Origin of the sequence: Roseiconus nitratireducens, assembly GCF_008629675.1 — a bacterium.
Classification (GTDB): Bacteria; Planctomycetota; Planctomycetia; order Pirellulales; family Pirellulaceae; genus Stieleria; species Stieleria nitratireducens.
This window is the reverse complement of sequence record NZ_VWOX01000011.1, coordinates 230,687-315,575: the sequence shown is the minus strand read 5'-3', so window position 1 is coordinate 315,575 and position 84,889 is coordinate 230,687. Positions and strand designations below refer to the sequence as shown.

Sequence of the window (84,889 nt, the reverse complement as noted above, 5' to 3'; positions counted from 1 at the left end):
TCCGGGAGGGTCAAAGGCGAGGCACGAGCCTTTGGGGAGGGTTTGTTCGTGAACCCACTGAAATCAATCGGGCCGGACAACCCTCCCCGCGTCGTCGCAAGCTCCTCCGCGACCCTCCCGGAGGGAGGGTGATTCAAAGCGACAGAAAATCTTTTCGGGAGGGTCGTTGAAGGTTAAACCCTCACTCGGTCGTGGGTGTCTCATCCGCATCCGACGGTGTCGCAGCTTCTTCTGTCGAAGTTTCCTCCGAACCAGCGGCATCCTCTTCCGCTGACGATTCCTGATCATCCGAGTCAGCGTCCGCGGGCGTTTGCACGTCTCCGTCGCGGCGCACCTCCAGGATGACCTTGTCATCCTGGATTCGGATGTCTTTGAACTGCCGCATGAACTTTGCGTTTTTGGGATCTTTGTAAACGTCCCGGGCAAGGTTTTCCCGTCGCAGTCCTTCCATGAAGGCTTCCGGAACGGGATCACCGTTCACCTCGGCTTGATCAGCAGTCACGATCAAAACCCCGTTTTCCATCGAGACATCGAAGCTGGCGGAGCCGTTGAAAAACCGTCCGCTGCCGCCGGGAAAATTATCCAAAGGAAAGCTGACGTCCCCTTTGACTTTCCCGTTCTCGATTTTGACGTAGACGCGACCGCGAAGGTCTTCGTTCTTGCCGATCAGCGCGTTGATTTCTTCGGCGGTCAACACCAGATCCTGCTCCGGCGTCTCGCCCGATTCCAGCTTTTGGCGGAAGGATTCCACGCGAGCCTCCAGCGTGGCCAATTCCTCTTCACTGTACTGGACCGTCGGCAATTCAACTGGTTGATCGGACGTGTACTTGGCAATCTGATTGGTCAAGAACCAGTACGAACCGATGACCATGCAGAGGACCACGCTGATCAACAGACCGGCGACGATCAGGCAGCCCCAAAGACAGCCCCGATTGGAGCCGGATGTCTGACGGGGTGCGTCGAATTCATTCGTCTGGGGTTCGAAAGCATTGGACATGGAAGTCTCACAGCTGGAGTCATCGAAAACGCGGTGGGTGAAGCGGGCACCCGAGCAAAGCTTAGCTTTGTCGGTGCGGTGGTCAAAGACCGGCCAATGACACGTATCGGCGACGTCGCGAGAGCGTGTTTGATAAAGTGAACCGGCGGGTTGACGGATGAGGGTTCGTTGTCGATTCCGCAAACTTGAAGTTTGACACGCCCGATTGCCATTTTTCTTCGCGATGGCCCTACAGAAAGCAAATTCCACGGACACCGAAGACGAAAGGGCGGGGCCGAATGCCCGGCGAATCGGTTGGCGACGAACGTTGGTGGGATGGGCTGCCTTGATCGCGCTCAGCTGCTTCATCGTTTCGGCAGTTTGGAAGCGTGCGACGCGTGAACGAGCGACGCCCGAATTCGAACCGATCCGTCCAGCCGCGGTGCCGGACGAAGTGATGCGGCCGGCGATTGATCGATTGCAGGATGCGAAAGACTGGTTCGAATCGCGGCCCCACGGAATCATCGAATTCGAAGTCAATAAACTACGTTCGGCAGTCGCCGACGGGACGTCGCACGATTGGCGAGCACGCATCGTGTTTGATCGTTCGCGCGTTGCGGTGGACATTCTTGCGAAATCCGCCACGGAGCGAGTGGTCTTTGACGGCAAAGAGTTTCGGACCATGCATCGGAACGGCCAGTCGGAAACCTACGCGCTGCACAACCGAGCCAGCTCGGTGTCCTTTCGCGGGTTGGCGTTTCCCAGCCCCGGCGGGCTGAACCCGTGGTGGGTCCGAGCTCACGCGATCCAATTTGAAAGTGACTTTCGCCTGGACGAGGATCGAAACTGTTTCGCCGATGGTTGGCTGATGCACGACGGTGAAGAGTGTTTCGTCTTTCACAAGACGCCTCCGGGCAGCCGATACGTCATTGGCAAATACGATCAACGCATCCGCGGGATTCGTCATGGCGGCACGCGTGAACTGTTTCATGACTTCCACGCGGTCGCGCCGGGGATCGATTGGCCGCTGGGAAAGACCGGAAAACGGTATCGCGACGGGCGATTGGCAACGGTCGAAGAGACGTTCATCACCCGATTTGATTTTGAGACCGAACCGCCGGAGGATGCATTCGTCTTGGATTTCAAACCGGGATGTCGGGTGCTGGACGCGCGGTCGTTGCCGATGAGGACTTATTGGCAAGGCGACGACGCGGAGCAACCGGCGACATCAAATCCGCCCGACGACCAGGACGTTGATTCGGTGCAGCCGAGCGGAGCTTCCGCCGATCCGAGTTCCTGACGTCCGTCCACGTCGATCGCTTGGTCGAGCGGCACCTAACTGGATTGCGTGCTGGGAACTTCCGTGGAGAGCTGTTTCAGCTTTGGCCGACGACGCTTTCGTGTCTTGTCGGGGATCATCCCCCGCATCGACTCCAATTTGCCGAAACAGAGCAGCCGGTCACCGGGTTCCAAAACACGTTTCAGACGCGGGTTGGGGATCACGGTGGTGCCCCGATACAGGGTCAACACGTTGATGTCCTGTTCGGGCAAACCCGACTCGTCAATGCTTTTGCCGACGAAGTCGGAAGCCGCCGGGACGTGGATTTCGGTGACACCGTAGCCTCGACTGACCGTCAGCCGCTGGCGAATGTCGATCTCGGAGAAGTCCACCTGCGCGGCCAGGTAATCGACGATCGACCCGGCGATGTCCAATTGTGTGCAGCCTTCGATACCCTCCAGCCCGGGTGACGAATTCACTTCCAGAACCTGTGGACCGCTGTTGGTTTCCAGCAGATCGACGCCGGCAACGCGGAGACCCATGATCTGCGCCGCGCGGACGGCGGTTTCGCAGTACGTTTCGTCCAAGACCACCGGTTCGGTGCGGCCACCACGGTGCACGTTGCTGCGGAACTCATCACCCTGGGCGACGCGTCGCATGGCGGCGACCACCCGATCGCCGACCACGAAAGCGCGGACATCCCGGCCGCGAGATTCCGACACGAATTTCTGCACCAGCACGTTCTGACGCGTGCTCTGAAGCGTCTGGATGATCGCTTCGGCGGTCTTCACCGATTCGGCCAGGATCACGCCGACCCCTTGGGTCCCTTCCAACAATTTGATCACGATCGGGGTTCCGCCGACACGGTCGATCGCCGGCAGCACGTCCGTCTTGTCACGAACGAAGACGGTTTGCGGGATGCCGATCTGGTGACGGCTGAGCATCTGCATCGAACGCAGCTTGTCGCGCGAATTGGCGATGCCGCCTGAGGAACAGGTGGTGAACACGTCCATCTGTTCGAATTGCCGGACTACGGCGGTGCCAAAGTAAGTGATCGAGGCGCCAATCCGGGGGATGACGGCGTCGTAGTGGCTGAGGCGTTTGGACCGGAAATACAAATCCGGATCACCCTTCGCCAGATCGATCGAGAATCGCATCGTGTCGAGCACTTTCGCGGTGTGACCGCGGTTTTGCGCCGCTTCTTTCAGCCGGCGCGTGCTGTAGCATTTTGGCGATCGAGAGAGGATTGCGAGTTTCATCGGGGACTGGATGTCGTTTGGTGAGAGGTTTCAGTTCTAGACGGCTGGAGGTGTTTGGATTCTTCCGTCAATGTTTCTTTTTGCGTTTCAGCCGGCCACCACAAAAGGATCGGCTGCTGTCGACCAGCACGCGGCGTCGCAGTGCCTCGCGGCCGAGTAGCATTCGGAATCCCATCTCGGTCCGGTCGGCCAATGTGACTTCGACCAGCCATGTTTCATTCCGCCAACGAACCGACGTCTGGATCACAAACCGTTCGGTCGCTTCACCGCTGCTGCTGCGGACCATTCGGATGTCGTACAGAGGGGCTTCGCACATGATTCGTTTTTCGTCGGATCGTTGGTGCGGGTGCACCTCAAATCGGACGAAATCCGTCCCGCCTCGGCGAAAATTCTCTGGATTGATAGCATGCAGACTGCTCGATTTTGCACCGGTGTCGACTTTCGCCTTGATGTGCGAAATGCCAAGGTCGGGAAGGGAAACCCATTCCCGCCAGCCGACGACCGGCAGCGGTTGGGGCAGGGAATCGGACGACATTTATTTTTTCGCAGCGAGATAATCGAAAGGCGGGGACCCGGCGATTCGTCGGTGGGAACCGGTCATGCAACCGCCGCACCGTCCCGTGCCCGGGACCCTTGGGGCTTTATCGGAAAATGTCTTCGAACTCAAAATCGACGTCGCGAAATCTGTCAGAATTGTGTCTTCGGCCGGGTCGGTTCCGGGACTTCAAACGTCTGACGATTTCCGCCATCGTTTTCAGACCCCGCCCAGTGTAAACCCGTCCGGGAGAATCGATCAGTGGACAGCGACAGACGAAAGGTGCAGTCGATCGGTTCGCTGGTGGGACAACTGCTGTCCCGCCGCGGTTACGCTCAAGTGGCGGCGACCGACGAGTTTCGGAATGTGATTTCCACGGTCGTCGGACGCGACCTCTCAGAGCAGATCACGGTCGGAAAACTCAATCAAGGTGTGCTCGCCGTGTTTGCTACCGATTCGGTCACGATTCAGGAGCTGACGTTTCAAAAGCGAGCCATCTTGAAACGCATGCACCAGGACCTGCCGGACTGCAAGGTCCAAGACCTGCGTTTCAAGATCCAAGCCCGATGACACCGGTCTCGCTCCGGCCCTAACGCACTGCTTGGTGCCGGCTGGGTTGCGGTTGAAAGGGAGACAGGCGGAGCCTGAGTGGCAGCGGGTTCCAAGGCAGGAGCCTTGGAACCAGGGTGAATAAGACAGGGCCGCACGAGACAGGGCACGCCAAACGAACTGGACAAGATTGGCCCGGCGGTTGATGATTGCCCGTTCTGATTTCGCCGTGGCTCGTTCGGTTGCCTCGGTCCGCCGTCTCACCCGCATGCGCTATGACTTCAGCCCCGCCCCCCATCGATCCGGCCGCAACCGCTTCCCCCGGATCCATGGATTCGGCGTCCGACTATCCGGAATCCTTGTTGGCCACCGCTTCCCGCTTGTTGGATTGGAAATGGGAATCGACTCCCATCGCCGACCGCACTTGGCAACTTGCGGTCGCCGCCGATCCCGATGCCATGCTGATTGAAGCCTGCGAGCGTCAGGATGCCGGAGAAACGGGCGTGATTGATCCGTTCTGGGCCGCGACATGGCGTGCCGCACGCGGTTTGGACCGATTCCTGGACACGCTGTCGCTGGAAAATCAATCGGTGCTGGAAGTGGGTTGCGGGACCGGCCACGCTGGGATCGCCGCGGCGATCCGCGGGGCGAAGGTCACGTTGACCGATGGCGTGGAGGATCCGCTGCATCTGGTCCGTTTGAGCAGCCACCCGATCGCCGGCCGCTGCCGCGTGCTGCGGTTGCGGTTCGGTTTGGACAGGCTGGACCAGACCTTTCCGGTGATTCTTGGCAGCGACGTCACGTACCTTCGTCAGCTATGGCCTCAGCTGGAACAATGCTTGTTCGATCATTTGCAAAGCGATGGCGTGGCACTGCTGAGCGACCCGTATCGGATCATCGCCAACGAGTTTCGCGACTGGATCGGGAAGCGTCCTTGGGAATACACCGAACATCAGATTCAACTGGAAGACGATCCGCAGCATCCGATCCGCGTGATGGAGCTCCGTCCCCGCTGAGCCGAGTTGAGACGGTGCCGGATCACCAAAACGCGATCGGCCAAGGGCCGGTGGTCGTCGTTGCGGGTGGGACACAGACGTAGCCATCGCTTTGTCCCAATGCCACCAGGTCGCCGGATCCCTTGCTGGGAACCAACGCCGCCGTTCCGTCCGGCAACATGCGAACCAACAACATGGCGTGCAGGGGAATAGACGCCCGGGGTGCTTCGCTCAGCGTGACCTGGGGCAGGGGCTGGCGCCAGCGGTGCAGTCCGGCGATCCGGCGGACCAGAGGCCACAAGAATCGGTGCGCGTTGATCGTCGCGCTGACGGGATTGCCCGGCAGTCCCAAAATCAATTTGCCTCCGGCGGTGGTCGCACCCAGGATCGGCTTGCCCGGTCGGATCGGCAAACCGTGGAAGATGATTTCACCACCGGAGGCCGCGACGATTTCCGGGACGTAGTCGTAATCACCTTTGGAGACGCCGCCGGTCAACACCACCGCGTCGCAGGTATCGACGGCTTGGCTGATGGCGTCTTTCAATCCTTCGCGGTCGTCGTGAACGTGTCGCAACAGGGTCAATTCCACGAACCGCGGCGGCGTCAGCAGGGCCTGAATCGCGGCGCGGTTGCTGTTGCGAAGTTGCCAGGGTTGCACGCGATCGGTGTTCGGGTCGACCACTTCGTCCCCGGTCGTGATGATTCCGACTTTGGCCGGGCGATAGACGATCGGTTCGACGCAGCCGAAGTTGACCAGAGAAGCGACCGCGGCGGGGGTGATCTCTTGGCCGGCCGGTAAGACTTCCGATCCGGCCGCCGCGTTCTCGCCGGCACGGCGGATGTTGGATCCGAATTGGATCTCCTTCAGGGCGGTGGCGGTGAAGCGAATCGCATCGGCCGATTCTCGCGTGTCTTCGCGTTTGACCACCGCTTCGCATCCTTCCGGAATGATCGCGCCGGTGAAGATCCGGATGACCGATCCCGGGGCCAATGCGGGCGGTGGCGATCCGGCGCTGCTTTCCCCGGTGACGGGAAGCGAGACGTCGGACCGCAGGTCGGATAGCCGAATCGCGTATCCGTCCATCGCGGACACGTCGGCGGCGGGGCTGTCGCGGTCGGCCCGCACGGGCAGCGCAAGAATCGCCCCGAGTGGATCGATGGTCCGCACCGTTTCGGACACCGTGGCGATCCGATCGGCCAGAGCTTGGAGCGCGGAATCAGGGTCGGTAAAGGATTGGCTCATGGGGTCACGACCCGTCACAGGTCCGAAGGTTCGTTCACGTTGTGGCAAGCGGCCGCTGACAGCGGCACTCGAATGATTGGCTGCGTCATCAACAGTCGTTGCAGACCATATTTTTGGTCCGCCACACAGCGTTCCAGCAGGGGGAGCGCGCGGGTCGGATAAACCGCGATCAGCGGTTGCAGACGCTCTCCGTCATCCGGCGAAACGGCGCACGTGATCCGAGAACGCAAGGCATCGAACTGGTCGGTCAGCCGTCGCAAATCATCGACGCTCAAGCGGGGCGTGTCGACCGGCGTGACCAGGCACCCGTCAAAGCCGCCGCGACGGCAGTATCGCAGCGTCGCGATCAATCCGCTGATCGGACCATGCGTCACCGCCGGATCAGCGATCAGCGGATACTCGGTTTGTCGATCCGCAGAGGCCGACAGACAAACGTGGTCACAGACCTGTTGCAGACGCTGATAAGCCAAGTCCAGAAAAGCGATGCCGTCGTCAGTTTTCAGTCCCGCCTTGTCCGTTCCCATGCGGGTGGAGCGTCCGCCGCACAACACGACGCCCAGCAGGGAGTGGTGTCGCAGGAAGTCGTCGTCTGCGGTGGCTGGGTCGGGCATCAATCCGCGTCGGGGGCGTCGACCACATCTTCCACCCAGGATTTGGCCCGCATCATGGTGGGAAAGCCGATGGTGGGAGCGGAGATCAGGGCCACGTGCCGCAAATCGTCCGCGGTGCAGCCCGCTTCCAGGGCTTTGCGACAGTGCGAATGGGCGGCGCCTTCCAATCCCGCGCCCAGTGAGATGGCTAACTTCACCAGGGCCGCTTCGCGCTCCGACAGCGGTCCGGCTTCTTTCGCCGCCTTGCCAAAGGATTCGTACGCACGCATCAGCTCCGGATGTTCGTCGTGCATTCTTTGGTAGCGTTTGGGAATCATGATTGTTTGATGATCTCGTCTAACAGTGACTCGGTGGTGTAGGGATCCGCGACCGCATCGACGGTCAGCCCCAGTTCGCGAAGCGTCTCCGCCGTGACCGGAGACAACGCAGCAATGCGGCACTGCCGAAGCGCCACCCCGTACAATCGATCCAAGTTACGGGCCGTTGCGCTGCTGGTCACCGTGACCCAGTCGATTTTGCCTTCCGCCATCATTTCCGCAACGACCGGATCCGGTTGCGAGACGTCGACGTTTTGATAGCCGACGACTTGCCGGACGTCGGCACCGGCGGCAGACAATCGTTCGGGAAGGGTCTCACTGCCGCGGGAGGCCCGGATGATGACGACGCGCTTGCCGGCCACCTGATCTTGCAACTGATCGGCCAGCGAGCCGGCGCGAAAATCATCCGGCACGACGTCGGCGCGGATCCCGTACTCACCCAGCCGCCGGGCGGTCTTCCGGCCGACCACGGCCACGTGCACGCCGGCGAGTGACCTGGCATCGCGGCCCAACCGATCCAGCCGCTGGAAGAAGGCATCCACCCCGTTGGTGCTGACGAAGATCAACACGTCGGTTTGGTCCAGCCGGGTGATGGCCCGATCCAACGGCCCGTCGTCCGCGGGCGGTTGGATTTGCAGGACCGGAGCGATGACGGGCTGTCCGCCGGCGTCCAAGATTTGCTGGGCCAGCGTGTCGCCCTGGCCGGCGGGCCGCGTGACGAGCACGGTTTTGCCGAACAGCGGACGACGTCGCAGCCAGTCCATGCTGTTCGACAACGTGGTGACCGGGCCGATGATCGCGATCACCGGCGGGCGGAATTCGCTGGCCGGTGTGAGTTTCGACGCGATTTGATCCAAGCGGCAATGCACGGTGACCTGGTCGGGCAGGCTGCAGCGACGCACCAGCGCCGCGGGCGTCGAGGGATCTTTGCCGCCGGCGATCAACGCGTCGGTCCACGCTTGGGCGGTCGTCACGCCCATGTAGATCACCAGCGTGCCTGGGAACCGTGCGATCGCTTCCCAGTCCAAGGCGGATTCTGGTTTATCCGGTTCTTCGCGTCCGGTGATCAGGGCCACCGCCGATGCCAATTTGCGGTGGGTGATCGGGATCCCCGCGAAGGAACCGGCGGCCAGGGCCGCAGTGATCCCGGGAACGACTTCGAAATCGATGCCGGCGGCGACCAAAGCGTCGATTTCTTCGGCAGTGCGGGCGAAAACGGCCGGGTCCCCCCCTTTCAGCCGGGCGACCACCTTGCCCTGACGCGCATGCTCCAGCATCACCTCGATGATCTCGGCCTGGTTCCAAATTCGACTCTGGCCGTGCTTGCCGACGTTGATGTGTTCGGCCGAGGGGGCGTGACGCAGCAATTCGGTGTTGCTCAATCCGTCATACAGGACGACTTGGCTGCGCGCGAGCCGTTCGGCCCCGCGGAGGGTGAGCAGGCCAGGGTCGCCGGGGCCGGCGCCGATCAGATATACGACGGGTTTCATGCGTCCAGTTTCGCGTTTGAAGTTGACTCTGGACAGCCCGCCGGGGCATTGCCATACTACGCGGCCCATAAAAACGGACAGAAAGTGCCCTGAGGCCCCTTCCTTCCCCCGAACCATCCATTTTCCGGCAATCCAGCACGTAACGTAAAGCAATGCCAAATACTGCCAGCGCCTCCAAGCGGCTCCGACAAAACGAAAAGCGACGTCTGCACCGACGAGCCCTGCGAAGCCGCATGCGAACCCAAATCCGCCGCGTCCGTGAAGCGGTCGCGGAGGGCGACAACGAAAAGGCTCAGACCGAATTCCGGATGGCGTCCAAACGCCTGGATCAAGCTGCCACGAAAAATTTGATCCACCGCAACGCGGCCGCACGCTCCAAGAGTCGCTTGAGCAAGCTCGTCAAATCGATGGCGGGCTGAATCCGCTTGCCCGGATCTGTTTGCGCTCCCGGCGGCCCAGTATGAACGCAACGGTCGCCGCCAATCTCTCTTCATCGCTCGCGGCACCTCCAAGTAGCCACGCTCACCAGAGCGTGGACGATGCTTCCAGGTAGCCACGCTCGCCAGAGCGTGGACCGTGCTTCCAGGTAGCCACGCTCGCCAGAGCGTGGACGGGGCTTCTGGGTAGCCATGCTCGCCCGAGCGTGGACCGTGCTTCTGGGTAGCCACGCTCGCCCGAGCGTGGACCGTGCTTCCGGGTAGCCACGCTCGCCCGAGCGTGGACCGTGCTTCCGGGTAGCCACGCTCGCCCGAGCGTGGACGGGGCGGCTCGGCCTCCTTGGATAGGAGTCTGCGTTAGCCGATTGGCCTTTTTCAGGGCCGCGCCCCGCGGGCTCGGTCGACAAACTGCACCGGCTGCTCCGGTAGCGAGTCCAAAAACAGCTTGCCGTACGGCTTGGTGCAAACGCGGGGGTCGAGCACGACGACCATGCCCGAATCGCTGCGGGTGCGGATCAGCCGGCCGACGCCCTGTCGGAATTTGATCGCCGCTTCGGGCAATTGATAATCCTGGAAAGGATTGCCGCCGCTGCGTCGGATCGCCTGCAGTCGAGCCTCCAGCAGCGGATGGTCGGGGACGGCGAACGGCAACTTGGTGATGATCACATTGGACAGGGCATCCCCGGGGACATCGACGCCCTGCCAAAAGCTGTCGGTACCGAACAGCACCCCGGGGTCTTTCTTGAACGCGTCCACCATCTGCGTCCGCGACTGGTCACCGCCCTGGGTGTACAGCGAAATGTTTTCGGATGCCAACCAGCGCGAGAGCGCCGCGGCGCAGTGCTTCAGCGTTCCATAGCTGGTGAACAGCACAAAGCTGCGGCCGCGCGATTGGGCGACGAAGCGTTTGATTTGCTCCGGCAGTGCCCGCTCAAAAGCCTCGCGCTCTCGCGAGGGATCCGGAAGGTCGCGAACGACAATGATTTTGGACTGTGATCGATAATCGAAGGGGCTGCCGACCCGCACCGATCTTCCTCCGGTCAGACCGACACGCGATCGAAAGAACGCGAACTGGTCATCGTTTCCCGATGCGATCGTGGCACTGGTCATCACCACGCTGCGGATCTTGCGGTTCTGAAACAACTGGGTCCGCAGGGCCTGGCCGACGTCGATCGGGGACGAAGACAGCTGAACCCGATCCATTCCGCCGCGGGCTCGTTGAGTTTCCACCCAGTAAACCGAATCCTCGTCGTCTTGTTTCAGCCACCGGTCCAAGGCGGTCGCCAGCAACATCAACCGGTCGTGAGCGGATTCAAAATCCATGCGATCCGATTCGTCGCGTTGCCCCTTGGATTGCTGGAACAGCTTGCCGGCCAATTCCTGCATCGGCTTGCTGAGCGTGTTTTCCGTCAGGCCCGGCGCCGTGACGCGGCCGTTCCGAGGGGCATCATCCCGATACCAATCCAACACGCCCGCAAAGAACTCGCTGTGGGCGAACCGCAACCGGTCCACCTCCTTTTGCAGCCCCTGCAGGTCTTTGTCGACCAGCAGCCCACGCTGATTTCGATCGTTGTACAGACGGTCAAACAGAAACGTGAATTGGCCGCTCGTCAGCCGCAAACCCAAGTGATCTCCGGCGACGGATTCGACGGTGTGGCATTCATCCAGAATCACCGCGTCGTAGTCCGGCAGCAGCGAAACACCCTCGCTGCGCAGAGCCAAGTCGCTGAAAAACAAAGCGTGATTGACGATCAGCAGTTGCGCATTGTTTGCCCGGCGGCGGGCCCGAAAGTAAAAGCAATCTTTGAAGTGGGGGCAACGTTTCCGCAGGCAGTTGCCTGTATCGCTGACGATTTCGTCCCACACCTCGCGGTCGGGCCGCAGCGGCATCGTGGCCAGGCTTCCGTCGGCCGTGTCGTCGGTCCAGCGTTTGATCCGTCGCAGTTGCTGGTACTGCAGGTCGGAACCCAGCAGCGACGTCATCTTCCCCAGCGTGCGGTCCAGCCGTCGCTTGGAAAGGTAGTTGCTGCGTCCTTTGACCAGCACGCTGGTGAATTCGCGGGGAATCACGCTTCGCAGCAGGGGCACGTCCTTGGCGATCAGCTGTTCTTGCAGGCTGATGGTGTGCGTGGAGATCAGCACGCGGGGGCGTCGCAGCTGCCCCTCGTCGTTCTCGATGATCGGTTCGCCGGTGGCGTGCAAGACGGCCGGGACCAGGTAGGCAAAACTCTTTCCGGTGCCCGTTCCCGCCTCGGCAACCAGATGCTTGCCCTCGGTCAGCGCGTCGGCGACCGCCGCCGCCATCCGCATCTGCTGCGCTCGCGGTTCGTACTGATCCATTCGCGCCGCGATCCGACCGCCGGCACCCAGGATCGATTCGACCGTCAGTTCTTGTTCGCTCAAGCGTTCGTATTTCCTAAGCGGCGGGTGGCGGGAAAGCCGGAGGACTTTGATCGGGTGCCAGACGCCCTCCGCCGGCACCTGAAACACGCCCAAACCGATCGACCGATCGCAACGATATCACGGGTGGATCAGTTCAGCCATGCAAACCGGTTGGGGCAAACTTGAGGGTGATTGCCAGCAAAGTCGTCATTGCTAGCAAAGCGGCGGTGATCGGCCAAGTCGGCGCGGGTCGTGGGTGTGCCGCCGGGGAGGCTTCGGACGGGGGTTCCTTGGCGCGACCGGAGCGTTTGTCCCCAACGCTGGACCGGGACATTCGAAGCGGTGACCAAACGTGTCGCTGCGACCGCGTAAAAACCTGGTGTTGCCGACAGACTTTCACCGGTCTGTTTGGTTGTGACAGCGACGGCCGAGCGTTAAGTTTTCGGTGCGTCGAAACCGCTCCGGGGGGTCCGGCAGTGCGGATGGACGAGTGGAATTGACCACGCGTCTTCAATTTTCCACTCTGATGAATTCAGAAGGAAGCGAACATGGCAAAGAAGAAAGCAGCCGGCAAGGGTCCCAAGGTGGATCCGAACTTGAAAGCGGTTTTGGATCGCGAGCCCGGTTTGGCGACGACGTTGCAGCAGATCGAAAAATCGTTTGGCGAAGGTTCGATCATGCCGCTGGGGGCATCCACTCAATTGTCGATCGACGGCATCTCCACCGGCAGCCTGTCGCTGGACATGGCCCTCGGCGGTCAGGGGATCCCTCGCGGCCGGATCATCGAGATTTACGGTCCGGAGTCGAGCGGTAAGACGACGTTGGCGTTGCACGTCTGCGCCGAAGCACAAAAGTCCGACGGGATCGCGGCGATCATCGACGCCGAGCATGCGTTCGATCCCAGTTGGGCCAAGAAACTGGGTGTCGAGCTCGATACGCTGCTGGTCAGCCAACCCGGTAGCGGTGAGGAGGCCATGCAGATCTGCGAGATGCTGGTCAAGAGCAACGCGGTCGACGTGATCGTCGTCGACTCCGTCGCCGCCCTGGTTCCCAAGAAAGAGCTGGAGGGTGAGATCGGCGACAGCCACGTCGGTTTGCAGGCTCGACTGATGAGTCAGGCGATGCGGAAGTTGACCGGTGCGATCGCCAAGAGCAAGTGCGCGGTGATTTTCATCAACCAGATCCGCGAAAAAGTCGGGGTGATGTTTGGCAGTCCCGAAACGACTCCCGGCGGACGGGCGTTGAAGTTTTACAGCTCCTGCCGGATCGATGTGCGACGCATCGGGGCGCTCAAGGATGGCGAAGAGCAGGTCGGTCAACGCGTCAAAGCCAAGATCGTCAAGAACAAGGTGGCGCCGCCTTTCCGCGTCGCCGAGTTCGACATGATGCACAGCAACGGGATCAGCTACGAAGGCGACTTGCTGGATCTGGGCGCGACGCACAAGGTGATTTCGCGTAGCGGTTCGTGGTTCAAATACGGCGAAACCTACCTGGGGCAGGGCAAGGAGAAGGCTCGCAACTTCCTGATCGAAAACACCGACGTGTCCGACGAAATCCGCCAAAAGGTGATGGCCGCTGGCGGGTTCGGACCTCCGGTCGATGAGGCGCCGATGATCGACGACGCTTCGGAATTGGATGCGGAAGTGGGCGACGAAGTCACCAATTCTTGATTCGGTGCCTTCAACGAGCCTGTTTTCGAACCGGCCTGAATTGCAACGAGGCTGATTTTTAACGGGCACGGCCGCACGCGGCCGTGCCTTCAAGCGTCCCGAGCGGGCAGTCGCGACCGTGTCCCGTCGGTCCTGCTGGGTCGGACGAAACGCTCCGACAGCGACGGAGCGCCGCGGCGGGTCCCGCTCCGATTGCGTCCCTCCGACGAAGATTCTGGCAATTGAGCTTGCTTCGCGGATGCAAGCGGCGCGCGGATGGACGATGATGGGGGTCCCTCCATTTCTCCCCCCACTCCGCTGCGAATGTGATGAAACAGCCCGCCCCGAATCCGGATCCTTCCCCGACCACGCTCAACCGTCGCGAGCTCGCCGTCGGTGTCTCCGCCGTTGCGGCGGCCGCCATGGCACTGCGTCCGCACGACAGCCTCGCCGCTGAATCCGTTCCAACCGCCCGCGTGGAACGGTTGGGCGTGGCGACCATCGGTCTCCGCTACCAGGGATCGGTGATCACTCGCGAGGCCGAGAAGTACGGTGACATCGTCGCGCTGGCGGACGTCGATCGCCATGTTCGGGAACAGGCACGGGCCAGTTTCGGTAGCACACCGCGGATCTTTGAAGATTACCGGGATCTGTTGGCCCGCAAGGACGTCGATGTCGTCTTGATCGGTGCACCGGATCACTGGCACAGCAAGATGCTGATCGATGCGACCCGGGCCGGAAAAGACGTGTACTGCGAAAAGCCGTTGACGCTGACCATTGACGAAGGAAAGGTGCTTCGCGACGTCGTCGGCAGCAGTGATCGGGTGGTCCAGGTCGGTACCTGGCAACGCAGTGACCATCGCTTCCGGTTGGCGGTGGAAATGGTCCGCGGCGGCCGCATCGGCAAACTGCGGAAGGTCACCTGCGCGACCAGCAAGAATCCGACCGGCGGCCCCTTCCAAACCGCCCCGGTGCCGTCGCACTTCAATTGGGATCTCTGGCAGGGTCAAACACCGGACGTGCCGTACATCCCGGAACGGTCTCATTACACCTTTCGTTGGTGGTACGAGTACAGCGGCGGCAAAGTCACCGATTGGGGCGCGCACCATGTCGACATCGCGCAGTGGGCGATTGACAGCTACCCAGTCGAAATCGCTTCGCAGGCCAATTTGCCCGACGTCGAGAACGGCTACAACGTGGCAACCGATTTTTCGGCCACCTTCAAATACGCCAACGGGGTGGAGTTGGAAATCAATGACACCGGACGCAGTGGGATCCTGTTCGAAGGCGACGGCGGGCGGCTGTTCGTCAACCGTGGCACGGTCGCCGGTGTCGCGGTCGACCAGTTGGAATCAAATCCGTTGCCCCGCGAAGCATTCCAGCTCTACGACTTTGACAATCTGCAGCGTCCCGAACGCGTGGGAAAGATCGAAGCGATTACCAATCATATGGGCAATTTCTTCGACTGCATCGAAACTCGCAAACAGCCGATCTCCGACCTGGAGAGCCAGCATCGAAGCGTGACCAGCTGCCATCTGGCCAACATCTCCATGCGGACCGGGCGAACGATTCGTTGGGACCCGCAGGCGGAGCAGATCTTGGATGATCCCCAAGCCGCTGCCATGCAAAGCCGCGACCAGCGCAGCGGTTTTGAAGTTGCTTAGATCGCCCGGTGTGTCATGATCGGGTCCGGATGGAAGGTGCAGGCATAGCATGCCTCACGAGATCGACGGAGGAGTCACATGAACCACGCATGTCGTGTTACGTTTTAGCCGTAAAATGTCATTCGCTGCTTTTCCCTCCTTTTCTGAAATTCACCCTCCCTCCGGGAGGGTCAAAGGCGAGGCACGAGCCTTTGGGGAGGGTGTCTTCAAGAATCCGCTGAAATACAACGACCCCGGACGAGCCCTCCCCGCGTCGTCGCGGGGCTCCTCCGCGACCCTCCCGGAGGGAGGGTGAAGGAAAGCTGCACGACCTCCACGCGCGGGAGGGTGAAGTGATCTGTTTTGATACCAACGACCGTCGATTTGTCCCCATCCCCAGTGAAGTTGATGAGTAAAGAAAAAGTTCTGATTGTGATCGGTGACGCGACGGAAACGTTGGACACCATGTACCCGTACTACCGTCTGATTGAAGCCGGATTCCAGCCCGTCGTTGCGGCGCCGGAGCGGCGTCTGTACCAGTTGGTGATGCACGAGGTGAAACCCGGCTGGACGATCACCAAGGAATGGGAGGGGTACACCTTGCAGGCCGACGTCGCGTTCTCCGAAATCGATCCGCAGGATTACGCCGGGATTCTGTTCAGCGGCGGTCGGGCGCCCGAGTACATTCGTTACGACGAAGACCTGGTCCGTGTCACCAAACATTTCTTTGCCCAAAACAAACCGGTTGCCAGCGTCTGCCACGGTGTGGAGATCCCGGCGTATGCGGATTGCGTCCGCGGCCGACGGATGGCGACGGTCGAAAAATGCCGATTTGATTTGGAGGTCTGCGGCGGGATCTTCGTCAACGAACCCTGCGTGGTTGACGGCAACCTGGTCAGCGGGCGGACGTTCCACGACAACGGCCATTACGTCGGGCCGTGGATCGATCAATTGCAGAAAGCCCGCGCCGAACGTTCCGGTGAAGTCCCGGTGGGATGATCAGCCAGATTCATCGACTCGGCGCGTGCCCTCGGGCGACTTCAGGCTGACACGAGCGAGCCACGATCTAAGAGCGAGCGACTTTGTGCGAGCGATCAAGTTGATCCCATCGAAGCGGCTTCTCATCGCGATGCTGTTGCCCTGGTTGGCATCGTTTGCCTGCGCCGAACGTCCGAACGTGGTGTTCATCATTTCGGACGATCAGGGATACGATGACTTCGGGTTCATGGGCAACGATCAGGTGCGCACGCCGAATCTGGACGCGCTCGCCAGGCGGTCCGCTCGATTTCCGCAGGGCTACGTTCCGTCCAGTGTTTGTCGTCCTTCCTTGGCAACGTTACTGACCGGCTTGTACCCACACGAACATGGGATCCATTTCAACCATCCGCCGCCAGGGTTCGCGAAGCTGACCCGGACGATGGATCGCCGCGGGTACGAATCGGCGCGCGAATCCGCGGTGCATCTGATTCGCCAGGTGCCAACGCTGCCGCGATTGCTAGCCGACGCAGGTTACCGATGTTTGCAAACCGGCAAGCACTGGGAAGGGCACTGGCGGGATGCGGGTTTCACCGACGGCATGACGACCGGTCTTCCGCAACCGGGCGCGACGTACGGCAACAAGCAACTTGCCAACGGACAATGGGTGGCACACGGTAACGGCGACCGAGGGTTGGCGATCGGACGTGAAACCATGCAGCCGATCGACCGTTTTCTGCAGGACGTCGGTGACACTCCGTTCTTGATCTGGTATGCCCCGTTCCTTCCGCATCTGCCACACAACAGCCCGCAACGCTTTGTCGATCTGTACGGATCCGATTTGCCGGATCATCAGCGAGCGTACTTTGCCGCTTGCAGCGAATTTGATGCCAGCGTGGGCCGGCTGATGGAGCTGGTCCGCAAGCAGTCCGCGGATCGACCAACCTTGTACGTGTTTGTCGTCGACAACGGATTCCGACCCGATCCCGATCAACCGATGCGAGACGGTCAGGGATTCAACTACACCCACCGCAGCAAACGGTCACCGTTCGAAGCAGGGGTGCGAACGCCGATCTTGTTTGCGATGCAGGATCGGGTCAACGCGGCCACGCACCCGGAACCGTGCAGCAGCGTGGACATCGTGCCGACCATCCTGGAAGCTTGCGGGGTGGAGGTCCCCGCATCGATCAGCGGACGCAGCCTGTGGCCGGCCCTCACCGGTGATGCGTCGATCGCCCCGCAGCCCGTCTACGGCGAAATCTATCCGGGGGACGCCAGCGTTCTGGACCGGCCGTCGGCCGATGTGGCGTACCGTTGGGTGCGTGACGGGGATTTCAAATTGATCGTCTCGCACCCGCGTGGCGGCAAGGTTTGGGGAAGTTACGGGGACCAGCCCCAACTGTATGACCTGGCCAGTGATCCGGACGAACAGACGAATCTGGCCAGCGACCCGGAATTTCAATCGATCGAGCAAGAGTTGCGGACCCTGCTGGACCGTTGGTGGAAACCCTGATCGATTTGCCCGGTTGCCGTGCGGCTGACGGCGCCCGGTGCCAGCGGCAGGGCGTTCCCGCAGGTCATTCCGTCTCTGCCGGCCGCCCGTTAGGTTGGTTTGTTCGGGGAGTGTTCGGGAGGCAGTCAATCAAGTGTCAGCGGAGGTGAGTCCTCAAGTGGAAGTGATGCCAGAAGCGATCTCGCGCGACGGCGAGGCAGCGATCGTGATTCAATGGAGCGACGGAACCTCAACACGTTGGACCGCTTCGGAGTTGAGGAAGGTGTGTCCCTGCGCCACCTGTCGGGAACGAAAACGATCTGACCAGAAGGGATCGGAGTCGCCGGCGACTTCTCTGGGACTGCCCGTGTTATCGGCCGCCGAAGCGCGACCTTTGACCATCGCATCGATGCGGCCGGTCGGGTCATACGCGTACAACATCGCGTTCAGTGACGGACACTCGTCCGGCCTGTTTCCGCTGGCGATGCTTCACGACCGCGACCACCTGTGAATGATTGCCGTGATTTGTTTCCGCGCTCCGTTCGAACCCGCCGCCGGCCGGGTGTGTCAAACTGGCGAGGGGAGCTCAAACTTTCAATTTCACCGTGAAGGTTCGTGATGTCGCTGCTGACGGATCTTTATCAAATCACGATGAGCCAGGGATACTTCCGAGCCGGTATCCATGAGCGGTTAGCCGCGTTTCATTTGTTCTTCCGACGTGAACCTTTTGGAGGCGGCTACGCGGTGGCCGCGGGTCTGGACACGGCGATCGAATGGTTGACCTCGCTGCGGATTGATCGCGCGGAAATCGAATACCTTTCCGGTTTGACCGGCAATGACGATCGCCGCCTCTTCTCGGACGCTTTCTTGCAGCTCGTTGCCGACACCCGATTCACGTTGGACATCGACGCGATGCCGGAAGGGACCTTGGCGTTTTCCAACGAACCATTGGTACGGGTCGTGGGACCGCTTTGGCAATGCCAGTGGGTCGAGACGGCGTTGTTGAACATGATCAATTTCCAGACGTTGATCGCCAGCCAGGCCACGCGGGTGTGCCGCGCCGCCGGTGACCAACCGGTGTTGGAGTTCGGCTTGCGGCGTGCCCAGGGCGTCGACGGCGGCCTTTCGGCCTCACGCGCCGCCTACATCGGCGGCTGTGCCGCCACCAGCAACGTCCAGGCCGGGATGCGTTTTGGAGTCCCGGTCAAAGGAACCCACGCGCACAGTTGGGTGATGGCATTCGAGGACGAACCGACGGCGTTCAACGCCTACGCGGATGCCATGCCCAACAACTGTATCTTTTTGGTCGACACCTACGACACGCTGGCGGGGGTGCAACACGCGATCGCCGTTGGCCAGCGACTGCGGGCCGTCGGACACGAGATGGTCGGCATCCGGCTGGATTCCGGCGACATGACCTCCCTGAGCCAAGCCGCCAGGAAGCTGTTGGATCAAGCCGGGTTTCCCGATGCGTCCATCGTCGCCAGCAATGATCTGGATGAACGGAAGATCAACCAGATGCAGCGGGCGGGCGCAAAGATCGATGTGTGGGGTGTGGGCACCAGCCTGGTCACCGCCAAAGACGATCCCGCATTGGGTGGCGTCTACAAGTTGGCCGCCATCCAGGACGAACACGGCCAATGGCAGGCCAAGGTCAAATTGTCCGAGCAGTCCGTCAAATGCAGCAACCCGGGGATCCAGCAAGTTCGTCGTTTCGAGGGAGGCGGCAAATATGTCGGCGACGTGATTTTCAGCGAGCTGCTCGGCCCGCCCGATGCGGTCGATCAACCCGAGGGCGGATCGAGTTCGCAAGATCTGTTGCGTCCGATCGTCCGCCACGGCCGGCGACTGGGCGATCCCGAGTCGTTGCAGACGATTCGCCAGCGAGTCCAAGATTCGCTTTCTCGATTGCCCGAGCCACACCAACGGTTTGATCAGCCGGCGGCCTATCCGGTCCGCTTGGAAGGTCGGCTGTCCGAGCAAAAGCAGGCGTTGATCGATCATGCCGATGACCGCTCAGCCGACGCGCCTGACGGATTGGGTCCTGTCGAACGGTGATCGGGCGGGGGGTATCCCGGCGCATCAGCCTTCGGTAGCGGGGCGCTGAATCACTTAATTGTCGGTCGAAGATCCTTTGGACCCTTTTAAAGATTTGCGCACTGCCGGATTGTCGCCGTGTCGGATACGCTCACGAGCTTATCAAAACAGAAAAAGGTGAAGCGTACGGTGATCATGGCATCTAATAACGAAGTGAATCCATTGTCCGGTGAATCGTCCGGTGAGACGGATTCAATGTCGGAAACGGGTTCTTCCCTGCCGGAGACGGCATCGGTCGAAGAAGATTCGCATCAGAAAGGATCCGGTTTTGATGCCCTGCAGCTCGCCGAGCGGGTGCTCGCAGCGGTGCACCGCTCGGGCTATGACGAACCGACGCAGGTCCAGGCGCAGGTGATCCCGGAGATGTTGGCCGGTCGGGATGTCCTGGCGCAATCTCAGACCGGATCCGGCAAGACCGCGGCGTTTGCGCTGCCGATTCTGTCGACCATCGATCCCAAACAAAAGTCCGTACAAACGCTGGTGTTGGCGCCCACGCGTGAGTTGGCGATTCAGGTGGCCGAAGCGTTCGACAAGTATGCCGCCGACCTGAAATCTTTTCATTCGATCGCCATCTATGGCGGCCAGGACTACGAGATCCAGTTCCGCGCCCTCCGTCGCGGCGTGCAGGTCGTGGTGGGCACCCCGGGCCGCGTCATCGATCACATCAAACGCGGGACGCTGGATCTGAGTGAACTGCGTTGTTTGGTATTGGACGAAGCCGACGAGATGTTGAACATGGGTTTCCTGGAGGATGTCGAATTCATCCTTCAGCAATCGCCGGAAAACCGACAGGTCACCCTGTTTTCGGCGACGCTGCCGGCACCCATCCGTTCGATCGCGGATCGCTACCTGATCGATCCGGCGACCGTGACGATCAAGAAGCGAGAGGTCACCGCGGAATCCATTCGGCAACGGGCGGTGATCGTTCCTCCCAAAGAGAAGCCGTCGGCATTGACGCGGTTTCTGGAAGCCGAGCCGACCGACGGAGTCATCGTCTTTACCAAGACCAAAGATGCGACCGTGCGATTGGCCGAGCACCTGGTGAAACGAGGTTTTGCTGCGATTGCGCTCAACGGCGACATGCCGCAGCATCTCCGTGAACGCACGATCGACCAATTGAAGAGTGGGCAATTGGACGTCCTGGTGGCGACCGACGTTGCCGCGCGGGGCCTGGACGTCAGCCGGATCAGTCACGTCTTCAATTTTGACCTGCCCCACGACAGCGAATCGTACATCCACCGCATCGGCCGCACCGGTCGGGCCGGTCGCAGCGGAGAAGCCGTGATCTTCTTGACGCCCGCCCAGCGTCGCAAGTTGAAGCTGATCGAACGGGCGACCAAGAAGCCGATCGAAGTGGTCCAGCCGCCAACGGCCGAACAAGTCAATGCTTTGCGCACCGAACGTTTCAAGCAACGCATCACCGAAGTCATCGCACAGAAGGATTTGACGTTCTTCAAAGGGCTGATCGCAGAGTACGCCGAGCAGAGTGACCAGCCGATCGAACTGGTGGCCGCGGCCGTGGCCGAGATCGGACAGCGGGGTCAGCCATTCCTGTTGACCGACCGCCCCAAGAAGTCGTTCCGCGACGATGCCGAATCAAAGTTCGATGCCGGATCGCCGAATCGTCGCGAGGCTCCCAAGGGCCCACGCCGGCTGGGACCGCCCGAAGCCGGCATGGTCCGCTACCGCATCGAAGTTGGTCGCAACGATGGCGTCGCCCCCCGCAACATCGTCGGCGCCGTTGCCAATGAAGCTGGAATCGAAAGCGAATTCATTGGTCCGATCAAGATCTACCCGCACTTCAGCACCGTCGACCTGCCCGAGGGGATGCCCAAAGACATCTATCGGACGTTGCAACGCACGTGGGTCGCCGGCAAACAATTGCGGATCCGGCCGGATCGTGGTCCCGGTCCGGGAGGGGCCAAGCGGCGGGACGATTTTCGTCGCGGCGGAAAGCCCGCGGGCGGTACCGCGGTGCGAAAGAAGAAAAAGAAGAAACGCTGATCTCTTCTGGTTCCAAGGCTCCCGCCTTGGAACCCACTGTGCTTCCGGCTCTGCCGGCTGTTGCTTGGTGAGCCGTGGGCTGGCGGAGCCAGCGTGCATGACGTCCCCGGGCGGGAGCCCGGGAACGAGTGAGCCGCGCTTTCTTGGCCAACGCTCTCTTGGTTCCAAGGCTCCCGCCTTGGAACCCAATGTGTCACCGGCTCTGCCGGCTGTTGCTGAGTGAACCGTGGCTGGCGGAGCCAGCGTGCATGACGTCCCCGGGCGGGAGCCCGGGAACGAGTGAGTCGCGCTTTCTTGACGAACGCTCATCTGGTTCCAAGGCTCCCGCCTTGGAACCCACTGCGTTTTCGGCTCTGCCGGCTGTTGCTGAGTGAACCGGTGGCTGGCGGAGCCAGCGTGCATGACATTCCCGGGCGGGAGCCCGGGAACGAGTGAGCCGCGCTTTCTTGGCCAACGCTCATCTGGTTCCAAGGCTCCCGCCTTGGAACCCACTGTGCTTCCGGCTCTGCCGGCTGTTGCTTGGTGAGCCGTGGGCTGGCGGAGCCAGCGTGCATGACATTCCCGGGCGGGAGCCCGGGAACGAGTGAGTCGCGCTTTCTTGACCAACGCTCTTCTGGTTCCAAGACTACGGCCGTGGACCCACTGCATCTCCGGCTCCCACGTACGGCGTCCGGGCGGAGCTGGGCGACGACACCCGTTTCGAGAGTCTTGGCAGGGCTCGCTAACAGCCGTCGGGAATGATTGCAATTGTTTTCTTCCCGGATGCGCCGGAAAAGATTGCCTAGCGTGGAGTCTTCCGGCCGGGCGCCGCGGATTTGCGGCGGTTTTTCCTCGATTCTCCCCCACTAGGGGGTGCAGATCGGCTCGCGTCGTGGATAGATTGTCGTGCGTCGAAAACGACCGGCTGCTCGCCATCCCGTTCGGATTTCGACCCGTGAGATGACCCGAACTGATCTTTGAAAAAGAAAGCTTCGAGATGTGCTTATTGGCCGTTCAGTACCAACTGGTCCCGGAAAGCCCCATCCTGGTTGCAGCGAATCGCGAAGAGTATTTTGATCGGCCGAGTCAGCCTCCCTCCATTCAGTCCGGCAAGCCCCGCGTTCTGTGCGGCGTTGATCAGAAAGCCGGCGGGACCTGGTTGGGCGTCAATCAGAACGGTTTGTTCGTCGGCATCTGCAATCGTGCGACAACGATGCCACTATTCGGACAACGTTCACGCGGTTCCCTGGTGATGGACCTGCTTCGATGCACGACCGCCAACAAGGCGTTGGACAAGGCGTTGGCTGAGCTGTCGGAAACGCAATACGAAGGTTGCAATCTGATCATCGCCGATGCCAAAGCCGGCTACGCGGTTCATTCCGACCAGCAGCAGCAGGTTGTTGACTTGAAGCCGGGGTTGAACATCATCGGCGCTCACGACTTGAACGATCCCGACGATGAACGGGTCCGGATGGCTCGCCGTCTGTTGACCCTGCAAACGCTGGATTCGCCGGTCAAGTTCCTGGCGGTCGCCAGCCGCGTTTTCGCCCGCGCCCCGGTTGGTCCCGGACGCCCCAGCATGGTGATCCGCAACAAGGACTATGGGACCGTCAGCAGCTCATTGATTGCATTGGGCGTCAAGCCTCGCGACGCGATCTATCAGTTCAGCAACGGTGCTCCCGATCAGACGAAGTACGAAGACTGCTCGCCGATGCTCCGTGATATTCTCAGTCGCGGTCTGCGTGAGGCACGCACCAAGGCGAAGGTCAGCGCTTAGTGGTTCTTCCATTCTGGATTTGTGACCATCGACGACGTCTTTGGCCACTTCACCCTCCCTCCGGGAGGGTCGCGGAGGAGCTTGCGACGACGCGGGGAGGGGCCGTCCGGCGCCATTGATTTAAGCTGTCTCTTCAACGCACCCTCCCCAAAGGCTCGTGCCTCGCCTTTGACCCTCCCGGAGGGAGGGTGAAGCTCAGAAAAGCACGTTTTTCCGCACTCGGAAAGCTGCACGACCTCCTTGCGGAACCAGAGAACGCCTGACATTGATCGCTCGATGGAACTCTGCGGAATCGACCCACCAATGCAGGGCAGTTGAATCGCCAGGATCTTGTCTTGATTCGTCGCCACGCTCGCCAGAGCGTGAATTTTCACCGGCTGGTGAAGCCGCCACGGGGTGATGAGAGCGGCAAGACAGCGCCTAAAACTTCTCTATCAAGATTTGGCAAGGATTCCTAAACTCCGGATTCTTGTCAGAGGACAGGCCGCAGCGGATGTGGTCCTTCGCGTCTGACGCGAGTCGATTCGAAAAGGGAGTGTCGAGGCATGGAAGCCGCTCGCCGTCGTTTTCTGTTGTCGCTGGTCTTTCTGGCGATCACCTGGTCGGTCGCCCATTCGCGGACGCACGCGGCCAACGCCAGGTCGCAGAACTTTCTGGTTCATGCCGCCACGCCAGAGCTTGCTCAATCGGTTGCCCGCGAGGCCGAAAAGTTTCGCGACGAATTGGCGCTCTATTGGCTGGGCAAACGTCTGCCACCGTGGGGAACTCCCTGCCCGATCGAAGTCAAAGCCGGGCCCCATTTGGCTGCCCAGGGTGTCACGACTTACAACCGCTCGCCGGTCAGCAACTTTCAAATGGAAGTGATCGGCACTCCCGAACGGATCCTCGATAGCGTGTTGCCGCATGAGGTGACTCACACCGTGCTGGCAACGCATTTTGGTCGTCCCTTGCCCCGTTGGGCCGATGAGGGTATTTGCACCACGGTCGAGCATGACGCCGAGAAGCAAAAGCATGAAGCCAAATTGCGAGAGTTTCTTCGCACCCGTCGCGGCATCGCGATGAATCAATTGTTCCTGCTGACGGAGTATCCCAGTGACATGCTGCCGATGTACGCCCAAGGCTACTCCGTGTGCCGATTCTTGATCGAACAGTCGGGGCCGCGTCAGTTCATCAACTTTTTGACCGACTACATGCAGCACCCCTCGTGGACGGACAACGTGCGCAAGCATTACGGCTACGAATCGCTGGCCAAGCTGCAGGAGCGCTGGCTGGCGTGGGTCTCCGCGGGCAGTGGCCCGGTGGAAACATTTGTCTCGGCACGGTCCAAGGCCAACCTGTCGTTGGCCTCCAACCGCTCATCGGCATCGTCACCTCAACCGGCGGGCACGAAGTCGCTAGCAGCGCCGGAGCCATCCACCCGCTCAGCCGGCAGTCCTTCGCCCAACGATTTGGCCTCCGCGGGCAGCTGGTACCAACGGCGACGAGAACAAACCGCCAAGGGGCAACTCGCCGCGATGGGTCCCGAACATTCCAACGCGCCGGGACCCCGATCGCCTTCGTCGGGTGCGACCGATGACGCGACCGCCGCCACATCGGCGCCCGCCCGTCGTCCGTTCGCTCCGCCATCGGTGCTGGAAAGTGGCCCGTATTCGGCCGCCCAGCCGCCCGCCGAACAGCCACTTGGCCAGGGCGGGCTGGGAATGGCTTCCGCGTCGGGCACCGTTCCCACCTATCGCTAAGCCGTCCCCGATATCGGTAAGCCTCCAGCCCGACCGGGTTCCGAGCCAGGCTGACGGACCGTCGGCCTGGCTCCCTGCCGTCGTTCGTGGGCGAGACGAAGACGCCGGTTTGAACCGGCAACTGCCTGGCTGGACAGCGCCACTTTCGATCCAAAAACACCGTGATTTGCAGTGCAATGACGGGCGAGGCACGAGCCGCCGGTCGAGGCGAGAAGACCCGCGGCAAGCGCCACGCGGCTCACCCAGAGTCGCGCTGTCCAGCCAGGGGGTGTTTCGAAAGACCCGGTGCTGGGAATCCGCTCCCAAGGGCCCGAAAACCGTGTTGGCGGCCGTTGAGCCTACCGCGGCGGGTCGGTTTCTGCTATTTTTCTGGGCTTCTCTACACCACTTAAGCTGCCGTCAGGTCCGAGCCTGGCTCGTCGACCGGCGGACGCATGACGTCATTCAAGGAACTTATTGATGGCAAAGCCACATCACAAATTGAAAAAGGCCAACCACGGTCGCCGTCCGGCGAGCGCGAAAGCACGCAAGGCGAAACGAAAGAAGATCAAAACCTGATTCCGACGCCAACGCGATTATTCCGGGACGTGCGCCGTGCCAAAAACTGACTTCATCGTCGATCTGTCCTTGCTGAACGTCGACGAACCGATCGCCGATCTGGAGGAGATTCGGGCGCTCAATCCGCAGCGGTTCGAAATGGAACAGTTGACCGGCGTCCTGTACGAGGACACGGAGTCGCTGACCTGCGCCGGCTACAAGGATGTCTCGCACGAAGAGTTCTGGTGCCGGGGCCACATGCCAGGGATGCCCGTCATGCCCGGCGTCATCCAACTGGAGGCGGTTGCGCAGCTGTCAAGCTTTTTCGCTCAGCGGCACGACTTGCTGGGTGCCGAAATGGTGGGGTTCGGCGGAGTCGACGCGGCTCGCTTCCGCGACGTCGTTCTCCCCGGGGACCGATTGATTCTGATGATTCGCTTGAGCAAGGCGCGACGTGGCCGGATGATCGTGGCCGATTTCCAAGGGGTCGTGGGCCAGAAATTGGTCGTCGATGGAACGATTCGGGGAATCCCGCTGCCGATTGACGCCGTCAAAGATTATTTGGCCAGCCGGCAGTCGTAGTTGGCACGACGGAACTCCGTCGTCCAGGCGGGCAAGGCAGCCATTGACAGTCGCCGGCTCAAGGCAGCCACCGCATCAGGCTGCCTGTTTCTCGAGCCAGTTGAGCGAGTTTGATGAGCAGCGACTCTGCGTCTTCTTCCCACGATTCTTCCGGCATCCCGTTCCCACGCAGCGGACGACTGGCGGCGGTGGATTACGGGACGGTGCGGATTGGGATTGCCGTCTGCGATCCGGATCGCATCCTGGCCAGTCCGGTCGACGTCTATCGAGTCGTGGATGATCAGCGTGATGCGGCCTACTTTCGCACTCTGGCCACCCAAGAGCGAATTGCCGGCTTCGTGGTCGGGTTGCCGATCCACTGTGACGGTGGAGAGAGCCAGAAGAGCAAGGAGTGCCGCGAGTTTGCCCGCTGGCTGGCCGATCAAACGGAGTTGCCGGTTCGGCTATTCGACGAACGGTTCAGCACGTCCGCGGCGAAGCAGCGAATGGCTGGCAGCGGCGGACGTGGCAAACGACGCAAACAGTTTGATGCGGTCGCGGCACTGGTGCTGCTGGAGTCGTTCCTGGAAGCCTGTCGATATCGGGACGATATCGCCGGGCAGTCGATCGATCACGAGCCTCACGGCGGAGAATCGCTGGAGTGAAGGCCCGTGATTGGGGTACCGTCCGTTTACGCTGCTTCGGCGAAAAGCGTTTCCATCAGGTTCTCGAACCGACGGTCGGCTTCACGACGACGGGCTGCCCGCTCAGCGACGCTCCAGGTCGACTTGATGTCTCGCACCCGACGCATGATTTCCGCATCGGTCAGCTGGACGGCTTCGACCAGTTTTTCATCTTGAGCGACAAAGTTCAAATTCGAAGCTTCAGCGTTGCAGCATGCGGTAGTCATGTTCAATCCCTCGCGAAAAACGATCCAATGGTCAACAGGTAGTGAGAGAAGCGTGGAGCCGGCAAAATTGTTTCAATCCGCCTCGGCTTCCCAGGTCGTCAGACCGTGACGACCTGACGAGATGCCGTTAGAGCACCCGCTGTGCCAATTGCCATTTAGGAGCGTCGGATTTTTGCCGGAGTTCGCGAAAATCGGCCAGGATTCGGCTTTTTCCGAGCAATTTGATCGTAGGGGCCAGCGGACGTCCGGACGCCGGTGACTGTTTTTTGATCATTCGGGGAGCTGATTTGCAAAGGATTGAAAATCTTTCCACTGCCGCTGTGGCAGTTCCATCACCGCAAAATCATCGATTTCCCGGAAGCCTGCGACCGTTTCCACCAGGCGCCTCAGCTGGTGCCGGCGACAGGTGCCTCGCAATTCGACATATTGGATTTGCGACGCCGCGTCGTACAGCATGCCCACCAGCCGAAAGTCCTGGCCGGCCCAGGCCAGCGATCCGTCCGGTTCCAGCAGGACCCGCGACAGGTCGGTCTGCAAACGTTCCATCGCCGATTCGAAGGAGGTGGGGATCGGAGGGGTGCGTCTGTCACGGCGGTCCGATGTGGCGGGGCCGTACAGATGGATGTGAAACTCGCGGATGGGAAACTCGGTCATCTTCCGATCGGGTGCGAAACTTGAAGTGCCCGGCGCCAACACTCCTGCAGGGACCGCAATGAAGATTTGGATCGACGCCGATGCGGCCCCGACTCCCGTCAAGGAGGTGGTGTTCCGAGCCGCGGCGCGGTTGAGCTTGGAAACCATTCTGGTGGCGAACACGCCGCAATCCAAGCCGGCAGCGGCAACGACTGTGCGAGCGGTGACGGTTCGATCGGGGGCCGACCAGGCCGACCGGTACATCGTGGCGCAGAGCCAGCCGGGGGACTTGGTCATCACCGCCGATATTCCGTTGGCTTCGTTGTTGGTGGAGAAGGGCGTGTCGGTGGTGGATCCCCGCGGTGAGGAATATCACCAAGGCAACATCGCCTCGCGTCTGTCGATGCGCAACTTCTTGGACGAACTGCGGGGAACTGGAACACCGACGGGGGGAGCGGCGCCCTACGGACCGAAGGACAAGAAACTGTTCGCGGCAACGTTCGACCGGTTGCTGAGTCGTTTGACGCGTTAGGCGCCATCACGCTCGGCAGCGCGTGAATTTGGCTGCCTGCCACCGTCTGGCGACGGTAGCGACACCGAGTCTGCAGCCTGCCATCGTCTGGCGACGGTAGCGACGCGGCCTGTTGAATCCTCGCCGGGACGGAGCCTGCTCTCGGCAGCGGGCCGAGACACTCTTGAGCCCGGATCCTTTTCCGATTCGTCAAAGTGGACCCGAGGCGGTATTGCCGACACAAGTGGTCGTGATGCCTGATTCGCCACAGCCCGAATCTGGCCCGAGCGTTTTGCAACATAGCAATTCCAATCCTGCGATTTGCGATTGCGTCGGCTTAACTGCCGGGAATGTTTCGATGTCTTCGAAACCTCTTACACAGGAGTTGGATCTCCATGAGAAATATTGTTTTTGCTGTCGTGGCTGTGGTGATGTCTGGATTGGGACAGTGGGCGGTCGCGAGCCCGTTCGACGCTGGCGAATCGATTCTGAGCCCGCCAGCGGATGCCGCTCAGACATCGGACGTTGCTCCACTTCCGCCGGGTCCGGTCCCGCAAACGACCGTCTCCGCACCGGCGATCAACCCAGGTCAACCGCAGCCGGTCATTGAAGCTCCGATCACCGATTCCACGGTGGTTCATGCCGACGGCCAAGCGGAACAGCACGTTCATCAGCACGTGCATCGTCAACCGGTCCGATACTATCGTGCCCCACAGAAACAGTCGTTCTTCGACAAGTTGATGGATATGGAACGCAAGAAGAATGCTTGGCTAAAGCGAACCTTCCTGGGAATGTGATCCACTGAAACGTACCTGCCGTCGCCCTTCTCTCCATGCGGTTTCTCTTCGACTGCCGGCGGAGGTGAACGTCTCCGCCGCGACGGCCTGACAAGACAGTCTTGCCAGCGACTCGCCCGCCCGGACACTCTCCGGGCGGGTGTTTTTTTTAACCGGTGTTCTCACCCACCTGCAGCCCGTCGGGTGCGAAGATGGACCGCCCGCCGTCGACCGGCAGGCAGACGCCGTTGATAAACGAGTTTTCGCACAACAGCCGCACCGCATGGGCGATGTGCTCGGCGGTCCCGATTTGTCCGCTCAACGTGCTCGCGCACAATTTGCGACGTCGTTCGTCCGAGGCTTCTCCATCCAATAAGACCGGACCCGGCTTGATGCAATTGACGCGGATCGTGGGATTCCGTTGCGCGAATTCCACCGCCAGCGAACGCGTCAACACATCGACAGCTCCTTTGCTGGGGAAGTAGGCCGCATGATCCAGGTAGGGTCGCACGGTCGCCCAGTCACCCAGATTCACAATCGACCCGCCGCGCTTCTGATCCGCCATGACGTTGGCCGCGGCGCGAGCGCACAGGAACGTCGCGATGGTGTTGATTTGAAAATAGTCGCGGAGCTCGTCCGGCGTGACTCGCTGGATCGGGGTTGGAGTCCAGATGGCCGCACTGTTGACCAGGATGTCCAGTCGTCCGAAGGCGTCACGCGTCTCGGCCACCAAGCGTTCCGGCGTCTGGTCACAGTCCAACGCTCCCTGCGTGACGATCGATTCGGTGCCATACCGATCGGTCATGCTGGTGGCCACGGCGTTCGCTTCATCGACGCTGGTGTGGGCATGCAGGGCGATTCGGCAGCCGTGTCGAGCAAGTTCCAGAGCAATCGCACGACCGACGCGTGGTGCGCCGCTTCCGGTCACCAGGGCCACGGGGGCATCGCAATCAAAAGCGGTTTGCAATTCATTCATAGCGGCAACGGATCCATCGGAAGGAGAAAGCGTCGTTGCATTCAGAAGGGTGTTGGATTCGACGCGAAGGCTGCATCACAGGTATCGGGACAGCGGCCCCTGCCGCCGCGCCGCTCGCGCGTCGACCCGTTTGGCGACCTCCGCGTCTTCGACCAGCGGCGGTGCCTGCCAGGGCTTCAAGCGGGCATCGATGACCAGACTTCCGTGACAGCCCCAGTGTTTGGCCACCGTTTCAGCCTCGATCCCGGCGATGTCCGTCGCGGGATTGCTGCGGGTGAACGTTGTCCACAGCCAGTTATTCAACTGACGGCTGCTGAAATCGCTGTCATCGACAATCGTGACCAGCGGGAAGGCATTGATCGGATCGTCCGCCGAAAAGCTGGCACAGAATCGTTCGCAGTCGTTCCGTCCGTCGGTCGGATCAAAGCCACGCGTCTGGATGGCCAGCACCCCGGGGAAAACGATCCGGGGCCGGTCGAATCCGTCGGGGAGTCGCAAGCCCGTCGGCAGCTCGGTCGGCAGTTCGCGTCGCGGCGGCCCGGCAGCCGCCCACACCACTTTGGATCCTTTGTTGAATCCGCTGCCGCTGTAGTCCAGGGTGTCAATCGTCGTTTGCGTTTGAAAGTGAAGGTCCCGTTTCCAATCGATCCGTTGGAGGACATGCCTGAGAAACTCTTCGATGTCATGAAGGTCCAGTTGATCGGTGGGGTCATCAGCGATGACCAGGTACTTAGCCAGCGACAGTTGTCCGTTGCCGAGGATCGCGTTGGCCTGCGTCAACAATTCCTGGGGCGCCGTTTCCTTCAGGTACGGCATGTAGCGTTCACTGCCGATGGCCAGCAACAACGGATGCACGCCGGCGGCGTCGACCGCGTGGACCGCCTTCACTCCGGGGATCACCGAGGGGATGATCGGGTCGGTCAATTCGTGGATCAGCTGGCCAAACGTCGTGTCCTCTTGCGGCGGTCGGCCGACGACGGTGAACGGCCAGATCGCGCCCTCGCGGTGCCAGACGTGTTGCACGTTCATCACCGGAAAGGGGTGCTGCAGACTGTAGTAGCCCAGATGGTCACCGAAGGGGCCTTCGGGTTTGACGCGATCGGGATCGATGGTGCCGACGATGGCAAAGTCCGCATCGCGGTACACCGGTGCGTGATCGCCGCGAATCAAACCGACGCGGCGTCCTCCCAGAGCACCGGCGAAGGTCAGTTCGGAGAGTCCTTCCGGCAATGGCATCACCGCCGCCAGCGTCATCGCGGGTGAGCCTCCCACCGTGACCGCGACTCGCAACGGCCGACCCGCCGAGAGGGCCGCACGGTGATGAACGCCGATGCCGCGATGGATCTGGTAGTGCAGCCCGACCTCGTCGGCGGTGTATTCGTTGCCGGAGATTTGGACCCGGTACATGCCCAGGTTGGCTTTCATCAAGTTGGTTCGGTCGTTGGGATCTTCGCTGAGCACCTGGGGCAGCGTCACGAAGGCGCCTCCGTCATCCGGCCAACATTTCAGCTGCGGCAGATCCGCCACGCCGCAGCGATGGCGGGCCACCGCGCCGCGGGAAACGAAGCGAGGCAGCATGCGCAGGGCCGTCAGCGGCACCCCCGCGTATCGCAGTGGTCGTTTCGGCGCGGCCGCCGCATCCAGCTTGACTTCGATCAGTCGTCGCACCGATTCCAGCGTGTGGCGGAACAGGTAACGCGCTTGTTCGATCGAACCGAACAGGTTGCATGCCATCGGGAAGCGACAGCCGCTGACGTTCGTGAAGAGGACCGCCGGTCCTCCGCTGGCGTACACGCGGCGCTGGATTTCCGCCATTTCCAAATGCGGGTCCACCGGCTCAGTGACTTCGATCAGGTAACCACCCGCGCGGAGGTCCTCGATAACGTCTCGGGTGCTGCGATGTTTCATGGTCGCCGGTAGACTACGAAGCGAGAGTCCTTGCTCGATCGAATCGACCTCCTGTCAAAGCAATCAACTCAAAGCAATCAACGGTGGCATCATCCAATGTCGGAAAGTCTGACCCAGTCTCAACCGAATCCCATTTCCCTACAATTGCCCCAGCCGAATTTTGTCTCCGTCGATAACCCGTCCGGCGAAGATTGCGACGTTTTGGTGATCGGCCTGTGCGAAGACCGAAAGCTTTCTGCGGTGGCCAAACAGGTTGACCAACTGCTGGGCGGGTCCCTCTCCCGCTTGATCGATCGCGACAAGATTTCCGGCGAATCCGGCGAAACCCTGTTGATAGCCGGTCCCGGCGCCGCCGGACAGGATTCCGCCGCATCCCTGGTGTTGCTGATCGGGCTGGGCGACCGGGCCAAGCTGGCGCGAGAATCGGCGTTCAACTTATCCAGCACGGCGATCCGCGCCCTGGGCGGCAAACCACATCGCAAGGTTGTCGTCGCGCTAGCCGAAGCATTTCCCGCGGCGTGCCATGACGCGATCGTTGCCGGCTTGCTGTTCGGCCTGGAATGCCAGGCGATTTATCGCACCAAGCCGGCGATCGAAGTCCCCGACACGATCGCGTTGGCCGGGATCGAATCCGACCACATTACCCGGGGCCAGATTCTGGGAGATTCGGTCAACCTGGCGCGCCGTCTGGTCAACGAGCCGGCCTCGGTGGTGTATCCGGAATCCTTTGCCGCGACGGCAGAATCATTGGCCGAGCAGATCGGACTCAGTTGCGAGGTTTGGGACGAACACCGTCTGGTCGAAGAGAACTGTCGGGCCATCCTGGCGGTCGGCGGGGGCAGTGAGCGGCCCCCGCGGCTGCTGATCTTGCAGCATCGTGGCGGTGCCGAAGGCGATCCACCGTTGGCCATCGTCGGCAAGGGCGTGACATTCGACAGCGGCGGACTGTCGATCAAACCCAGCGACGGAATGGTCGACATGAAATGCGACATGGGCGGCGCCGCGACGGTGCTCGGAACGATGCACGCGTTGGCAAAGATGGGCGTCAAGAAGAACGTGATCGGCTTGTGTGGGCTGGCCGAAAACATGGTCAGCGGTTCCAGCTACAAACTGGGCGACGTGATCCGCACCCGGAGCGGAAAAACCATCGAGATCCTGAACACCGATGCCGAAGGCCGCGTGGTGCTGTCCGACACGTTGGACGTCGCGATCGGTTTCAAGCCGAAGGCGATGGTGGACCTGGCAACGTTGACCGGCGCCTGCATGGTGGCGCTGGGCCAGGAGGTGGCCGGCGCAATGACCAACGACCAATCGGTCTGTGATGCAGTGATGCTGGCGGCCCGGGAGGAGGGCGAACCGGTGTGGCAGTTGCCGATGTACCAACTTTACGACGAGAAGGTCCAAAGCAAGGTCGCCGAGATCAAGAACGTCGGTGAAGGACGATGGGGCGGTGCGATCACCGCGGCGAAGTTTTTGGAGAACTTCGTTGGCGACACGCCCTGGGTGCATTTGGACATCGCCGGACCGGCATTCACCGATGCTCCCAAACCGCACCGGGACGCCGGCGCCACCGGCGTGATGGTCCGGGCGTTGGTGCGTTGGGTGGAATCAGAAGTCCAGGCGTGAACCGGTCCGCGCGCCGGCCCGCGCTTCGGCCCGACGCTGGGCGATTCAGGCAGCCAGGGGAACGGCGGTGACGGGTCGCTGGCCACGCGATCTTTTCCGGTCCATCCAGTCCGCCAGACGCCCCACCACGCGATCGGCGTCGATGTCGTTGATCAAATCATGACGCCCGCCTCGCCAGCAAATCAATTCGCCGTGGCCCCGCATGCGTAACACCAGGTTGCGACAGGCGGCGCGGTCAATCAATTGATCTTCGTCGCCGTACAGGACCAGGGTTCGGGTCCCGATCTGCGCGGCGTGGTCCAGGGCGAATCGACCTTGCGCCAACAACTGCGTGGCGAGGTACAGCGAGATGTGATGGTGTTGCAGCGGATCCGCTTCGATCCGGCGCGCCATCGCCTGGTCACGTGTCAGTTGGTCGATGGGCGGTGCTTTGGAAACCCGCACCCACCGCAGCAACTGGCCGGTGCCCCAGGCCGCAAACACACGTTGGCGGTCCAGGAACGCCGGCGGCATTAGCATCGGGGCGACCAGCACCAGCCCGTTCAGTGGTTCCGCCGCGTGAGAGTCGAATTCGCTGCGGCGGAGGGCATAATTGATCGCCAGGTTTCCGCCCATGCTGTGACCGATCACCACCTGATGGATGCCGGGGAATCGTTGGGACATCGCACGGCGTGCCGAGGCGATCATTCGCATCAGAGCGTCGTAGCTGGACACCGTTCCGCGTCGTCCGGTCGAACGACCGTGCCCGGGAAGATCGATCGCCAGGACGCCCCAACGTCGGGCGACCAGCCGTCGCGCGAACGACTGGTGACGACCGCCGTGATCGCCCAACCCGTGCATCAAGATGGCGATTCCGGCCGGGGCCCGATCGTCGCCCGACCACAGCCGCGCATAGACGCCGGGCGACCCCTTCAATTGCACCGAACTGGTGATCACCGCACCTACCTCGCTGGTTCCAGGACGTCCCGTCCACGAATTTCCCGCTTCGGCACGGGATTCGCGTTGATTCCCCCCGCTGCCCCCGGGTTGCCAACTTGACAACCGGCCCAAAATCTCCCAACCGCCAGCAAATCGATGTTTCTCCGTCTGCTGATCCTGTTCATCACCGTTCCCCTGGTCGAGCTGTATCTGCTGCTGCAGTTGGCTGACGTCACCGGGGCCGGGGCGACGTTCTTGCTGGTCATCATTACCGGCATTATCGGCTCCGCGCTCGCCAAACGTGAGGGCGTGATGGCTTGGCAGAAATTTCAAGAGGCTCTGCGGGCCGGCCGGGTCCCAGGGGCGGAGATTCAGGACGGTCTGATGATCGTGTTCGCCGCCGCTTTGCTGCTGACACCGGGTCTGCTGACCGACGCGGTGGGGTTCCTGCTGCTGGTCCCGCTGGGACGCAAGCTGATGCGGAAGTACGTTTTCTCGCGGTGGTTTCGCGGGTTCGGTGCCGTGCAAATCCGATCCACGACATTTGAAAGCAATTCATCGGAACGGGCGTCCGAAGAGTCGAAGTTCGACGATTTTCCTGAGTTCCCCTTGGACGAACCGCGGTTCAACGATCGCATGACCGTTGAGGGCAAAGCGACGCGCCGATAGCTCTGTCACCCGATTCTTCCGAGGTCAGATCGAAATCGATCGAAGGTCCCGGATGCGCTGCTCGACCTTTCTTGTCTCCACCCGCGAAGCAGTAACAAACACGCCGGCCGGCCCTCCCCCGAATAGCCGATTCACCGATGGATGGACCCGTGGGGTCCTATTGGCGGTAGTAGTCGTCCACCGACAACGCTTCCACGTCCGTTTCCTGAAGCACCGATTTTTGGAGCGCCGACCGCGACGACGATGTCGGGGCTTGCAGGTCCAACACCTCGGCCGGTGGCGGGAGTTCTTCCGGCGGGCCATCCGGCAATCGATCCAGTTCGATCTGGGGATCCAAACTTGACCGTCCGGGTTCCCGATCAAACGGCCGATCCAGGCCGTCTTCTTCCAACGAAGCGGTGGCGACGGGCGTCAGATCGATGACCTTTTCGCGCAGATCCGTTGCCCGGCGCTCGGTGGTCATTGCGGACTCCAATTCGGGTGTCACCGGACCGCGGTCCAATGCATCATTCAAGTTCAACGCCAGTTGGCGATCGGCCCAACGCCGCCAGGGAGGACGTGTTTCGATCAACACCAGTTCTTCCAATTGCTGTCGCAGCAACTCGTCCCGATCACCGCGTCGCACCCGCAACCGCACCAGATTGCCCAGGTAATTCGGGTTGCTGCGGTCCATTCGATGCGCGGTGCCATACAGCGTCAACGCTTCGTCGATCCGTCCGGTGGCTTCCAGTGCCAACGCCAAGTTGTACAGGACCGCGGGGTCACCCGGCAGGAATTCGCGCGCTTGTTCAAACGCCAGCACGGCCTGATACAGGTTGCCTTGTTCGTAATGCATCAGCCCCAAATTGTTGTGGGCCGGTCCATAGGTGAAGTCTTCCGCGACCGCCTCGCGGAATTGTTCGGCTGCTTGGTCGATGTGCCCCAGGCCCAGCGAGCGGATTCCGGCGGTGGTCAGTTTTCCTGCACGGGCCGGATTCTGGCTGCTCTTGACGCGCACGATCGACTCGTTGCTGCCGCGAAACGGCGAACAACCGCCCAGCAGTCCGCCCAGGCTAAGTCCCAGGCACATCCCGGCCCGAAGAAAGCGGCGTCGGCGAACGACCGAGCGCGGCGCAGCGGCAACCCGCCCGGTCGGCCCGACCGCCCGGACGTGACCGAGCGCCCGGACGTGACCGATCGATTCCTGCGGACTCGGCTGGCTCACGGGATTGCCGCTTCCAGAGCGATCCGGCACGACGCGGCGGCAGCCGGCGGCGAGCGTCGTCGGCTCATCAAACATCCGCCCTCCGTTTGGCTGGGTTTTTCAAGCATTCCTACCGCGTGCTTTTCGGAGAAAAAATCATTTGGGTCAAGATCATCTCCGATTTCCAAGTCTCTCGTCGGCCGTTCCGCTGCGGATCGTACAGGCTCAAATCCCGGACGACGCTGCCGCGGGATTCATCTCGCAGGGCATCACAAAACGCCACGACCTGGTCCACCGCCGCGGCGTTCAAAATGATCTCGATCTTCCGCAGCGTGAAGTCCGATTGGCCGATCCGTTGCGGCTGGCCAGGCGTTTGGCTTGCTAGCAAAGATGGCGACAGACCCGCCTCGGCCAACGCGGCATTGATCCGGTTCAGGATTTCGTCGGCCGATTCAATCTGCAGAGCCGCGACCGTCGGCGTGTCGGCGACCTGTTCGATCTCGGCGAGCATGGTTCGCAGTTCGCGGAGGTCTTCGCGGTCCGAGCGCAGCGCCGCTGCCGTTGAGCGAGCGCGCAGCACCGAATCAACCGCCGCCAGAGCCAGGCAGGCGATCAGCCCCGTCACCAGCAATCGTTTGCCTTTCAGATTCGTCAAGTGCCGCCCCCGGGCGTCGCCTCGTCGGTGGAGCCCGTCGAAGACTTTGGCAGCACCGCCACGATCGTCGACTGATAGGTGGACACCGGTTCGTCCCGGCTGGGTTCCACCTGCTCGGACGCCGGTGGTGAAACTTGGAATCCGTTGGCCTGCAGAGAGTTGGCGATCACTCCCAATTGGCGGGCGTCCCGCGTGCGCACGGTCAACGCGCATTCGCCGTCGACGATGTCGATATCCAGCACTCGGAATCGCGACTCCTGTTCGGACCCCGCCCGCTTCAAACCCTGATAGATTCGGCGGAGCACTTCGGTGGCCGGGATGGGAAGCGGCACCGCCACTCCCTGACCTTTCGAACCAAGTGCTTTGCGGTGTTCCGATCGAACCGTGCGCATCAGCAGCACGGGATCGGATCGATCCGGAAAGGTTTGCCGAAACGCACGACGTTGCTGATCCATGACGGTTTCCAAGTCCGAGGTCAGACGACGGTTTCGCATCCAACCCGCCGCGGTCACGGTCAGCAAACAAACTGCCGCGGCAATTGCCAGCCAGCGCAGTTGGCTGGCGACGGCATGCAGCGGATCGGAGGGTGCCAGAACGCCGCGACGCAGATCGGGCCAACGTCCCCAGCGCCCGGCCAGTAAAACGTCGACACCCGCGGCGCCCAGTTGTTCAGCGGATTCCGACGACGGCTCGGCCGAGACGAGTTCCGATTCCGCTTGGGGTTCGGCCGGTGCGTGGGCGGTTCCGATCACCACGGTGGCCGCCGGTTCGGAGAGCCCGGCGTCGGCGGATTGTTTGACGGTGGGCGAAGTCCGCAGATCGCTCGCGTGCTTCCATTGCCAAATGCCGTCGCGATCGACCTGCAATATTTCGCGGGAGGACGATGATGGTTCGTTCAGAATGATCCGAACCGCGTTCGAAACATCGCGGCGTTCGATCAGTCCGCGTGCGACAAGAAAGCTCCAGGGAACGATGGCTTCCAGTTCCAAGCCTTCCGACCGCAGCGCATCGGCAAATTCGCGGTGACGATCGGCACTGACGGCGAGTGCAGCCAGCCGCCCGGTTCTCGGCTGCACCGTGACACATGCAACCATTGCTTCGGCGTCCAGCGGAAAAAAACGCTCCAGCTCAAACGACATCGCAACGGAATCATTCGGGTCGATGCCGTCGAACGCGTCCAAGGTTGTGAAAAAACATTCCGGCGTCGCGAGCGCCAGCACACAACGCGGCCGGCGGAGCTGGTTGGCAGAAATCAGTTCGGCCACGGCGCGGGCACGATCCCGAGGCGAGCTGTCGGCGGTGACCGTTTGAATCTGGTCACCGCAGATCAATTGCCAGTGGTCGTCACATTGGTGAATCAAGCAACCGTCGATCAACCGCGGACGATTTGAAGGTCGCGCGCGACTCATCGGTTCCGTCTCCGGGGACGGTTCGGTTCGGAACCCGCCTTGGAGGAAAACGACTGCTTCAGCTTGACCGTCGACGGCCGGCCTTCACGGTCCAGCGTGACGACATCGGACTCGATTGCTCGAACGGTCACCCCGGGAGGGTGGAGTTGAACGGTTTCGCCGACACCGCGGATGTCCGTTTTTCCGTCTCGGTCGGTCAAGATCGCGACGCTTCGATCATCGTCCAAGATCGTTCCTTCCAGCGTCCAACCGAGTTCAGGTTGGGGCGGCGGCGACGGTTTCGGCTTCGGGGTGGGTGTCACCCGCGGCGGTGGTGGGCTCGGCTTGGGCGGGGGTGGGTCGACCAGCGGTTGTTGCAGCGGCAGGGACCAGTCCATTGTCGTCACGGCGGGATCGTTCGTCGCATCTGCCGAACGTGGAAGCCGGCCGTTCGACGCGGAAGAGGACGGAATCTGGACGGCTACAGCATCGGTGCCGGTGATTGATTCGGATCCCGCGTCACTGACGGACCAGAGTGCACTGCCGCCGGCAATCGCCAGCAGGGCGGCCGTGAGTGCGCGAATCAGTCGTCGTTGGTTGGTCACCGTCATGGATCAGTTGAAGCACGAAACGATTCGAGTCTTGGCAGTGAAAGCCTGGGCAGTGAGAGCCTGGGTAGATCGATGAGACGCGTCCTCAGAACGCGAAACGCTGATTGACCACCGTCCCGTCATCGCCTTGGCTGAGCACCGAGAAGGTACGAAGCGAACGTCGCGCCGGGGACGACGCATCAATCCACAAAGAATGGTCGGTGCTGGTTTCGGAAAACATTCTAAGCAACTTCCGGCGAAGGGTTTCCGATGCAGCTTCCTGCTGCACCAGAATCGCCAGCGTCATCGTCGGGTTCTCTCGGTATCGGCGAACCAGGCGTTCCGCTCCCGCCCGGGATAGCACACACGTTGCGACCGCCCGAATCGATTCATCCGACGCCCTGCGAAGGTTCAGACCGCCGCTCCCCCAGCACGTCAGTTCTGCCGTGACGTTCGCCAGGGCCGCATCATCACCAATCGTTTGCTGCAGTGTGGTCAGGTCAAAGACTTCTCCCCAACTGCGGAAGGCCGGCGGCGGAGCGGCCGGACCATCCGCGTCGTCGGACGCGCCGAACGATTTCACCGTCGGCACGGCCGGCGTTAAACGCGCAGCGCGGGCCGCGGCGATGCCGGCAACGTCGACGATCATCGACTCGGTGCGTTCGCGGCCCACGGAGTGGTACACCGAGTTCAGATTCACTTTGGCACTTTCATCGGCGAGAACGACGTCAAACGTGATCCCGCCGATGGAAACCGAACTGCGAAGTTGCGTCGGCACGCGGTTGCCGGACCGTCCGCCCGCTTCCGCTTCCTCCTGCAGCCGATCGAACACCGCCGCCGCCCGCGGCAGCAGGTGGCGTTGGATCGATTCAGCGCCCAAACGCTGTTGCAAGCGGATCCGCGCGTCGGCCGCGGCCAGCCCGCGTTGAAGGCTCTGCTGCGAGAGCGCCGACAGCACGGTCACCGTCAAGACGATCACGCCCAAGACGGCCAACAGGGCGTATCCCTGTCGGGGCCTTCCGGCAGCCCCTTGGTGCGTCTCACGGTGCATGATGATCGATCACCTCGCTGCACAGAACGCGACCGGATTCGTCCACCAACGTGACTCGAAACCGCGACGGAACGGCGGGCAGTCCGCCGCCGGCCGGGTCTGGCGAACGGGGTTCATCGTCCTGTTCGTAGACGGTGACTTGGAAACCCGCGAATCCGATCCACATCAGTTCCGATCGCTGTCCCTGTCGTCGCACCAGCACACTCCGCTGTGATCGTCGCAGCCGTTGGTAGCGAACCTGCCCGGCGCGCAAGTCCTCTCCGACAAATCCCGCCATCAAGATCGAGTCCGGTGTGACGGCCATGCCACGTGCGTTGATCAGGTCGTCATGCAAACGGGCCGCCAGGTTTCCGGCGGCGGGGGCGTCGAATTCTTGTTGGCGAAGCTGCACCGACTCGCCTGCCATGGCGATGACCACCCGCAGCAGGGCGACCATCATGATGGACGCCAACACGCATGCGGCGGTCAACTCGATCAAGGTGAAGCCCGACCGCTTTTTCATTTCCCTGGCCTCCGCTGCAACACTGGCCCCGGCTGAAAGAGATCGACGGAAACCAGTTCGACGGGTTTGCCGGGGACTTCGACAATTCTCAATCGGATCACTTGCATCTGGAGGGTCGCCAGCGCGGTCGTTCCGATCGGCAACGTCTGCCAACGCCAGGTTGGTTTTCCGGGGACGGCGCCGGTAACGCCGACAGGGATTCCGCCACGCCGCGCCGCCAGCTGTCGAACCAGTTCGTCGGCGATCCTCGCCGCTTCGATCTGGCGGTCGGCCAATGCGAGCTGGCGCCGGTGCCGAGCGAAGGCCAGCAGCGAAGAGACCAGCAGGGTGCCGGTCAGCAGCAGCGCCACAACGACTTCCAGCAAGGTCAATCCCGGTCGCTTCATCAACGTGTCTCCAACAGCTGGACGACGGCGGATGTCTTCGGTACGGAAACCAGTTGGCCGGTCCCGCCGGCGACCAGTACCCACCGCGATGCTGCGCCGCTTGCCAGACGCAACGCGTAGCTCGGCGAAGCGCCTTGCCCGTCCACGCGGATCCGATCCGCGGCTGCCGAGCCGGTTGCGCCGGCCAACCGCAAACGATCGATTCGCACCCGCCGCGGCATTGAGAACTCTCGAGAGCGACTGCTGCCCTCCAGGATCAAGATCCGTCGTCCGGCCGGATCGATCTGAGCGGAGATCGGACTTCGTTGACGACGTGCGGCACGACGCAATGCCAAATCGAATTGTTGAATGATTTCGACGCCGCGGGCCAACCGCTGACGTTGGAAGACGCCGCGCACCGAGTACGCGGCCAGCGTAGCCAGCAACGCCATCAAGACCAGCACGACCACCAACTCGATCAACGAGAACCCGCGTCGCCGGCTCGCAATGCGACTTGCGACGGTCAACACTTGCTTGCGGGTGGTGCTGCGACGACGTTCGTGATGAAGCACGCGATCCACTGTTGCAGCGACTCACTCTTGAAGCATGTCACTTGAAAAGTCCGCGTCCTCTCCGTCACCCCCTTCGCGTCCGTCGGCTCCCAGGCTGATCACTTCGAAGCCTTCCTCGGTTTCAAAGTAAACGTAGTCATGCTTCCAGGGATCCTTGGGGACTTTGCTGAGAAAGCCCTCGGGCCAGGTCTCGGTCGAACGGGTCAAAATCTCCAGGCCCTCGTCTTCGGTCGGATAGCGTCCCTGGTCGATGCGAAACGTTTCCAAAGCCTTCATCACCGTCGCGATTTCGGTTTTCACGGCGTTCTGACGGGAGTTCACCAGGTAGCCTCGCGTCCGCACCGCGACCAATCCGGCCAGCATCCCCAGGATCACCATCACGACGATCAATTCGACCAGGGAGAAAGCCGCCCGAGCGGGTCGTTTGCGGTCCCGCGCGTTTCGGTCAAAGCACATTTCCAGCCTCTAGTATCGGGAGGATCGTGGCCAGCAGGAGGAATCCGACCATCACGGCCAGGACAAGGATCAAGACCGGTTCGATCAACGCCGTCAATCGGGCCGTTTGCGTCTTGACCTGTTCATCATAGTCCTCGGCGAGCCGAAAGAGCATGTCATCAAGTTTTCCGGATTCCTGGCCGACGGAGAAGACGCGGACGGCCAGTGGCGGGAAGGCACCGCTGGCAGCCAAGGCGTCGGCCACATCTTCGCCTGCCGCAATCCGCTCACCGCACTGTTGCAGGGCGTCGCGAAACACCGAGTTGCCGGTCGATGCTTCGGCCAGCTGGAAGGCCCGGGTCAGTTCCACGCCGCTCCGCGAGAGCGTTCCGATGATCATCGCAATCCGGGCAACGCCTTGCTTGATCTGCATTGGCCCGATCAGCGGCATACGTAGCACGAAGCGATCCCACCACAGGCGACCCCGCCGGCTGCGTCGCAGCAACCCGGTCAGAACCAGGACAAGAATCGCGCCGGCAATCCAAAACCAGCGATAATCGATCAGCCCGTCGCTCAGTGCCTTGGCAACTCGGGTTGGCCAAGGCAACCGCGGCAATGTCTCCTGCAAATTCTCCAGTAGGGGCGGCAGCACGCTGGTCATCAAGAACAAACCGGCTGCCGTTGCAAAGCACACCAGAAAAGTCGGATAGACCAGGGCCGTCGTGACCGCATCGGACAGCCGAGATTGACGCTGCTTGAATTCCGCCAACTGGCTCAGAACCTCTTCCAGGTTGCCGGCGTTCTCGCCGACTTGTACCATCTGGACCGACGCGGCGTCGAACCATTCCGGTTGACCGGCCAACGCCTGAGCGAATGACTCGCCGGCGGCAACGCGATCGCGCACCGCCAGCAGCGGAGCACGAAAGGAACCGTGACTCTGTTCGATGATCGTGTCCAGCGCGTCCAGCAGGGGAATGCCCGCGTGCAGCAGCATGGAGAGTTCGCCCACGGCGGTGGCCCAGTGATTGCTGGATCGGCGCAGCGAAAGTCGGCGCAGGTTGGGGGTCAATCGCCTGCCGCCGGTGGCCGGGGCGCACGGTGAAATCTTGCGAACCTGGATCCCGCGAAGCCGCAAGGAGTCGCGCGCCTGCCGCGGCGTGTCGGCATTGATCGTGCCTCGAACACGTTTGCGCGACGGGTCGATTCCGATGTAAGAGAAGACGGCCATGTTCCAAGCTACAACGTGGTCACGCGCAGGACTTCGTCCAGGGTGGTGATTCCCTGGTGGACTTTCAACAACCCGTCGGTCGACAGCAGTTGCAGTCCCGATTGCAAGCCGGCCCGCCGGATCGAAGCCGCGTTGGCGCGGTTCCCGATCAATTCACGGCACGCGTCATCGATCACCAGCAATTCGAAAAGCCCCACGCGGCCGCGGAACCCGGTCCCGCGACAACGTTCACATCCGACGGACTCGTAGACGCCCGACAACTCCGCGGATTTGATTTGATGGGTTTCCAATACTTCCGGGGGAACCGCCGGGATCGATGCCCCGCTGCGACGTGGCCGTTTGCAATGTTCGCACAACTTTCGAACCAAACGCTGCGCCATCGATGCCACCAGCGAGCTGCTGACCAGGTAAGGTTCCACCCCCAGGTCCAACAGGCGGGTGACGGCACTGGCCGCGTCGTTGGTGTGCAAGGTGCTGAACACCAGATGCCCCGTCAGCGACGCCTGAATGGCCATCGTTGCCGTTTCGCTGTCGCGAATCTCGCCGACCATGATGATGTCGGGATCCTGACGCAACACGCTGCGCATCCCCGAGGCAAACGTCATGCCCTTCTTTTCATTGACTTGGGTTTGGCTGATGCCTTCCAGCTTGTACTCGATGGGGTCTTCCAGCGTCAGCACGTTCAACACTTCGCTGTCGATTTCCTGGAGCGCCCCGTACAGCGTCGTGCTCTTTCCGCTGCCGGTCGGACCGGTGACAAGAATCAATCCGTGGTCGCGCGCGATCAACGATTTGAAGCGTTGGAAATCGCGCGCCGGCATCCCCAGCTCGCCCAGTGTGTACAACCGAACGCTCTTGTCCAGCAACCGGATCACGATGCGTTCATTGTGGCTGGTGGGCAGCGAAGCGATCCGCAAGTCGACGGTGCGATCCCCCAGCTGAACCGTCGCCCGTCCATCCTGGGGAAGTCGCTTTTCGGCGATGTTCATTTTGCCCAGCACTTTGACCCGCGAGAGCACTTCCTCCTGGACCGCCTTGGGGATCTCGAACGTGTCAAACAGCACGCCGTCGATCCGCTGTCGCACGACCAGGCGGTCTTCGTACGGTTGGATGTGGACGTCGGAGGCGCCGGCTTTCACGGCGTCAAACAGCAGGTGGTTGACTAGGCGGATGACGGGAGCCCGACCATCGCTGTCCAGCAGGTCTTCGTCGGATCCACGGCGGCCGAGGGCGCCGGCCAACTCGGACAGCACCGTATCGTGATCCAGGGAATCGATCACGTTCTGAGTTTGGCTGGACTGCTCGGAGTAGGCGGTGTTGATGGCCCGCTCGATTGCCTTGGGCGTCGCCGGCAAGGGATGCACCTGCAACGATCGGAGGCCGCCACCGGGGGCCTGGCGGAGCGCCCGCGCCACGATGTCCAGGTGCTCGATCCCCGCGTCGGAATCGATCGCCAGCAAGATCTGATCGTCGCCCGGGCCGCGAAACCCCATCACATGGTGCAGTCGTGCATGCGCGATGCTGATGCGATCCAGGAATTCGGTTGCCGGCGCCAAGTCGGACAAGTCTTCGCGCACCGGCACGCCCAATGCCTCCGCCAGTCGCCGCAGACCCGAATCGGTGGAGGCCGAAGCCGCCAGGTTCGAGGGATCGCGCGAGTCGGCTTGCGGCATCGAAGGCTCAGGCATCAAAAACCGAGAGAGGAAACAGTGGAAAAGGAAAAGCTGTCAACGGCGTGGGTGCGAGGGGCCGAACGCGGAATTCGCCAACCACTCGGAGTTTCACTTCGGTTTCCGGCGTCGACCCATTCACTCCAGCACCGGCAGGTCGACGCGGCGTATTTGCCCGTCTTCCCCCGCGATGATCAGCGCGTCGTCGTCCGGACTTTCGGCCATGGCGTACGGCCAGCCGTCGATCGCGGGAACGCTCCCGATCACGCGGACCGTCGCGGTGTCGACAAAGTAAACGCGTCCATCGGCGCACGCCGCCGCCATCGTCGCACCCTCTCGCAAACCGATCACGTTCAACGGAGGCTGGTCCAGTTTAACCAATCGAACCATCCGGCCGATGGTCGGTTGCCACAGCCGAAGCGTTCGGTCATCGCTGGCCGACACGACCAGGGGCAGCGTTCCCTGCGGCGAAGTGAGCGGAACAAGGGCTCGAACCGGTTGAGTGTGGATCGCCAGCGTTCGCCGGAGTGATCCGTCCTGGGTGTCCCAAACACGAACGCTCTGGTCCAGTCCTGCGGTGACCAGCAGCTTCCCGTGGTCGATGAAACACAGCGATGTCACCCCGCGCGAATGTCCCGCCAGACGCAGCGGCGGCGTTTCGGACGTCGCTGACAACGACCAGAGGAAGACCCGATGATCCAGCCCCCCCGATGCCAGCGTCGTTGCATCTTTCCAGGCAACCGCCATCACGGAATCCTCGTGTTTCCGAAAGGTGCGAAGTCTTTGACCATCCGGCCAGGAAATCACCTCCACCAATCCCTGTTCGGCAGGCAAGCCGCCTCCAATCGCCAAACGATCGCCGCGGGGTGAGAACGCCAACGCCTGCAGGTTGACCGCTTGGGTGGCAATCGTCCGCTGGAACTGCAATTCCGGCCAGGAGTAAACCTGGATTCCGTCTTGCGAGCCTGCCACGACCGAGCGTCCGTCGGGGGCAATGACCAGCGCGGTCAGCGGCGGTTGGCGACCCTCCGCCGACCGGGCGGACAGCGTGAGCGTCGTTGCCAGCACGGCGACCAACATCGGCAGTGCAGCGGCGCCGCGAAACCTTTCGGCAGTGACCCCTTTCGGTACGCGTTCGGTCGGCATCAAGTCAACAGCTCGGTCAAGACACGCGCGCCGTCCGGCGCGACCCGGACCGGTCGTCCATCATCGGTATGCAGTTGCGCCGCCGGATCGATTCCCAGCAGTGTGTAGATCGTGGCGGCCAGGTCGGAGGGTGAAACCGGATTGTCGCGGGGGAACTCCGCCAACGCGTCGCTGCTGCCGACCACCTGACCCCCGCGTACCCCACCGCCGGCCAAGGCAACGCTGAACACGTTGGGCCAATGGTCACGGCCGCCACCGGGATTGATCTTCGGCGTGCGGCCGAATTCCCCCATCACGATCACCAGCGTCTTTTCCAACCTTCCCCGCTGGAACAGGTCGTCGATCAAGGCGCTCAGCGCACGATCCAGGGACGGCAAATGGGCATTGCGATCGTTCGGATAACGTTCCTTCAACTGAAGGATGTTCTGGTGCGTGTCCCAACCGCTGTTGTTGACCGTCACGAACGGAACCCCGCGTTCAATCAATCGCCTGGCGAGCAAGCAGCTTTGCCCGATGCTGTTGCCCGGGTTGATCCCGTACCGCTGCCGCGTCTGGGAAGTTTCCTGCGTCAGATCGAACGCGCGTTTGGCCTGCGGTGAAGCGATCAGATCGTAGGCGCGTTGCAATTGTTGATCGGGCACGTGATCGAATGACGCGTCGTGGGCGCGGCCGAACGCATCCAAGGTCTCAACGATGCGGCGACGTCGATCCAGTCGGGGAAGGTCCAGTCCCCGGTAGAAGTCCAGGTCGCGAACCTGAAAGTCCGGTTTGGCGGGATTGCCGCCGACCGAAAAGGGTCGCGTGCCGGAGGGCAGGAATCCGGAACCGCTCAGATCCTTCGCGAACTTCGGAACGGCCATATTGGGTGGGAGCACTTCGCCGGTCGGCCGCAAATGTGCCAGCGTGGCTCCGTATGCCGGGTATTCCAACGCCGGTGACGGTTTGTAGCCGGTCATCAAGTAGTGCGTGCCGAAATTGTGCTCGCCCAATGGAGATGTCATGGAGCGGACGATGGCGATGCGGTCCATCATCGATGCGGTTTGTGGCAAACATTCGCCCAGCCGAATCCCCGGAACGTTGGTGGCGATGCTGGACATCGGCCCGCGAACCTCGGCCGGCGCGTCCGGCTTCGGATCAAAACTTTCCAGGTGGCTCGGCCCGCCGTCGAGCCAAATCAGGATGCAAGCTTCGGCGCGCGGGGACGTCGCGTCGACCGCTGCCAGCGCCTGTCGTTGACGAAGAAAGGATCCCAGCCCCAGACCCAGGGCCGTCAATCCGCCGACCCGCATCAGGTCGCGGCGGGACACTCCGTCGCATCGTTGTGTGGTTTTCATGGTGGCCTTTGGGGCGGGCGGATGGGACGTCGGGTCAGTGGTTGGTGACAAATTCTTCGCAGCTGAGCAGGCCCCAAACCAGATCTTCCAGAAAGGTGCGTCTGTCAGCGGATGACGACAATCGATTCAGTTGCTCGTTCCAGTGCCGCCTTTCACGTTCCGTCGGTTGCCGGCACAGAGCGGCCAGGTAGAACGTCTGGATGATTTCCTCTGGCGGTGTGGATTGGTCCAGCAACCCGTCCAGTCGTCCACCGGACACGGCAATCCGCTGGTTCAGCATGTCGCCATTGAAACGATGAAGTTGTTGCGTCAGTCCGCCCGCGGAGGCCGACGGGGTGGCGCAGGAAGAGGTGCGATCGCAGCGTCCCAAGACATCCAGCGTTTCCGATTCGGTGCTGGGGTCCAGCAGGGCGACGGCACGTGTGCCGATCGGTTGGTCCCCATACGTTTCGGCGACTCCCAGCACATCGCTAATCGCGTCGGCCAAGACTTCGGCATCCAGCGGTCGCCGCAGGCGGTGTGAATAGAATGCTTGATCGTTCCGATTCGCGGACGTTGCGTCCGCACTGCGGGCGTACGTTTGGGTTTGGGCTATCTGACGAAGGGTGTGCCGCAAGTCGTAGCCGTGCGCGACAAAATCGTCGGCCAACCGTTGCAGCAAACGCGGGTGAGTGGCCGGATTGGTGGCTCGAAAATCGTCGACCGGTTCAACCAGACCTCGCCCCATCATCCGTTGCCACAGCCGGTTGACCATGGCTTTGGCGAAATATGGATTGTCTGGATCGATCAACCAGTCCGCCAAAGCAACTCGGACATCAGCCCGGTCGGTGGGCAGGTCCTGTTGGCCGGGAAGACGTGGCGTGGCGGGCTCCAACGTGCGAGGGTGAACGACATAGCCGTCGGGATTGGGGCGGACCTCGCGTCCGGTTTGAAGCGTTGCGAAGATGGCCGCCAACCCGTGATAGTCGTCCTGCGTCCAGCGATCCAGCGGATGATTGTGACAATTCGCGCAGCGCAGTCGGCTTGCCATCAACACTTCGCTGAACAGTTCGGCTTGCTGCCGCGGACCATCGGCCATGCGGTAGAAGTTGGCGGGACCGATCACGTGGGTGTCGCCACCGGAGAGCAGCAGCGAACGGGCGATGGCATCGTAGCCGCGACGGTCACGAAGTTGTTGGGCAAGCCAATCGTGATAGACGTGGGCACCTTCCGGGTCGTCGCCGCGGGGGCGCAGCCGCAGCAGGGTGGCCAACTGCAGCGTCCAATACTCGTTGAACGCTTCTCCATCGAGCAATCGGTTCAGCAGGCGGTCACGTTTGTCGGGCCGGGTGTCCAGCAGGAAGCGAAGCGTTTGTTCCGGAGTGGGTAGGCGACCGGTCAGGTCCAGGGAAAGACGTCGCAGAAAGACGGCGTCGTCGGCGGGACCGGAAGGCGGCAGCCGCAGCGTGGCGAGCGCCTCGATCACCTCCTGGTCGATGAAGTTGTCCGCGGCGCGCTCGTCTGGCGAAATCGGTGAGTTGTCGTGCGCCCCGATCAGCTCGACCGGAACCACTCGGTTCCAATAGCGCGCGATGACGACGTGGCGACCGGCTCGGAGCACGGTTGCCGTCCCGGACAGCGGCTCAATCCGAACGGCTGAGGGGTCCGCGGAAGAAAAAATCGTCTGGTCGGTGACGTCGCGCTGGGAGCCGTCCTGGTAAATGGCCGTTGTGCGTAGTGAGACGGAATGACCCGCTGCCGGTGCGACGTGTCTGGTCGGATCCACCTGCACACGTTGCAGTTGCCGCTGCGGTGTTCGCGGAGCACCCTGGTCAATCCAAGCAATCAACTGCTGGGCATCCGCTTCGCTCAACACCGCCCCGCCGCCATGTTCGACCGTCTCGGTGGGCTTGCGAATCAGCAAGCTCAACTCCGCGTCATTCAGATTGATTCGTCGCCCACCCAGGTTGCGGACGATCTGATCAAAGTCGGCATCGGGATCACCGCCGTAAAGGGAAAGTTTGAATCCGCCGCGGCCGGCAGCCGCTCCATGACAGGCACCGCCGTTGCAACCGTGACGCGTCAATCGCGGCAGCACGTCGTTTTCGAAGTCGATCCGCGCCGCACCCGATCCCTGCAAGTTGATCGCTTCAGAGCTGGTCGTTTCGTCAGGGGATGCCTCATCCGCCGTTGCCACGCAGACAAACGTCGTCGCCAGACAAACCAGCAGGTGGCGGAGGTGCGGCATGGTCAAAGGTTGGGGCGGGCGGAATTCACTTGACGGGTTCGGTTGCCGACGATTGCGGGCCGCCGTTGTCACGCATTTGCGAGGCCGATGGTCGTGCCGGTCGGGACGGCCGCTTGGCATCATTCAGCCACGCCTGCAACTGTTCGCGGTCTTCGCCGATCAAGTCTGCCAATCCACCCAGGACGTGCGGGTCCGGATACAGCATCGACTGCGGAAAGACAAAGTTGTGCACGACCTTGCCATCTTTTGCCATCAGAATCGTCATGGCCACGTTGCGATTCAATCCGTAGGCACCGGGCCCGTCGCGACCGTCCGGTGATATCCCAACCTGGTAGGATTCGGGCAAGTACACCATCACGCGTTTGATCAGGGTCGTCAGTTGATTGGCGTCATCACCCAGGAACACGGACACGGTGTGCAGCGGTTGATCGGACTTCTCCGCGATGGTGGACAACACCCGGTTGAATTGCAGCAAACCGCGCAGCCCCGGCGGATTGTCATCTTGGAAAATCAATACCAGCGGTTCGCCCTTAGCGGTCGCTACCGGGTCGAAAGGTTTTCCCTGCCGATCGCCACGCATGCCCTGAGCCGTCAGAGGTGGCAATGCTTCGCCCGGCTGCGGGCCGGAGAACACGTCTTTGTCACGCGTTTCGTCGAAACCGGCCGGATCTTCTACCTTCAACGGACGTTCGTTTCGACGTTGCCGCGGCGCGTCGGAGGCCCGCATGTCGGGCTCTTGCTTCAGGCGCTGTAAGACCTGTTCCTTGGTCATCTGACCGCTTTCAATCATCTGCTTGACGCGGGGGCGCTCTTCCAGCAATTGTTCGTAGCGTTCATCCAAGGAAGGTTTTTCTGCCGACCCAGACGACGACTGCTGTGCCTGCACCAGCGTCGTGGCACACAGCATCATGGCGGTCGCGAAAGCGGATGGGAATGATTTCACGATGGGGTCCGTTGGGATGGAAAGCGGTGTTGGCGCGAAAAGCGATGGCCGCATCGCCGAAAGCTGTCGCGGCGCCGGCGGGGAGGTCATTCTACCGTCCGGACCTACCTGGTGACGGAGCTTGGTCGCCTTTCGGATCAGTCGATCCGTGGCAGAGGGGTCAGTAGGGCATGTTCCAGCGGGTCGCCATTGCGGCGCGGCCAGCTACCGGCGATCCGCTCTGGGAGCGTCGCGGTATTTGGCGTGGCAGGCTTTGCAGTTGCTTCCGATCTGGCTGGCGGCTCGAACCAGGGAATCCGGGATCGTCGGATCGGCCGAGTCGGTTTCCATTTGACGAAGCGTTTGGACCATCGATTTCGCGGCCGTTTCCGATTCCATCAACCAGCGGCGAAAATCGTCCGGTTGTCGGGCGACGTCGTCGGTGCGAAGCAATTCGGTGAAGTGTTCCTGCAACATCAACGCTTCATGGGCCGGATCCAAGTCAGGGTGATTTTCCGGCGTCTGCCAGTCGGCAGCGGCGATCTGTTTCAGGTGGTCGTGCGTGTGACCCAATTCGACCATGGCTTCCGCCATCGGTGGCACTTGCACCACCGGTTGAAACTGGACGTCCAAACGATCCAGCACCCCGGCATCCAAGGGTTTCACCTGGCATGCCGAACGGTACAGACCGCGGTAATGGGGATCCGTGCCGGCAAGTTTCAAAACAGCTTCGGCCTTGCCTTCAGGAAGCAGGCCGGCGGCGACGCAAGCCACCGCCGCCGCGGCCGGGCTGCGATGTTTGCCGTGGTGACAATGAATGTAGATCGGCCCTTCCAAATCACGAACGGCTTTCGCCAATTCCGTGACGCGTGAACTCGGGATGCCGTCATAGCCGTGCGGAAGATGGACGTAACGCAAACCATACTTTGCCGCAGCGTCGACATCGGGCGTCGCGCCGTCAACGCTGATGATCGTTTTGATCCCGCGGTCGGCAAGTTCTTTGAATGCAGCGTCGCCGTCGGGAAGGCCGCCGGAGATGACCTTCGGGGAGAGTTGCACTGGATTGGGCAAGTGTTCGCTGTCGATCCGCGCCGGATCGGAAATGTTTTCCCGTGATGGATTCGGCTTGGCATCCCTTGCGAAGGATTGAATGCCGCACCATGTCGCCACGATCAGCGTCGCGACGATCAATCTCGGGACGAAAGACTTTTGTAGCAAAACCAAAACTCGATCGAGGGAGGCAAGGCAGGTGGTGGTGCGGATCGCTCGCCTCGCATCCTATCACAAGCTTGTCTCCCGTGACGCCGCCGCAAGCCCGATCCCAATCTGGACGCTTCCGTCCGATTCAGGGCCACGCCGGCGGTTCTTCGGCAATCTCGGCCGGATGGATCAGTTCCGGATGTCCCTGGATCTCGCCTTGGGGCAGTACCTGCCAGGCATTTCGGCCGGCCGCGGGGTGAGGATCGGCTTGCCATCCGGTCGACGGATCGAACGCCTGTCCGCCACGGGGTGTCGTGGCCGAGGGGTCGGGGCAGGGGATCAGCAGCGGTCCGCTGACCGGGTAGTCCGCCGGAAACTGCGCGTCATGGGTTTCCAGATCAGATAGGAATTGCAGGTCGCGAAAACGCGAATCGCGCAGAATTTTTGGACGGATGAACAAGAAAAACGACGTGGTGGATTGCTCGCCGGTCTGCAGGCTGGTCAGATCGCGAACGATCGGGATTTTCTCCAGCCACGGCACGCCGGTGAAAGACTTTCCGTCGTTGGTCCGCTTCAATCCGCCGACGACCACCGTCTTGCCATCGGGAATCGTGACCACGCTTCCCACCCGATCGATCTGGCGGGGTGGTGGCAGGGCATCGGATCCGGAACCCACGAACGTGCTGAATTCCACATCGAATTCCAGCTGCAAGTGATCGTCTTCGTTGATGTGCGGGGTCACCTGGATGATGGTACCCGCCTGTTGGTTGCCACCCAGGCTGGTCGTGGCGATGGTGTCGGCCGCGTTGACACTTTGAAACGGCACACTGGCAACGCTTTCCAATGATCCGGTCTGGTTGTCGTTGACCAGGATCTTGGGCGAGGACAGCACACGCCCTCGGCGATGTCGGCTGAGTGCCTGGACGATCACATCGGCGATCTCGGGATCGACCAGCACTCCGTTGAATCCGAGCGCCGGGTTGATCGTCAGCGCGCCGTTGACCGGGTCGACTTCGCTGAGACCGAACGAGGTGAATTTGAACAGTTTTGTGGAACCCTCCCGGTCGCCGATGGAGACTTCCACGCCCAACGAGAAATTGTCGCTGGTATCGATGGCAATGATGTCGGCTTCGATCAGCACTTGGGGCCGCCGCTGGTCCAATGATCGGATCAGTTTCTCGTACAGTGATTGGACGTTGGACGGTGCGAACACGATCAGGCTGTTCGTGGCGACGTCCGCGGAAATCCTCGCTCCGCCCGGAAGCATTGCGACGCCGGCACCGGTCGCCCCGCCGTAGCCACCGAATCCACCGTATCCGGGCCCTGCGAATCCCGCCCCGGCGAATCCGCCAGCAAAGCCGGCCGAGCGTGGATCCACACCGGCACCGACCAAGGGGCCCAACGCCGCGTTTTGATTTTCGCGACGCATCGGTGTCATGTTGCCTTCGCGGAGTTGCTCGCCCAATCGCGAACCGCCCGCGATCATCGGGCGGCCTGCCAACGGCAAGTCGACGACGCCGGAATCACCGGCGGCCCCGAAAGCATTGGCGCCGCCTGCGAAACCCATCGGGACGATGCCGCCAACGTTCATTCCATCCAGCGTGCCGAAGGCGCCGGGCATCAGTCCGCCGGCCTGGGTGACGCCGCTGCCGGCGGCCTGTTGGAGCGCCAGCAGGGAGTACAGCACTTCAATCGCTGTGGCGTTCTTGAGTTTGTAAAAACGAATCGGGCTGGCCTCGGAATCGACCGGTTGATCCAGCTCCTCGATCAGCAATTCGATCTGACGGTGCGTTTCGGCACCCGCCCGCACGACCAACAGGTTTCCTTCTTCGTCGATCGTGGTTTCGACAGCGCTTGCATCCTGCTCGCCGCCGGTTTCGATGAAGCCGCCGATCAAATGGTCCAGTCGCGCCGCGCCGATGTATTCCAAGCGATACACTCGCGTCAGGAAGCGGCTGCCGGAGTCCAGCTTGCGGAGTGTTTCCAAGGCTCCGTCGACAAGCTCCTTGCGGCCGGCGACCACCACGCGGCGACCGGTCTTGTCGACCATTAATTGAATCCCGGTCGACTTCTTTGCCGCGTTCTTTGCGGCGTCGTCTTGTTGAATCGATTGATACTGTTCGATCAGCATCTCCGGCGGACGCTGTCTTGCCTGATAGAACTCGATCACGCCCTTTTCATCCGGGCGATCGATCATTGCCAACAAGTCAACGACTTGCTGCACCTCCGCCGCGTAGCCGCTGATGATCAACAGGTTTTGGTCCGGCAGCGCGACGATGTTCGATCCGTCGCGATCGAGGAACGGTTGCAGTGAGGTCGAGGCCGTCGTCACGTCAACGAACTTGACCGGGATGACCTGGGTCACAGCCGCAGCCGGACCGTTGCGTCGAGAGATCTCCGCGGCTTCGCCGGCCGGGGCATTGCTGACGATCTCCCCGATGTCCACCACGCGTTTCCATCCGGCGACTTCGGAATCGACCACCGCCAGTTTGGCTTCCCGCAGCAGGCTGCCCAGCAACGTGGGCAGCACCTTCTTTGGCAGCCGCGCGGGGGTGTAGACGGTCACCTCACGCCGTGCGACGTCCGTGCCGTGCAAAAAGCGGACGTCCAACTGCTGGCTCATCAAGTCCAGCAAGGTGGTGACTTTGACGGTGCCCGAAAGGTTCAGTTCCACGATCTCGTCATCGGCCGCCGGACGCGACGGACCCGCCGGACGTTGCCCGAGCGCCGTCCACGACGGCAGCACGCTGATGACAAAGATCGCCAGGATGCCGACGAGCACGCGGCGATTTCGCATCGAATGAACGCTAGCAATCCATGCCGACATGACAGGCCGGGGGTGAGAACCGGGAACAGACCGGCTTTTGTATCTAGGCAATCGAGCCGTCGGGCGTCAATTCAGATCGGCGGGGACGTTGGTTATCGCGGTCGCCGCTCCGCCGTTTTGTTAGCTCCACCGCCACCACCGAAAACAGTCGTTTGTCATCCACCGGTCGCGGTGGACCTCAGCGGTTCATTCAGACTGGCGCAATGCAACGCCCCCAGGCCCCAGACCAGATCGCGGCTGTCGACCGTGGTGACTTGGACCCCGGGAGTCGCCTGCTGTGCCAGATCGGTCAACAGGCCGACCGCGGCCTGATCGGACCGACGGTTTCCAAAGCTGGGAACCAGCAAACGCTCGGGGCCGAGCCGCAGGAAGTTGCAGTAGCTTTCTGGAACGCGGGTCGAATCGACCGATCGCGGTGGCGGAATCGGTAGCGGGTGGACCGCAACGCGGGGCGACGTGGTCTGGCCCCATTGCTGCAGCAACCGATGGTTGGCCCACAGCCCGTCATGGTTGGGGTCTTCGGGATCCTCGCAGACGGCGACGACGACGTTCTGCGGGTCGACAAAACGAGCCAACTGGTCGATGTGACCGTCGGTATCGTCACCGACCAATCCGCCTCCATCGACCCACACGATTTCTCGCGTGCCGGTCAAGTCCGCAAGACGATCGGCGATCTGCTGCTTGCTCCAGCCGGGGTTCCGCGTCGGGGTCACCAGGCAGTCGGTGGTGGTCAGCAGACGCCCGGTCCCGTCCCATTCCAACGCGCCGCCCTCCAGGCACAGCCCGCCCTCGACGCCACGCCAACCGGCCAGTTCGATGACCGACTTGGTTGCCTGGTCATCATCGTCCCAGGGCGGGTACTTGCCGCCCCAAGCGTTGAACCGCCAATCGATCGCCAGGTCGTCACCGTCGGACGTTGCCCCCGGGTCACCGAACACGAACGTCGGGCCGTAGTCCCGGATCCAGGAGTCGTTGGTGGGGACGTCGAACCAACGCACGTTGGGGAGCTGCTCGATTCTCGCGACGGACCGGTATTCGGACGGCCCGATGACGTGCACCGGCAGCGACTGCGCGATGGCGTTGATGAAGCGTCGGAACACGTCGGGGATCGGATCGAAATGCCCGGGCCAAGTCTCCAGGCTGTGTGGCCAGGCGATCCAGACGGCGCGCTGGGGTTCCCATTCGGCGGGCACGCGGCGAGCAGGGAGCTTGCCTTCGGTCACAGCATTCTGGTTTGGGGAATCCACCGCTGAAAAGCTCACTGCGAGCGGCGTTTGCTAAAGAGCCATGCAAATACGTCCTGTCGAGCGTAGGTTCGCGTCCAGCTATCGTGGCCAACCCCCGGGTACTCGACGTAACGCAATTCCGGCTGGTGCCCGGCCAGGGCGAGCGCCGAAATCATTTGTCGGCTGCGTTGGACCGGGACGGTGGGATCCGCATCGCCATGGAACGCCCACACCGAGACGCCTTGATACCGACCCGCCCACTCGGGATCACCGCCACCGCAGACCGCCAGCATGGCGGCAAACCGATCCGGGGAGTGTCCCGCGGCATACCAGCTGCCGTAGCCACCCATCGAAAGGCCGGTCACATAAACCCGGTCGTCGTCGATGGGCAACGTCCGTTGCAGCGATGTGACCAGTTCCAAAGCCAGGGCCAGCGGTTCCGACGGTTGTTCGGGAAACGTCCCGGTGCCGTCCTGTTTCTCCCAGGGTGACAGCACCCACTTTGTCTCTTTGGGACATTGGGGGAACACCACGTAGGCCGGGTAGGCCTGGCGTCGCTCGGGCCGGGCGAACTCGGCCGCGGCGTGGACCAGTTGACGTTCATTGTCCTGGCCCCGTTCACCGGCGCCGTGCAGAAACAACACCAGGGGATACCGACGGTCGACGTCCGAATCGGAGGTCGGTGGGGGTGCCAGCAGTCGGTATGGCAGGGTCGCGCCGGATTCGCCTTGAAAGACCTGTTTGCCGAACAATCGCTGCACGTCGGCGGGCGAGGGACGCGGCTGGACGGTGTCTGGTTCCTGGCTGTGGGCGACCGTCATCCAGACAGAAGATTGAGGGAAGCCGCCGGCAATCAGCAGCCCCCACAGGCACCACGCGACGGATCGGGCCGGGACGTGTTGGCGGGGAAAGCCAGCGGACATCGCTGCGCCCCTTACTCGATCTTGATTTCTTCTTTGACCTTCTGCACAAAGTGCGGCGACTTACCGCCCTTGCTGAGCTCTTTGGCCCGCTTGTCGGCCTCACCCTTCTTGTCGAAATCGAACACCGCGACCCGTTTCAGGTTCTGGCTGAAGACACCCCAGTACAACCGCATGCGGACGTTTTCGGTCGCCTTGCTTCGCTTGCCGGATTTCTTCTTTTTCGATGCGAGTGCCTTTTCGGCGGCTTCCGCTTCAGCGGCTTTCTCGGCTCGGCTGACGACCTTACGGGCCATGGATGGTCAGGGGCTACAAGGGGGAAGGGATGGGAAATACCGGTGTCACGGCAGCGAGCCCGGTGGGCCGCCGCCGCCGTGAGGACGACCAAGGCCCCGTAACTTAGCAACAACCGCACGGATTGGCCACTCCCGTCGTCGGGGGCGTCGGCGCGCCGTTGCGATTGCGGCCCGGTGGCGGTGGAGAACGGATTCGGACGACTGGAAACCACCCAAAGGTGGTAACTGGGAAAATGATCGCTACCCGCGGACGGGTCTGTCGCGTATGCTTGCGGTTTCACATGGACACCCCGCGAATCAACGCGGTTTGGAAAATCGGCCGATTGTCCGCACCGCGGCTTCGTTTTGCGACCAAAATGGGCAGTTGAATCAAGGCGGCGATGGACGCTCCCGGGACGTCTGCGTGGGCCACTGGGTCGACGCAAAGCCCGAGCGTTACTACCAAATCGGATCCGGGCGTTGGCGACGCGGGGGTGCGATTTTCACCGATGGGAGAACATCAACGATGCAGGTAAGCGTTTCGGCTCGTCACGGCAGCCTTCAGCCGGGTGATCAGGAGTTGATCGAGGAAAAGGCGGTCAAATTGCGCCGTCTTTATGATCGGGTCAACGCGATCGAGGTGACGGTCGATTTGGAGCACACCGAAAAGCCTGTTGTGGAAATTCAGGTTTCCATGGAACATGCCGACGGATGCGTCGCAACGGCCGAGTCCAACACCGTGATCGCGGCGATGGACATGGCGATTCCCAAGGTGGAGCAACAGTTGCGGCGGATCAAGCAAAAGAAGACGGGGCATCGCGCCACCGGACACAAACACATTGAAACCCCGACGGGCGACGAGTAGACGGCACGGGCTGTTGCTCGCCGGCCGGTCGACACACTTACTAGAATTCACACCCCCATGAAGTTTGCAGATTTCATCAGCACCAAATCGATCAAAGCCGAACTCCAGGCGATGACCAAGGAACAAGCGATCGAAGAGCTTGTCCAAAGTCTGCTGGATTCGGGCGAAATCGATTCCGAACAGCGCGATGACATCATCGCGGCCATTATGAAACGCGAAGAGCTCGGTTCGACCGGGATCGGTCGAGGCGTCGCGGTTCCTCACACCAAGCACCCCAGCGTCCAGAAGCTTGTCGGCACCGTCGGCGTCAGCGAAGAGGGCGTCGATTTCGATTCGCTTGACGGGGAACGCGTGCAGCTGTTCTTCCTGTTGATCAGCCCGCCCGAGCGGCCCGGCGATCACCTGCGCGCCCTGGAGAACATCTCGCGGCAGCTGCGCGACGAAACCTTCTGCCGATTCCTCAAGCAGAGTAAATCGGCCGACGACATCTCGCAGCTGTTGCAGGAAGCCGACGACAATCAGTTCGCAACCGGTTGAGCCTCCGACGCGATCTGAACTGTCCACCCACCCGGATCCCTTCGCCTTACTTGAATGTCCAAAGCGCTCTGTCGCACCGTTGTTGTTCGCAATTCGCAAGGGCTGCACGCACGACCCGCCGATTTACTTGTGCGGATGGCCAACCAGTTCCAGTCCACGATCTTGATCGGGCGCGGGGGCGAACAAGTTGACTGCAAGAGCATCCTGTCGCTGCTGACACTCGGTGCCGCCGACGGCACCGAATTGTCGGTTTCGGCCGAGGGTGACGATGCTGAACGGGCGATCGATTCGATCGAACAGTTCTTCTTGCGCGGGTTTGAAGAGCCCAGCAAAAGCGATTCGGAAACTTCCGCATGACAGGATCTCTCCACGGGAACCGGGCGCAGGCAATGACCGGACAGGCAATGACCGGAAAGACATTGAACGGTCGCACCGGCCGCCGTGGGGACGTCTCCTTGGGATCCCCGAAAGGACGCCCCGCAAACCAAACATCCCCTCTCCATCAATGTGGCTCCAGATTCCCATCGGAGCCCGATCGCTGGACGTCTCGCTGAGAGATCGCCGGCGACTTTTCCAAAATCATTCATCCGTACAACAAACATTCCGTCGATGGATCGGTCCATTTTGTCCGAGCCGTTCTGCGATTGCACTGACGTGACGAGTCGCCGCTCCCACCTATCCTTGTCGCCGCCTTGCGACAGCGGTCCGGGGCCGGACGTTCGTCAGCGCGGCGTCTTGGCACGTCGCGATGCTGAACTCGCAGAGCCGCTGCGTGGTGGATGCCGGTCTATCGAACCACGATGGTCGAACTGCAAGGAATCCCCGTATCACCCGGGGTTGCGATCGGCCCAGCCTTAGTGCTGGACGCCGCCGGTTACCGCATCCCGCGCTCCCTTCTCGCCGCCGATCAGGTGGAAGAGGAGTTCGTTCGGCTGCGCGATGCGGTCGATGACGTCTCGGGACGGTTGGAGTCCAACCGGATGGAAACCTCGGCCGTGGCCGGCGAGCACACCGGAGACATCTTCGCCGCCCAGCTGCAGATGCTGCACGATCCGCGGTTGCAGGCCGAGTTGCGGCGACGGATTCGGGAAGAACACCAGTCGGCCGCCTACGCGGTCAGCCGCGTCCTGCACAACTACGCCGATGCCCTGCGGCGGCTGGACAATCCGTTGCTGGCCGATCGCGCCGAAGACGTGTTGGACATCGAAAAGCAATTGCTGCTCTCGTTGGGTGCCGTGTCCGACAGTCCGCTCTCGGACTTGAGCGAGCCGGTGATCGTGCTCTCGCACGTGCTGACCCCGAGCGAAACGGCCAATTTGGACCGGGAATTCGTTCGCGGTTTCTGCACCGAAACCGGCGGCCCCGGGGGTCACACCGCGATCGTGGCCAAAGGCTTGGAACTGCCGGCCGTCGTCGGGATCGGCAGCTTCCTGGATCTGGTTCGCGACAACTCGCGGATCATCGTCGATGGCGATCGAGGCCGGGTCATCATCGATCCGGACCGGGACATGTTGGCCAGCTACAAGGAACGTCTGAAGCAGCGACGTTCCTTGACGGCCCGCTTGAGCGAATTGCGACACCTGCCCGCCGAGACGATCGACGGGACGCCGATCCGGTTGAGCGCGAACATCGAGTTCCCGCACGAGACGGCGACCTGCATTGAACGTGGCGCCGACGGAATCGGACTGTATCGCACCGAGTTCCTGTACCTGTCCAGCGCCGAGGAGCCCAGCGAGGAAGATCACTACCAGGCTTACAGCCAGGTCGTCCGTGAAATGGAAGGCCGCCCGGTGGTGATTCGCACGCTGGACTTGGGTGCCGACAAGATGGGGCACCGTCCGTTGGCCGAGAACGAACACAATCCGTTTTTGGGCCTGCGGAGCATCCGCCTTTCGCTGCGCAACTTGGACCTCTTCCGGCCCCAGTTACGGGCGATCCTGCGGGCCGCCGTGCACGGCGACATCCGCGTCATGTTCCCCCTGATCACCACGATTGCCGAATACCGTCAGGCGCGGATGCTGCTGAACATCGTGGCCGAAGACTTGAAGGAGTCCGGCGAACCCCATCGCAGCGACATTCCCGTCGGCATGATGGTTGAGGTTCCGGCCGCGGTGATGATGTTGGAACGCTTCATGGAAGAGGTGGACTTCTTGTCGATCGGCACCAACGACCTGGCCCAGTACACCTTGGCCGTCGATCGCAGCAACGAATATGTCGCCGACCTGTACCAATCCAGCGACCCGGCCGTGCTGCGGCTGATCGCGCGGTGCGTCGAGGTGGCCGCCCAGTACAACTGCCCGCTCTCGATCTGCGGGGAGATGAGCAGCAATCCCGCTCGGGCGCTGTTGCTGTTGGGGATGGGGGTGCGGCACCTGAGCGTTCCGCCGTCGTCCCTGACGCGCGTCAAGAAAGCCATTCGTTCGGTGACGATCGGCCAGTGCGAAAAGATCGCCAAACGGGTGATGAAGCTGGAAGCGGCGCGGGACGTCGATCTGTACCTGCTGGACCGTTTGGGCGAATACGTGCCGGAGTTGATTGTGACGTGACCTGCCAACACCACCGACAGGGTTGCCCCCGTCGAATCGGGACGCGTCCCTCCGTTGTGACGCCCCACCAGCGATCCTTTCAAAACACCCACCTCGGAACCTGAGCCCGTACAGCTGACAGCCAAAACCTGACCTCCCCCACCCGCCGCCGCTTCTCCATCCCCACCACGCCCGTCTGACGGGTTTTTCGACACGACTTCATGACCGGATCCGAAACTGAACTGAATCCCGCGACCGACGCGCCGGCGGACCTGTCCGCGCCGGCGCTCCGATTGCGGTACCGGATCCGGTTTGCCAAAACCGGCTTGTTGCGTTGGACCAGCCATCGCGACCTGGCACGTTTGTGGGAACGGTTGGTCCGCCGCGCCCAATTGAAGCTGTCGATGACCGAGGGCTTTCATCCCAAGCCGCGGATCGGGTTCCCGTCGGCGCTGGCGCTCGGGATCAGCGGCGTCGACGAAGTGGTCGAATTGGATTTGGCCGAACGCCTGCCGGCCGGCGAGTTGTTGCGGCGGTTGACCGCCGATGACCAGCCGGGGCTGAGGATCAAGAGCGTGCAACTGCTACCCGAAGGCTCCGGCAAGGCCAAGTTGCTCCACACGGTCTACCGCGTCACGACGCCCGACCCCGATCTGGGCGGCCCGGAGATCGAACCGAGTCAGGTGCGGGACGCCATCACCAAGTTCCTGGGGCAGGCGACCGCAACGGTGACCCGCAAGAACAAACCGCTGACGGTCCACATCGCCGAACAGATTCTGCGGCTGGAATTCACCGACGCGATCGAATTGACGCTCGCGGCCAGCGACGGCGCCACGCTCAAGCCGACCGATGTGCTGGATCTGATCGGATGCACCGATTGGATCGCCCACGGTTCGCACATCACCCGAACAGAAGTGGTTTTGAAACGAGAGTTCGAAGCCACGGATACCGAATTTTTAGCAACTGCAAACCAACCGCCGCACGACGGCGAATCACCCAAGAGGTGCTCTGAATGAAACGCGAAATGTTGATGAATGTGCTCCAGCCCGAAGAGAGCCGGATCGCAATTTTGGAAGACGGAAAGCTGGAAGAGTTGTACGTCGAACGAAAAAGCGTCGAGGCGTTCGCCGGGAATATTTATCGGGGAAAGATCGTCAACCTGGAGCCCAGCATCCAAGCCGCCTTCGTTGACTTTGGCGTCGGCCGCAACGGCTTCCTGCACATCAGCGATGTCGAACCACAATACTTTCGCCAGGGCGGCTATGACCCCGAAGAAATCATGCGGGAGTCCGACGAGATGGCCGAGGCGGCCGCCAAACGCGCCCGCGAATCCGGTCGCGGCTCCAAACGGGCTTTCAAAGGCGGACGCCCTCGCAACAAGCCGCCGATCCAGGAGATCTTCAAACGGGGCGACGAAGTCCTCGTTCAAGTGATCAAGGAAGGCATCGGAACCAAGGGCCCCACCCTTAGCACGTACATCTCCATCCCGGGCCGCTACCTGGTACTGATGCCCGCGCTGGAGCGGGTCGGGGTCAGCCGAAAGATCGAAGACGAGGACGATCGCAAACGCCTCCGACGCTGCCTGCTGTCGCTCAATCCGCCCAAGGGGCTGGGCTTCATCGTCCGCACCGCCGGCGCCGGCCGCAGCGAGAAAGAACTCGGACGCGATATGGACTACCTGACGCGGTTGTGGAAAACGATCGTGCGACGCGTCAAATCCGGCAGCCAACCGGGATTGCTTTACGAAGAAAGCGATCTGATCATCAAAACGATTCGTGACATCTACAACGACGACATCGATCAGATCCTGATCGACCGAAAGGATGCGTACGAAAACGCGCGGGACTTTTTGAAGATGGTCATGCCGCGGGTGGTCGAACGGCTGAAGCTGTACGACGGCCCGGTGCCCCTGTTCCACAAGTACGACCTGGAAAAAGAAATCGTCAAGATACACCAACGCCAGGTCAAACTTCCCAACGGCGGCTCGATCGTGATCGATCCCACCGAGGCGTTGGTCGCGATCGACGTCAACAGCGGCAACTTCCGCGGAGACAATTCGGCCGAGGAAAATGCGTTCCGGTTGAACCTTGCCGCGGCCAAGGAGATCGCAAGGCAGTTGCGACTGCGCGACTTGGGCGGCGTGATCGTCAATGACTTCATCGACATGCGCAAAGAAAGTCATCGCCGGAAAGTCGAACGGGCGCTGCGTGATGCGATGGCAACCGACCGGGCCCGCACCAAGATCCTGCGGACCAGCCCGTTCGGACTGGTCGAAATGACGCGTCAGCGGATCCGGCCGAGCCTGAAACGAAGCATTTATCAGGATTGCCCCTGCTGCGAAGGCCGCGGGTTGGTCAAGACCGCCGAGAGCATGTCCATCGAAGTCGTGCGAATGTTGGCCCTGGCCGTTAAGAACGAGCACATCCAACGCGTCACCGTTCGCGTCAACGATGCCGTCGCCGCGCACCTGAACAACCAGAAACGGCGCAGCGTGATGGAGATGGAAGACGCCGGAAAGATGACCGTCCAAATCCTGGGCAGCGAAGGGCTGTATCCGGAACACCTGGAAATGGACTGCCGCGACGGGCAGGGAGAACGCGTGGAAATCGATTCGTAAATCGAACACGAGTCGCAAGGCGACGACAGCCTCCTGCCGTCGGCGCCAGCCGACGGAAACGGCGACCCAAAATCATCCGCCGCAAAGCGTCGACCCCCGCGTCGCGGCGCTTCGAATAGACTGGGGGCACCGTTGCTGCACCTGCCATCGCGTTGACGAAGGCCGTCGGGCCCTTTGCATCCGACCTGGCGCAGCGTGTCGCGGCGGACGAAGTCCCCTTCGCAACCTCCATCACAGCCATACCCATGTTTTTTCGAATCTGCCTCGCCGCGCTGCTTTCGACTCCGCTGGTCGTGACCGCCGCGGACGTTCAAATCCAAGATGATGGCTCAAAGGCCGTCGTCACGATCGACGGACAGCCATTTACCGAATACCGCTATACGGGATACGCCAAACCGATCCTGTATCCGGTGTACGGGCCCGGTCAAAAACCGATGACACGGAACTATCCGATGGTCAAAGGTGTCGACAACGAGGCCACCGACCATCCGCACCACAAGTCGATCTGGTACACCCACGACGAGGTCAACCATGTTCGGTTCTGGATGGAAAACGGCGAAGGCGAAGCCTCGCCCGACGTGGGAACCCAGGTGCAAACGTCACTCAAGATTGACGGCGACACGATCGTGGCGACCAACGATTGGGTGGACGCCAAAGGCGAAGTCATTTGCAGCGATCGACGCACGCTCTCGTTCGGAACGGACGATTCGGCACGGTACATCGATTACGCCGTGACGTGGATCGCCTCGGCCGGCGAAGTGACCATCGGCGACACCAAAGAAGGCACGATGGCGATCCGCACGAATCCGCTGTTGCGGCTCAGCAGCGCGCCAAAGAAAGGCAACCACACGGCGGTCGGGCACAGCGTCAACAGCGAGGGCGTTCGTGACAAGGAGATGTGGGGGAAACGCGCCGCGTGGGTCGATTACTGGGGTGAAATCGACGGCCAGGTGACCGGAGTCGCGATCTTCGATCATCCGGACAACCCTCGTCACCCGACTTGGTGGCACGCCCGCGATTACGGACTGATCGCGGCCAATCCCTTCGGCGTCAACCACTTCGAAGGCAAGCCCGATGGCACCGGTGACATGACGCTCAAAGACGGTGAAACGCTGACCTTCCGGTACCGTTTCTTGTTCCATCCGGGCGATGTCGAATCGGCCAAGATCGCCGAACGGTATCAAGCGTTCGCGCAGGATTGACGGTGTCCTAAGCTGCTTGCAAGGGTCCTTCGCCGGGTCGGATCCGCGGTGGCTGCCGTCCGTTCGACGGGCCGTGCGATGTCACCGTCTGCGTGGCCTCGCCGCGCAGCAGACTGCCTCGATCGCCCGTCACGTGACGCCTCGGATGCCTGAAGGACACAAGACCCATTTTCTGGCCCGCGAACACACCCGCCAGTTTTCCGGGCAGCCGATCAAGGTCAGCAGTCCCCAGGGGCGGTTTCGCGGTGACGCGCGGAAGGTATCCGGAAAGGTGTTCTCGCACAGCGAGGCTGTCGGCAAGCACCTGTTCTATCACTTCGATGGCGGCCGCCTGATTCACGTCCATCTGGGACGCTATGGCAAGTTCCGCCAACACGCGGTGCCGCCACCGGCTGCCGTCGGCCAGGTCCGGATGCGCTGGCAGGGCGCCGACACGGCATTGGACTTGACCGGTCCGACGACCTGCCGCGTGATCGACGCCGACACGCGGGCGGAGGTGATTGAAAAGCTCGGCCCCGACCCCTTGGCCGGTGGCAGCCCGGCAAAGGTTTGGAATCGCGTGCGAAAGAGCAACAAACCGATCGGGGCGTTGCTATTGGACCAAGCGGTGGTAGCCGGTGTGGGAAACATCTTCCGTGCCGAACTGCTGTTCGCCTTGCGGTGGGATCCCCGCACGCCCGGCGACCAGCTGGATCGGCCCGCATTCGACCGGATGTGGAAGGCTCTGGGTAAGATGATGCGCACCGGACTGCGGTACGGAAAGATCATCACGGTCAGTTCCAAAGAGGCCGGTGTTCCGCTGGCCAGCCTGGAGGGCCGCGACCGATTCCGTGTGTATGGGAAATCGAACTGTCCCGTCTGCGGGCATCCCATTGAGACGATCGAGGTGGCATCGCGCAAACTGTATTGGTGTCCAAGTTGCCAGAGCTGACCCGCGTGCCAGGGTTGAGCCGCGCAAGGGTCGATCCGTGATCGAGCGGTTGCCGGCATCTGGGCTCAGCCGGGCCGGACCTGGCTGACTTCACCGCTGCGAAAGGTTCTCCGCCGTCCGTCACAAAGAATCTCCAACGCACCGTCGTCGCTGATTCCGGTGCATCGTCCTTGCACCACCGTGGCGTTCTGGCGAAGCGTGACCGTCGAACCGATCAGCAAACATCGTGATCGGTATTCCGTCATCAGCGGCCCCGGATCGTCGAACAGCTCCTCGACGGCTTGTGACAGCGACTCCAGCACGGCCGCCAGAAGTTCGGGACGATGAACCGGGCGTCCGGTCAGCCCCGACAGCGACCCCGGGGGTGTCGCGGAGCCGTCGCGAAGACTCGGCACGTGTTCCAAATTCAAACCGATTCCGATCACCGCCACGTCGCGGCGTGGGGCGGTGCTCTCAATCAAGATGCCGCCCAGTTTTTGAAAGTGTCGCTCCCGGCCCGCCGGATCGACCAGCCAGCCGCTGCACAGGTCATTGGGCCATTTCAGTGCGATGCGGCACGGGGCACACACGAATTCGATGGCCCGCGCGACGGCGACACCGACAGCCAGGGACAGGATCCCGCTGGCGGGATTCGCCGGATCGACCTTCGTGGTCAGCGTCAGGGTCAGGGCCATCGGTGCACTTTGCCAGCGGTTGCCCAAACGACCCCGACCGGCCGTTTGATGATCCGTCAGATGAAGCCGCGGCAGGATCGGTGGCGAGAGTGGGTGTTGCAATTCGGCAATCGCATCACGGTTGGTCGATTCTGTCTGGTCCGAATACCGTGCCGAACCGATCAGACCCGTGTCAATCGACTGGCGCACGACCGAACGCGTCGCCGGGCAAACCGATCCGATGCATTCTAAAACGGTGTCCAAAATCCCATCGAAGCCCAGAGTGTGAACACGAAGGCGACCAGCAGCAGCATCGCGACGACCTGCCAGTGTCCCGGGACATCCTTGCTGCGACGTGGACGACCGAATTCTCGCTCGACAAAATCCTCGTAGTCGAAGTCATCATCATCGTCGTCGTCGTAGCCCACCGCGCACCACGGGTTCGGAGCAAGGATCGGGAGGTGCCTGATCGAGCGATTGCCGCCCGGTCGGTCACAAGTGTATCGCCCCCGACCCGGCATCCAAGGGTGCAGTCGCAATGGTTTCGGCGTTCGCAGCCTGCGAAACGACGACGGCCGTCTGCCGATGTCACGACACTCCGCGCTCCAGGTGCCGAGCTATCCCAGGATGCCCAGCGGCGTTCCGCTGCCGCCGCTGCCGTAAAAGCGACGAATGTTCGGCAACACGGTTTCCAGGTCCTGGCCGTTTGAAACTCCGAACCACAGCGCCAATTCAGCGGCCAGTTCGTCGACCGCCGTTGTTGGGATCAGCCGTCCCCGACCGAGATTCAACGGATGGTTGGCCGTCAACGCATCCGGGAATTCGCCGTAGATCTTCCCGCCATCGACGCCGCCGCCCAGGATGATCTGATTGCCACCCCAGGCGTGGTCGCTGCCCTGACCGTTGGTGCTCAGTGTGCGAGCAAAGTCCGAGGCGGTGAACAGCACGACGTCGTTCTGAACGCCCAGCTCCACGGTGGCATCGTAGAACGATTTCAAGGCGCGGCTGATCGTCGGCAACTTCGTCTCCTGTCCGGAGATCAGGTTCCCGTGCATGTCCCATCCACCGTTGGAGACAAAGAAGATTTGCCGCTGCTGCTGCAACTGCGATTGCGCGCCGATGACCCGGGCGACCATTTCCAATTGGTTGCTGGGGTTCTCGTCGGCAAAAGGCGTGTTCAGGGTGACCGTGTCGACCGCGGTGTTGAACGCCAGGGCGGCATCGGTGGCGTTGCGGGTGGAATCGGCAAGCGATTTGGCGAGCAGGTCGGTGTAGGTTTGATCCAGGATGTTGTCCAGCGCGCGAGTGAAGATCCGGTTGGCACGGTTGCCGGTCGTCAGGCCGGGCGAGTAACCGTTGACGACCGTCGCCCCACCGCTTCCGATCGCGTACGGCACGACGCTGCCACCGGTCTGAAACAGGTTCATTCCGTTGACCGAAATGTTCATCGACACGGTCGGGTTCTGGTTGGTCGCCAGCAACAGATCCGCCATCCGGCCACCCCAACCGGTGACCTGGCTGCGCGACTGCGGGAATCCCGTTTGCCAGTGTCGTTGCAGATCCGAATGCGAAAACAGTCCCAGCGGAAGATTCGTTCGCGCCTGGTAGGTGGGACGCGTGGTGCGTTCCAGCAGCGATCCGATGTTGGCTACGAGGGCCAGGTTGCCGGATTGGTAAAGCGATGCGACGCCGGTCGTTGTGGGATCGGCCCCCGGTGCGGCGTCGGCTTGGGCGGCCAGGCCGGGATGCAGCCCGAACGAGCGGCCGTTGGGACCGGCGATCGGAACCAGGCTGTCCTGCGGGAGCGCCAGGCCGCCCGGATTGTTGACCCCGTCATCGTATCCACCGCGGATGGTGTGGTAGTCGCCGTATTCCCCGCTGCCCGCATCGCCGTCATTGGGCACCAGCATGTTGTAGGAATCATTGCCGCCGAACAGGAACAGGCAAACGATGGCTTTGTAGCCCGAGGTGTCGGTGTCGGCGGCCATCAACGCCTTGGTCGCCTGCAGATTCAGCAGCGTTGCCATCAGCGAGGTGTTGGTCATCATCGCGCACCCGCCGGCGGCTTGAAGCATCGCTCGCCGTGAGCTGAAAACGGAGTCGGATCGGTTGCGAGTCATGGCGTGAGTCCGGTGGGGTGAGGTGCTCGGCGGACGTTGGGAGACGGGGACGGGGGCGTGGAACCGAACATCGGTTGAACGCTCATTGTTCGACGGCGCAGTCGGGGCAAATGACAACGGCCAACAGCATTTGTTCCACGCGGTCGACGTTCATCCAATCGCGACCGGTCGTTTCAGCGATGACGGCATCCTTGATGATCGTCTTGGTGGATTCGCGGAGCGTCCCGTTGCACAGCAGCAGGTCAAAACGTTCCAAGATCGTGTCCAAGTTCTCCAAGTCGCGCGCCAGTTCGATTTCCGGGGCCAGGTCGAAAGAAATCCGGCAACGACCCTTTCGCATCGAATACTGGACGAAGCGGTTCAGGCAGAACGAACGGAGCCGATTGATCGTCCGGTTGGAGGAGACGGCATTCAGGATTTGGAACTCCGGTGCGAACAGCGAGTCGTAGGGATTGCGTCGCGTCGGCGTGTAGCCGATCAACTCTCCGGGAGGCTGAAAGTCCGGCAGGTAGTAGTTGAAGACACTGGGCGAGCGGAACGGCATCTGTTCCAGATCGTTCCCGATGGCCGCCGAGAGCATCATGTAGCCGCCTCCGTAGTCGGACGTCGGCCGCATCGCGCGAATCAAGGCGGTGACTCGATTGATCGGTTCGCGCAAACGGCTGTACTCGGTTCCGCGCGTGACCACCTGCAACCGCAGCGGGCCGGTTCGGCGGATCAGTCGTTGCCCGCGATACAGCTCGGGGTCGGTCAGGATCGCTTTGACGACCGCCTTCAGGTCGCCTCGCTGGCCGCGTCCGTTGTCGTTGAAGATTCGCGTGACGCGTTGCAGGTACGCCCGCGACGGGTTGGATTTGACCAGCCGTTGGATCAGCAGCCGGCAGATGAACGGGGCGACGTTGGGGTGATCGGCGATGGCATCCAACCCGGCATCGATCTCCTCGCCAATCGCTTCGGCGGTCAGGACATCGGGCAGCGGGGGCAGCGTCGTGCCGAAAACGGTTTTGCTGGCCGGGGCGCCGGGTTCCTCGGAATAGTTGTAGTTGTTGTCGTGCTCTTGGATGTGAATCTGCATGGGTTCGCCATAGTTGAGATTCACGTAGAAGCTGTTCGAGGCGTTGTGTTTGTACTTGAAGCCCGTGAAGAGTCGCGCGAGTTCTTTGATCTGGGCATTGTCATACGTCGGGATCAATTCGCCGTTGTCGTTGACCTTCAGCCGTCCGTCCTGGTGCATCTCGTACAGCCCCACCGAGAACAGCTGCATGATTTCGCGGGCATAGTTTTCATCGGGGAAGCGGCCCTGGTTCAAGTTCGCCTTGCGATTCCGCACCGAGCTCAACCACACGCCCATGCAGGGATGGTAGGTGACCTGCTCCAGCAATTCGCGATAGGACCCGTCCGCGCCCCCGGCCAGCATGTCGTAGTAATTCGACATGCCCATCCAGTCCGGGATCGTTTCTTCACCGCCTCCGATCGCCCGTTTGTCGTTGTTGTTGAAGTTGTTGCCCGAATCGCCGATGACGAAGATTTGCGACAGCGCCCAAGCGACACGCTGCCGCAGTTGGTCCTCGCCGGTCAGGGCGATGTGCCACCACGCCTGGTAGCGGTAATTGGCGATTCCGATTTGGTCCTGGTCCGGCTGGCGTCCATCCAAGTCGATGATGTCCAAAGCGACCTGTTGGTGGGACGTCGGTGGCAGCGCGAATTGTCGGTCGATCCATTCGGAGGTGGCTCTGCGGTAGCCGATCTGACCGATCCGTTCGGCCAGCGATTCGATGTCGTCCTGCTTCGGACCGAAGGTGGCTTTGGACAAGAACTGCGCGGCACGAACCTGGGCCTTCAACTGCCGCAGGTGACGGGGATTCTCGGCCAGAAACTCGCCGCCGGAGCTGTGCGGAAGCCCGCACAGGAGCCAGATTGCGAGCGCCAGGAAGCTGCCGGACCGGGGGAGTCGCCAAAGCATCAGCATCACCTACGCGGAAAAGAAGAGCGAGGGCTGGGGAGATAAGTCCGCGGCGGGCTTGGTCAAGCCAGGCAAAAAATGCCGATCGCCGCGTTTCCAGCAGGTCCAAAACTAGCCAGTCGGCGTCCGAGATGCAAAGCGCCTGCGGCGAAACCCCGCTCGATGGTGCCAGGATCCGGAGGGGGCGGACCATGGCGGCCGGCTGAGGTGTCCAGGCGAATCGCGGCCCCGGGGCCGCCGGGTTTGACAACTGCGAGCCGCCAAACCGGCGCGGTGGGCTCCCTGTTAGCGGGACGCCGCAAGCGTTAGATTACCCGCCATGAACAACCTCTTTGATTTAAACGGCGACGTGGCCACCGTCATCGGTGGCACGGGTGAATTGGGCGGACTGATGTCCGAGGCGTTGGGAGCTGGCGGCGCGAAAGTCGCGGTGGTGGGCCGCAACGCCCAACGCGGCGAGGCGCGGGCGGCCAAGATCAACGACGCGGGGGGAACCGCCCGGTTTTTCCCCGCCGACGGGCTCAGCGGCGAATCACTGGATCAGGCGCGGGCGGCCATCGCCGACTGGGCCGGGGGTCCGACGTCGGTGCTGGTCAACGCCGCCGGGGGGAACCGTCCCGAAGCGACGATTCCGCCCGGGGGCGATTTCTGCAAGCTGCCCTTGGATGCCTGGCGCGACGTGTTCGATCTGAACCTGGTGGGCGGAGCCCTGTTGCCGTGCCAGGTCTTTGCCCCGGACATGATCCGGGCCGAAGTCGGCAGCATCATCAACATTGCTTCGATGAGCGGCATGATCCCGCTGTCGCGCGTTGTCGCTTACTCCGCCGCCAAGTCCGCGGTGATCAACTTGACGATGTGGTTGGCGCGGGAATGGGCGACCACCGGCATCCGGGTCAACGCGATCAGCCCCGGCTTTTTCCCGGCTGAACAGAACCGCAAACTGCTGTTCAACGAAGACGGCAGCTACACCGAACGTGGCGGCCAGATCATCGGCCACACCCCCATGGCCCGCTTCGGGAAGCCGGAAGAACTGGCCGGTGCGGTCGTGTGGCTGGCCAGCCGTCGCGCGTCGTCCTTTGTCACCGGACAGAACATCGCCGTCGACGGCGGTTTCGCGTCGGTCACGATCTAGGCGGCAGCCGTCCAATTTTTCATCCTCCCCCCCTTCATCCCCAAGAACATCTGAACACCCATGAGTGGATTGAACATTCCCAGCGGCGATTGCGACCTTGACTTCCTGGCACTCGGGGCACTGGTTCATCGGTTGGATCCCGGCGTCATTCCGTTCCGAACGGCATCCTCGTTTGACGTCCACGTCTCCGGCGGCGAGTACAACTGCGCGGCGAACCTGGCCTCCTGTTTTGGGTTGGACACCGGAATCGCGACCGCCATGGTCGACAACGGCATCGGGGAACTGATCCAGCGTCAGGTCCGCGCGATGGGCGTTCGTCCCTACTACAAGCAGTTCAAACATGATGGCGTGCGGGGGCCGAACATGGCGACCGTCTACAGCGATCGCGGCCAGGGCGTTCGCGCTCCGGTGGTGTTCTACAACCGAGCCAACGAAGCCGGGGCCATGCTCAAGCCCGGCGATTTCGATTGGTCCAAGATCTTCGCCGGTGGCTGCCGCTGGGTTCACAGTGGCGGCATCTTTGCGGCCCTGTCGGAAACGACTGCCGAAGTCGTCATCGAAATGTTCAAAGCGGCCGGAGAAGCCGGTGCGGTCCGTTCGTTCGACCTGAACTACCGCGCCAAGCTGTGGGACACCATCGGCGGTCTGGCGAAAGGCCAGGAGATGATCGCACGGATCGTCGAACACGTCGACGTGCTGATCGGTAACGAGGAAGACCTGCAGAAAGGACTGGGCGTCAAAGGTCCCGATGTGGAGAAAAAGAAAAGCAGCAAATTGGACCCGGAAAACTTTTTCGGCATGATCGGCAACGTGACCGAGAAGTACCCGCACGTCAAAGCCGTGGCGACCACGCTGCGCGAAGTCCACTCGACCAACCGCCATTCCTGGTCCGCGGTGCTCTGGTACGACGGTGAAAACTACACCGCGCCGACGGCCGAGTTGGACGTGCTGGATCGGATCGGCGGCGGCGACGGGTTTGCCAGCGGCCTGATCTACAGCTTGCTGGACGGGCGCCCGGCTGCCGAAGCTTTGAAGATCGGCTGGGCCCACGGCGCCCTGCTGACCACGTTCCCCGGCGATGTCAGCCGAGCCACGTTGGCCGAAGTCGAAGCCTTTGCCGAAGGGGGTAGCGCCCGCGTGCAGCGGTAAGGCAACTCGCGTGCAGCGGGAGTGCAAGTCGTCGGATTCAACGCTCCGGCGGCTCAGCCTCCCGATTGCCATTGCAGGATGGCGTCCATGGGAAAGGTCAGCATGATCACGTTCAACAGCAAGCTGTCGCGGATCGTCAGCAGCAAAGTGACTTCGACCGCCAGGAAAATCATGGTGGCGGTCTGCCAGCGGAGCTTTGAAGCGATCGCGTAACCCAGCAGGCAGGCCAGCACGTCAAAGACGCTGTTGGCAATCGAATCGCCGTAGTAGTCCAGCGAGATGGTGGCGGCCCGATAGCGCTCAATGATCAGCGGCGAATTCTCCAGAATCTCCCACAACCCTTCGATCACACACGCGATCGTGATCCGGACCGGGGCGGTCAGTCGACTTCGCAGCGGCCACAGAGCGGCAAAGAAAATGAAACCGTGCAACACGTGCGTGAACGTGTAGGGATCGATCAGGTGTTGGGAGTTGTGCATCGACTGCACGGTCCACGACCAGGGAACCAGTTGCCCACACTTGCACCAGGGTGTTCTCCCCATCAACCACAACACCGCCGCCATCGTCGCGATGATCGTCGCCAGCACCGGGCCGTTCCATTGCGACCGCCGCTGGACGGGTTGAGCGAGTTCGTTTGACATCGGGTTTTTTGGGTCGAAAGGTCTTGGGCGATGGCGATCCGCCAGGAAGGTCGGTCGCGTGTTTTTGGAGGGTCCGTTTCGAGGCTGCCAACCGCCCCGTCGCGAACGTTCTCCGCGAGCTGGAGCAACTGCACTGCGTTTGTGGTGCAATTCCGCAGAGGTCCATCTAGCGATCAATGTCAGGCGTTGTCTGGCTCACCCTCCCGCTTGGAGGTCGTGCAGCTTTGAATCACCCTCCCTCCGGGAGGGTCGCGGAGGAGCTTGCGACGACGCGGGGAGGGCTCGTCCGGGGTCGTTGTATTTCAGGCGAATTCTTGACGACACCCTCCCCAAAGGCTCGTGCCTCGCCTTTGACCCTCCCGGAGGGAGGGTGATCTCAAAAAACACGTCTTTTCCCGGCTCAGAAAGCTGCACGACCTCCTTGCGGGACGGTTCAGTGGCGAAACGCTGGTCACAAATTCTGGCTGGATGAACCACTAGCTGGACAGCGCCACTTTGGGTGAGCCGCGTCGCGCCAGCCGCGGGTGCTCTCGTCTCAACCGGCGGCTAGAGCTTTGCCGCGCATTGCACTGCAAATCACGGTGTTTTCGCTCCCGACTCTTCAGACAAAGCTAGAGCCCAAGCCAGTCCAATGGTTGCGCAGCCATCGCTGGGCATCCGTCCCCCCTGGACGCTTGACGGATGCATTATCCTAGTGGCCGCGTGCTTCGTCGGGAACGTCGTTTCCGCGATCACGCTTTTCGCTCGTCGCATCTGGCGGCCGCCAACGATCTTTCTGGATGCAAGGGAGGATCGCTTCTGCGGTGCGGGATCGACGACCGATGCCGGGGCAAATCTTCTATCACGGGGCTCAGAGCCCGATCGATGACGTCGATCGGGTGCGCGTCTGCGTGTGCGGGTCGCTTCGGTACGCTGCCGTCGTGACCGCGTCGGTTCGGGCCATCGGTCGAACCTGGGAACGTCGGCATTGGTTGTTTCGAATTCCGTTCCACCGATCCGATTTGAACGCATGACCGATTCAATGCGGCTGGCATCCCTGCTGATTTGCTTGAGCCTTCTTGCCGTCGGCTGCGGCCCGCCCGACACGACGCGGTTGGTGCCGCCAGTGGACACCTATCAGCCGACACCGCAAGAGTTGGAGAACCAGGCACGATTCCAGCGGATGCGTCAGCAGCGTGATGACGGAGGATAGCGGACCGTCCAAGCCACTTTTTCGGATCGCCCAGGTGGCCGCACGGGTGTTGCTTTCCCGGGTGGGCCTTTTCTTTTGACAGCTCGCATTCCACGTTTCGAGAGAACTATCAGATGAACGCAAAACCCGCCCACGGGGCCGGCGGCTTTACGTTGGTCGAATTGCTTGTGGTGATCGCCATCATCGGCGTCCTGGTCGCGCTATTGTTGCCGGCCGTGCAGGCCGCCCGCGAGGCGGCGCGTCGGATGAGTTGTGGCAATCGTTTCAAACAGGTCGGATTGGCAATCCACCACTACCATGCGGCTTACCGGCGCTTGCCGATGCACATGGGAGGCACCCGTCCGCAGCCGGCACTGGGGCGTTGGTGGGAGCCAGGGGATGTTTCCAATCGAATGATGTTAAGCATCTTCGTTCCGTTGACGCCGTTTTTGGAACAGCAAGGGCTGTGGGAGGAAATCGCCAATCCCAATGCAACGGATTTAAGTTATCCGGGAACCACGCGCACGCCGCCTTGGCCCGCGATGGGGCCGACGCCGACCGACGAATCCAACCAGCACGGCAGCGGCGTCAACGATCGCAACACGGCCTACCCGCCCTGGATGACCGAGCTGGTGATCCTGCGTTGTCCCAGTGATCCCGGATTTGGTTTGCCGTCGATGGGCCGCACGAATGTTGCCGCATGTCTGGGTGACGCGGTGCGGCATCATGACGGAGGAGCCTACGACAGCGATCTGCAACAGATCCCCGCTTGGAGAAGCGAGGAGATCCGGGCCTCCGGGCGCGGATTCTTCGTCACCCGCCGTTCGATGAGGTTTCGCGACGTGCTGGACGGTTTGTCCAACACCGTGATGGCCGCGGAGATAGCGACCGATCTGGGTGACCGGGCTGCAACGACGCATCCGATGGGCGGTCAGGGGTTCACGCAGGTTCAAGACCATCCGCTGACCTGTCGACCGGAGATCGATCCACAACGCCCCGCGCATTGGAATCCGTCGGTCACGGATCTGGTTGCCGCCAATCAGGCTCGCGGGTTTCGGTGGGCCAGCGGCTGCTTTCCGTACTCCGTGATGAACACGATCCTGCCACCCAACGATGAAGTGTGCTTGGCGATCGGGGACACCGGGAACGGAATCTGTCCACCGAGCAGTCGTCACCCGGGCGGGGTCCACGTTCTGATGGGCGACGGGGCGGTGCAGTTTTTCAGTGATTCCATCGAAGCGGGGGATTCGTCCGCCGGAACCGTGCGCCGGGGGCGCGGTGGCAGTCGGGCTCCGGGCTCGCCCAGTCCGTACGGATTGTGGGGGGCCCTTGGGACGCGCGCCAGTCACGAAGTGATCTCAGATCGTCTGGATTGACTGGATGCCTCTTACCCCTCCGCCGGTGCCAGAGTATGCCGGCAAGAGCGTGCGCCGACAAGAGAATACGCCGGCAAGGTGGGGTCGATGGTGAACAAACGCGGTGAACACGCGGCGTTTTGATGCCCGGCTGGATGCCAGTTGGGAAGAGCTTCAGTCGTCAGGCCGATCTTTAAGGTATGGTTGCGCGTCTTTTTGCTCCCCATCCCTCCTTGTCCGACACCGAAGATGGCCTTCCGTTCCCGCTCACGATCGACCTACCTGCGTCCCGATCCGAACGCCCCGATCCGAATGTCCGGGTGGGTGTTTTACCCGCTGTTGTTGGCCACGCTGATCTCGGCCGGGTACTACATCGGTCGCCAGGACTGGATCGCCGCCGGCGGGATTCTGACCGTGATGTGCTGCGCCGGGATCGGTTTTCGTGTGGGGCTGGCCCGGATCTCCGCTTCGATCGTGGCCCTGACCGCGGCGATCTACTTCGCCCCCGCATTGGGGATGGCCTGGGAACAGCGGTTCGCGGCTCAGTTCGGGACGTCCGGTTTGACCAACCGCATTCTGTGCATTGCAGCGGTCGGTGTGGGGATTTCGCTGATTGTGACGCTTCTGCTGGGGCTGGTCAGCCGCGCGTTTCTGGCGCGGCGACGTCGGCTTTCGGCACTCAATTGTTCCTTGGGATTTGGATTCGGGCTGATCGAAGGAGCCGTGATCGTGTTGGTCGTGCTGGGTGGCCTGATCAGTCTGCGTCCCACGACCGAAAACGATCAACGCCGGGCCGGACGGCTGAATGCGGCAATGGACGCGATGGCTGCGAAGACCCAGACCAGCGTGATGGGACCGCTGGTGGAGCAGCACAATCCGTTTGAACGCGTCGAGGCCCTCGCCCAGATCAAGCAGGTCCAACGATCCGTGCAAACACTCTCTCAGCCGAAGAACGTCGACCAGTTGTTGAAGCATCCACAGATCGTTCAGCTGCAGAAGGATCCCTCCTTCCAGCGTGCCCTGGATGAACTCCGCCGTGATCCGGAGGTCCAAGCCTTCCTGCAGCAGGAGCGGCCGATTGACCGGCCGATGTTGATGCGGTTGATGAGCCATCCCGCGCTGTTGCAGCTGGTCGACCGCCAGGACTTTCGCGAGCGCGCCAAGCGTGTCCTATTGAGTGTCGATCAAGAACCGGCACCGGCCATGTAGCCGGACGACGGCCATCGCCCGCCTTGGCGGCGGACGTCTTCTGGTTCCAAGGCTCCGGCCTTGGAACCGACTGTTCTTCCAGGCTCTGCCTGGCAGCAACTCTGGCGGACGGTATCCACCCGGCCGTCACCGGCCCAGACTTCGCGGTCGACGTCCAAGCTCGGTTGCCCGTCCGCGCCGACCGGCGTAACGTAACCCCCATGCGCTACGTCGAACTCCACTGCAAAAGCAATTTCTCTTTTCTTTGCGGCGCATCGCATCCCGACGAATTGGTGGCCCGGGCCGCGGAGCTGGGCTACGGCGGACTGGCCTTGACCGACACCCAATCCTTGGCCGGTGTGGTGCGCGGCTTTGGGGCCGCCCGCGATCTGGGGCTCAAATACATCGTCGGTGCGGAAATCCATCCGATGGATGCGCCGTCGCTGGTGTTGTGGCCGACCGACCGAAATGCCTACGGGCGGTTGTGCCAGCTGCTTTCCCGGGGACGGCTGCGCAGTCCCAAGGGGGAGTGCCGTTTGGAGTGGGCTGACGTGTTGGAGTTTCGTGAGGGCATGATCGCCGGTGCGTTGCCCACGGCCGAGCCGGGCGCGGACGGGCCCAGCGGCGCGGACGGGCACAGCGGCGCGGACGGGCACAGCGGCGCGGACGATCCGGCGGAGGTTACGGTGGCATTCCTGCGAGGGGAGTTTCGTCGGGCTTTCGGCAATTCGGCTTATCTGCTGGCCGCACTTCATCGCGGTGTCGATGACCGATCGGTGATCCAACGGCTGCACCAATTGTCACAGCGGTCGGGAGTGCCGTTGGTCGCTTCGGGAGACGTCGCCTACCACACCGCCGAGCGGATGTTGATGCATGATTGCGTGACCGCCATCCGCCACGGCGCCCGAATCGATCAGGTGCATGCGCAGCGATTTTCGAACAGCCAGCACCACTTGCGAACGTTGGCGGAGATCGAGGAGCTTTTCGGCGAAGTTCCCGGCGCGATCGAGCGGACGTGGGAGATCGCGGAACGTTGCACGTTCTCGCTGGATGAGTTGCGATACGAGTACCCCGAAGAGATCGCGCCTTCCGGGATGACGTTGTTTGAACACCTCAAACGTTTGACGTGGGAGGGCGCGAAGCAACGTTGGCCGGGTGGAGTTCCCGAGCGCGTGATCGACAACCTTCGGCACGAGTTGCAATTGATCCAGGAGCTTCAATACGAAGCCTACTTCTTGACCGTGTGGGACATGGTGCGATTTGCCCGCGACCGCGGGATCCTGTGCCAGGGTCGCGGCAGCGCGGCAAATTCGGTCGTTTGTTACTGTCTGGGGGTGACCAGCGTTGATCCCACGCGCACCGATCTGTTGTTCGAACGCTTCATCAGCCGCGAAAGAAACGAGGCGCCGGACATCGACGTGGATTTCGAACACCAGCGTCGCGAGGAGGTGCTGCAGTACCTGTACGAAAAGTATGGACGTGACCGCGCCGGGATGACGGCAACCGTGACCACGTATCGCAGCAAGAGTGCTATCCGCGAGGTCGGCAAGGCCCTGGGACTTTCGGCCGATCTGATCGACTCGCTTTCCAAGATCGCCGGCAGCGAATACTCCTTGGACGCTCTGCCCTCCGGCATGCTGGCGTGCGGGCTGGATCCGGAATCGGATACCGGTCGGCGGTTCGAATACCTGGTGCGGACGCTGGTCGGATTTCCCCGCCATCTTTCACAACATGTTGGCGGGATGGTGATGACCGCCGGGAAACTCTGCGAACTGTGTCCGATCGAGAACGCGGCAATGCCGGGTCGGACCGTCATCCAATGGGACAAAGATGATTTGGACGAGCTGGGCATTTTGAAGGTGGACGTGCTGGCCTTGGGGATGCTTTCGGCCATCCGACGCTGTTTTCAGATCGTTGCGGACCACCACGGCGACGACTGGTCCCTCTCGACGCTGCCGCACGGAGACAAAGCGACCTACGACATGATTTGTCGTGCCGAGACGATGGGCGTGTTTCAGATTGAAAGCCGCGCCCAGATGAGCATGTTGCCGCGACTGCGACCGCGCTGTTTTTATGACCTGGTGATCGAGGTCGCGATCGTGCGTCCCGGGCCGATCCAGGGTGACATGGTGCACCCGTTTCTCAAAGCTCGCGAGAATCCGAGTGAGGTGGTGTACCCCAACGATGCCGTCCGACGCGTGTTGGAAAAGACGTTGGGCGTGCCGATCTTTCAGGAACAGGCCATGCGATTGGCGGTCGTCGCTGCGGGCTTCACGCCGGGCGAGGCGGATCAGTTGCGTCGCGCCATGGCCGCGTGGCGACGCCCCGGCGTGATCGACAACTTTCGCGTCAAATTGCTCGAGGGCATGCGACGCAACGGTCTGACGGGGAAATTTGCCGAGCAGGTCTTTCACCAGATTCGCGGATTCGGTGAATACGGATTCCCCGAGTCGCACGCGGCCAGTTTCGCGCTGTTGGTCTACGCTTCTTCCTACCTGAAGTGCCACTATCCGGCAGCGTTCTGCGCCGCGTTGCTCAACAGCCAGCCGATGGGCTTTTACGCACCGGCCCAACTGGTCGGCGACGCCCGCAACCAAGGCGTGGAGATCCGGCCGGTGGATGTCAATCACAGCGATTGGGAAACGACCCTTGAAGAAGGTCAAGATCGCAACCATCCGGCACTGCGATTGGGGTTGAACACGATCCGGGGACTGCCGCAGTCGGCCGCCGAGGCGGTGGTGCGCGAACGTCAACGTCACGGCCCCTACCGTGACGTGGCGGAGCTGAGCCGCAGAGGACGGATCGGCCAGGCCGTGGTGTCCTTGCTGGCCGACGCCGATGCGCTGGCAACCGTCGCGGGCGATCGGCGCGCCGCCGTCTGGCAATCGCTGGGTCAGGCGGCCGACGCGGACGAAGCACCGTTGTTGCAAGCGGTCGATGATGACGACCCGTTGCCCGATGACCTGGCACCGATGACGCCGCTGGAAGAAGTCTACGCCGATTACGGGACGACCGGATTGAGCTTGAGGGACCATCCGATGTCCTTTGTGCGGGACGAACTGGAACAGCTGCGATGCGTCCGCGCCGATCAACTTCCCCACCTGCGTGACGGGCGGCACGTCAAGGTCGCCGGGCTGGTCTTGTTGCGCCAGCGCCCGGGCACCGCCAAGGGGATCACCTTCGTGACGTTGGAGGATGAAACCGGGCCGATCAATCTGGTGCTGTTTCCGAAGGTCTGGGAACGCTTCTTCCGCGTGGCCCGGACCAGCAACGCCTGGTTGGTCGACGGCAAATTGGAAAACCGTCAAAACGTGATCCACGTGATCGTCGGTCGGATCACCGACCTGTCCACCCAGGTCTCGGGGCTCTCGATCCGTTCCCGCGACTTTCGCTAGCGCGGCAAACACAATCGGTAGCTCGGATGGACGTCGGGCACGCGGGACGTGCCGGGGCAATCACGAATTGGCCGCGAACAGGATGATTCCGATGAACATCAGGTCGAAAAGGATCATGCCCGTGAGGAACAGCTCCAGGAAGCGTCGAAATTGATCGGCGTATGAGTGGTTTCGGACCATGATGGCTGCCATCGCGCCCAGAAAAGAACAGATGTATGGCAGGGAAAAAAACAGTCCGCAGAGCAATGCCACACCGATCAGATGGTCCGGCGCTTTGGCGATCTTCCAAGCCATCCCCAGTGCCAACACGCCGATCAAGGTCAGGTGAATCGTTGCCGCTAGCGTCGGGAACGGTCGCACCGTCGCTGCGGGCGACAGGGGTTCGCTGGGCGGATCGTACGGGTTCAGCGACATGCAAGAAGCGGTGGAAGAACGGCGGTCACAGCGCAAGGGCGATCCGTTGATTCACGGTTCAGGTCGCTGTTGCGTTGTCGAAATGCGCTGGCATTTAGCTTATCCTAAGCGGGCCTCGTGGGTGGATCTCGGGTATCCCGCTCGGCCCCGCACCGTCAAGCCTCGATCTGAAACGCTAGCGCGTCAGGATCGGGTCGTCGAAGCCAGAAAGTCCCTTAGGCCCGTGCCGGACAGAAGCATCAGTCACTGGAAATGCGTCGCCGATTCCGAATCGAACGTCTCGAAACCCGCCGAATGCTCGCCGCCGACGTGGCGGAGGTCGAGCCCAATGATGACTTGGCGGCGGCGACCGAGGTGCTGCAATCGGGCGTGTTGCGAGGTTCGTTTGCTTCGCTTGAGGACGAAGATTTTTTTCGAATTCCGCTTTCCACCGGCGATGCGCTGTACGTCGATCCGGCGTACGCCGATAGCCAAGGCGGTGATCGCCAGCCCTTCGTCGCCTTTGATTTGGTGGATCCATCGGGCGCGGTGCAGATTCCTTCGATCGACATCTTCCGCAGCATCTTCGTCGCCGCGGAGACAGGTGATCATTTCCTGCGGGTTCACACGGGCAACCGATTTGGGCTGCCCAACGAGGACTATGCGATCACGGCGACCATCAATCGATTCGATGGGATCGAAGAATCGGAACCCAACAACGATTCGGGACAGGCGACTCCGCTCCCCGCGTCAAGGGACTTTCGCGGAACCCTCCAGAACGCGGACGATCACGATACGTTTTCATTTGCTGCCCAGGCCGGCCAAGTTGTCGTCTTGGATCTGGCCGGCGCGGTGTCGCCACCGACCATCACCTTGTCCGATGCCGATGGTTTGATTTTGGCTACGGACTCTCTGGGTCAGGGCATCATTGCGGAGGTGCCCGAAGCAGGAACGTATTTCTTCACGCTGACATTGCCGTCGGCCCAATCGTCACCGACGCCTTACGCCGGCACTCTTCGCACGCTGGACCAGACGGAGATCGTTGCTGAACTGGGCGATCGGTTCGAAAACCATTCCGCGTTGTGGCCAGTCACTGCGAGTGTTTCGGGACGCGCCGGCGTGTTGGAAAGTCTGCAGGATGTCGACGTGTATCAGATCCAGGGCAGCGGGTTGGAAAGTCTGCGATTCGATTTGCGGTATTCGGGAACGGACGATTTATCGTTGGCCGGTCGGCGTTTGAGTCTGTTTAACGAATGGGGGCAACTGATTGCCTACGCCGATGCCAGCCGTTTTGACTACAACCACATGCCGTTGCTGTCGACACCCGGCGTTTACTACCTGGTGATCCAGGCCACGTCATCGATCGGTTTCGGTCCCTACGCAATCAGTGGCGCGGCGATTGATACGTTCGCCGATCAGCGCGACGTTCCGTTGTACTTTTTTGATTTCACCCAACAGTTGCCCGAGCATCGCGGTCGAACTTTCGACGCCGCGTTTGAAGATCCGCAAAACATTCCCTTCCTGGTGTCGCATTTCGAAGCGACCTACGATCGCTACGACGTCGATGTGACGACCGAACTGCCGACTGACAGGTGGCAGTACATATCGCAGGGAGTCGGGGTGTTTGAAGGTCAGGGGAACTCGGGCGGAGGAAGCTTCGGTTTTCGGACCGCGATCGGTTCTTCGATTGCGGATTCGGTTCGCGGGTTTCCGACCGGGAACATCAACCACGAGATCGGTCACGCCACCACGCTCAATCACGCTCGGAACCCCTTGCAGCAGGTGGCCTGGGAGAACTTCGGCAAAACGCTCTTCCCGGGGACTGATTTCGGATTCGTCACGGGAGAGGTCGCAACGGGTGTTGTTGCGAACCACGTTGATCAGGCGGATTGGGTCTTGCAATCGGGAAGCCAGATCCGCCGACCTGTCGGAGACGATTCCCTGATCGACTTGAACGCCGGCCTCCGGGAAATGGAATTGGAATATGCGTCGGGCCCGGTGTATTCGGTTGGCGCCGATCCGCACCGCGTGATCGCCGGTGACTTTGATAACGACGGAATCAAGGATTTGGTGACCGTCAACCGTGGCGATCAAACGCTAAGCGTCTTGTTCGGCCAGGATGGCGGTGGACTGTCGCCGCCGACCCAACTGGACACCGGTCCTGACGCGATCTTTGCCGGAACCGCGTTGGCCGCTGATGTCAACGGTGACGGATTTGATGATCTGGTCCACGCCAACTATGTCGTTGACGGCACCGTCGATGTTTTTTTGGGTGCCGCCGATCGTCAATTCGTCTACGCCGGCGGGTTCTCGGCCGGAGACCGCCCTGGTTCGATTGCCACGGGCGACTTCAATCGTGATGGCCATCCCGATCTTGCCGTGGCGAATTACTTTACCGCGAACGTTTCGATTCTGACCGGAGCCGGTGATGGGACCTTTCTGTTGACCGAAACGCTGGAGACGGGAGGACGACGCGCCAACGAAGTGGAACTGGCCGACCTGGACAATGACGGGATGACCGATCTGTTGGTTGCTGATGGACTCGGTAGCCGGATCACCAGTTTTTTGGGACGACCGGATGGCAGCTTTGCCTTCGGCTCAGCGGTGGGCGTGCCGATCCATCCTCAGGATCTGGTGTTTCTGGATCTGAACGCGGACGCCTATCCCGACGTCGCGACGATCAGCCGCGAAACCGGACGGATTGAGCGATTCGTGAGCGACGGGGACGGCGGACTGCAGTTGTTTTCGCTCGATCCGCTGGAGAGCACGCCGGGCGTCTATGCGATGGAAGGCGCTGACGTCAACGATGACGGCAAGATCGATCTGGTGTTGCCCGTGCAGAATGCCTCGATCGTTGAAATCCTGATCAATCTGGGTGAGGGTCGCTTCAGTCGCCCCATTCAATTTGATCCCGGGGGCGACAACGAGGCGGGCGTCTTCGTCACCGATTGGGACGCCGACCAACGGTCTGACATCTGGGTGGTCGACAGCGGCAGTGACACGCTTCGTTTGATGCCGCAGATTGAGAACGACCGGAGAAACGATCGCGTCGTGGTTCACAGTTCCATTGACGATGCGTCGGAAATCGAAAGCTATTCCTTGCAGGTGGTTGCAGGAGAAACGTACGCGATTGATGTGGACGCGGCGGAGCTTCAATACCCGCTGGACGCAGGTTTGATCATTGTCGGTCCGGCGGGGCAGGTCGTTGCAGCCAATGAATCCGCGATGGACCGGGACACCGCAATCGATTCGGTCGATCCCTATCTGGTTCACACCTTCGAGGAGTCAGGCACGTATCGGATCGACGTCGTTTCGCAATTCGGAACGGTCGGAAAGTACCGCTTGAAAGTCGCTCCGACGGACGCATTCGACAACGACGGTCCACGTGTCCGCCGCGCTTCACCTCAGCAAGACGAAGTCATCGACCAGACTCGGCAGTTGCTTTTTTGGATGAACGACACGTTGGATCCGCAATCGATCAATGCTCAAACCATCCGTGTTGTTGGTGCGGCCACGGGGCCACAGTTGGGAAATGCCGTGTTCGATCCGCTGAAAAACCTGCTGATCTGGCGCGGCCATCAGCCTCTGCCACCGGATACTTACACGGTGACGCTGGACGGATTGACGGATACCCGCGGCAATGTCTTGGATGGCGAAACGAACGGATTGCGGTTCCCTTCCATCTCCGGTGATGGCGTGCCGGGCGGTGCGTTGCCTTATTCGTTTACCGTGGATTCCCTGGACATCACGCCGGCACAGGTCAGGCAATTGATCGTCACCCAATCGGATTACAGTTCGCACGTGTTGGATGTGCGCTTCGATGATCCCTTGGATGTCATCGCCGCCCAGCGGAGTCGTCCCATCGTCACCGCTGCCGGTCCGG

Annotated in this window: 74 protein-coding genes (1 of these 74 only partly in view); 35 read left to right on the top strand and 39 right to left on the bottom strand. The window is 61.8% G+C overall.

Translation table 11 applies throughout. The features are described 5' to 3' along the window. Positions 1-181 precede the first annotated feature (181 nt). Positions 182-1,345 (bottom strand): hypothetical protein, encoded by a 1,164-nt coding sequence (locus tag FYK55_RS19730; RefSeq protein WP_150078157.1) that lies wholly within the window; start codon positions 1,343-1,345, stop codon positions 182-184. On the opposite strand from FYK55_RS19730, the gene FYK55_RS19725 reads away from it, so the two are divergent. Continuing rightward, entirely contained in the window at positions 1,323-2,276 is a 954-nt protein-coding gene (locus FYK55_RS19725; protein ID WP_150078156.1) for a hypothetical protein, read from the top strand. The two genes, FYK55_RS19730 and FYK55_RS19725, sit on opposite strands and share 23 nt — an antisense overlap. Positions 2,277-2,311: 35 nt before the next feature. Here the strand turns inward: FYK55_RS19725 and FYK55_RS19720 are convergent, their stop codons facing one another. Together FYK55_RS19720 and FYK55_RS19715 are read right to left on the bottom strand one after the other, a co-directional pair. Continuing rightward, on the bottom strand, positions 2,312-3,514 hold the full coding sequence (locus tag FYK55_RS19720) for a RimK family alpha-L-glutamate ligase (RefSeq protein WP_150078155.1): 1,203 nt from the start codon (positions 3,512-3,514) through the stop codon (positions 2,312-2,314). Positions 3,515-3,581: 67 nt separating this feature from the next. Next, positions 3,582-4,049, bottom strand: coding sequence for an ATP-dependent zinc protease family protein (locus tag FYK55_RS19715; protein ID WP_150078154.1), 468 nt, complete (start codon positions 4,047-4,049; stop codon positions 3,582-3,584). 261 nt (positions 4,050-4,310) lie between these two features. On the opposite strand from FYK55_RS19715, the gene FYK55_RS19710 reads away from it, so the two are divergent. Next, complete coding sequence (locus FYK55_RS19710) at positions 4,311-4,619, top strand: DUF721 domain-containing protein (protein WP_150078153.1); 309 nt, start codon at positions 4,311-4,313, stop codon at positions 4,617-4,619. Between the two features lie 254 nt (positions 4,620-4,873). Then, complete coding sequence (locus FYK55_RS19705; protein ID WP_315854061.1) at positions 4,874-5,614, top strand: class I SAM-dependent methyltransferase; 741 nt, start codon at positions 4,874-4,876, stop codon at positions 5,612-5,614. Positions 5,615-5,636: 22 nt separating this feature from the next. Here FYK55_RS19705 and FYK55_RS19700 read toward each other — a convergent pair whose 3' ends face one another. Genes FYK55_RS19700 through cobA form a run of 4 tightly spaced genes read right to left on the bottom strand, consistent with a single transcriptional unit; the run spans position 5,637 to position 9,254 of the window. Then, the gene (locus FYK55_RS19700; protein WP_150078152.1) at positions 5,637-6,836 is read right to left on the bottom strand and encodes a molybdopterin molybdotransferase MoeA; all 1,200 of its coding nucleotides are present in this window, start codon (positions 6,834-6,836) and stop codon (positions 5,637-5,639) included. A 14-nt stretch (positions 6,837-6,850) separates the two neighbouring features. Next, positions 6,851-7,447: a molybdenum cofactor guanylyltransferase gene (gene mobA, locus FYK55_RS19695; protein WP_150078151.1), complete on the bottom strand. Its 597-nt coding sequence runs from the start codon at positions 7,445-7,447 to the stop codon at positions 6,851-6,853. Further along, complete coding sequence (locus FYK55_RS19690) at positions 7,447-7,764, bottom strand: carboxymuconolactone decarboxylase family protein (RefSeq protein ID WP_201743750.1); 318 nt, start codon at positions 7,762-7,764, stop codon at positions 7,447-7,449. The genes mobA and FYK55_RS19690 overlap by 1 nt, the downstream gene beginning before the upstream one ends. Continuing rightward, positions 7,761-9,254: a uroporphyrinogen-III C-methyltransferase gene (gene cobA, locus FYK55_RS19685; protein WP_150078150.1), complete on the bottom strand. Its 1,494-nt coding sequence runs from the start codon at positions 9,252-9,254 to the stop codon at positions 7,761-7,763. Before cobA ends, FYK55_RS19690 begins: the two co-directional genes overlap by 4 nt. A 152-nt stretch (positions 9,255-9,406) precedes the next feature. Here cobA and rpsT point away from each other — a divergent pair, with 152 nt between their 5' ends. Further along, on the top strand, positions 9,407-9,673 hold the full coding sequence (gene rpsT / locus FYK55_RS19680; RefSeq protein ID WP_150078149.1) for a 30S ribosomal protein S20: 267 nt from the start codon (positions 9,407-9,409) through the stop codon (positions 9,671-9,673). A gap of 393 nt (positions 9,674-10,066) precedes the next feature. Here the strand turns inward: rpsT and FYK55_RS19675 are convergent, their stop codons facing one another. Further along, on the bottom strand, positions 10,067-12,031 hold the full coding sequence (locus tag FYK55_RS19675; protein ID WP_150078184.1) for an ATP-dependent DNA helicase: 1,965 nt from the start codon (positions 12,029-12,031) through the stop codon (positions 10,067-10,069). Positions 12,032-12,621: 590 nt separating this feature from the next. On the opposite strand from FYK55_RS19675, the gene recA reads away from it, so the two are divergent. From recA to ruvX, 12 genes are all read left to right on the top strand, one after another. Further along, positions 12,622-13,743 (top strand): recombinase RecA, encoded by a 1,122-nt coding sequence (gene recA, locus FYK55_RS19670; protein ID WP_150078148.1) that lies wholly within the window; start codon positions 12,622-12,624, stop codon positions 13,741-13,743. 308 nt (positions 13,744-14,051) lie between these two features. Beyond that, positions 14,052-15,386 (top strand): Gfo/Idh/MocA family protein, encoded by a 1,335-nt coding sequence (locus tag FYK55_RS19665; protein WP_150078147.1) that lies wholly within the window; start codon positions 14,052-14,054, stop codon positions 15,384-15,386. 387 nt (positions 15,387-15,773) lie between these two features. Continuing rightward, positions 15,774-16,364 (top strand): DJ-1/PfpI family protein, encoded by a 591-nt coding sequence (locus tag FYK55_RS19660; protein WP_150078146.1) that lies wholly within the window; start codon positions 15,774-15,776, stop codon positions 16,362-16,364. Positions 16,365-16,449: 85 nt separating this feature from the next. Continuing rightward, positions 16,450-17,853, top strand: a complete 1,404-nt coding sequence (locus FYK55_RS19655; protein WP_150078145.1) for a sulfatase family protein — start codon at positions 16,450-16,452, stop codon at positions 17,851-17,853. 166 nt (positions 17,854-18,019) lie between these two features. Continuing rightward, a complete protein-coding gene (locus FYK55_RS19650; RefSeq protein ID WP_150078144.1) occupies positions 18,020-18,343 on the top strand; it encodes a DUF971 domain-containing protein in 324 nt (107 codons plus the stop codon). Between the two features lie 107 nt (positions 18,344-18,450). After that, on the top strand, positions 18,451-19,890 hold the full coding sequence (locus tag FYK55_RS19645; protein ID WP_150078143.1) for a nicotinate phosphoribosyltransferase: 1,440 nt from the start codon (positions 18,451-18,453) through the stop codon (positions 19,888-19,890). A gap of 174 nt (positions 19,891-20,064) precedes the next feature. Then, entirely contained in the window at positions 20,065-21,933 is a 1,869-nt protein-coding gene (locus FYK55_RS19640; RefSeq protein WP_150078142.1) for a DEAD/DEAH box helicase, read from the top strand. Positions 21,934-22,909: 976 nt separating this feature from the next. After that, on the top strand, positions 22,910-23,689 hold the full coding sequence (locus FYK55_RS19635) for an NRDE family protein (protein WP_150078141.1): 780 nt from the start codon (positions 22,910-22,912) through the stop codon (positions 23,687-23,689). 545 nt (positions 23,690-24,234) lie between these two features. Beyond that, entirely contained in the window at positions 24,235-25,428 is a 1,194-nt protein-coding gene (locus tag FYK55_RS19630) for a hypothetical protein (RefSeq protein WP_235908828.1), read from the top strand. A gap of 459 nt (positions 25,429-25,887) precedes the next feature. After that, complete coding sequence (locus FYK55_RS30140; RefSeq protein ID WP_372894368.1) at positions 25,888-25,986, top strand: 50S ribosomal protein bL37; 99 nt, start codon at positions 25,888-25,890, stop codon at positions 25,984-25,986. 36 nt (positions 25,987-26,022) lie between these two features. Continuing rightward, positions 26,023-26,547 (top strand): 3-hydroxyacyl-ACP dehydratase FabZ family protein, encoded by a 525-nt coding sequence (locus FYK55_RS19625; protein ID WP_150078140.1) that lies wholly within the window; start codon positions 26,023-26,025, stop codon positions 26,545-26,547. 113 nt (positions 26,548-26,660) lie between these two features. Then, on the top strand, positions 26,661-27,191 hold the full coding sequence (gene ruvX, locus FYK55_RS19620; protein ID WP_150078139.1) for a Holliday junction resolvase RuvX: 531 nt from the start codon (positions 26,661-26,663) through the stop codon (positions 27,189-27,191). Between the two features lie 26 nt (positions 27,192-27,217). Here ruvX and FYK55_RS19615 read toward each other — a convergent pair whose 3' ends face one another. Further along, a complete protein-coding gene (locus FYK55_RS19615) occupies positions 27,218-27,436 on the bottom strand; it encodes a hypothetical protein (protein ID WP_235908827.1) in 219 nt (72 codons plus the stop codon). 270 nt (positions 27,437-27,706) lie between these two features. Then, positions 27,707-28,090: a hypothetical protein gene (locus tag FYK55_RS19610; protein WP_150078138.1), complete on the bottom strand. Its 384-nt coding sequence runs from the start codon at positions 28,088-28,090 to the stop codon at positions 27,707-27,709. Positions 28,091-28,148: 58 nt separating this feature from the next. On the opposite strand from FYK55_RS19610, the gene FYK55_RS19605 reads away from it, so the two are divergent. Together FYK55_RS19605 and FYK55_RS19600 are read left to right on the top strand one after the other, a co-directional pair. Continuing rightward, positions 28,149-28,601 (top strand): YaiI/YqxD family protein, encoded by a 453-nt coding sequence (locus FYK55_RS19605; protein ID WP_150078137.1) that lies wholly within the window; start codon positions 28,149-28,151, stop codon positions 28,599-28,601. 374 nt (positions 28,602-28,975) lie between these two features. Then, the gene (locus tag FYK55_RS19600) at positions 28,976-29,377 is read left to right on the top strand and encodes a hypothetical protein (protein WP_150078136.1); all 402 of its coding nucleotides are present in this window, start codon (positions 28,976-28,978) and stop codon (positions 29,375-29,377) included. Between the two features lie 148 nt (positions 29,378-29,525). Here FYK55_RS19600 and FYK55_RS19595 read toward each other — a convergent pair whose 3' ends face one another. Both FYK55_RS19595 and FYK55_RS19590 read right to left on the bottom strand, forming a co-directional pair. Continuing rightward, positions 29,526-30,332, bottom strand: coding sequence for an SDR family NAD(P)-dependent oxidoreductase (locus tag FYK55_RS19595; protein WP_150078135.1), 807 nt, complete (start codon positions 30,330-30,332; stop codon positions 29,526-29,528). A gap of 75 nt (positions 30,333-30,407) precedes the next feature. Next, positions 30,408-32,240 (bottom strand): UbiD family decarboxylase, encoded by a 1,833-nt coding sequence (locus FYK55_RS19590; RefSeq protein WP_150078134.1) that lies wholly within the window; start codon positions 32,238-32,240, stop codon positions 30,408-30,410. 96 nt (positions 32,241-32,336) lie between these two features. On the opposite strand from FYK55_RS19590, the gene FYK55_RS19585 reads away from it, so the two are divergent. Beyond that, positions 32,337-33,866, top strand: coding sequence for a leucyl aminopeptidase (locus FYK55_RS19585; RefSeq protein ID WP_150078133.1), 1,530 nt, complete (start codon positions 32,337-32,339; stop codon positions 33,864-33,866). Positions 33,867-33,911: 45 nt separating this feature from the next. Here FYK55_RS19585 and FYK55_RS19580 read toward each other — a convergent pair whose 3' ends face one another. Then, positions 33,912-34,802 carry an alpha/beta fold hydrolase gene (locus tag FYK55_RS19580; protein ID WP_150078132.1) on the bottom strand — a complete coding sequence of 297 codons (891 nt, stop codon included), beginning with the start codon at positions 34,800-34,802 and terminating at the stop codon, positions 33,912-33,914. A 138-nt stretch (positions 34,803-34,940) separates the two neighbouring features. Here FYK55_RS19580 and FYK55_RS19575 point away from each other — a divergent pair, with 138 nt between their 5' ends. Next, positions 34,941-35,453 (top strand): FxsA family protein, encoded by a 513-nt coding sequence (locus FYK55_RS19575; RefSeq protein ID WP_150078131.1) that lies wholly within the window; start codon positions 34,941-34,943, stop codon positions 35,451-35,453. A gap of 157 nt (positions 35,454-35,610) precedes the next feature. On the opposite strand, the gene FYK55_RS19570 is transcribed toward FYK55_RS19575, so the two are convergent. The 20 genes from FYK55_RS19570 to FYK55_RS19475 all read right to left on the bottom strand — a co-directional run bounded on the left by FYK55_RS19570 (position 35,611) and on the right by FYK55_RS19475 (position 57,190). After that, a complete protein-coding gene (locus FYK55_RS19570) occupies positions 35,611-36,732 on the bottom strand; it encodes a tetratricopeptide repeat protein (protein WP_150078130.1) in 1,122 nt (373 codons plus the stop codon). A gap of 34 nt (positions 36,733-36,766) precedes the next feature. Next, a complete protein-coding gene (locus FYK55_RS19565; RefSeq protein WP_150078129.1) occupies positions 36,767-37,291 on the bottom strand; it encodes a hypothetical protein in 525 nt (174 codons plus the stop codon). Further along, positions 37,288-38,700 carry a hypothetical protein gene (locus FYK55_RS19560; protein ID WP_150078128.1) on the bottom strand — a complete coding sequence of 471 codons (1,413 nt, stop codon included), beginning with the start codon at positions 38,698-38,700 and terminating at the stop codon, positions 37,288-37,290. The genes FYK55_RS19565 and FYK55_RS19560 overlap by 4 nt, the downstream gene beginning before the upstream one ends. After that, positions 38,697-39,284, bottom strand: coding sequence for a type II secretion system protein N (locus FYK55_RS29995; protein ID WP_201743749.1), 588 nt, complete (start codon positions 39,282-39,284; stop codon positions 38,697-38,699). Before FYK55_RS29995 ends, FYK55_RS19560 begins: the two co-directional genes overlap by 4 nt. A 91-nt stretch (positions 39,285-39,375) precedes the next feature. Continuing rightward, a complete protein-coding gene (locus tag FYK55_RS19550; protein ID WP_150078126.1) occupies positions 39,376-40,320 on the bottom strand; it encodes a hypothetical protein in 945 nt (314 codons plus the stop codon). Continuing rightward, entirely contained in the window at positions 40,310-40,822 is a 513-nt protein-coding gene (locus tag FYK55_RS19545; protein ID WP_150078125.1) for a type II secretion system protein, read from the bottom strand. Before FYK55_RS19545 ends, FYK55_RS19550 begins: the two co-directional genes overlap by 11 nt. Then, positions 40,819-41,208, bottom strand: coding sequence for a hypothetical protein (locus FYK55_RS19540; RefSeq protein ID WP_150078124.1), 390 nt, complete (start codon positions 41,206-41,208; stop codon positions 40,819-40,821). Before FYK55_RS19540 ends, FYK55_RS19545 begins: the two co-directional genes overlap by 4 nt. Further along, positions 41,208-41,759, bottom strand: coding sequence for a prepilin-type N-terminal cleavage/methylation domain-containing protein (locus tag FYK55_RS19535; protein ID WP_161604636.1), 552 nt, complete (start codon positions 41,757-41,759; stop codon positions 41,208-41,210). Before FYK55_RS19535 ends, FYK55_RS19540 begins: the two co-directional genes overlap by 1 nt. A gap of 21 nt (positions 41,760-41,780) precedes the next feature. Next, the gene (gene gspG, locus FYK55_RS19530; RefSeq protein ID WP_150078122.1) at positions 41,781-42,215 is read right to left on the bottom strand and encodes a type II secretion system major pseudopilin GspG; all 435 of its coding nucleotides are present in this window, start codon (positions 42,213-42,215) and stop codon (positions 41,781-41,783) included. Next, positions 42,205-43,422, bottom strand: coding sequence for a type II secretion system F family protein (locus FYK55_RS19525; RefSeq protein ID WP_150078121.1), 1,218 nt, complete (start codon positions 43,420-43,422; stop codon positions 42,205-42,207). Before FYK55_RS19525 ends, gspG begins: the two co-directional genes overlap by 11 nt. Positions 43,423-43,430: 8 nt before the next feature. Continuing rightward, the gene (locus tag FYK55_RS19520) at positions 43,431-45,110 is read right to left on the bottom strand and encodes a GspE/PulE family protein (protein WP_235908826.1); all 1,680 of its coding nucleotides are present in this window, start codon (positions 45,108-45,110) and stop codon (positions 43,431-43,433) included. A 120-nt stretch (positions 45,111-45,230) separates the two neighbouring features. Beyond that, entirely contained in the window at positions 45,231-46,238 is a 1,008-nt protein-coding gene (locus tag FYK55_RS19515; protein ID WP_150078120.1) for a WD40 repeat domain-containing protein, read from the bottom strand. After that, positions 46,238-47,572 carry a DUF1501 domain-containing protein gene (locus FYK55_RS19510; RefSeq protein ID WP_150078119.1) on the bottom strand — a complete coding sequence of 445 codons (1,335 nt, stop codon included), beginning with the start codon at positions 47,570-47,572 and terminating at the stop codon, positions 46,238-46,240. The genes FYK55_RS19515 and FYK55_RS19510 overlap by 1 nt, the downstream gene beginning before the upstream one ends. A 34-nt stretch (positions 47,573-47,606) precedes the next feature. Further along, positions 47,607-49,799: a DUF1553 domain-containing protein gene (locus FYK55_RS19505; RefSeq protein ID WP_161604635.1), complete on the bottom strand. Its 2,193-nt coding sequence runs from the start codon at positions 49,797-49,799 to the stop codon at positions 47,607-47,609. A gap of 25 nt (positions 49,800-49,824) precedes the next feature. Continuing rightward, positions 49,825-50,742, bottom strand: a complete 918-nt coding sequence (locus FYK55_RS19500; RefSeq protein ID WP_150078117.1) for a hypothetical protein — start codon at positions 50,740-50,742, stop codon at positions 49,825-49,827. A gap of 204 nt (positions 50,743-50,946) precedes the next feature. Continuing rightward, positions 50,947-51,945 carry a dual specificity protein phosphatase family protein gene (locus FYK55_RS19495; RefSeq protein WP_161604634.1) on the bottom strand — a complete coding sequence of 333 codons (999 nt, stop codon included), beginning with the start codon at positions 51,943-51,945 and terminating at the stop codon, positions 50,947-50,949. Between the two features lie 121 nt (positions 51,946-52,066). Continuing rightward, positions 52,067-54,718, bottom strand: a complete 2,652-nt coding sequence (locus FYK55_RS19490; protein WP_161604633.1) for a secretin N-terminal domain-containing protein — start codon at positions 54,716-54,718, stop codon at positions 52,067-52,069. A gap of 185 nt (positions 54,719-54,903) precedes the next feature. Further along, positions 54,904-55,995, bottom strand: coding sequence for an agmatine deiminase family protein (locus tag FYK55_RS19485; protein ID WP_235908825.1), 1,092 nt, complete (start codon positions 55,993-55,995; stop codon positions 54,904-54,906). Positions 55,996-56,006: 11 nt separating this feature from the next. After that, positions 56,007-56,897 carry a carboxylesterase family protein gene (locus FYK55_RS19480; protein ID WP_150078114.1) on the bottom strand — a complete coding sequence of 297 codons (891 nt, stop codon included), beginning with the start codon at positions 56,895-56,897 and terminating at the stop codon, positions 56,007-56,009. Between the two features lie 11 nt (positions 56,898-56,908). Further along, a complete protein-coding gene (locus tag FYK55_RS19475) occupies positions 56,909-57,190 on the bottom strand; it encodes a hypothetical protein (protein ID WP_150078113.1) in 282 nt (93 codons plus the stop codon). A gap of 265 nt (positions 57,191-57,455) precedes the next feature. Here FYK55_RS19475 and hpf point away from each other — a divergent pair, with 265 nt between their 5' ends. From hpf to FYK55_RS19435, 8 genes are all read left to right on the top strand, one after another. Further along, positions 57,456-58,034, top strand: a complete 579-nt coding sequence (gene hpf / locus FYK55_RS29785; protein WP_235908824.1) for a ribosome hibernation-promoting factor, HPF/YfiA family — start codon at positions 57,456-57,458, stop codon at positions 58,032-58,034. A 57-nt stretch (positions 58,035-58,091) separates the two neighbouring features. After that, on the top strand, positions 58,092-58,571 hold the full coding sequence (locus tag FYK55_RS19465; RefSeq protein ID WP_150078112.1) for a PTS sugar transporter subunit IIA: 480 nt from the start codon (positions 58,092-58,094) through the stop codon (positions 58,569-58,571). Between the two features lie 54 nt (positions 58,572-58,625). Beyond that, positions 58,626-58,928, top strand: a complete 303-nt coding sequence (locus FYK55_RS19460) for an HPr family phosphocarrier protein (protein ID WP_150078111.1) — start codon at positions 58,626-58,628, stop codon at positions 58,926-58,928. A 443-nt stretch (positions 58,929-59,371) separates the two neighbouring features. After that, positions 59,372-61,117 (top strand): phosphoenolpyruvate--protein phosphotransferase, encoded by a 1,746-nt coding sequence (ptsP, locus tag FYK55_RS19455; protein WP_201743748.1) that lies wholly within the window; start codon positions 59,372-59,374, stop codon positions 61,115-61,117. Positions 61,118-61,317: 200 nt separating this feature from the next. Then, the gene (locus tag FYK55_RS19450; protein ID WP_150078109.1) at positions 61,318-62,112 is read left to right on the top strand and encodes a TIGR03936 family radical SAM-associated protein; all 795 of its coding nucleotides are present in this window, start codon (positions 61,318-61,320) and stop codon (positions 62,110-62,112) included. Further along, positions 62,109-63,713 (top strand): Rne/Rng family ribonuclease, encoded by a 1,605-nt coding sequence (locus tag FYK55_RS19445; protein ID WP_150078108.1) that lies wholly within the window; start codon positions 62,109-62,111, stop codon positions 63,711-63,713. The genes FYK55_RS19450 and FYK55_RS19445 overlap by 4 nt, the downstream gene beginning before the upstream one ends. Before the next feature lie 245 nt (positions 63,714-63,958). Continuing rightward, positions 63,959-64,915 carry a DUF6807 domain-containing protein gene (locus tag FYK55_RS19440; protein ID WP_150078107.1) on the top strand — a complete coding sequence of 319 codons (957 nt, stop codon included), beginning with the start codon at positions 63,959-63,961 and terminating at the stop codon, positions 64,913-64,915. A 145-nt stretch (positions 64,916-65,060) separates the two neighbouring features. Next, positions 65,061-65,846 (top strand): Fpg/Nei family DNA glycosylase, encoded by a 786-nt coding sequence (locus FYK55_RS19435; protein ID WP_150078106.1) that lies wholly within the window; start codon positions 65,061-65,063, stop codon positions 65,844-65,846. Positions 65,847-65,911: 65 nt separating this feature from the next. On the opposite strand, the gene FYK55_RS19430 is transcribed toward FYK55_RS19435, so the two are convergent. The 4 genes from FYK55_RS19430 to FYK55_RS19420 all read right to left on the bottom strand — a co-directional run bounded on the left by FYK55_RS19430 (position 65,912) and on the right by FYK55_RS19420 (position 70,582). Next, entirely contained in the window at positions 65,912-66,763 is an 852-nt protein-coding gene (locus FYK55_RS19430; RefSeq protein WP_161604632.1) for a biotin--[acetyl-CoA-carboxylase] ligase, read from the bottom strand. Next, positions 66,748-66,927, bottom strand: coding sequence for a hypothetical protein (locus FYK55_RS29185; RefSeq protein WP_161604631.1), 180 nt, complete (start codon positions 66,925-66,927; stop codon positions 66,748-66,750). Before FYK55_RS29185 ends, FYK55_RS19430 begins: the two co-directional genes overlap by 16 nt. A 189-nt stretch (positions 66,928-67,116) precedes the next feature. Then, a complete protein-coding gene (locus FYK55_RS19425; RefSeq protein ID WP_150078104.1) occupies positions 67,117-68,619 on the bottom strand; it encodes a DUF1501 domain-containing protein in 1,503 nt (500 codons plus the stop codon). 82 nt (positions 68,620-68,701) lie between these two features. After that, positions 68,702-70,582: a DUF1800 domain-containing protein gene (locus tag FYK55_RS19420; RefSeq protein WP_161604630.1), complete on the bottom strand. Its 1,881-nt coding sequence runs from the start codon at positions 70,580-70,582 to the stop codon at positions 68,702-68,704. Positions 70,583-70,901: 319 nt separating this feature from the next. On the opposite strand from FYK55_RS19420, the gene FYK55_RS19415 reads away from it, so the two are divergent. Next, positions 70,902-71,714 (top strand): SDR family oxidoreductase, encoded by an 813-nt coding sequence (locus FYK55_RS19415; RefSeq protein WP_150078102.1) that lies wholly within the window; start codon positions 70,902-70,904, stop codon positions 71,712-71,714. 60 nt (positions 71,715-71,774) lie between these two features. Beyond that, a complete protein-coding gene (locus tag FYK55_RS19410; RefSeq protein WP_235908823.1) occupies positions 71,775-72,863 on the top strand; it encodes a sugar kinase in 1,089 nt (362 codons plus the stop codon). 53 nt (positions 72,864-72,916) lie between these two features. On the opposite strand, the gene FYK55_RS19405 is transcribed toward FYK55_RS19410, so the two are convergent. Next, positions 72,917-73,504, bottom strand: coding sequence for a DUF2585 family protein (locus FYK55_RS19405; protein WP_150078101.1), 588 nt, complete (start codon positions 73,502-73,504; stop codon positions 72,917-72,919). Between the two features lie 1,009 nt (positions 73,505-74,513). On the opposite strand from FYK55_RS19405, the gene FYK55_RS19400 reads away from it, so the two are divergent. The 4 genes from FYK55_RS19400 (at position 74,514) to FYK55_RS19385 (ending at position 80,613) form a co-directional block, all read left to right on the top strand. Then, complete coding sequence (locus FYK55_RS19400; protein ID WP_150078100.1) at positions 74,514-74,696, top strand: hypothetical protein; 183 nt, start codon at positions 74,514-74,516, stop codon at positions 74,694-74,696. A 113-nt stretch (positions 74,697-74,809) separates the two neighbouring features. Beyond that, the gene (locus tag FYK55_RS19395) at positions 74,810-76,051 is read left to right on the top strand and encodes a DUF1559 domain-containing protein (protein ID WP_150078099.1); all 1,242 of its coding nucleotides are present in this window, start codon (positions 74,810-74,812) and stop codon (positions 76,049-76,051) included. A 228-nt stretch (positions 76,052-76,279) separates the two neighbouring features. Next, complete coding sequence (locus tag FYK55_RS19390; protein ID WP_150078098.1) at positions 76,280-77,239, top strand: CvpA family protein; 960 nt, start codon at positions 76,280-76,282, stop codon at positions 77,237-77,239. Between the two features lie 200 nt (positions 77,240-77,439). Continuing rightward, a complete protein-coding gene (locus tag FYK55_RS19385) occupies positions 77,440-80,613 on the top strand; it encodes an error-prone DNA polymerase (protein WP_150078097.1) in 3,174 nt (1,057 codons plus the stop codon). A 60-nt stretch (positions 80,614-80,673) separates the two neighbouring features. Here FYK55_RS19385 and FYK55_RS19380 read toward each other — a convergent pair whose 3' ends face one another. Beyond that, on the bottom strand, positions 80,674-81,027 hold the full coding sequence (locus FYK55_RS19380; RefSeq protein WP_150078096.1) for a hypothetical protein: 354 nt from the start codon (positions 81,025-81,027) through the stop codon (positions 80,674-80,676). 294 nt (positions 81,028-81,321) lie between these two features. On the opposite strand from FYK55_RS19380, the gene FYK55_RS19375 reads away from it, so the two are divergent. Next, a protein-coding gene (locus tag FYK55_RS19375; RefSeq protein WP_235908821.1) for an FG-GAP-like repeat-containing protein crosses the window boundary here: on the top strand, positions 81,322-84,889 show its 5' portion. Its footprint extends 2,297 nt past the window's final position; the window shows 3,568 of its 5,865 coding nt (coding positions 1-3,568); it begins with the start codon at positions 81,322-81,324; the stop codon falls past the right edge of the window.

What these genes read in the sequence shown, in the direction of transcription:
- FYK55_RS19730 (WP_150078157.1), bottom strand. Translation starts at nt 1,345, where the DNA reads ATGAAGCAGCTGAGCGCGATCAAGGCAGCCCATCCCACCAACGTTCGT.
- FYK55_RS19420 (WP_161604630.1), bottom strand. Translation starts at nt 70,582, where the DNA reads ATGCTTTGGCGACTCCCCCGGTCCGGCAGCTTCCTGGCGCTCGCAATC.
- cobA (WP_150078150.1), bottom strand. Translation starts at nt 9,254, where the DNA reads ATGAAACCCGTCGTATATCTGATCGGCGCCGGCCCCGGCGACCCTGGC.
- ptsP (WP_201743748.1), top strand. Translation starts at nt 59,372, where the DNA reads ATGGTCGAACTGCAAGGAATCCCCGTATCACCCGGGGTTGCGATCGGC.
- FYK55_RS19660 (WP_150078146.1), top strand. Translation starts at nt 15,774, where the DNA reads ATGAGTAAAGAAAAAGTTCTGATTGTGATCGGTGACGCGACGGAAACG.
- FYK55_RS19650 (WP_150078144.1), top strand. Translation starts at nt 18,020, where the DNA reads ATGCCAGAAGCGATCTCGCGCGACGGCGAGGCAGCGATCGTGATTCAA.
- FYK55_RS19570 (WP_150078130.1), bottom strand. Translation starts at nt 36,732, where the DNA reads ATGTTTGATGAGCCGACGACGCTCGCCGCCGGCTGCCGCCGCGTCGTG.
- hpf (WP_235908824.1), top strand. Translation starts at nt 57,456, where the DNA reads ATGCTTGCGGTTTCACATGGACACCCCGCGAATCAACGCGGTTTGGAA.
- FYK55_RS19585 (WP_150078133.1), top strand. Translation starts at nt 32,337, where the DNA reads ATGTCGGAAAGTCTGACCCAGTCTCAACCGAATCCCATTTCCCTACAA.
- FYK55_RS19595 (WP_150078135.1), bottom strand. Translation starts at nt 30,332, where the DNA reads ATGAATGAATTGCAAACCGCTTTTGATTGCGATGCCCCCGTGGCCCTG.
- FYK55_RS19545 (WP_150078125.1), bottom strand. Translation starts at nt 40,822, where the DNA reads ATGAAAAAGCGGTCGGGCTTCACCTTGATCGAGTTGACCGCCGCATGC.
- recA (WP_150078148.1), top strand. Translation starts at nt 12,622, where the DNA reads ATGGCAAAGAAGAAAGCAGCCGGCAAGGGTCCCAAGGTGGATCCGAAC.
- FYK55_RS19475 (WP_150078113.1), bottom strand. Translation starts at nt 57,190, where the DNA reads ATGGCCCGTAAGGTCGTCAGCCGAGCCGAGAAAGCCGCTGAAGCGGAA.
- FYK55_RS19380 (WP_150078096.1), bottom strand. Translation starts at nt 81,027, where the DNA reads ATGTCGCTGAACCCGTACGATCCGCCCAGCGAACCCCTGTCGCCCGCA.
- FYK55_RS19705 (WP_315854061.1), top strand. Translation starts at nt 4,874, where the DNA reads ATGACTTCAGCCCCGCCCCCCATCGATCCGGCCGCAACCGCTTCCCCC.
- FYK55_RS19615 (WP_235908827.1), bottom strand. Translation starts at nt 27,436, where the DNA reads ATGACTACCGCATGCTGCAACGCTGAAGCTTCGAATTTGAACTTTGTC.
- FYK55_RS19435 (WP_150078106.1), top strand. Translation starts at nt 65,061, where the DNA reads ATGCCTGAAGGACACAAGACCCATTTTCTGGCCCGCGAACACACCCGC.
- FYK55_RS19425 (WP_150078104.1), bottom strand. Translation starts at nt 68,619, where the DNA reads ATGACTCGCAACCGATCCGACTCCGTTTTCAGCTCACGGCGAGCGATG.
- FYK55_RS19550 (WP_150078126.1), bottom strand. Translation starts at nt 40,320, where the DNA reads ATGCACCGTGAGACGCACCAAGGGGCTGCCGGAAGGCCCCGACAGGGA.
- rpsT (WP_150078149.1), top strand. Translation starts at nt 9,407, where the DNA reads ATGCCAAATACTGCCAGCGCCTCCAAGCGGCTCCGACAAAACGAAAAG.
- FYK55_RS19690 (WP_201743750.1), bottom strand. Translation starts at nt 7,764, where the DNA reads ATGATTCCCAAACGCTACCAAAGAATGCACGACGAACATCCGGAGCTG.
- FYK55_RS19610 (WP_150078138.1), bottom strand. Translation starts at nt 28,090, where the DNA reads ATGACCGAGTTTCCCATCCGCGAGTTTCACATCCATCTGTACGGCCCC.
- FYK55_RS19575 (WP_150078131.1), top strand. Translation starts at nt 34,941, where the DNA reads ATGTTTCTCCGTCTGCTGATCCTGTTCATCACCGTTCCCCTGGTCGAG.
- FYK55_RS19600 (WP_150078136.1), top strand. Translation starts at nt 28,976, where the DNA reads ATGAGAAATATTGTTTTTGCTGTCGTGGCTGTGGTGATGTCTGGATTG.
- ruvX (WP_150078139.1), top strand. Translation starts at nt 26,661, where the DNA reads ATGAGCAGCGACTCTGCGTCTTCTTCCCACGATTCTTCCGGCATCCCG.
- FYK55_RS19700 (WP_150078152.1), bottom strand. Translation starts at nt 6,836, where the DNA reads ATGAGCCAATCCTTTACCGACCCTGATTCCGCGCTCCAAGCTCTGGCC.
- FYK55_RS19505 (WP_161604635.1), bottom strand. Translation starts at nt 49,799, where the DNA reads ATGCCGCACCTCCGCCACCTGCTGGTTTGTCTGGCGACGACGTTTGTC.
- FYK55_RS19590 (WP_150078134.1), bottom strand. Translation starts at nt 32,240, where the DNA reads ATGAAACATCGCAGCACCCGAGACGTTATCGAGGACCTCCGCGCGGGT.
- FYK55_RS19415 (WP_150078102.1), top strand. Translation starts at nt 70,902, where the DNA reads ATGAACAACCTCTTTGATTTAAACGGCGACGTGGCCACCGTCATCGGT.
- FYK55_RS19720 (WP_150078155.1), bottom strand. Translation starts at nt 3,514, where the DNA reads ATGAAACTCGCAATCCTCTCTCGATCGCCAAAATGCTACAGCACGCGC.
- FYK55_RS19385 (WP_150078097.1), top strand. Translation starts at nt 77,440, where the DNA reads ATGCGCTACGTCGAACTCCACTGCAAAAGCAATTTCTCTTTTCTTTGC.
- mobA (WP_150078151.1), bottom strand. Translation starts at nt 7,447, where the DNA reads ATGCCCGACCCAGCCACCGCAGACGACGACTTCCTGCGACACCACTCC.
- FYK55_RS19490 (WP_161604633.1), bottom strand. Translation starts at nt 54,718, where the DNA reads ATGCGAAATCGCCGCGTGCTCGTCGGCATCCTGGCGATCTTTGTCATC.
- FYK55_RS19405 (WP_150078101.1), bottom strand. Translation starts at nt 73,504, where the DNA reads ATGTCAAACGAACTCGCTCAACCCGTCCAGCGGCGGTCGCAATGGAAC.
- FYK55_RS19520 (WP_235908826.1), bottom strand. Translation starts at nt 45,110, where the DNA reads ATGCCTGAGCCTTCGATGCCGCAAGCCGACTCGCGCGATCCCTCGAAC.
- FYK55_RS19465 (WP_150078112.1), top strand. Translation starts at nt 58,092, where the DNA reads ATGAAGTTTGCAGATTTCATCAGCACCAAATCGATCAAAGCCGAACTC.
- FYK55_RS19645 (WP_150078143.1), top strand. Translation starts at nt 18,451, where the DNA reads ATGTCGCTGCTGACGGATCTTTATCAAATCACGATGAGCCAGGGATAC.
- FYK55_RS19390 (WP_150078098.1), top strand. Translation starts at nt 76,280, where the DNA reads ATGGCCTTCCGTTCCCGCTCACGATCGACCTACCTGCGTCCCGATCCG.
- FYK55_RS19525 (WP_150078121.1), bottom strand. Translation starts at nt 43,422, where the DNA reads ATGGCCGTCTTCTCTTACATCGGAATCGACCCGTCGCGCAAACGTGTT.
- FYK55_RS19410 (WP_235908823.1), top strand. Translation starts at nt 71,775, where the DNA reads ATGAGTGGATTGAACATTCCCAGCGGCGATTGCGACCTTGACTTCCTG.
- FYK55_RS19540 (WP_150078124.1), bottom strand. Translation starts at nt 41,208, where the DNA reads ATGAAGCGACCGGGATTGACCTTGCTGGAAGTCGTTGTGGCGCTGCTG.
- FYK55_RS19460 (WP_150078111.1), top strand. Translation starts at nt 58,626, where the DNA reads ATGTCCAAAGCGCTCTGTCGCACCGTTGTTGTTCGCAATTCGCAAGGG.
- FYK55_RS19605 (WP_150078137.1), top strand. Translation starts at nt 28,149, where the DNA reads ATGAAGATTTGGATCGACGCCGATGCGGCCCCGACTCCCGTCAAGGAG.
- FYK55_RS19480 (WP_150078114.1), bottom strand. Translation starts at nt 56,897, where the DNA reads ATGTCCGCTGGCTTTCCCCGCCAACACGTCCCGGCCCGATCCGTCGCG.
- FYK55_RS19400 (WP_150078100.1), top strand. Translation starts at nt 74,514, where the DNA reads ATGACCGATTCAATGCGGCTGGCATCCCTGCTGATTTGCTTGAGCCTT.
- FYK55_RS19560 (WP_150078128.1), bottom strand. Translation starts at nt 38,700, where the DNA reads ATGAGTCGCGCGCGACCTTCAAATCGTCCGCGGTTGATCGACGGTTGC.
- FYK55_RS19445 (WP_150078108.1), top strand. Translation starts at nt 62,109, where the DNA reads ATGAAACGCGAAATGTTGATGAATGTGCTCCAGCCCGAAGAGAGCCGG.
- FYK55_RS19665 (WP_150078147.1), top strand. Translation starts at nt 14,052, where the DNA reads ATGAAACAGCCCGCCCCGAATCCGGATCCTTCCCCGACCACGCTCAAC.
- FYK55_RS19450 (WP_150078109.1), top strand. Translation starts at nt 61,318, where the DNA reads ATGACCGGATCCGAAACTGAACTGAATCCCGCGACCGACGCGCCGGCG.
- FYK55_RS19440 (WP_150078107.1), top strand. Translation starts at nt 63,959, where the DNA reads ATGTTTTTTCGAATCTGCCTCGCCGCGCTGCTTTCGACTCCGCTGGTC.
- FYK55_RS19630 (WP_235908828.1), top strand. Translation starts at nt 24,235, where the DNA reads ATGGAAGCCGCTCGCCGTCGTTTTCTGTTGTCGCTGGTCTTTCTGGCG.
- FYK55_RS19715 (WP_150078154.1), bottom strand. Translation starts at nt 4,049, where the DNA reads ATGTCGTCCGATTCCCTGCCCCAACCGCTGCCGGTCGTCGGCTGGCGG.
- FYK55_RS19675 (WP_150078184.1), bottom strand. Translation starts at nt 12,031, where the DNA reads ATGGATCAGTACGAACCGCGAGCGCAGCAGATGCGGATGGCGGCGGCG.
- FYK55_RS30140 (WP_372894368.1), top strand. Translation starts at nt 25,888, where the DNA reads ATGGCAAAGCCACATCACAAATTGAAAAAGGCCAACCACGGTCGCCGT.
- FYK55_RS19635 (WP_150078141.1), top strand. Translation starts at nt 22,910, where the DNA reads ATGTGCTTATTGGCCGTTCAGTACCAACTGGTCCCGGAAAGCCCCATC.
- gspG (WP_150078122.1), bottom strand. Translation starts at nt 42,215, where the DNA reads ATGTGCTTTGACCGAAACGCGCGGGACCGCAAACGACCCGCTCGGGCG.
- FYK55_RS19515 (WP_150078120.1), bottom strand. Translation starts at nt 46,238, where the DNA reads ATGCCGACCGAACGCGTACCGAAAGGGGTCACTGCCGAAAGGTTTCGC.
- FYK55_RS19395 (WP_150078099.1), top strand. Translation starts at nt 74,810, where the DNA reads ATGAACGCAAAACCCGCCCACGGGGCCGGCGGCTTTACGTTGGTCGAA.
- FYK55_RS19640 (WP_150078142.1), top strand. Translation starts at nt 20,065, where the DNA reads ATGGCATCTAATAACGAAGTGAATCCATTGTCCGGTGAATCGTCCGGT.
- FYK55_RS19510 (WP_150078119.1), bottom strand. Translation starts at nt 47,572, where the DNA reads ATGAAAACCACACAACGATGCGACGGAGTGTCCCGCCGCGACCTGATG.